This is a genomic window from Taibaiella koreensis, from assembly GCF_003545715.1.
GTDB classification, from domain to species: domain Bacteria; phylum Bacteroidota; class Bacteroidia; order Chitinophagales; family Chitinophagaceae; genus Taibaiella; species Taibaiella koreensis.
Genome location: NZ_QVNU01000003.1, coordinates 749,728 through 846,093, shown reverse-complemented (window position 1 = coordinate 846,093; position 96,366 = coordinate 749,728). Strand labels below are relative to the sequence as shown.

The window sequence follows — 96,366 nt, the reverse complement described above, 5'->3', positions numbered from 1 at the left end:
CGCAAAAGTAGCTGCCCTTTTCCGTTCTGCCAAAAATTTTATTGTCCCTACACGCCACTTTCTTGCCTATAACGCCACCATGGCTATTTGTAGCCCTCATATTTATTTTTAGACGTTAGATCTTAGACGTTAGTATTGGGTAGTGAGTAATGGGTAGTGGGTATTGGGTAGTGCGTAGTGAGTATTGGGTATTGAGTATTGGGTAATAGTGGGCAATTGACAGTGGGCAGTGAGCGGCAAAGAGTTGGCAGTGGATAATTGGCAATTGCATATTCCTTGCTAACTGTTAACTGTCAACTTAACACTCAAGGCCTTGGCTGTAAAACAAAACAGCTGGCATTTGCTCCCAGCAACATATTGCTAACTGCTACCTGCCAACTGTACCTGCTTACCCACAAAAAACCGGCTGCATCTTACGATACAGCCGGCGTCTGTTATTCCAAGACTGGCAGGCGTTGCCCTCCTACCATATTTTAGCGCGTACACTATCGGCACGCCACATCTTATCGCCTTCTTTTACATTAAACGCTTTGTAGAATGGCTCGAAATTGCTCAACGGGCCATTGCCTCTCCATTGTTGCGGTGAGTGCGGATCGGTCTGGATCAACTGACGTACGGTAGCATCTTTTGCTTTGCCACGCCAAACCTGTGCCCAGCTGAGGAAGAAGCGCTGATCAGGTGTAAAGCCGTCGATCTTTTCATCGCCCTGGCCTTGCTTGGTTTTCTTAAACGCTTCGTAAGCAATGGTAATACCACCAAGATCGGCAATATTTTCGCCCAGGGTAAGCGAACCGTCTACGTGCATGCTACCATCCAATACTGTATAAGCATCAAACTGCCGGCGTACGACATCGGTTTTAGCTGCAAACTTCTTGGCATCCTCGGGTGTCCACCAATTGCGCAGATAGCCTTCTGCATCATACTGACATCCCTGATCGTCGAAACCATGGGTCATCTCGTGGCCGATCACGGCACCAATACCGCCATAGTTCACGGCGTCATCCGCATTGAAATCAAAGAAGGGGAACTGTAGAATAGCTGCCGGGAATACGATCTCATTCCAACCTGGGTTGTAATAAGCATTCACCGTATTGGGTGTCATGCCCCATTCAGATTTATCAATAGGCTTGCCCAGCTTGCTGATCTCGTAATTGTAATTGAACGCAGAAGTATTGATGATGTTCTGAATGTAATTATCGGGCACAATTTTTACAGAAGAATAATCTTTCCATTTGTCGGGGTAACCGATCTTCTTTGTAAAGGAATTCAGCTTAGCCAGCGCTTTTTGCTTGGTTACATCGCTCATCCAATCCAACTTGGTAATCCGTTCGCGGAAAGCGCTCTGCAGGTTATCCACCAATTCCTGCATCCGCTTTTTGGCCTCGGGCTTGAAGTTCTTCTCTACATACAACTGGCCCAGCTGGTCGCCAATGGATCCATTGATGATACCCATAACCCTTTTCCAGCGTGGCTTCTGTAGCTTTTGACCTCTTAAGGTCTTACCATAGAATTCAAAGCTTGCATTGTTAAAAGCGCTGCTCAGGAAAGGTGCCATATCGCTGGTCACATGAAAGGTAAGGTATTGCTTCCATACATCAATCGAAGTAGCTTTCAGCTGGCGGGCCAGCTCCTGGTAATATTTGGGATTGCTTACGATCAGGCTGTCTTCGCCTTTAATCTTAAACTGGCCGAACAATGTTTTCCAATCCATGCCGGGCGTTTGTTTACTGAAGGCGTCCAGGCTGAACTTATTGTACAATTTTTGCGGGTCGCGCATTTCCACCGGTTTCAATGAAGCGGCAGCCAGCTTGGTTTCCAACTCGAAGATCGCCTGTGCATTTTTCACAGCATTGGCATTGTCTTCGCCGGTAAGCTCCAGTATTTGGGTGATATAGGCTTTATAGGCCTGCCTGTTCTTTTCAGAAGTACTATCCTTATCAAAATAGTTGTCTCTTGTCGGTAAACCCAGGCCGGTTTGGCCCAGCTGAACGATCTGTTTGGTAATGATCTTATCATCGGGTGCTACATAGCCGGCAATAATAGTCGTGTTACCTTGTGTAAATTGCAGGGCTACTTCATCCAGGAACTGCTGGGGAGTGGTCACCGCGGCAATACGGTCCAGTATGGGCTTAATGGGGGCAATGCCTGCTTTTTCTATGGCTGTGGTATCCATACCGCTTTTGTAGAAGTCGCCGACCATACGGCCCTTGTCGCCAGAAGCGGAGGCCGCATCTTCCATTACCTTGTGCACGTCCTCGTTGGTATGCTCGGCCAGCATATCGAAACTTCCCCAGCGGGTCTGATCTCCGGGGATCTCAGTCTTTTTCAGCCAGGCCCCATTAGCATATTCAAAGAAGTTAGTGGCAGGGCTCACAGTGGTATCCATATTGGCCCTGTCGATGAATTTAAAATCAGCACTCTTCTCCGCCGATTTTCCCCCGCCTTCTCCGCAGGAGGTGATGCCTATGGTACCCAGGGCAGCGCCGGCGAGTAACAGTTTTGCAAATTTCATTTGAATTCGTTTTTTTATGATAAGTGCAAATGTACTCTTTCGGCTCACTTTTCCTATAGCGCAAAAAGGGGGAATTTTAGGGGGATGACCAAGACGCCCATCTGCCGTAACAGGGGTATTTTTCTATACTTTTGTATCAAAGTAACCATCATGCATCTTACGATCGTCAACGGCCCCAATCTTAACCTGCTGGGTACCCGGGAGCCGGAAATATACGGCAGCCGTAGCTTTGCGTCATTCCTGGAAGAGCTTAAAGGCCGCTTTCCCATGGTCAGTTTCGACTATTTCCAAAGCAATAGCGAAGGCGCCCTGATCGACAAGCTGCAGGCCTGCAGCGGCCATACGGAAGGGATCATCTTCAACGGCGCAGGCTATACGCACAGCAGCATTGCCCTTGCCGATACACTGGCCGCTATAAGCGTACCTGTAGTGGAAGTGCATATCTCCAATATTCATGCACGGGAAGACTTCCGCCAGCACAGCTATACCGGCGCCAAGGCACGGGGCGTAATCACCGGACTGGGCCTCGAAGGTTATGCACTCGCAGTACAGTATTTTCTAAACCTGCTTTAAGCGCAACGGCCGGAAATCTCCTCTGGCCGTTGCTTCTAAAATACTATGCTATTGCTTTCAGCTGCTTGATCATAGCTACGGGATCGGCCGCGCTGAAGACGGTATTGCCTGCCACGAGTACGTCGGCGCCAGCCTGCACGATCGTGGCTGCGTTGTCGAGCGTCACGCCGCCGTCGATCTCGATCAGCGCCTTGCTGCCACTTTCGGCAATGAGGCTTCTCAGCTGTGCGATCTTACGGAGCGTATGGGGGATAAATTTTTGTCCGCCGAAACCGGGATTCACACTCATCATACATACCAGGTCGATGTCGGCGATAATGTCTTCCAGCGCGGCTATCGGTGTATGCGGGTTAATGGCTACTCCGGCCTTCATACCTTCTGCATGGATCATCTGCACAGTACGGTGCAGGTGCGGGCTGGCCTCGATATGTACGGAAAGGTAATTGGCGCCGGCCTTTGCAAATTCACTGATGTATTTTTCGGGCTCAACGATCATTAGATGCACGTCCAGCGTTTTGGCTGCCTTCCGGTTTACGGCAGCGATAACGGGCAGGCCAAAGCTTATATTGGGCACAAAGCGGCCGTCCATCACATCCAGGTGAAACCAGTCGGCTTCGCTGCTGTTGATCATTTCGACATCTCTTTCCAGGTTCAGGAAGTCGGCGGAAAGCAGAGAGGGAGCAATTAAAGGCATTACAGTTAAATTTTCAAATGATTCAGCCGGAAAAGGAGCAGCAGTAACCCGCTGTCCGCTTCCCGGATTTGCGGTGCAAAAATACTGATGTTTTCGCAGCCTGGCGATAGAAAAACAAAGCCCATTTTCCAAAAAAATCTTTAGCGGTTTTTTACACACACTCATGTGAACAAGCTGTGAATTAGGCTTAACTTTGCCTCAAAACGGTGGATAAAGCTGTGGATAGTGTAGACTGAAGCGCAGAAATGGTGCATAACCTGTTCATTGACGGATTAAAAAATTATTATCCGAAATGTGTTACCGCTCTGCTTTTTGAACTTACCTTAGCCGTCCTTTAAAAAGTACTTAACCTTTTCTTAATAGTAGAATTTTAAACAATATTAAGAGTATCCGGATGACGAAAACAAGCAGGACACTGGTTGCAGACGCATCGGGAGGAATACGATAAACCCATTGTTGAAACCGAAGCTGTGATGCGTTCAATTTGATTTGTCCGGAGCCAGCATTGCCGGTAGCATACCGGTTTTGCAGCAGGGTCCCGACACGAGAGATTCGAAAAAGAAAAGGTTCTTTGGCTTTGAAGTTTTTGCTTTTAAAAACCCGGAGTGGCACCAACTCCATTCAAAGAAAAGAACGAGATGTCTGTAAACATAAAGAAAGAACTGGGCAGGAGCCGCAAGCCTGACCTGAACAACGTAATGTACGGTAAAATACCGCCGCAGGCCAAAGAGCTTGAGGAAGCCGTACTGGGCGCTATCATGCTGGAAAAGGATAAGCTTTCGGATGTGCTGGAAGTGCTGCCTTCGCCCGATTGCTTCTATGTAGACGCCCACCAGCGCATCTTTGCCGCCATCAAACGACTGCCCGAAAAAGGCCAGGTGGTGGATCTGCTTACCGTAACGGAGGAGCTGCGCAAGACCGATGAGCTGGAGCTGATCGGCGGCGCCTATTTCCTCACCCGCCTTACTATGAGCGTGGTGACCAGCGCTCACGTGATCGCCCACGCCCGCATTGTGATGGAAAAATACATCCAGCGTGAGTTGATCCGTATCTGTGGCGAGATGATCACCAATGCTTACGAAGACAAAACCGACGTCTTTGACCTGATGGATAAGGCCGAGACCGACCTGTTTGAGATCAGCAACAATTTCCTGCGTAAGAACTACTCCAGCATGCAGGACATCCTGGTCGAAACCATAGAGCAGGTAGCCAAAGCCCGTGATGAAAAGGACGATGTTACCGGTGTGCCATCGGGCTATGCCTCGCTCGACGCTATCACCGGCGGCTGGCAACCCAGCGACCTGATCATCCTTGCCGCCCGTCCGGCTGTGGGTAAGACCGCCTTTGCGCTTAACCTGGCCATGAATGCGGCTATGGACCCGCGTAAGCCGCGTGGTGTCGCTATTTTCTCCCTGGAGATGGGCAATACCCAGATCGTAAAGCGTATGCTAAGCTGTGTAACACAGGTACGCCTGGAGAATATAAGCCGGGGCAAGATGGAGGATTACGAATTTACCCAGCTCACGCAGCGTATGGAACCGCTGGCGAAGGCACCTATCTTCATCGACGACCAGGCCGGCCTTAACATCTTTGAGCTGCGGGCCAAGTGCCGCCGCCTGAAGACCAAGAACGACATCGGCATGATCATTATCGATTACCTGCAGCTGATGCAGGGTTCCGATAAAGCCGGTAACCGTGAGCAGGAAATCAGTAAGATATCCCGAGAATTGAAGATGCTGGCTAAGGAGCTGCAGGTCCCGGTGCTGGCGCTTTCCCAGCTGAGCCGTGCCGTGGAAACCCGCGGTGGCGACAAGGGTAAGATACCGCAGCTGAGCGACCTTAGGGAATCGGGTGCGATCGAGCAGGATGCCGATATGGTTATGTTCATTTACCGCCCCGAATACTACGGCATCAGCAACGATGAGAGCACAGGCCAGCCTTTTGACGGGGAGACCCATATCAATATCGCCAAGCACCGTAACGGTCGCCTGGATACTGTAAAGCTGAAGGCGATCCTGGAATACCAACAATTTGTAGAGGCGCCCAAGGACGATTGGATGGGTGGCGGCGGCGGCTTTACCGGTGGCGGCTTCGACGACCCTTCGGCCGGGATACGTAAGCATCCCGATGATTTTGGCAACAGCAAGCTGATCATGAGCCAGAACTTCCAGACGATGCAGTCCAAAGCCAATAATATGGATTTCGAGGACGATGAATTTGCTCCTAAATCCAAACTGAAAGGCCCCAAGCCGCAGGATGGGGATGATGCACCTTTCTAAAACTTCAAATCCCAAATTCACAAATGCCAGATCCCAAATTCCAAAATCACAAAGCCCAGGCTCCGTATTGGAATTCGGGATTGGGCATTTTAAAGATAGCATTTTTAACCCTATGCGTGCAGTTATACAAAGGGTGTCAGAAGCATCGGTAAGCATCGACGGCACAACCAAGAGCAGCGTCGCGCAAGGCTTGCTGGTATTGCTGGGCATAGAGGCTGCCGATACCGAGGCCGACGTGGCCTGGCTGAGCAAAAAGATCGTACAAATGCGCATTTTTGGTGACGAGGCCGGCCTCATGAACCGCTCGGTACAGGATACCGGCGGGGGTATCCTCCTTATCAGCCAGTTTACACTTCATGCCGCTACACAAAAAGGTAACCGTCCCTCCTTTATCAAGGCCGCCCGGCCCGGGCAGGCCATACCCCTTTACGAAAAAATGATACAGCAGCTGGAGGCCGATCTGGGTCGTCCAGTGGCCACCGGTACTTTTGGCGCCGATATGAAGGTAGCGCTGGTCAACGATGGCCCGGTAACCATCGTAATCGACTCCCAAACCGCCCTGTGATGTCACAGCCCGACGCATGGCCAGCGCCGGTTTTGTAATAGATTAAAGCGTACTTTTGCAACGATGACTGCACCTTATTCTCCCGGCGAAACACCGTCCAAGGTAGTTCCCCTGCCTCATTCAGACCTGAGCAAGAAAGAGCAGGTCGCCGGCATGTTTGATCGCATAGCGGGCCGTTACGATTTCCTCAACCATTTTCTATCGATGGGTATCGACAAAGGCTGGCGCAAGAAGGCGATCCGTACGCTGAAGCCTATACAGCCCCGCCGTATACTTGATGTGGCGACGGGCACGGGCGACCTGGCTATTGCTGCACTATCGCTGCAGCCCGAACAGGTAACCGGTGTCGATATTTCGGAAGGCATGATGGAGATCGGCCGTAAAAAGCTGGCAGAAAAAGGGTTATCGGATAAGATCGGTTTGCAGTATGGCGACAGCGAGGCCCTGCCCTTCGGCGACAATACCTTTGATGCCATTACCTGCGCCTATGGCGTTCGTAATTTTGAGCATCTTGAAAAAGGCCTGCAACAAATGAACCGTGTGTTGCGCCCCGGAGGCCGTGTGGCGATCCTGGAATTTTCCCAGCCAAAAAAATTCCCTGTCAAACAATTATACCGCTTTTACTTCCGTTATATATTGCCTGTATTGGGCAAAAGCGTATCGAAGGATGCCACGGCATATACCTATCTGCCCCAATCCGTAGCCGCTTTTCCCGAGGGATCAGCCTTTTGCAGCATTATGGAGCGATCCGGCTTTTCACAGGTTAAAGCAAGGCCGCTAACCTTCGGTATCACTACGCTGTACACTGCTGAAAAGGCTTGATTTTTTTAAAACAGGAGAAACAAACTATTGCTTATCTTCGTCAGGTATGAGCTTAAAAGTGAAAGCATTAAAGGCGGGTTTACTGATTGCAGCACTGCTGGTAAGTACGCTGTCACGGGCGCAGCACCATGTGCCCAATATGCCCGAGCATGATTCCAAACTCTACTACTTCGGGATCACCTTTGGCTTCAATTATTCTGCTTTCCGGATCAATAATACCCAAAGCTTTGCCGAACACGACACTTTCCGCTCGGTACAGCCCAGCTATGGCCCCGGGTTCAACCTGGGTATTATGGGTAACTTGCGCCTGACCAAATTTGTCGATCTGCGATTTATCCCTGCCCTGGTTTTTTCCGATAAAAAGATAACAACGATCGATCAGTCTAATAAGGAAGAGAGCCGTAGCGTCGAGTCCATCTACATGCAGCTGCCCTTACAGTTTAAGTTTAAAAGCGACCGTATCAACAATTTCCGTTTCTATGGCATCATAGGCGGCAAGTTTGACTACGACCTTTCGGCCAACTCGCGCAGCCGGCGCCAGGATGAGTGGCTAAGGGTGAGCGCGATCGATTTCGGCGCTGAAGTCGGTATCGGCTTTGAGTTCTTTTACCCCAATTTCATCTTTGCCCCTGAGATCAAGCTCAGCCAGGGCTTCCTCAATACCAATTATAAAGATTCCCAGATCCCGCTTTCCAACACGATCGATGCCATGCGCACCCGTATGATCGTGATCTCGATCCATCTCGAAGGTTAAGCGCCGCCGGGCTTACTGCCTATATCATTTTACGATATACTTAAATTATTGTTTACGATTTGCAACTGTTTGGTCCAGGTACTACTTTTGTGACCCAGCGCTTGCGGTTAAACTTTTTGAGCGTATTCGCATTATTATCCCGTACAAATCTTTCAATTCCTAAACGTAAATTTATCTGATCATGGCACACACGCTTCCCGCCTTGCCTTATGCGCCCAATGCGCTGGAACCCCATATTGACGCCCAAACCATGGAGATCCACCATGGCAAGCATCATCAGGCTTATGTCGACAACCTGAACAAAGCAATTGAAGGTACCGACGCAGCCAACCTTCCCCTGGAAGAGCTGATAAAGAATATTTCCAAATACCCTGCAGCCGTACGCAACAACGGCGGCGGTCATTATAACCATACGCAATTCTGGACGGTAATGAGTCCCAACGCTGCTGCTGCTCCTGAAGGTAAGCTGGCAGATGCCATCAACGAGGCTTTCGGCGGTCTGGACGCGCTGAAAGAAAAAATGAATGCTGCCGGCGCCACCCGTTTCGGTAGCGGCTGGGCCTGGCTTATTGTTAAGGATGGCAAGCTGGATGTTACCTCAACCCCTAACCAGGATAACCCTCTGATGGATGTAGCCGAAGTGAAAGGTACACCCGTATTTGGTATAGATGTATGGGAGCATGCTTATTACCTGAAGTATCAGAACAAGCGCCCCGACTACCTGAAGGCAATCTGGAGTGTGATCGACTGGGCCGAAGTAGCTAAGCGCTACGAAGCCGCCTTGTAATTATATATCAAAATAATGCCAGAGCCGCCGGTACCTTTTCACCGGCGGCTTTATATTTTAACGGCGCTCCCCTATTTGCTGCCGCCACATCGCATAGTATAATCCTCCGGCAGCAACCAGCGCTTCATGGTTGCCCTGCTCGGCTATCTTTCCCTTTTCCAGCACGATGATCCTGTCGGCATGCATGATGGTCGACAGGCGGTGCGCGATGAGGATAGTGATCTGCTCCCTGCGTCCCGATATTTCCCGCACCGTCTCTGTGATCGCCTCTTCGGTAAGCGAGTCCAGCGCAGAGGTAGCCTCATCAAAGATCAAGAGTCGCGGACGACGCACCAAAGCCCGCGCTATGGATATGCGTTGCTTCTCCCCACCCGAAAGCTTGAGCCCTCCTTCACTCAATACGGTATAGATACCACGCTCGCTGCGCGCCAGCAAGGCATCACAGGAAGCCTTGTGCAGCGCCTCCTTTATCTCATCGTCGGTAGCATTGGGCTTTACATAAAGGAGGTTATCCTTGATCGTGCCCGCAAAGAGCTGCACATCCTGGGTCACGAAACCGATTTGCCGCCGCATGTCGTTGTAGCGTATCTTTTCGGCGGGAATATCGTTGAAAGATATGATGCCGTCCACCGGCCGGTACAAGCCCACCAGCAATTTGATCAGCGTCGATTTGCCGGAGCCGGAAGGACCTACAAAGGCTATCGTGTCGCCTACCCCGGCGCTGAACGATATCCCGTCGATCGCATTGTCGGCAGCCGTAGCATGACGGAACACCACTTCGTCGAAACGCAGGTGGGACAAAGGGCCTAGCTGCGCCGGCTCCTCTGGACGGCGCTCTACCGGCTTTTGCATCAGCTGATCGAAGGTGTAAATGGATGCCTCTGCTTCTTTATAAGATACCAGGATATTGCCAATGTCCTGTAACGGCGCAAATATAGCCGTGGAGATAAACTGCATGGCAATGAGCTCGCCCGGTGTAAGCACATGCCGGAAAATAAGCCAGAGCAAGGTGAACAGCACCGATTGCCGCAATACATTAAGCGTAGTGCCCTGCCAAAAAGAAAGGAAGCGTACCTGGCGTACTTTCTTCATCTCCAGGTCGAAGATCTGCTGGGTATGTTCGCGCATACGCCGCACCTCGGGATAAGTGAGCCCAAGGCTCCTTACCAGCTCGATGTTGCGCAGCGACTCGGTAATGAGCCCCGAGAAGCGCGTCGTTTCCCTGTTGATGCTGCGCTGCACCGTTTTGATCCTGCGGCTCAGCATACCGGTAAAGCCGCCGAGGACGACAAAACCGACTAGGAATACGGGGATCAGCAGCCAGTGTTTGGTAATGGCGTACCAGACCAGGAATCCGAAGCCGACCAGTGAGGAGAAGAGGATATTGGTAAAGGCGCTGACAAATTTCTCCGTATCGTTGCGCACTTTTTGTAATATGGCCAGGGTCTCGCCGCTACGCTGGTCTTCAAATTCGCGAAAAGACAAGCGCAGGGTTTGCTTCAGCCCATCGTTGAATATCTGCATGCCAAACCTTTGCACCGCTAGCCGCATGATGTATTCCTGGAAGCTGCGCGCCAGGCGGGCCAGGAGCGCCACACCCAAAGCGACGAACAACCAGAATAAGACACCGCGTACCAATTGGTCTTCGGGAAGCTTTGAGGGATTGGCAGCGTATCCGTCAATAAGCTTACCGAAAATAAGCGGATCGATCATGGTAAGCAGTTGTGCTGCGCCGGCCAGCAGCAAGGCCAGCAGGATCAGGCGGCCATGCGGCTTCAGGTATTTCCACAGTATTTTCATAGGCAATCTGTTCTCCCGGAAACAAATGTCCCCGCCGGTTGTTCGGCGGGGACGGTTCCGTTTCTTAAGGCATCAGGGCCTTTTTCATGCGGTCAAAAAATTCGGGCTGCGGTACCTGCTTGCCTATAACCCACATAGCGAAGTGCTCGGCCGCAATTTCCTCTGGATGCAGGATATAAGGTGTATTGCCACTGACCTGCTCCATCAACCCGGGTACCTGGTCGATCTGGTACAATACACCGGCGCCGTCTTTCATCACCGGCTTCTTGGTCTTATCGGTGCCCGCCACTTCCAGCAGTCCCACATTCATATAGTCGCCGAGATTATATTCTTCTTTATAATCCCGCTGGCTATACAATTGAAGTACCAGGTCTTTCGGTTGCCCATCCACATTCACCCTGATATAATGTTCGATAAAAGGACAATCGGGATTGGTGATGACCTTATGGTTCATGGCCTCCGCGGTGTTGATGCGATTGCATTTCTTAAAGCCGAAGACCGCGTAGACTTTGTCTCTTTTCAGCTCGTTGAAGCGGGAGTATACATGGAACAGCTCATGCGCCACCAGGTGGACATCGATCAACTGCTGCGCGCTGGTATGGAGGATAATGCGGTTACCCCTTGTATAGCCTTCCGCCTCGAATTCTTCCTTGCCATCGGTCTTGATCAACTGTATGGTAGCCGGCAGCTTCAACTTTATTTTGTTTGTCTTTAAAAAGGTTTCGACCTCACCGAACGCCTGCTTCAACTGCTGCTGCTCCATTTCCGGCCAGTTACGGACCTGTGACGCCGCACGGGCGAGGTAGTCCTTTTCCGTCGCACCGGCCTTGCCCAGGCGTATCTGCAGATCGAAGGGCTGCAGGGATTGAGTATAGGCATCAGATTTGCTGTTGACCGCAGCGGCTCCTGCACTGTCGAGCAACTCAATGGTGCTGCCGGCAAAAGCGAACTTCAATTGCACACCGGCATCGGCCTGCAGAGTACCCAGAGCAAGAAGAAGCGTATATCCTAGTTTTTTCAACATAAGTGTTCGGGATAATTTTTTAGAATAGTCAGCAAGTTATTTAAAAAATGGCAACCGGCATAGGGCCGGAGTTAACTAAACGCCACGGCTGGCGATACAACACTTATACACCCGGGATCGACCATTAAACAATCAGGTTCAGACGTTGTACAAAGCCGGCAGGGATCGAAAGGATGTACGGCTAGATTGCGTAAAAAAAGAAATGAAAACCAAACTCCTACTTGCCGGTACTTTGCTACCATTATCTCTTTTCGCGCAAACGCTGTGCAATATCGACCCCGCTAAAATAGGTGATGGACTTACCGTTTCCGGTTCTTTCAGCTCAAGTAACAAGCTAACCAATTCTTTAGCCTTTTTCCAGGAGGTAGAGATTCCACCATTTTTCGATAAGGAGGCGAGAATCATCAATTATGAGAATAGCTATGACTACGGCCCTGCTCATTTCCCCGATACCCTGAAAGTCGTTTGGAAGAGTAGCCCAAACTTCTACAATCTTGATAAGATAAGAAACCGGGTCGTATCCGGCGACTTCGATCATGATGGCAGCAAGGATGACATTGCGGCTTTATACGACAATGGTAATGGTACTACTTCTATTCACTTATGGTTTTGCAATGATGCCACGGGGGCTATGAGTTTTCACAATGTCTGGACTGCCGCGGGGTATACTGCTGGTATGACCACCGGGAAAGTTGTTTCCGGTGACTTTGACAATGACGGTTATCAGGACGATATTGCTGTTTTTTATGACTACGGCGGCGGCAATACCGGTATCCATGTATGGAAGATTGACGGAACTGCCGCGCCTACCGTGAGTTCCTGGTGGTCGTCGTCCAGCTTTACTGCGGGCCAGATCAATTACCGTGTTGTATCGGGAGACTTTGACCGGGATAATTATATCGATGATATCGCGGCCATGTACGATCATGGCGGCGGCTCGGTCAGCATTTTTGTTTTCCAGGGAAATGGCAGCTCCTTTAGTGGCAGTACCTGGTGGCAGAATACCAGCGGTTATACGCCGGCACAGATCGATAAACGTATGGTGGCAGGCAACTTTGATGAATCTAAGAAGAACGGCCGCAAACATAAGAATGATGATATCGCGGCCTTTTATGATTATGGCGGTGGCGTAACCAAGATACATTTCTTTAAGTCGAACGGCAGTTCCTTTTCGTTGCACGAGGCCTGGAATGGTCCCTCGTTTACGGCGTCCAATATCACAGGAAGGGTGGCCGCAATGGAAGTGCAACATCCTCCGATCGCAACGAACAACGACAATTCCGATAGATGCAGTTCTATAGGCGGACTGTATAACTATGGGACAACCACCGACAAAATGTGCCTATGGACTGCAGATCAGCTTAACAACAACACTTATATCAATTCTTCATACAATTTCTTTTGCGATCAGCAGAAAGGACCACGCCCGGATGAAGGCAATGCTACTGGTATTGCAGCAGAAAATACCAATACCTTTTCACTTTTCCCAAATCCTGGAAGAGAGACATTTTGTATACGGATGGGAAAAGGCAATCAAAGAACCATCGTTAAATTATTGGGAATAGATGGAAGGGAATATTACCCGGAACAAACTACAATAGGCAACCTGATCACTATCAATACCCGCGAGCTGGTAAAAGGAATATATTTTGTCCAGGTTTATCAAGATGATATGATGACCGGGACATATAAATGGGTGAGGGAATAACTTTTGCCAAGGGCCGATGATTCCTTGCGGCGCCATCACAGCGACCGGCATCAGAAAAGTGCTGTATTCTTATAGTAAACAAAAGCGCCGCCCTTGTCCGGGGTGGCGCTTTTGCCCATATATTTAATCTGCAATTTCATTTCAGATTACTTCCCTATCTGCACCCGCAAGGAAGCAAAAAAGCTGCGGCCGGTAGTGAGCATAAGTCCGTCGGCGCTGGAGCCATGTCCACCGGCTGAACCAGCCACACCGGCTCCCGAAATAGTGGAGACATTGGCCAGGTTCCGTACACCGGCTGTAAGCTGGATCCGTTCTTTATAGAATGACTTTTCTACCGAAGCATCGATGTTGTGGTAGGCTTGCAGCCTTCCGGAGAACAGGGAACCGCCTTCGATGCTGCCAATCACAGGCTGTGATCCGGTGTATTTGTAGAAGACGGCGATACCTGCACCCCATCGGGGTATATCGTAACGTACATTGCCGGTCACCTCGAAATAATGGAAGTTGGGTACCGTATCCACGCCCGTAATGGTCTCCAGGCTCTTGGTATAGCTACCGCCCAGGTTAAGCCGCAGGTTTTGCCAGCGCAGCTCGTTGTTCCATTGTAACACAATGATGCGGGTATGCCCGATATTGGAATAAGTAAAGCGGTTGTTGAGGTTAAGCGAATCGGGCAATCCACGCAAAGCGATCTGGTCTTTCACGTCATCATAGAACCCCGTAAACGAGGTAACCAGGCTGCGGGTTCCCTTCTCGAAGAGGGTATAGCCTGCTGAGGCCTGGAAATGGTTGCTGTATTCGGCCTTGAGGTCCGGGTTACCGTCTATGTTATGATTGCTATCGTGGAAATCGAGATAGAGCTCCTTCAATGTGGGCGCCCGGAATCCCCTGCTGTAAGAGCCTCTGAAATGTAGTGTCTTCGTAGGCTTATACAGGAAGCTCAGCGAGGGCGACATCGGCGCATTGTAGAGGGTATTGTGCGTAAACCGGATAGCCGGTTGCAAGGTAAGCGCGGGCAGCGCCTTGATATCGGTGGTGAGAAACAATGCATAATCGGCCATCGACTTATTGCCGCCATTGATCTTTTCTACCCCTTTGGCAAATTCGGCGTTGATGTCGTAGCCAAAAGTATAATTGAAAATACCGGCCTTGTTGTTGTATGTGGTACGCGAGGTAATATTGTTGAAGGTATTGGTCGTCTGATCTCCCGGAATGTCGCTCAGCCGGCGGTTGAGGTTGCTCAGATCGGTCAGGTAAGTCGTACGCTTGCGGTAGTACAGGGCGTAGCTGTTGTTGCTTTCCCAGTAGCCGTTGGCGCCGGTTTTCCATTTCAGCTGTGCCCGGTTGATGAAGCGGGTGGTGCGAAAGTACATATCGGTCGCCGTCTTGTTGAGCTCCGAAAGAGGATCGGGCACTTTATCTTTGATCACCAGGTTCTCGGTGGTCAGATCGGCGCCATAGGTGAGCACCGTATTTTCGCTGAAGCGGTGGATGTATTTGAGATTGCCGATATATTGCTCCTTAGGCTTCCATGCCGGATTCCTGGGCAGATCTCCTTTTGAAGGGTCCCAGCCCTCAAAAAAATTACGGCTGAAATTAAGGGAAAGATTATCGTTACCCCAGTTACGTGCTATATCGGCTCCAAAATTGTACCGGCCTATTGATTCGTAAAAGGCATTGGCCCCTGCATTCCAGCTATGCTTATTGGTCTTGGTGGTAATGTTGATCACGCCGCCTATCGCATCGGAACCATACATTACGCTCATAGGCCCTTGTACGATCTCGATCTTTTCCACATTGGCCATATTAAACTGCCCCAGGTCTACATTGCTGGCCTCCCTCCCATTGACGGGCAGACCGTCGATCATGATCTTGACATTGGCGCCGCTCAAGGCACGCATATTCATTTGCCCGCCAAGTATCCCATCCTGGGAAATATTGATGCCCGCCTGATTACGCAAGGCTTCCTGAAGCGTAACGGCACCCTGAGCACGCAGATCGGCGGCAGTGATGATCTTATATACTGATACGGCTTCGTCGAGTCGTGTCGGTCGCCCTACACCGGTTACTACCACCTCATTGAGTCCCGTGTACTTCTGGTCGAGGGTAATATTTAACGTACCCGCGGGCGCATCGCTCAGGGTCTTTACAAAAGGCATATAGCCCATATTGCTGATCTCGATCTGCGCCGGATAAGCGGGGACATTGATCTTCACCTCGCCATACACATCGCTCAGACTGGTCGCGCTTGCTTTATCCGTGCCGCTTTTCAGCAGCTTTACGGCTACGCCGGGCAGTGCTTCCCCCGACGCATCGACCAGCTTTATCGTTACCTCCTGCGCCCGTGCAGTAACGGTCAAAAGCAGCAGGAACAGGGGCAATATCATTTTGTACATAAAACTAAAGTGGTTGTTTATTGGAACAAACATGCTTCGGCACTATAGTACCGAAGCATGTTCCGTTATAGACAGTATAAGCAATAGCTTATTTAATCACCATCTTCTGCGTTGTATTGAAACCGGCTCCGGAAATATTGACCATATACACACCCGCACGATAGCTGCTCACATCGAGCCTCATTTGCTGCAGACCGGCTTTGATGCTGCGGGTAGTATTCATTACCACACGGCCACCCAGGTCCACTATCGTGATGCGGGCATCTTTAATATCCTGCTTCACATCGATCAGCAGATTGGTAGCGCCGCCTACTGTGGGATTCGGAACGAGCATTACATTCTGAACGAAAGGATTCAGTTCTGTTACGCTTACCGGTGCAGTATAGTCATAGATCTTGCGCTTCTGCAGGCCGATCTTTACATTCACATTGGTAGTTGCCGTGGGGAAGTAATCGAAATACACCTGCCAGATATCGCCGCTGTCTACGCCTTTTTTGATGCGGATAAAATAGCTCAGGTTGGGGTGTACTTCCCATTGGTTGGAACCGTTAAGCGCTTTGTATTTACCACCAATCACGTTGCGGGTATCGAGGTAGGTAGCTGCGGTAGCCATAGCCTGCGTAGCGTTGTTGGGCGGCAGGTTGCTTTGCGTGGCCAGCTCTACATTGACATTGCTCACGATACCGGTAGTAGACAGGAGCAGGCCGGGCATGTAGCCGGTATCCACATATTTAGTGGCCAGCAGATGCCAGTCGCTGATCACTGGCTCACGATCGATAAACTGATGCGTGGCTGCGTTATAGTAAGCAAACAGTTTGTTGTTGTAAGTAGGCGCCGGAGCGAAAGTGTGGGTAATGGTATCGGTACCATCGATGCGGCCAACGTGGAAAATCCATTTCAGCGCATTCCTGTCGGCACTGATCTGGTATTGCTCAAGCCATATCTGGAAAGCACCGGCACTGTTGACCAACAAGTATACTTTGTTGCCGTTGATGAAGTGGGTGTTCACATCATATTCGCCCCAACCGAAGTTAGTAGGGCCGCTGGGGTTCTGGTTGAAAGCTGCATCTTCCCAATAGGCAGGCTGGTTTTTCAGTTCCATGCTACCGGCAGTCTTACCTACGGTATCGGCAACCAGGTTCTGGCCCCATTTCGTAGCGGCATCCAGTCCCAGGTCATACAGCTTACCGTTAATGCCATTACCGGCATGGTTCACCATTACGGTCGGCACGGGCGCGCCAAACTGGGTGATACCATCAGTTTGGAAGGCAATATGCCAGTTGTTATTAGCAACGGAAGCAACCTGGCCGGTATTCAGGTTATAGTAAGCGTCTTTCAGATAGCTTGTATCGGTTTTCATAGTATCCGCGATCCAGCTCTGTGCCTGAGATGCTGTCGCCAGCGCAAGCGCTCCCACAGCCAATGTGTATTTTAATTTCATAGTACTTTTTTTATCGCGGCAAAAGTACATCCGCAATTCCTGACATCTTGTAGCTACATATATTTATGACAAAAAAATGACAGTATTCCCGCTATCAACTCATTGATAATGCGGTAAAAAGTGAGGGATACCGTCTTGGTATCCCACGTTTCTAAAACCTCATTTTTGTCCTTACTGACCGGCTGCCTATAGGCAACGTTAAATCATTCTGCCCTCTCTTACAGTTACTGATAACCACTTGATATTTTTAGCCGGTCACACAGCGGCTGCCGTCGTACGGGGCCGGTAAAAGAAGAAAAGCAACATACCGGCAATGACCAGGCAGGCTGAAATGATCTCGGCCTGGGTCGGATGCAGAAAGCCCCAATCGTACTTGTAGTTGACCCGCACCAACTCGATAAGGAAACGTTCAATACCGTTCAGTATAAGATAGATGCCAAACAACTGCAGCGGGCGGTTGAACCGCTTCCGTATAGCCCAGAGGAACAGGAACAGCAGGATACAGGCCACCGCTTCGTACATAGAGGTAGGGAACACTCCCGCTGGCAATACGTGGCTGTATTCTCCCTTATAGCCCGGTACAGGAATGCCATCGTTGTTTACATTGTGTTTGAAATTCTGCGCAAACAGCCAATCGGGAAGCCATCCCGGAGCCGGTGCAAATTTGTTGGGGATCACCTGGTTCAGGTTTCTGTCGATAAACTGATCGGGATGCTGCTTCACCAGGGTCTCATAGTCCTGCAAGGTGCCTTTTGCCAGTGAAGCGTCGGCCTGGGTCACATAGGCGCTGTTAAAGATGCCCCAGTCGCCATCGCCGGAAAACTGGCAGCCCAGGCGCCCTACTCCGTAGGCCAGCATCAATGCCGGTGCAGCAGCATCGCAGAGATGGGCAAAAGAAAATTTCTTTTTGCGGGCATACAGGTACAGAACAACCGTTGCCGTGATCAGACCACCGTAAAAGGTAAGGCCCGAAGGAGACAACAAATTGCCTACGGGATCGTGGATAAAATTGTCCCAGGTTTCAAAGGCATTGAACAGCTTGGCGCCAGCAAAACCGGCAACAGCAGCGATGAAAAGAATGTCGGCTACACGGCTATGCGGGTATATCGCCACTTTGGTCTGCTTGCGGCCTGCGGCCTGCTGCTTCTTTTTGCTGCTGTAGCGCGAATAAACAAATACCGCCGCCAGCAGGATACCTCCTAGCAGGTTGCCCCGGGCAGAGAACAGAAAATCGACGGGATTCTTTGATGCCTCCGAAGCGTTCAGGAATAAGCCCAGCACTTTGAAGCCGACCAGGAAGCCCAGCACAGCCATCCACACCAGCTCGCCCGTGGTAGCGGGCTTACCGCTTTCTTCGGTTACGATCTCGGGTACAAAAAGCCCTTGCTCCTTTTTCCGCTTCAGCTCACGGGTCACCACCAGGGCCGCGCCCAGGAAGCTGAGCGCAACAAAAAAGCCGAAGGTCTTGACCAGGCTCAGGCCGGGAATATCGATCCCGAATAATGATTGAAAAAGATAATGAAAATCGGGATACATTGTGGTTCGGTATACAGATTGGGAAAGGAAAAATGGGTAAAGTAATATACCGGAGCAGCCTTATCTGCCACTCCCTGGGAAGATTTTCCCCCTCAACTTTTCATATTCACATACTGCAAGGGCATTTCCAGGTTCGCGCCGTTACACAGGCGTATTACTTCCTGCAGGTCGTCGATCTTCTTGCCGGTAACTCGGATAATATCGTCCATAATAGCAGCCTGCACTTTAGCGCCGCTGTCTTTGATCAGCTTCACGATTTTTTTTGCATGGTCTTTATCGATACCATTGCGGATAGCGACTTCCTTGCGTACATATTTGCCCGATGCCTGGAACGGCTTGCTGAAATCAAAGCATTTAGCGTCCAGTCCCTGCTTCAGCGATTTGGAGATGATCACATCTTCTACCTGCTGCAACTTCATATCGCTTTCCACTTCCAGCTTCAGTACCATGGCTTTCTTATCCAGCTCTATTTCCACATGGTTGCCTTTAAAATCGTACCGGCTGGTAATTTCCTTTTTAACGACATTAATGGCATTGTCTAATGTTTGCACATCTACCTTACTGGCAATATCGAATGAGGGCATAAGTTTGTATTTAAGAGGAGCAAAGATACAAAAACAGAACGGAGCCGTCCAAGTAGGCAAGGACAGCTCCGTCAATTATTCCGCCCTGCGGTTTCCGGTGCTTTATAGCTGCAACCGGTCCCGGCCGGTTATTATTTGAGATTGAATGCTTTTTTCACCTTCGGTACGTAGTCCAGTTTTTCCCAGGTGAACAGCTCTACTTTTACTTTTTTCTCTTTACCGTCGGGCGTAGTAAACACCTTGGTCACCACTTCGTTCTTACGGCCCATATGCCCGTAAGAGGCAGTTTCGCTGTAGATGGGATTGCGCAATTTCAGTCGCTGCTCGATGAAATAAGGACGCATATCGAAAATGCCTTCAACGATCTTCGCGATCTCGCCGTCGCTCATATCCACCTTGGAAGAGCCGTAGGTATTGATATAAATACCCATGGGCTGCGCTACACCGATAGCATAGGAAACCTGCACCAGCACTTCGTCGGCAACGCCGGCAGCCACCAGGTTTTTGGCAATATGACGGGTAGCATAAGCCGCAGAGCGGTCCACTTTGGAAGGATCTTTACCGGAAAAAGCGCCACCACCGTGCGCTCCTTTACCACCATAGGTATCCACGATGATCTTGCGGCCGGTAAGACCAGTATCGCCATGTGGTCCGCCGATCACGAACTTACCCGTAGGATTGATATGGTACTGGATCTTATCGTTGAACAGATTTGCAAATTTCTTGTACTTCTTTTTTACGCGGGGGATCAGGATATTAACGATATCCTTCTTGATCTTGTCCAGCATTTTGCCCTCTTCATCAAAATCATCGTGCTGTGTAGACACCACGATCGCGTCGATACGGATGGGCTGGTTGTGATCGTTATACTCGAGCGTCACCTGTGACTTGGCATCAGGGCGAAGGTATTTGATCTGCTTGTTCTCACGGCGCAGTTCAGCGAGCTCGATCAGGATCTTATGCGCAAGGTCAAGTGCCAGGGGCATATAATCTTCTGTTTCGTTTGTAGCATAGCCAAACATCATGCCCTGGTCGCCGGCGCCCTGCTCTTCCTTCTTCTTACGGTCCACACCCTGGTTGATATCGGCCGATTGCTCATGGATGGCAGAGAACACACCGCAGGAGTTGGCCTCAAACATGTATTCGCTCTTGGTATAGCCTATCCTCTTGATCACATCGCGGGCAATGGTTTGTACATCCAGGTAGGCTTTAGACTTTACTTCGCCGGCCAGTACAACCTGACCAGTGGTAACTAGGGTTTCGCAAGCAACTTTCGACTCGGCGTCAAAAGCCAGGAAGTGATCGATTAAGGCATCGGAAATCTGATCTGCAACCTTATCAGGGTGTCCTTCCGAAACGGACTCTGAAGTGAATAAATAAGGCATAATTGGCTAAACAGTTTTTATAAAAAAATTTCTCAAAGGTAGGGGATTGGCAATTAAATACGCAAAAACCCGGAAAACCAGCTAATCTTCCTTATCGCGTATGGTATCTGCCGGAACGCGCTCGACTTCGATAGCTTTTTGCTCTTCTTCGATATAGAGCTCCTCGCCACCGATAAGATCCAGGGTGGAAATATCCACTTTCCATCGTTCGCGGCCTTCGATATCGGTCTGGCGCAGCAGCCGCAACTTGTTGAAGGGAAGTATCTTGGGTTCTGTGGTGTAAGTAATAATTACGGTGCTGTCCGATTCCCGCTTATTATCGGTGATCTTTACCTTAAAGCTTTCTGCTTTTTGCTTTTTTACCGATTCGGGAATGTCTTTGGCAAAGGAAGCCCATATATCCAGCAGCTCCCAGGTATTTTTGGTCGACAGGGATTTGGCCGTCTCGTAGTCCATCTGGACAAAGCTGTTCAGGAACTTTTCGGTAACGGCCTGCGGGGAATTGGTATTCTTGCAGGACCAGATCAATGTTGCCACCAGCAACAGGAGAAGGCTTGTGTACTTTTTCATGATTCAACTTTCGGCATGCGAATTTACTGTATATAACCTATCCGGCAAACAAGGCTTATATCCTTTCGGGAAAAGAGATTGTCTACCGAAACAAAGCTGTACCCCGAAGCCTCTGTAAGCGGAAGGTATTTCTTGTCGCCCGTAGTCTCCTGCAGCGCTTTATAAACAAACTCTGTACAGTAAAGCGCGCTGTCGGTGCTGAGATCAAAATGTGGATCGAAGCGACGCCGCTCCTTGAAATAACGGACGGCAACGGCATACAGCTTTTCTATCTGCGCCGGCCGTAACTGGTAGCGGTAAACGGCATAGCCCAGGTTATCGGCCGGCGTAATGTAGGCATAGAGGGAATCACGGCGCAGCAGCGCGTCGGGATTGGCGGCGCTGCCAATGCAATTGTAGACAAAGGGATAACCGTTTTCAATGAATACGATGCCGGCATGGGAATAGGTCTTATCGCGCGTATTGACCCGCTTGAACAGTGCGCTGATGGCATCGCTGCCCGCGCGGAGCACCAGGTCGCCGTTCCGCACAATGCGGATACAGCTATCGGCCCGTGTGCTGTTCCAGGGGTTTGCAGCCCGGCGGTCGCCTGGCATCACTTCGGCCACCAGCGGCTGCGGATCCAGCTCATTCCTGATCCAGCGGCGATTGTACGCGGCGACAAACAATAGCAGCATCAGGATCAGCAGCCCGGCATGCAACTTACGGTTTTTGTGCTCTGTATTCTGGCTCATGTATGGCTGCAAATATAGGATACCCTGTATTGACGGCAGCAACCCGTATTCTGCAAGCTAATTTAGCTGGGGATGCAGCGGCATATTGGCCAGGAAAGAGAATGCGCTGCCCAATGAGCGGATAGAGTCCTGCCACATTTTTGTCGTTTCGGTTCCGAAAATAATATCATTAAAGCTGTTGGCCACCAGCCAGGCGCCTTCTTTCAGCTCGGCATCAAGCTGGCCCTTGTCCCAGCCCGAGTAGCCGATAAACAGGCGGAGCCGTTCGGCATCCGGCTCATGATGCTCCAGGGTATGTGCCAGATCGGCATAGGAGCCGCCCCAGAATATACCCGGGAGCACTTCGGTACCACCCATCAGCTCCGGCATCCTGTGAATAAGGTGCAGGGTATCGTTGCGCACAGGACCACCCTCGAATATAGGCAGGGAAACATTGTCCAGCTCCGGCAACAGATCGTTGACGCTGCTGGAGGACGGACGGTTGAGCACAAAGCCGATGCTGCCTTCGTCGCCATGCTCACAAAGCAGCACTACTGTACGGGCAAAACCGGGGTCGGTGAGAAAGGGCTCGGCGATCAGCAATTTTCCCGCCGCAGGTTTGATATTGGTCGCTCTGTTTAAGTCGAGTATATCCATTGGAAACGGTTTGGTATTATAAAATTAAAATACCTCGCCTTAAATCCAAGTTCTTCGTTTCATTATTTAGCCACACCCCCATTTCTTAACAAAGTATTGTTTGTTAAAACTAAAAACCAAAACGTTAAGTATAAAGTAATAATCGCCTGCATCCTTTACCTTTGATCGGCCTATGAAAAGAGTTTTCCCCTCCATTGTCATCCTTATCACCCTGTCCTTAGTGGGTCTCATGATGCTGCAAATGTCGTGGATCCAGAATGTGCTCCAGGTTCAGAAACAGAATTACTATCTCGATCTCGACAACGCTTATGTAGGCATTGTAAAAGGGATCAAAGAACGGCTGTCGTCGATGCTGGGCTTCAATCCCAAGACTGCAGCCTGGGAAAGCCGCGACGCTTCCAATTATTTCTGGGAGCAGTTGAACAAGATACCCTCCGATGAGATCAATGAGCTGATCAAGCAGGAGCTCGAAAAAAACGGTATCGACCTTAGCTACGAGTTTGCTATTATGAGCAACGACTGGAACTACAGTTCCATCAAGTCTCCTGGCTACGTCATGGATGTAATGTATGCCAACTCTTTCCACAAGCCGATAACCGCCGATAACCGCTATTTCATTTCCCTCTATATCAATAAGCCTAAAAACTACATTCTGCGCCGCACCTCCTGGATGATCGGCGCTTCCGTATTGTTTACCGTTATTATTATTTCAGCCTTCGCCGTTACCGTGCGTACGGTGTTCCGGCAAAAACAGCTCTCGGAGATCAAGTCGGATTTCATCAACAATATGACGCACGAGTTCAAGACACCGCTGGCTACCATATCGCTGGCTGTAGATGCGCTGGGCAATCCCAAAGTACAGGGCCGTGGCGATCAGATCGACTACTATACGGGTATTATACGTGAGGAAAACAAAAGGATGAACAAGCAGGTGGAAAAAATACTGCAGGCCGCCCAGCTCGACACCAACGACCTGGACCTGAACCTGCAGACGGTGGATGTACACGAGGTAGTAACCAATGCGGCCGCCAACATCATACTTATGGTCGAAGAAAAGCATGGCACGCTGGAGCAGAAGCTGATGGCCAAACGCTGGTTTATCAAGGCGGATGAAGTGCACTTCTCCAACATCATTGCCAACCTGCTGGACAATGCCATCAAATATTCCAAAGACCCTACCCATATTGTGATCGAGACCAGCAACCCTAATTCGAAAACGATGGCAATACGTATCCGGGACAACGGCATTGGTATGTCCAAAGAAACCATCAACCATATTTTCGAGAAGTTTTACCGCGCACATACCGGAAACCTGCACAATGTAAAAGGTTTCGGGCTGGGGCTCAGCTATGTCAAGTCGGTGGTCGACGCGCACCAGGGGAAAATAAAAGTCGACAGCACACCAGGCAAGGGAAGTACATTTACCCTTGAATTTCCCATGACATAAGTCAATAAAATAAATATCTCTTTTTTGCGTTTAACAAGTGAACGTTCATTCAAATTGCCAGGGGCGGCAACAAATATGATGTACATAATCATCTGTTTAACAAATACATAAAAAGACAACAATGTGACATAAGAAAAAATTTTTTCTTTGTTTCCTGCTCGTGATGAAGCCGCTTTCGTTCATATTAACACGACATTAACTGGATTATATATGTCATCGGCCTAAGATATATTAGAAATTCGCTATCTTTGCCCAACACCACCCTATTCTCCTCCATTTATAAACCATAAAAGATTTGCTTATCGGACGAATTCTTACCCAATTTATTTAATCACTTATCTTAAATAGTATATACAATGGAACAAACAGTGTCAGCAAACACTTTGGTAATTCGGAAAGAAGAAGCAAATGAGCCGATTAAGCTGGATTATGTGGCGGTAAAAAGTGCCGCAATGACTTTAAGGGCGATCAATCACAAACTGCGTCAACAAATCATAAAGCTACTGGAAGAAAATAAACGGATGAACGTTACTGACATTTATGTAAAGCTGCGCCTGGAGCAGTCTGTGGCTTCACAGCACCTGGCTATTCTGCGTCGCGCCGATATCGTGATCACAGAACGCGACGGTAAATTTATCCACTATGCGCTCAATCATGCCCGTATTGCTTCCGTAGGTCATTTCGTAAAAGAACTGATCAACTCGGAAAAATAAGGTAGTAGCAATGAAACTGAAGCCCCGCAAGGATTTGCGGGGCTTTTCCATTGAAGCAGAACGATGTATCCGGGGTAAATTACGGTCTCAACCTGAAGCACGGGTGCTGAACCGGAGATAGGTTGTGGATCAGGTTAGGGGTTTTACAGGTCTATGTTCTATTCGTTTTCAAGATAGGGCTTGGTCAAGAATAAGGAACAGGAGTAGATCGTTCAGTTCATAATATGCGGAAATAGGGTTTTCGGGGCTAGTATTGGCTTTAGTGTTATTGCATGGTAAAGGTGCAACTTCCAGCCTGTCCCTGCAATTAAAATATTCCGTTAAATTCAGTAGTCAGAATCCCTGTGATAGCATTAAAATTTACCATAATCAACTCATAATAAGCACCTTGAAACAGATTAAAATCTCCTCTATTTCATTACTCGGAATATTGTATCTTTATTATCGATAATATACCCTTTTAACCACGGTCCTATGGCTGTTGCGGAGACACGGAAAAATGAGCTGCACCAACTGGTCCGTAGCCTGGAAAGCCATGAAAAGGCGTATTACAGGAAAATGACCAAGCGTTACGCCGACCGCAATCAATCCCTGCACCTACGGCTCTTCGACCTGCTGGAAAGCAGCACAGTCAACGATGAGAAGCTGTTCATGCAAAAGATGGGTGTAAAAAGCGCCTCGCATTTTTCCGGTTTAAAAAATCATCTTTGGAACGATGTCCTGTCTTCGCTCGTTTACCAGCGCCGCAACGATCCCCTCATCCAGCTGCAGTTCATCATGCTGGAAGCAGAGACCCTTCTGGCCAAGAACCTGGTCGCTTCTACCGAAAAGCTGATCGATATAGCCTGGGCAACCGCCCTCAAATATGAGCTGTACAGCACGCAGCTGAAGCTGCTCCATCTTTATTATAAAGTACTTCCTTACTACGACTACAAGCATTTTAAAAAGGAAAGCGACCGCCTGCTCATCCTTCAACGGGAGGTGCTGCAACGGCTGCAATGGGAGCAGCAACTCCAGGTGCTGCGCCGCGAGCTCATTACCTTCAAGCAATTTACTTACCTCCGCTGCACACCGGAGCAGCTGGAGCGCATTGCCGCTATCGAAATTGAGCTGGAGCAGCTTCCGCTTCACGAAGATTGTATCCTGCTGCGCATCATGCACCATTTCAACCAATGTGCGGCGGCGCACCTGGCTTATCGCTTTGCCCAATGCGCCCTGCACGTTGAGGCGCTTACACGGCTATGGCAGCAACATCCCCATCATATCGAGCATAGCCCGGCCCTGTTCTTCAATTGCTGCGACTATGTATTTTACAATGCCTTTGCCCTCAAAGATCCTTTGGCTGCCGCTCATTACCTGGACATTTTCGGGGAGCTGGCCCGCACTTTCCTGGACAAAAGAGAAGCGGAACGCTGGGAGATCATGGCCTTTCATACCCGGCTTAAGATCTTTCATAAACAGGCGCGCTATACCGAGGTGGCAGCCCTTATTGCACGCGATACTGCAGACATACTTGCCAAAACCTACCGTGCCCTGCCGCCGGTAATGGGCCTCTCGATCATATGCTCGGTTTGCATTTCCTATTTTGTGCTGGAGCAATACGACAAGGCCGAAGACCTGCTGCTGGACGCCGTAAACATCAACCAGGACCTGCAACGGGAAGATATCCTTTATTTTACCTCGATATTTTATCTGCTTATCCTCCTGGAAAAAAAGTGTTACCTGCAACTCAGCAATGCTATTTCCACCAATTATTTCCGCCTGTACAACAAGAAGAAGCTCCTGCCTTTCGAAAAAGACCTCATGCTGTTCCTGAAGCACCTGGGCAATGCAACGGACGAAAAAGAGCGGCTTCATATTATCCGCGGCTTTATGGGAAAGCTTGAGCATTACCGCAACGACCCGGTAAAGGAGCTTTACTTTCTCTATTTTAACTACTATGGCTGGCTCGAAAGCAAGATAGAGAACATCAGCTATACCAGCTATATTTCCCGGCAGGTCGCCGCCCAGGCCATTGCAGCCACTTAGCCTGCTTCATTCCCCACATTTGAGGATCTGCTGTCAATAACTTTTAGCACCGCTATGCGGAACATTCTGAAATCAAGGTTATTTTTGCCCGGATCATGGCAAAGAAAACTGCAGAAGAAACTCCGTTGATGAAACAGCACCAGGCGATCAAAAGCCGGTACCCCGATGCGGTATTGCTGTTTCGTGTGGGTGATTTTTACGAAACGTTCAAGGAAGACGCGCTTATCGCGTCTAAAGTGCTGGGCATTACCCTTACCAAAAGGGCCAATGGCGCAGCCTCGCATATAGAGCTGGCGGGCTTTCCGCACCATTCGCTCGATACCTACCTGCACAAGCTGGTCAAGGCCGGGCATCGCGTGGCCATATGCGATCAGCTGGAAGACCCCAAAGCGGTAAAAGGTATTGTGAAGCGCGGCGTGACAGAGATCGTGACGCCTGGCGTCGCCGTAAACGACAAACTGCTCGAGAACAAGAGCAATAATTTCCTGGCAGCCGTATACCTCGACGAAAAAGAGAACGGCATTGCTTTTCTCGATATTTCCACCGGTGAATTTTTCGTGGCCCAGGGAAATATGGAATACATGGACAAACTGCTCCAAAGCTTCCAGCCCTCCGAAGTGCTCGTCGGCAAAGGCAAGCAGCGCCTTTTCAGAGAAGCTCTCGATCAGAAATACTATACTTTCCCGCTGGAAGACTGGATATTCCAACATCACTATGGTTACGAGACACTCATGCGCCACTTCGATACGCAGTCGCTGAAGGGCTACGGGATCGAAGAATGGCCCGCCGCAACCATTGCCGCCGGGGCAGCCTTACATTATCTCAAAGACACCGAGCACCCGCATATCCAGCACATCAACTCGATACAGCGTATTACAGCTACAGAGTTCCTGTGGATGGACCGCTTTACCATACGCAACCTGGAGCTGATGCAGAGCCCGGTCGAGAACGGCTATACCCTGCTGCAGGCCATGGACCATACCATTACACCTATGGGCTCCCGCCTGCTCAAACGCTGGATCATTTTCCCGCTGAGCGACAAGACCCAGATCGAGCAAAGACTGGAATGGGTTACCGTATTCATCCGCGAACAGGATGCCGCTGATGAATGCCGCAAGCACCTGAGGCAGATCGGCGATATCGAACGCCTTGCGGCAAAAGTGCCCTTGAAGAAGATCAGTCCGCGCGAGGTGATCCAGTTGGGTCGCAGCCTCAGGCATTGCGCAGCAATCAAGGAGTTGGCAGCGACCATGGACAAGGCCATTGCGCCGCTTACGGCAGGTATCGATCTCTGTACCGATATACAGGATACCATTACCAGCCAGCTGAACGAAGAGGCCCCGGTAGCGATCAATAAAGGCGGCGCCATTAAAGAAGGCGTGCATGAAGAGCTGGATCAGTTGCGGAAGATCGCTTATAGCGGCAAAGAATACCTGTTGCAGATCCAGCAGGCCGAAAGCCAGCGTACCGGCATTCCATCGCTTAAGGTGGCGTTCAACAATGTATTTGGCTATTACCTGGAGGTCACCAATACCCATAAGGACAAGGTCCCCTCCGAGTGGATACGCAAGCAGACACTCGCCAATGCCGAGCGTTACATTACCCCCGAGCTGAAAGAATATGAAGAGAAAATACTCGGCGCCGAAGAAAAGATAGCCAGCCTGGAGCTGCAGATCTACGATGGCCTTGTCGATAAGCTGCAAACCGCCCTGGGTCGTATGCAGCAGAATGCGCAGGCCGTAGCCCGCATCGATTGCCTGCTTTCCTTTGCCCATATCGCCAAAGAATACCAGTACTGCCGCCCCCAGATAAGCGAGGACCAGGTGCTCGACATCATGCTGGGCCGTCACCCGGTGATCGAGCAGCACTTACAGCCCGGCGATACTTATGTGGCCAACGATATCCTGCTCAATAAAGAGGAGCAGCAGGTCATTATCCTTACCGGCCCCAACATGAGTGGTAAGTCGGCCCTGCTGCGCCAGACTGCGCTCATTACACTGATGGCGCATGTGGGCAGCTATGTACCGGCTACTGCGGCGGTGATAGGACTTACCGATAAAATATTTACCCGTGTGGGCGCCTCGGACAATCTGAGCGGTGGCGAGTCTACCTTTATGGTCGAGATGAATGAAACAGCCAGCATTGTCAACAACCTCAGCGCCCGTAGCCTTATCCTGCTCGACGAGATCGGACGAGGCACCAGCACCTACGATGGTATTTCTATTGCCTGGGCGCTGGTAGAGCATATCCACGGCCATCAGCATAAGCCAAAAACACTTTTCGCCACCCATTATCATGAGCTGAACGAGCTGGAGCACAAGCTGCCCCGTGTAAAGAATTACCACATCACTCATAAGGAAACAGGCAATAAAGTGATCTTCCTACGGAAGCTGGAGCCCGGCGGCAGCCGCCATAGCTTTGGTATCCAGGTAGCCCGCATGGCCGGTATGCCCGCTTCGCTTACCGACCGCGCCAACGAGATACTAGCCGTACTGGAAGAGAAACATGCCGACAATGCCCCGGTGGAAAAGATCAAAAAGATGCCGGTACAAAATTTTCAGCTGAATATATTCGATGGTCTTGGCGAAGATCTGCGCCGTATCCAGACGCAGCTGTTTACGGTGGATATCAACACCCTGACCCCCGTGGAGGCGCTGCTCAAGCTGAACGAGCTCAAAGATATCGTGAAGGTGTACCAATAATCTTATTTCCGTAGAGACGCTGCATGCAAAGCGCCTGCCCGTGTATAAACCAGCCCCCGTAGAGACGTTGCATGCAACGTCTCTACGGGGGCTGGTTTAAAATTTCATTTCCCCGAATTCACAGATGCAACCATTATTTCCGAAGTTTGTTGGTAAAGCAAATTCAGGAAAAAGATGGAAGTAACAGTAAGACAATTACAGTCAGACGATTATGCCGGGCTACGCGCCGCTATGATCGAGGCATACGACGGTATTGGCGGCGTATGGCGCGAGGCCAATATCGATAAGCTCCTGGATATTTTCCCCGAAGGTCAGTTTTGCGTTGAAGTGGATGGTAAGGTAGCCGCCTGTGCCTTGTCCATTATTGTGCAATATGAGCTGTTTGGCGACGAACATACCTACGAGGAGATCACCGGCAATTATACTTTCGACACCCATTTCGACGACGGCGATGTGCTGTACGGCATCGAAGTTTTCGTTCATTCTGAGTATCGCCAGCTACGCCTGGCCCGCAGGCTTTACGATGCCCGCAAGGAGCTATGCGAAAACCTGAACCTGCGCGAGATCATGGTCGGCGGCCGTATCCCCAACTATCACCTGTACAGCGAGAGCCTTAGTCCCAAGCAATACATCGAAAAGGTAAAAGCCAAGGAGATATACGATCCGGTGCTTAGCTTTCAGCTATCCAACGATTTCCATGTTGCCAAGGTGCTCACCAATTACCTGCCGGGCGATAAACAGTCGCGCGAATATGCTGTGTTGCTGGAATGGAACAATATTTACTATTCCCGCAAAAAAAATGCCCTTAGCGATAGCATTATCCGTATAGGCCTGGTGCAGTGGCAAATGCGCACTTTTGCCGATATGGATAAATTCTTTGAGCAGGTCGAGTTCTTCGTTGATGTGCTGAGCGAATACAAGTCAGACTTTGCAGTCTTTCCAGAATTCTTCAATTCTCCGTTGCTGGCCGAGTACAACCACCTGAGCGAATATGAAGCCATGCGCGAGCTGGCCAATAAGACGGAGGAGATAAGGAAGAAGATCGCCGAGTATGCGATTGCCTACAATGTCAATATTATCGCCGGCAGCATGCCTGTGGTGGAAGACGGGCACTTGTACAATGTCGCTTACCTGTGCCACCGCAACGGCAAACTGAGCGAATACCGGAAGATCCATATCACACCCAATGAGACCAAGTACTACGGCATTACCGGCGGCGATAAGATCAGCGTGATCAATACCGATTGTGGTAAGATCGGCATTCTTATCTGCTACGATGTAGAATTTCCCGAATTATCCCGCCTGCTGGCTTTACAGGGAATGAAAATCCTTTTTGTCCCCTACCTTACCGATACGCAGAATGCCTATATCAGGGTGCGGCACTGCGCTATGGCCCGGGCCATTGAAAATGAGTGCTTTGTCGCTATCGCCGGCTGCGTGGGCAACCTTCCCGGGGTTAACAATATGGATATTCAATTTGGACAGGCGGCAGTATTCACGCCATCCGATTTTGCGTTTCCTATGAATGCGATCAAAGCCGAGGCAACCCCCAATACCGAGATGACGCTGATCGCCGATGTGGACCTCAATCTGCTAAAGGAGCTGCATCACTATGGATCGGTGCGCACCATGACGGACAGGCGTACAGACCTTTACGAGGTAAAAATGCGAAAAAAATAAGCGTTTAACAGAGCATTACAGAATCAGAGGGTTACCTTTTCGATGAATGGGGTATAAACAGGTAACTCCTCTAAAACTTACAGTAATGAAAAAAATGATGTTAATGATGGCCATCGTTGCCGGGCTCGGTTTTACCGCCTGTAACAATGCAGCCGAGAACAAAAACGATGCGAAAGCCGATTCCGTTGAGAACCAGGCTAAGCAAGCAGCCAGCGATATGAAGGAAAACGCAGCAGCAGCCGGCGACTCCCTCAAATCTGCAGCTAACACCATGGAAGACTCTGCCAAATCCGCTGCCAAAGCTGTAGAAAAAGCCGGCGAGAAAAAAGCAGAAGAGATCAAAGATCAAAAGAAATAAGTGAGCCTGAAAGCAAAAACAAAAACGAGCGGCGCCAGATTACCGGCGCCGCTCTTATTATATTCAGTAGTATCGCTTACTTGTTGTGCAGCTTGCCTTGCTTACCCAAAAGCTCGTCCACGGTTTCGCGGTACATCTCATCAGGGATGCAGCAATCGACCGGGCATACGGCAGCGCACTGCGGCTCTTCATGGAAGCCCTGGCATTCGGTACATTTATCGGGTGTGATGTAATAGGTGTCCACAGCCACCGGATCGTGGGGCGCTGTAGCTGAGGTAACAGAGCCATCCATCAGCGTAAAGTCGCCTTTCACTGTTGTACCGTCGGCGATCTTCCACTCCACACCGCCTTCATAGATCGCCGTATTGGGGCACTCTGGCTCACAGGCGCCGCAGTTAATACACTCGTCAGTTATTTTTATAGCCATAATCTTATTGCTTATTTGTTGCTGTAACCCAGGCAGCAGCCCGGATAGAGATCGCCTGGTTACCTATTGCCGATTAAAAATTGTTTATCCGGCTGCAAAACTACAATTTCGCAGTCAGAAAATTACATTTCTATGTCATTATTGGATGAAAGAATAGCCCTCATGGTGCGCCTGGGAAAATATCTCGCAGATAACAGTGAAGACTGGCAAAATGTTGTAGACCAGGCCCACCGGATGAACGCCTGGTTCACGCCGGAATATAGCCGCCTGGCTGTGGGTAATATTGCAGCCGCTTTTTTGCAGGAAGACAAGCTCAGAGCCTGGCTGGCCGGCTACCCGGTGCTGCAGCATCCTCTTGCTCCGGCCAAAACGGTGGGATTGGTCATGGCGGGCAATATCCCCCTGGTCGGCTTTCACGATTTTCTTTGCGTCTACCTGAGCGGTCACAGGCTCAGAATCAAGCTTTCGTCCAAGGATACAGTACTATGGGAACATATTCTGCGCTTGCTGGGCAACTGGGATCCCCGCTTTGGCGAGCAGGTGGACACCAACGAGATGCTGAAAGGCTGCGATGCTTATATTGCTACCGGCAGCAACAATTCGGCCCGCTATTTTGAGCAATATTTTCAAAAATACCCGCATATTATCCGTAAGAACCGGACCTCGGTAGCAGTGCTCGACGGCACTGAAACCCGGGAACAGCTTGATAGCCTGGCACAGGATGTATGTACCTATTTCGGGCTGGGCTGCCGCAATGTGACCAAGCTCTATGTACCGGAAGGTTATCCTTTTGAAACCCTGCTCCCCGCTTTCGATGCCTTTAAAGAGCACGAGGATCACCATAAATACAAGAACAACTACGATTTCCAACTGGCCATCTACCTGCTAAACAAGGTGCAATACATGAGCAGCGGCAGCTTGCTGCTGGTACCCGGCGATAGTCCCTTTGCGCCCATTGCAGTGCTCCATTACGAATATTATACTGATAAAAGCGTCCTGCTGGCAACATTGGCTGCCGACGACCGGCTGCAATGCATTACGCTCAAAGCAGCCGTAGCCCTGCCAGCGGAACGGCAGAGCGGCGCCTTCGCCGTACCTGCGGTGGAAAGCCGGGCCTTTGGCGACAACCAGCAGCCACAGCTGAACGATTATGCCGACGGTATCGATACGATGGCGTTCCTGGCTTCGTTGTACTGATTGGATACTATTTTGGCTACATCATCCGTTTTAGCTGTGCATCCCAAGAGAGCGGCCAGAGGCCGGTATCGACAATGGCATGAAGACGGGCGCTACCGGTACACAGGCTGCCTGTAACTTTCATTCTTAAAAAACCACAAAAAACAAATCCTTAACTACACTGTATCTCAAAGCAATGTATTTTTGATATCGTCTAAAAAGTTAAAATTTCTCTTATTCCAATTTATGGTAAAACTCTACGTTTAAATAAGCATCTAATTACCTATTAAAACAAGAGAGCAGAACTATGAAGAAGATAATTGTTCCGGTAGTCGTTACCGCAGCGGTAACTTCCCTGCTGACCATGTGGGGTTTCAGCCAACTTTCCGACAAAAAACTTTTCCTTTCCGGCAACAACGATATTCCTATCCATTACGCGTCCAATACCGGCATGGCGGCAACGCAGCCGGTGGATTTTTCACCGGCTGCAGAATCTTCGGTTAAATCGGTGGTGCATGTAAAAACCCTGACCCAAGGGAAAACCGTGCTGGCCCAGGATCCATTCGGATTCTACGGACCACAGCAATACCGCATGCCCGACCAGATGGGCGCTGGTTCGGGCGTCATCATTTCGGCTGACGGCTATGTGATCACCAATAACCACGTAGTGCAGGGCGCCGACCAGGTGCAGGTGACTTTCAATGATCGCAATACACAGATCGCCAAAGTAGTAGGCACCGATCCCGGTACCGATATCGCAGTGTTGAAAATCGACGGCAGCAACCTGCCTTACATGGAGCTGGGTAACTCAGACAATGTGAAGCTGGGTCAATGGGTGCTGGCAGTAGGCTATCCGCTCAACCTGGATGCCACCGTTACTGCTGGTATCGTGAGCGCCAAGGGCCGCGCCATAGGCCTCAATGCCGCCCGGGCCAAGAGCAGCGCCGTGGAATCGTATATCCAGACCGACGCCGCCGTAAACCCCGGTAACAGCGGTGGTGCGCTGGTCAATACACAAGGTCAGCTGATCGGTATCAATGCAGCGATAGCATCGCCTACCGGTAGCTACGCCGGTTATTCCTACGCCATTCCATCGAACCTGGCCCAAAAAGTGGCGAATGATATCATCAAATTTGGTTCGGTACAACGCGGCTTCCTGGGTCTTACACTCGTGGACCTGAATCAGATGACCGAAAAGTCGGCCGAGCAATATGGCCTTAGCAGCGGCGCTTTCCGTGATGCAAAAGGCGTAGTGGTGCAAGGTACCATGCCCAACAGCGGCGCGGCAGCAGCCGGCTTAAAACGCGGCGATATCATTACCTCTATCAATGGTGCGGCCGTATCCAGTGCCAACCAGCTGACCGAGCAGGTAGCCCGTTTCCATCCCGGCGACAAGATCAGTGTAGGCTATCTGCGCAGCGGCACCCCGGCCAGCGTTTCCGTAGAGCTGCGCAATATGTCCGGTGCCAACAGCGTAGGTAAAGGCAGCACATTGGTTTATTCCGGTGCTACCTTACGTAGTCTCACTGATATGGAAGCCAGCAATATGGGCCTTGATGGTGGTGTAATGGTCACCGATATCGCCAATGGCAGCGCTGCCAGGCGGGCCAATATCCAGAAAGGTTTCGTGATCATGAGCGTCAACGACGAGGCCGTCAACAATCTTACAGACTTCCAGAGCGCTGTATCCCAGGCCAACGATGGCGTTCAGGTGGGTGGCATGTATCCCGGCAGAAGGGGTATGTACTACTATGGGCTGAACGACAACAATAGTAGCAGCTATTAAATACCAGCCGCATTATAAGCGAATTCAATGAACAAAGCCGTCCGGAGTTTTCCGGGCGGCTTTTATCTTTTTCCCGTCCACGACAGATAAGGGTCTTCCCCGAACAAAGGAAGATACTTATCTTGCAGACTTCACAAGCAGAAGCCCTTTGGAAGACAACCCTTCGATATACCGGAAGCTACGCCGCAACAAGCCGGCCCTCGTAGCGCTGTGCTTTATCCTGCTAACTGTGCTGCTGGCCTTATTTGCATATCCCTTGTCGCCCGACAGCACGCCCCTGGCCAATAACATGGTGGTGGAGATCAGCGCCAGACCCTCAGGCTACCGGCAACAGTTTCTGCTGGTACCCAAGCAACGGGTCCCGCAACAACCTGGTTGGTTTGATGGGCTGCTTAATGGCCGGCCATCGGCCTATGCCTATGTCCCGGTCAATGGTTATTTTATTTCCGGCGACACCTTAAAAGTCAGGCATCGTGTAGATATGGCGCTGGAAGACACGCTGAGCTACCCGCTCAGTCGCCTGGGCCTGCCGGCCGGCCAGGCGCCGGAACACTGGATCGACAAGCACCGGATAAGGGAGCAGCGGTTTCTGCTGGGTACAGACCGTTATGGCAGGGATATCCTCTCCCGCCTGCTTATCGGCGCAAGGGTCAGCATTACCGTGGGTATTGTATCGGTGCTGCTGTCGCTCAGTATCGGTCTCCTGCTGGGCTCCCTGGCCGGCTGGTATGGCGGTGCGATCGACAATGCCATCATGTACCTGATCAATATCCTGTGGTCGATCCCCACCCTGCTTTTGGTTTTCGCTATCACGCTCACGATCGGTAAAGGTTTCTGGGAGATTTTCATTGCGATAGGCCTCACCTCCTGGGTGAGCGCAGCCAGGCTGATCCGCGGGCAGGTGATGCAGCTAAAGGAAATGGATTTTATCACAGCAGCCAAGGCGCTGGGCTTCAGGGACAGCCGTATCATCTTCCGGCATATTCTTCCCAATATCGCCGGCCCGGTTATGGTGGTCGCTGCCGCCAATTTTGCCACAGCGATCCTGGTCGAGGCAGGGCTCAGCTTCCTGGGGGTGGGTGTACAGCCGCCGACGCCTTCCTGGGGCCTCATGATCAAGGAGCATTATAATTTCCTGATCGCCGGTCATCCGATGCCGGCACTTATACCCGGCATGGCCATCATGGCCCTGGTGCTGGCTTTCAATATATTGGGCAATGGCCTCAGGGATGCCATTGATGTACGATGAGCCTATTCCCTCCCATTTTCCTTAGTGTTATGGCCTACCCTAATCCCGAATCCTTTATTTTTGCAACTGTATATTATCAACCTTTATATTAACTTGATTTAATGTTACCCATACAACTCTTCCGGCAGGACAAAGCCTTGATTCTGGCCGGACTAAAAAAGAAACATTTTAAAGAAGTGCATCTCGTCGATGAGATCATTGCCCTGGACGAAGAAAAAAGACAGATACAGCAGCAAAGCGAAGCGCTCTCTGCCGCTTCCAATGCGGCTTCCAAAAGCATAGGCCAATTGATTGCCGCGGGTAAGAAAGAGGAAGCTGAGCAGAAAAAGCAGGAAGTGACACAGCATCGCGAAGAGGCCAAAGAGCTGGCCAACCGGCTGGCGGAGGCCGAACACCACCTGCATCAACTGCTTATCAGCCTGCCCAATCTTCCCCATGCTTCCGTACCCGAAGGCCGTACGCCCGAAGAAAACGAAGTGGTACGGCAGGGAGGCCAGATGCCGGTGCTCCATTCCGAAGCCAAACCGCATTGGGACCTGGCCCATCAATACAACCTGATCGATTTTGAGCTGGGCACCCGCATTACCGGTAGCGGCTTCCCGGTGTACATCAATAAAGGCGCACGCCTACAGCGGGCGTTGATCCAGTATTTCCTGGACTATAACACGGCCGCAGGCTATACCGAATACCAGGTGCCGCACCTGGTCAACGAAGACAGCGCTTACGGCACCGGTCAACTGCCGGACAAGGAGGGGCAGATGTATCATGTGACAGAAGATAAATTTTTCCTGATCCCCACTTCCGAAGTGCCGTTGACCAATATTTACCGCGACGAGATACTGAGAGAAGAGCAGCTGCCGTTGCGCCTGACGGCTTATACACCCTGTTTCCGCAGGGAAGCCGGCTCTTACGGCAAGGATGTGCGCGGCCTCAACCGCCTGCACCAGTTTGACAAGGTTGAGATTGTGCAGATCGCCCACCCCGAGCGGTCATACGAATCCCTGGAGCAAATGGTGGGGCATGTAGAACAGCTATTGCAAAACCTTGAGCTGCCTTATCGCATTCTGCGCCTGTGCGGCGGTGATATGAGCTTTACGGCTGCCATCACCTACGATTTTGAAGTCTACAGTGCCGCCCAGCAACGCTGGCTGGAAGTAAGCTCCGTATCTAATTTTGAAGCTTATCAAACTACCCGGATGAAAATCCGTTATAAAGACGAGCAAGGCAAGACCCAGCAGGCGCATTCCCTCAACGGCAGCTCATTGGCACTGCCCCGTATTATGGCCTGCCTGCTGGAGAACAATCAGACAACAGAGGGAATCCAATTGCCTGCTGTTCTGGGCCCTTATCTCAACGATACGCTGATAAGCTGATCCAACACCTGCTGTGCATAATGCCCGGCATATTGTCCACTTTAAACGAACACTATGATACAACGCATTCAATCGCTATGGCTGTTGCTGGCAGCTATCGTTATGGCCACCATTTTCTATTTTCCCACTTATGTCATCACCGGTACTACCACTGCTCAGAACCGGACCGTAGGCAACGACCCGCTGGCGATCATACTGGCGGTGCTCAGCATTATACTCAGTTTGGTAGTCCTCTTCCGCTTCAAGAACCGGAAGAGCCAGCTGAGTCTTACCTGGATCAATATACTGGCCTGTGTGGGCCTCCAGGCCTGGTTGTTCATCGGCATCAACAATTTTCGCAACACGCCGGAAATGGCCGCTTTGCCGGGACACTACTGGGTAGGCACTTTCCTGCCCCTCGTAACCCTGCTGCTTCTGTTCATGGCCAGGGCGGGTATCAGGAAGGATGAAAAGCTGGTCAAATCGTTGGATCGCCTGCGCTAAGCCTGACGGTGGGCATTGATAATCGCAATAAAGCTATAGAGCAGTGCAGGGCCGCAGCGCCGGCGCTGCTCTTCCTTTTTAATCTTATCTTTAAACCAAACGACATTTTATTCTTCTATGAACCTTGACCTGAGCGCTATTCGCCACTATTGCGCCTACCAGGAACGTTGCCACAGCGAAGTACGGCACAAATTGCTGGAACTGGGGTTCCGCGGCGCAACGTTGGAGGAAGCCATGGCCGCGCTGATCGCCGACGATTTTTTAAACGAAGAACGGTTTGCACGGTCTTATAGTGGTGGAAAATTCAGGGTAAGGCAGTGGGGCCGGCGTAAGATCGAACAGGCCCTTAAACAAAAACAGGTGTCGGCGTATTGTATCCGGAAGGGATTGCAGGAAATTGATCCCGGCGATTACTACCACACCCTGCAGCAGTTGGCCGATAAGAAGTGGCAGGAGCTGAAAAGCGAAAAAATGCCCTGGATACGAAAACAGAAAGTACTTCGTTATTTATTACAAAAGGGCTATGAGGCGGATCTGGTCTCAGGGGTATTGCAGGAGCGCTGACACACAAAAAGTGCATAAATAGCGCAGCGCTGATACCGGAAATTCGATACTTTTACATAGCGTATACAAAATGAAGCCCGCAAAGGTTTATAGATATGATACAGCAAGTAACAGAAGGGGTGAGTATAACAGTAGAGACGTTTTATCAGCCGGAGCAAAGCAACCCTTTCAATTCCGATTACCTGTTTGCTTACAGGATCACCATTGAGAACTTCTCGTCCGTTCCGGTAAAGCTGTTGCGACGTCACTGGCATATACTGGATTCCAACGGCAATCACAGGCAGGTAGAAGGAGAAGGCGTGGTGGGCACGCAGCCCATTCTGGAGCCCGGAGCATCGTACCAATATGTGTCGGCTTCCAGCCTGCGCAGCGATATGGGCAAGATGTATGGCAGCTACCAGATGGAGAACCTGTACAACAAAAAGCTTTTTACGGTAGCGATCCCCGAGTTTGAGCTGGTCGCTCCCTTTAAAATGAACTAAGCAGATAGAAGAAGCCAGGCGAAAAGCCTGGCTCTTTTTTGTTTTGCATGGTTGATCAACTTTCATGATTCTATCACGGACAATAACCGCTCCGCCAGGACCTCGCTGAACAGCGGGAGGCAGAACCCCTGATAAAATCACCCTGCGGCCCTGGGGCCGGGATGGATAACCAGTCCATAACCACGACAAACATAAGCCGGCATCGTTCCTTTGCGAAAGGGAAATGCAGATCCGCAAGGCGCCGGCCCCTAAGCGCTATTCCTTTTTCAAAATCCGCCGACACAATGAAGCCATGTGATCTAGTGTCCGGGTACCGCCCTCGTAGTATCCCCCGCCTTGCCGGTAAAGACTAATTCACCATATCGCTCCCTTCCCGGCGAAGCTGCCGCCTGGTCGCCTGACTTTACGATCAGGGCTAAAGTATGGATGATCTGCCGGGGATCCCTGGCCATTTGTATGGAATAGCTCCTCATGCCGGCAGGGCTCTTATGTAATGCGGCCGCCTGCCGGGCCACGTAAGCGAAGTACGCCCCGATCACGCTATAATCCAGACCGCTGATCGGGGCCGCGCGTTCAAGTGCTGCCCGCTGCTCCAGGTTATTCCGGAATGACGCTGCTTCTTCCGACGCAGAACCACTGTTCAGATCGATCCTCATTCGTTTAAAATGTTCCGGGCTGGCCGGATCCACATAAGTAAGCTGCACCGATCCCGCTATATTGGAATAATACCGGGCGTCAGCAGGCAGGAATTGAATATCTGCGACCAGGATACCAGGACCGATGTACTTACCGATCTTCGCCGGCAGTGTAGCCAGCTGCCTTTTGTCGGAAAGGTCGACGCCCTTGTCGCTACGGCACGCACCAAGCGCCAGCCCAAGGCAGAGCAGCAAAATGACCGGCGCATATTGACCTGTTGCTTTCATGTTTACTTTTTTAGATAAAAGGGTTGGGAGAATAGGATACCGGCACCAATATTTTACCCAACATACAAATTTGCCGGTGCAAAATGTAAATCCGCGAAAGAAGGAGTGCAATCCGCTTGTATATCAGGCTTGTAAATCGTTTAGAAAAAGTGAAATAATTCCCAACGGAAATAAAGCATGGGGCTTTGCTTCTATATTTGTTCTTTTAAACCAGGGAATATATGCTGCGTGTATTGATTGTAGACGACGAGCCGATCATCAGGAAAGACCTGGAATCGTTGCTGAAACCATACACGGACTTCATCGTGGTGGGGACCTGCGGCTCGGTAGTCGAGGCCAAAATACTGATCAATGCAACCCAGCCCGACCTGCTGCTCCTGGATATCCAACTGAGCGATGGCACCGGCTTCGACCTGTTGCAGTCGCTTGAAAAGATCAGCTTTCATACGGTATTCATTACGGCCTTCAACGAATACGCGATCAAAGCCATCAAGTACGGCGCCCTGGACTACCTGCTCAAGCCAATTGATGAGCCCGAGCTTAAAGAAGCGCTGGAAAAGGTGAAAGCCAGCCGGCAGGAAGCCCGTGACGTAAAGGAAAGCCTCGAAGTGGCGCGCGCACACCTGGGCAATAGCGAGAACATGGCTAACCGAAGCCGCATCGTTTTGCGTTCCCAGTATTTTCTGCAGGTAGTCGCCTTTGATGAGATCGTTTATTGTCAGAATGATGGCGGCTATACCCATTTCCACCTGATCGACAAACGTAAGATCGTCGTCAGCAAGTCGATCAAGGAGTACGACGAACTGTTGCCGCGGCAGCTGTTCCTGCGTCCGCATCAATCTTACCTTGTCAATGTCAGCTTCATCGACCGTTTTCATAAAGAAGGCTACCTGATCCTGAAGGGCGGCCAGGAGATACCGGTTTCCACCCGGAAGAAAGAGCATGTTATTTCTTTCCTGACTGGTAGCTAAATTTACGCTGTCATGAAGAAAAAACCTTTCCCATCCTATTGCGCTTCCGGGATTTTACTGCTTTTCAGCTTATTCCTGTTACCAGCCTGCACGGGGGAAAAAGACGATACTCATAAGCTTCCCGATCTTTCCGTGTCGGAGGAAGAGCAATTGTACCGTGCTTATGTAGATTCGGCCCTTTCCCATAACAGCGCTGCCTTCCTCGACCGGCTCGACAGCACGATGCCCGCCCGGTTCCGGGACGACTACCGTATCATCGGCTACCGGCAATTCCTGCAAGGGTACAAGGCTTATAAAAAAGGGAAGAAAGCGGCCGCCGCACAGCTGTTCAACCGCATGCTGCATTATGCCCGCGTGGATACGGCACGGGACTACGACCTGATCACCCTGAAGCAATCGGCGCTCGTACGGCTACAGATGGACAGCAGCGTAGGTGCAGGCACTTTTGCCTTGCTGGTCCCTATTATGCAGCTTAACGAAAGGCCGGGGTATCAGTCCCGTTACCGCTGGTGGACCTATAACCTGGCTGCTGAAGTATCGTTCCGCGCCGACGATCCCAACCGGGCCGAACAGTTCCTCGAGATTTCCCAACAGACCTTTGCCGATACAGGCGACTATAGCGTCCGTGGGCAGTTTATGTCGCAACAGTCGCGCATTGCCGGCGCACAAAAGGATTTCAGGAAAGCCTTACTTTATGAGGACAGTGCTTATGCCCTGGCAAAAAAAGCCGGCGACCAGCAGATGATGGCCATAAGCATAGCAGCCCAGGGCGTGCTGTACATCCGCATGGGCAACCGGGAAAAAGGATATGCCTTACAGAACCAGGCTTTTGAGCTGAAGAAGAAACTCCAGACGGCCGACCTGCCGCAGGAATACCTCAACATGTCCTATTCCCGCTTCGACGAAAGGGACTATGCCGGCGCGCTAAAATATGCCCGGGAAGCACAGGCGATCGCAGAGCAAAAGAACGATGAAGAAGCCAAATTCCGTACGTATGAAGAGCTGGCCAAAATACACCGTGCGCTGCAGGACTACGATTCGGCTTTTACCTACCTGATCATGACCTTTAATTCCAGCGAACAATTATCGGCGATGCAGAAGCGGGAAGAGCTGGCTGCGCTCGATCTCAACTATTCCCTGAAACAGCAACAGCACCGCGCACAGGAGCTGACACTTAAAAATGAATCGCAGGCCACCATTCTCAAACAGCAACGGATCCTGATCTTTGCTTTCGGATTTTCCCTCATCGTATCTGTACTGCTTGCCTATGCCTTTATCCGGCAGCGAAAATTGCAGGCCGCCAATGAGAGCATGGAGCTGGAGCAACGCCTGCTGCGCAGCCAGATGGACCCGCATTTCATCTTTAATACACTGTCTTCCCTGCAGGGCTTTATACGCAATGATGAAAAAGACAAGTCGATCCGGTACCTCAATCAGTTTGCCCGTCTGCTACGCGTAAGCCTTGAAAACTCAAGAGAATCCTTTGTGTCGCTGCAAAAAGAAGTAGATGGCCTAAAAAACTACCTGAGCCTGCAATACATGCGTTTCGAAAACCTATTCGACTATCACATCGGCCTTTATGAAGGCTATGACGAGGACGATATCCTTATCCCGCCTATGCTGATCCAGCCCTTTGTGGAAAATGCGATACAGCATGGCATTCAAAACCTGTCTGACAAAGGGCACATCGATGTTACCATTGATCGCATCGATGGCACATTGCGCTGCACCATCGAAGACAATGGCAACGGCATGCAACCCAAAACGGCCAGTTCGGGCAAGCAGTCTCTTTCCACATATATTACCAGGGAGCGACTGGAGCTGCTTAGCAAGAATACCGGTAAAAAAGCCGATCTCCGCATTATCGACAAAACGACGGAAGGGAAGGGCAAAGGTATCCTGGTGATCATGGATATTCCCTATCTGCCTTCCGGAAAGGTATAGGCCCGGCAGCGAAAAATATCCTCCGGGACAGGTGTGTCAATAATGGTAAATGTGTATCTTCAGGATACCAAAACTGCTACCATCATTCTATAAGAGATAAGTGCACCTTCTTATCTTTTATGACACGCATTTCAAGACGCCCCGCACTGTTGCCGGCTTATCCTTTCCTCTGGCTGCTGTCCACCCTCTGTGCCGGCATTCTGCTATGGTCCTGCTTTCCCCGGGTCCCTTCTGCACTATGGTTATTATTATCCCTGCTCTCCGGAAGCTTTTCGCTGGCCGTGCATCTTGTACACAATACGAAACGCTATACATCGTTGTTCCGGCTGACCGGCCTCGCCATGGCTTTTCTATTCCTGGGTGCTGCGCTGAGCAGCCTGCAGGATGTCAGGAGCAGCAAATGCTGGTATGGTCATTATCTGAAAGACGCCGATGCGCTTGTAGTAACCATCAACGATTTTCCTAAGCCCAAAGCCCGTAGCGTATTCCTTCCGGTTACGGTCAGCAACATCAGGCAGCGGGGACGTTGGCTTTCGACCGAAGGGCAGCTGCAGCTTTATATTTACAAGAAGGAGGGCATGCCTTTTTACCGGCCGGGGCAAGTGTGGCTGATCCCGGCAAAGCTCAACCGGATAAAGGCCTCGGGCAATCCCAACGCTTTTGATTACGCCCATTACGCGGCCCGTCAGGGCTTGTTTCATCAGGCATTCTTATCTGTGGAGCAAATGCACTTATTGCAGGATACCAGAGGCAACATGACAGCCCTCGCTTCTTTACGCCAGGCGATGCAACATTGCCTGGACGTGGCTGTAAAAGACAGCGTTACCCGCTCGCTCATCGCCGCCACCGTGCTCAATGAACGGGCAGCACTCGACGAGCAGCTATGGCAAGCCTATTCCATAACCGGCATCGTACATATTATTGCAATATCCGGCATGCATATTGTTTTGCTCGGAGCCCTTATCCTGCTCTTGTTCCGCTGCCTGCCCTTTCGCCGGCTCAACACCATCAAATACCTGCTGGCCATACTGGCCGTATGGCTATATGTGGCGCTTACCGGATTTCCCCCATCCGCGGTGCGCGCAGCGGTCATGTTCAGCCTCAGCACGGCGGGCCTGCTGCTTCACCGGAACAGTACCCCGGTAAACATATGGGCTGCGACAGGCTTTTTGCTGCTTTGCTACAATCCTTTCTGGCTTTATGATGTTGGTGTCCAGCTCTCCTTTCTGGCTGTGCTCTCCATATTGCTGTTCTATGCTCCGGTGCGGCGCTGGTACAGGCCCCGGCGCCGCATCGATGCCTGGCTCTGGGATGCTGTGGCGATAAGTATTGCAGCCCAGGTGCTTGTGGCGCCGCTGGTGATCTACTACTTTCACCAGTTTCCCTTAATGGGCCTGATCGCCAATTTACCCGCAGCATTATACAGCATGCTGTTGCTCTATGGTTCCTCTCTTCTTTTCCTGCTGTATGCCGCCGGCCTGCCCTGCATCTGGCTGGGCGACGTACTCACCGCACTCACAAGCGGCTTCAATACACTAGTCCGCTTTCTGGCTGCCCACACACCTGGCCGCATGCAAGCGCTGTACATCGATGTATTTGAATATTGGCTACTGATGCTTGCCGTTACCGGATTTATTCTTTTTCTATGGTACAAACGCAGCCTTTATCTGTTCGCAAGCGGTCTCGGTAGCCTGCTTTTTTTAGCAGATCTTGTGATCAAAGACCAGGCAGCCCTGCAGCAAAAACGGGTGGTTGTCTACAACGTAGCCCGGGTCTCGGCGGCCGATGTGTTTACTGGCAAACAGGTGCGGCCGGTGTTCCCCGATACTTTACCAGACCGGAAGACAGATCAATACACGCTGCTACCTGCCCGCCTTGCCTTCAGAGCAACGGCCGTTGCAGCTACACAAGGGCAAACCTGTTATATCAGTGGCAAACGCATCCTGTTCCTGGATCATTGCGCTGGTATTGTGCCAGGCAGCAGTTTTCCCGTCGATTTTCTCGTGGTATCGTCACACTGCGCTTTTGACCCGGAGGCCTGGTATTATACTTTTCATCCCCGCATGATCATTATCGACGGGAGCTTGCCCCGCTGGAAGGCCTTGCAATGGAAAGCAAAGCTCAGCGCGGCAGGCGCGCCTGTACATTGGGTACAGGAAGATGGAGCCTGGAGCTATCCGCCACTTCCCTGAGCATTGCCGCCGCTGCAATTTATTTTCAGTAGGCGGGCTTAGCTTTGGGCTTCACCAAACATCAATTTTATGAAAAAGACAAGAGTAGGCCTGCAAAGGCTGTCGCTGAGCAAAGACATCGTCCTGGCCTTGGCCGGCAAGGAAGCTTCCCGGATTGTAGGCGGCGAATGGCGTACGATCGTGGGACAGACGCAACTGGTCCCGCCCGGGAATCCCGCCGGTTGTATGTCCTGCGCCGCAACCGTACAGATCCAATGTCCGACGATATTCACCTGTCCTTAAGCTGAATGAAAAATGTTTTCCCGGGGAGCAAAGTTTGCCCCGGGAAAATTTATTACCGGATCAGAAAGGGATCGGCATCGTGAAGGAAAGGGAAATGATCCCGCGCTCCGGCCAGCGCTTCAGGCTCGAAGGTGTGTGTGTACACGGCCGGCTCATCGGCTTGCTGCCACAGCGCATTGCCCAGCGGATCGACCAGCATGCTGTCGCCGCTGTGGTAGATCCCGTTACCGTCTTCGCCTATACGGTTCACGCCTATTACATAGCATTGGTTCTCTATCGCCCGGGCCTGCAATAAGGTCTTCCAGGCATGACTGCGACGTTGGGGCCAATTGGCCACATATACCAGGATATCATATTCTGCTATACCCGCCGTGGCTTGCTGTTGCCGTGCCCATACCGGGAAACGCAGATCGTAGCATACCTGCAGGCAGAGCTTCCAGCCATTGACCTGCACGATCAACCGTTTATCGCCAGCGGCGTAGTGTTTGTCTTCACCGGCATAGCCAAAGAGATGCCGTTTGTCGTAGTGGTAATGCGCGCCATTGGGCAACATCCAGATCAAACGGTTGTAGTAATGGCCGTCTTCTTCTATAATAACACTGCCGGTAAGGATCTTACGGCATTGCCTGGCGGTTGCCCGCATCCAGGATACTGTGGGGCCGTCCATGGTCTCGGCCAGTACTTCCGGTTTCATACTAAAGCCGGTGCTGAACATTTCGGGCAGTACAGCCACCTGGGCAGCCGGCGGCAGTGTCGCTATTACTTCGCTGAATTGCTGCAGGTTCCGGTCCTTATCTTCCCAGTGAAGCGAGCGCTGGATAAGGCTTATCGTCAATGAAGGCATGCTGCAATTTAAACAAAAATGTGCAGCGGGTAAAGATGAATTGGGTTTTGTTTCCTACAGACATTTTGCTCCTACGGAGCAATAGCAGGGATAATATATTGTTCGTGTTGCAGACATTTTAATGAAATAAATGAATCACGCAGTCTATCACAGCGGAGGCCGGGTGGCAAGTCATTAAAGCACCTTAGTCCGGAAAAGAGATACTCTTATTGTGTCGGCCCTGGCTCTTAAACCATTGACATATTCACCGCAATTCAAAAAGCGCGGCGGCGCTGCGAGCGAGTAAAACACCCTTCCCGGAAAGATACACATCGGCCCATTGCAGGAAAATAATCCGACTATGATAGCACCCCAGAAACCTTAAAATACGCTTCGTGCCTTTGCATCTCTGTGGCCATCTCAAATAGAACCCGGCTCCGGAACGAAGCACACAAGCCAACGTGGCGACGCCGCGAGCAATTAAAATACCTTTCCGCTGAGAAAGAAATACACGGCTTCTTGCACTACGGGATAGCAATAAAAAAGGCCATCCTCGACAGGACAGCCTTTTCGGATAAATATCCGTGTGTATGAAGAAAGGTTAGATGCCGAAAAAGCGGATACCGATGCAGTACGGATTTTGCACCAGGCTGTTCTGGTACATATTCGTTACCTGGTATGTTCCGTAGAAGCGGATGTAGCCATTGATGCCGATCTCGCCGCTGAGGTTAAGATTGAATTTCTGAAAATTGAACTGGTCATGGTTCTTTTGCTTGCCCCTTTCGTCGGAGATCTGCTTGGTCCAGGAATCAAAGCAATAGCCACCAATAACGCCCAGACCATAAGTGACCCAGAAATTGCCGCCCATACGGGTCTTGAAATTGACCATCAACGGTATGCTGACGTAGGCGAAGGCCAGCTTGTTCTTGCTGAACTGTATACTATCTTCGATCAGCATGGGTGAGGTATTGTTGAGGTACGATATATCCTTATTGAACTTGAAATTGTACAGCTGCAATCCGGCGCCGGTATACAACGATATTTTCTGGTTACGGGTCTTCAACAGGCGTATATCCATTAATACCGGCCAGATATTCACATTGATCGACTTACCCTGACGCAGCGAAAAAAGGCTGCTGTTCTTCTTATCGCCGGGCACCTGCAAGTATTGTTGCGCCGCAGGTGAGCCATAGTCGGTACGGTCGTTGAGGGCATTGATGCCCAGGTCAAGCATCAGGAAATGTAGCTTTACCTTACGGCCGCGGTTAAGACTATCCAGCTTTTTGGAGCTTACCCTGATGCCTTCGGTACCCAGCGAAATATAGGTTTTATCTTTCGCTGAATCTTCTTTTCCCAAGTGAAGCATCCTGTCAACATTCTGTTCAGGAATGTCTTTTTTTTCCTGTGCCGCAGCACTCAGGCCCATGCAGCACAAAACAGTGCTGATGATCGTAAAACGTTTCATATATCGCAATTCATGTTTTTTTTATAAAAGCGGGCTTCCCCGGATCAGCGTCCCAGCGCGATCACATCCTTGTCGCCGATACGGATCACAAAGCTGGCCTTCTTCAACATTTTTGCTTTTTCAGCAATGTTGTCGCGCAGCTCCTGCGCCTGGGCTACTAGTTCACCCACACCCTCCACACTCTCTTCCTTTACCGGTAGCCAACCGGGTAATGCCTTCTTTTCCTCAAGTGGGGTTGAAGCCCATTCCCGGTTTATGGCCTGTCCTACCTGTAGTGGCGCTTCCGGGAGCATAGCCGGCGAGGTTGCGGTAGCAAGCGATGCAATAGCTTCCTGTTTCCTGCTTTGTGCCCGATCCGGGATCTGGTAGCTATGCCGCTGCGGTATGACCCTGACGGCGGGCTGCCGTGTTACAGAAGGTTGCTGCGCGATGGCCTGGGATGGCTGTGGGGCTATCTTCCGCTCCGTTGTGTCCTTTGGTAAGCCGGGATCTTTATCGGGATCAGCAACAGCAACTTTTTGTACCGGAGAGGGCAGCCCGGTATCACCGCTGCGCCGCACAAGCAAGGCGAATGCCAGTCCCAACCCCAGTAGCAATGCCAGGGCGGCTGCCTGCCGCCACAAACGGAAGGACTTACCAGCCTTTAAGGGTACCGCCGCGGGTTCAGGGCGCAACAGGCTTTCCTTACCAGGGAAAAAGCACATTTCTTCACTATCCAGCTTTGTAGCCCGGTACGCTTCCAGCACCGGACGGTACTCCCCGTGCTGTGAAAGGAAGCGCTCAACTTCTGCCATAGCAGCAGGATCCAGCTCCTCATCTACCAGCAGCAGCAGGTACTCTTCAATATTGTCTTTAGTCAGCTTCATCAGGTATCAGATTACATGTTCCTTACTCACAAGATAATTTTTCAGCGATTTTCTCGCCCGGTGCAGGTAAACCTTGACCTGGGTGGTATTGAGCGTTGTGATCTTCGCTATTTCTTCGTAACTGTATCCTTCATAGTCTTTTAATAAAACAAGGTTCCGGGATTGCTGGTCCAGCGTGGCCAGGGCTTGCTGCAATATTTTTTTGAGTTCATTTGTCCGGGGCATTTCCGTCAGTGCATTTTCGTGCAGCTGCCCCGTAGCGGTCGTTCGTCCCCTGGCCCGGTGCACATCCATACATTTCCGGTAGGTTACTGTGAACAAGAAGCTTTTTCCCTTGTCCGGCGGCACTTCCTCCCTTTTTTCCCAAAGCACGGTAAATGCCTGCTGTACCATGTCCTTAGCCTCTTCGGCTTCTCCAATACTTTTCCATGCAAAACGATACAGGCCGTCTGCCAGCTCGCGTACGCATTGATTGTATTCGGAGGTTGTCATTTTGTATATGGATCGGCGGCACAGCAGAAATGTTACAAGGAACGGAATATTTTCCAGAAAGCCAGGTATCGCAAGGGTACATGCGGTGCTATGTTATCTTTATGTGCTTCCGCAACTCCTGTTGTCCTGTATTGTTATAATAGCAAAAAGTTCCCAATGGCCGGCACAAAATCTATCTTATGGGTATCGATAAAATGGTGATCGGCATTGTTGTCGTGCTTGTCTTATGCCTTGTACTCTTTGTCGTGATCAGGAACAAAAAGGAGCGAAAAAAGCTGGAACACAAGCTGAATGAGCCGGACACAAGGCCCGAACGGCATAAGGAAACGGAATAGGCCCATCATTTCCTTTTAACGCAATACAGAGATGTGAGACCGGGCGTCTCTATAAAGCGACAGGGGCCGGAATTCACCGGCCCCTGCGCTTTTTTTATTGTGATCACTTAGTTTGTTACTTCTGCATTTACTTTGGGGGCAGCAGCCAGGATCTCTTCGTTGGCCTGGTCGGCATATTTCTCAAAGTTCTTTATGAACAGGCCAGCCAGTTCGCTTGCCTTTTTATCATAAGCTTCTTTGTCGCTCCAGGTATCGCGGGGATTCAATATCTCGGAAGGTACGCCATTAACTGCCTGGGGCACCAGCACGCCAAATACATTGTGCGGTGTATATTCCACATTGTCCAGCCCACCGTTCATAGCAGCCGTAATGATTGCGCGGGTATATTTCAGGCTCATACGGCTACCAGTGCCATAAGCGCCACCGCTCCAGCCGGTATTCACCAGCCATACGTTCGCATCGGGATGCTCTTCCAGCTTCTTACCCAGCAGCTCGGCATATTTGGTCGGATGCAGGGGCAGGAATACGCGGCCGAAACAGGCAGAGAAAGTGGTCTGCGGCTCGGTTACACCTACTTCAGTACCGGCTACTTTTGCTGTATAGCCGCTGATGAAGTGGTACATTGCCTGACCTTTTGTGAGCTTTGAAATAGGCGGCAGGATACCGAAGGCATCGCAGGTAAGGAAGAAAATATTTTTGGGATCGCCGCCGAAAGAAGGTTCTTTGGCATTGGCTATATGATCGATCGGATAAGCGGCACGGGTATTTTCCGTGATGCTGCCATCCTGATAATCGACCGCATTGGTGCCTTCTTTGAACTTGATATTTTCCAGCAGGGCGCCGGGTTTGATCGCGTTGTAGATCTGGGGCTCTTTCTCGGCGCTCAGATCGATACATTTGGCGTAGCAGCCGCCTTCAAAGTTAAATACGGAACCATCGGCCCAGCCATGCTCGTCGTCACCGATGAGGGCGCGGTTGGGATCGGCGCTCAGGGTTGTTTTACCGGTACCGCTGAGACCGAAGAACAGTGCTACATCGCCATCTTTACCTTCGTTGGCAGAGCAGTGCATGGACAGCACTTTATGATCGTGGGGCAGTACGAAGTTCAGCACGCCGAAGATGCCTTTTTTCATTTCGCCGGTATAGGCGCTGCCGCCGATCAGGATCACTTTACGGGTGAAGTTCACGATAGTGAAATTACCCTGACGGGTGCCATCAATAGCAGGGTCGGCGTGGAAGCCGGGCGCCTGAAGAATGAGCCAGTCAGGATTCTGTGATTTGATCTCCTCTTCGGTAGGACGCAGGAACAGGTCGTTGCAGAACAGGTTGGCCCAGGGCGTTTCATTTACCACACGAATATTCAGCCGGTATTTGGGATCGGCGCAGGCATAAGCGTCGCGCACCCATACTTCTTTTCCGGATAAGTAAGCGCACACTTTATCGTACAGCTTATCAAAGGTCTCAGGAGCAATCGGAATATTGACATCACCCCAATCTACTGAATGTTCAGTGATGGCATCCTTCACAGTAAATTTGTCTTTGGGGGAACGGCCCGTGAATTTTCCGGTGCTGACGCACAATGCGCCGGTATCGTTCAATACACCCTGACCCAGTTCAATCGTTTTTTGGGTGAGCGCCTCCGGAGATAGGTTCCAGTGCGCGGTTGCAACATCTAAACCTGCGGCAGTGAGGTTTGCCGAGGCATTTTTGAGGCCGTATTCTTGCATGTTTATTTTATTTTGAAAACTGGCTGCAAAATTAATACAAAATAACATACGCCGTAAAGAATTAACACTTTAGGGTGTGTCGGCACTCACCTTAAAAGACCGGTTGCCGGCTTCGCTTACATCCATTTACAGCGAGGTACAAGGCAATAAAGGAAAAGTGTTAAAATAGCTTTATTACCAGCCGCTTAGGAATCCGGGGCAATTAATTGTTTACTTTAGGGTTTAAAATTGCACTTCTTTTATGAAAATATCCTTTCATGGAGCCGCGCGTACGGTTACCGGCTCTAAGCATATTGTCCATCTTAATCCAGGTAAACAGGTATTGCTCGACTGCGGTATGTTCCAGGGTATGGGTAAGGATACCCTCAGGCTGAACCAGGAGTTTGGTTTTGATCCCAAAGACATCGATATCGTGATCATTTCCCATGCCCATATCGATCACATAGGCTTGCTGCCCAAGCTGGTGAAAGAGGGATACCAGGGAAAGATCTATTGTACCAAGGCTACGGCTGCCCTTGCCGATGTATTGCTGCGCGACAGCGCCCATATACAGGAGATGGATATCAAGTTTGCCAATAAAGTGAAAGCCGGAAAGGGAAAACCACCTGAAGAGCCGTTGTACACCACCGAGGATGCCATAAAGGTATTTCCGTTACTGGAGATACTGCCTATGGATGAGTGGATCCATATCGACGACCAGGTAGAACTGCTGTATACCGACGCCGGCCACATTATCGGTAGCGCCTGTGTACACCTCAAGCTTAAGGAAAACGGGAAAACGGTACGCCTTACTTTCAGCGGCGATATCGGCCGCTATGGCGACGACATTCTGAAATCGCCGGCCCCTTTTCCCCAGGCCGACTATATCATTATGGAATCGACCTATGGCGACCGCTTGCACCCCTTGTCCAAACCGGCTGCCGATCACCTGCTGACCCAGATCGAGGAGACCTGCCTGCATAAAAAGGGCAAGCTCATTATCCCTGCCTTCAGTGTAGGCCGTACGCAGGAGCTGCTGTATGCGCTCAATCAGCTGGAGCTTGAGAACCGGCTGCCCCGGCTGGACTACTTTGTAGACAGCCCTATGTCGGTGGCGACGACAGAGGTGGTAAAAAAATTCCCCGAGCTGTTCAACAGCAAGGTCCAGGAGGTGCTGAAAAAGGACGAGGATCCGTTTATGTTCAATGGCCTCACGATGATAGAAGATGTGGAGATATCGAAGGCGCTGAACTTTAAAAAAGAGCCATGCGTCATCATTTCGGCCTCGGGTATGGCGGAGGCGGGAAGGGTAAAGCACCATATTGCCAACAACATTGAAAATCCCAACAACACCATATTGATCGTGGGCTACTGCGAGCCGGAATCGCTGGGTGGCCGGCTGAGGGCCGGGGCGAAAGAGGTGAGCATTTTCGGACAGGAATACCGGGTGCTGGCCGACGTAGTGGTGATAGAGAGCCTGAGCGCGCACGGTGATTATGAGGATATGAGCCAATGGCTGGCTTGCCAGGATCCGCAACAGGTACGTAAACTATTCCTCGTGCATGGTGAATATGATGTGCAGCAGAAATTCAGCCAGCGCCTGCAACGCAAAGGTTTCCGGGATGTGGAGATCCCCGCGCAGCACCAATCCATAGGGCTGGGCGATCTGGGTTGATTATTTTTGCACCCAAAACCAGTAGAGACGTTGCATTCATAAAACCAGTAGAGACGTTGTGTGCAACGTCTCTACTGGTTTTGGCATCACACATAATGTGCGTATACCTGTTTGGGTGTAAAGCGTACAAAATTGCTATGGTCCATGTTGAGCTGGTCGAGCAAGCGGGGACTATTGTTGGAGCTGACGTGAATATAAAACTCAACGATCTCGCCATTCACGTCCCGGTAGGCCTCGATAGGGCGATGGCTTAACACCTGGTAGTCGGACAGGGAAATACCAAGCAGCTGCGCAATGGCATGATCCGGCAACCGTACCCGGAATTCGGGTACTTCAATTCTCTTTTCCATAAACGTGCGTTAGTTGGTTTAAGCTAATTTAAGTTTATCTTTTCGCAAATAGCGGCTCATTAAGAAAATTTTAGCCTGTTGCGGCTGATCGCCGGCCACAAAAAAAACGCTTCCCTAAGGAAGCGTTTTTGCAATCATTATTTTGATAAGCTTATTCGCCTACAACTTCAAATTCCAGCTCTACGATGTTCTCTTTACCGAAGTCGATTTGTGCTTTGTAAGTACCGGCTTCCTTCACCTCGTCGATGATGCTGATACGGCGACGATCGATCTCGTAGCCTTTTTGCTCGCGGATGGCGCGTGCCAGCTGGATAGCGGTAACAGAACCGAAGATCTTGCCGGAAACGCCGATCTTAGCGCCCAGCTTTACGGGAGCGGCTTTCAGCACTTCAGAAACCTTGGCAATCTCAGCCATCAGTTTATCTTCGCGCTTCTGCAGTTGTTTGCGGCGCTCTTCCAGTATTTTTTTATTGGAAGCGCTTGCTTCGATGGCGTACTTCTGAGGGATCAGATAGTTACGGGCATAGCCAGGACGCACTTCTACCAGTTCGTGAGCTGCGCCTAAGTTATCTACGTCTTTTATTAATATAACTTCCATTGTTTATTTTACTTTAAAAGGTCAGTAACATAAGGCAGGATAGCCATCTGGCGCGCCTTCTTTACAGCATGTCCCAGTTTGCGCTGGTATTTCAGAGAAGTACCTGTAATACGGCGGGGCAGCATTTTGCCTTGCTCGTTCAGGAATTTTTTCAGGAACTCGGCATCTTTATAGTCGATGTACTTGATGCCCAGTTTCTTGAAACGGCAGTATTTTTTCTGACGTTTTTCCACCCTGGTGGTGGTCAGGTATTTTATATCGTTAGGTCTAGCCATTGTCGAAAAGATTAATTGAGATTAAGAAACGGTTTCTTCAGCCTTTATTTCCGCTTTCGCCGGAGCATTACGCTTACGCTCGTTGTATGCTACCGCGTACTTGTCCAGGTGCGTGATCATGTGACGCATTACGCTTTCGTCGCGGTTCAGCTGAATTTCCAATTTCGCGTTCAAATCGGTAGGCGCCTTGTACTCCAATACGATGTACAGACCTGTTGTTTTTTTCTGGATCGGATAAGCCAGGGATTTCAATCCCCAAACGTTCTCATGAACGATCTCACCGCCATTTTCCTTAAGGAAGGAAACGAACTTCTTATGAGCTGCTTTGAATTCATCGTCGGCCAGAACCGGCGTGAAAATCAACATCATCTCATAACTCTGAATGTTGGTTGTTGCCATTACTAAATAGTTTTTAAAAATGAATCCGTTGTTTACGCCAACTGCAACACGTGGTCACCCGGAAAAACCCGAAGTGGTCGGCATAATTTTCGGACGGCAAAGGTAAGCTTACCTGATAAATAAACCAAATTTAAAATTTGTCTGGGCAGGAACCTGGAAACAAGAGTCAGGTATTAGGTATTAGGTATTAGGTATTAGGTATTAGGTATTAGGTATCAAGTGTCAAGTTCCAATGAGCTGGCAGGCAATGAGCCGTGGGCAATTTCAAAATTCAAATTACAAAAAATAAATACTTAATACATAGTACTTAATACATAATACTAGATACTCAATACCCCAGCGACGCCAAAACAATATGCCTTATGGCCGCCTCATAGTAATAAGCAATGTCGAAATTATCATAGGCCTGATTTTCCAGGATCACGACACTGGTACCACTCGCCGGGTAATAAAGATTTACCGCGGTGAAGCCCTGCTCTGCCGCATAGCCGGTATGGCCGTACTCCTTTACCGCTCCTTCGTCGTTGATCCGCAACCCGTAGCCATAGCCTATTTCACGCTCGCCGAATACCGGATGCCGGTTTTTGATGTGGTAATGTACCATCTGCGTATAGGTTTCCGGACGTAGTAGTTTTCCGTTGTGCAACAGCTCATTCCACAAGGCGAGGTCGCCGGCAGTGGCGATCATGCCGCCGAAGGGCACTTGTTCTCTGCTGAACACGATACCCTTTACCGGCGTCACACTGCCGTCGGTACGATGCCGGTAGCCTCTTACCAGGTTTTGCTGGTTGCTGCTGTCGGGGAAAAGACTATGCTTCAGACCGTATTTTTTAAACAAGGTCCTGATCTGTGTTGCGTAAGATCGTCCGCTGGTACGTTCGGTGATCTGCGCCAGCAAGGCATACCCCGCATTGGAATATTGAAATTGTGTTCCCGGCCGGAAAGCAAGGGGCCGATCGGGCATTACAACACCTCCGGTATGGTTCAGCAGCTGATCGACGGTCACCGTATCGGCCCAGCCTTGTTCCAGGCCGGGAAGGTACTTACGTATGGGTGTGTGCAGATCAATATGCCCTTTCTCCACCTCCTGTAGCACGAGCACTGCAGTCATCTGCTTGGTATTGGATAAAATGGCGAACTGGTCTTCCGGCTTGAGGACAGTGCCTGTGCTGCTATCCGCCATACCGTAGGCCCTGCTCAAAACCGTCTTTCCTTTTTGACGGATGAGGATCACGCCGCTGAAGGGGCGAGGATTGGACGAAGCGGCGACCAGTGAGTCAATAGCATGGGCGTAGCCGGCTTCCTGCGCGGGCACAACACAGCTTGCTGCCAGCAGCAGGCATAAAAGGGATAACAGACGCATGATGAATGATATGGTTAAACCAGGAAACAGATAAGCGGGGGAAATGTAAAAATAACGTTTTTACGGACTACCCGATCAGCTTGACTTCCGAAAGAGCCGGGAAAAGATAAACATAGCCGGTGCCCACCTCTTTACAGCGGAATCGCGTACGTAGCTTTTCGATCTTCTGAAAGACGCGCCCGTCGTGGGTCTCAAAGTGCTCGTTAAGGGGTACTTCCTCCACCAGGCGCATATGCTTTTTGCGCCGGTCGTGCTTCTTCAGGGCGCGATACAGTTCGGGGTCGCTGCAGGTAGATGCCTTTATCTTTTTGCCGTTATCCTGGTATTTGGCCAGCGCTTCTTCTACATTATCGGGAAAGATACCTTTGCCCGTATACTTGCTCAACAACTCCCCGAAGATCGCCTGCCATTCCTGCCCGTGTGGCAATATAGCACGCCGGTACTGGATATAAGCGAGCATATGCGCCAGCTCGTGCAGCAGCGTAATAAGAAAACTATAGGGATTGAGCGAACCGTTGATGCTGATACGGTGGGAAGGGTATTCGCGGGAGGGAGAACGATAATTACCCAGAATCGTTACCCGGTCGTGCGCAATCGTTAAATGGATATCGTAATCTCTGAAAAAGGGTGCGACCTTACGATAGGTGCCTTCCGGTAAAAACTGCTCCAATACGTGAAAAGGAGCTTCCTGCTTGCTCATACAAATCCGTCATTTTTTCTTTGCCAGTTGGGAAAGCGGCACCGCCTCTATCGCCGAATACACAACATACATGCCTAAAAACAAAAATAAGGAAGGCTTGTGAACCACACGGTCCTTAACAAAAATATAAATGAGCAGGATCGCAATGCAAATAAAGAATTTAAGCATCGTGCCCGTCATCTTGGCCCGCACAAAGGAATTAGGATTATCGGCCCTGATACCCCGCTTGATGATATTAAACGACAGCAGGGATACCATCGCCAGGGTGACGTTGCCTATGGTAAGAGAAGCAATATCATATGCAGGATTCTGCTCATGCAGGTAATAGATAAGCCCTGATAGAATAAGGCATACAACAATTACCGTGATCACAAATTTGTGCTGCATGTTGGCGGGTTTGAGATTGAGCTTTCAAAGATAATCAAGATATAGAAAACTCATGAGGTATCTTATTATTATTTGACAATGCCGGTATTTTTTACGCTATTTTTGGCCCGTTTCTCTACGAAAACAGCGTTTTCGCTTTTTTTTGTTCGCATTTGAAAAAAGTTTTACCTTTGCGCCCTTATTTCACGCATGATTAGAAACCATGCACAAACGATATAATAATGAGAAAAGGCATTCACCCCGAAAATTACAGGCTCGTTGTCTTTAAAGACATGTCTAACGAGGAAACGTTCATTACCCGCTCTACAGCGCCCAGCCGGGAAACCATCACGCTTGACGGCGTGGAGTATCCCCTGATCAAAGTCGAAATCTCCAATACCTCACACCCTTTCTATACCGGTAAATCTATGTTTATCGATACAGCAGGCCGTATTGAGAAGTTCAAAAAACGTTACGCGAAAAAAGCTTAATCCGATTCTTTTTGATAGCGAAAGCGCTGTTCCTACCGGAACAGCGCTTTTTTATTATCGTGAAATGCTGCATTGCCTAATGGTGTACCGCGATACGGATCACGGCCGAAGCATTGCTACCGGCCGCTACGAGACGGCAGCAATACACACCGGCTTGCAGGCGCCCGAGGTCGAGTTGTTGCCGCTGCTGTCCCGCGCTCAGCGTAATTTGCTGCACCAGCCTGCCGGCCAGGTCGGTCAGCTGCAGGTTACCGGCTTTTACGCCATCGGGTAGCCTGAACGATACGGTAGTCTTTCCGGTAACGGGATTCGGCGCAGCAGTAAGGTACAATTCTTCTGTAGCCCGGCCATGTATGCCTATGGGTACTCCGCCTATCTTGTGTACGGTCATTTCGTCGAAATAAAACCCGTCTTTTTCGAGTCCGGCATCACTGTGCAACGCAAAACGGAGCTTTATCTTTTTACCGGTATAATCTGCAAGGTTAATGACCTCTGCTACCCAGCTTTCCTGCCTGCCATCGTACATAGTGGCAACCTCATCCTGGTTTTGATTTCCCTTGTGCGTATACAAACCACAAAGAGGGCTATAAGCCGTTCCGTTCTCCGAGGCCTCGATCGTTACGTAATCAAATCCCTTCTCAATGTCCCAGCGGGCGTCGAACGAGAGATAAGCAGCTTTAGCATCGGTAAGGTCGACAAAATCCTTTGTAGCAATAACGCTGTTACTGTTACCGCTGTAATCCCCGTTGGGACTATCGGTAATGCTGCCGCCGGGCGAGGTGAACTGGCTGGTGCTGATACCCCATGTGGTGGTGGCGAAAGGATCGAGCGTGCTGCCATCGGCGTGGAATACCTGTATGTCGGTACCGAAGACGCGGCTGATGGTATCGGTTACTGTATATCCGGTGTTGTTCTGCCACTGCAGTGCATACTGTACCAGATTGCCTTCTGCAATGCTGCTGCTCAGTGTAAGCGATATAGAATCGGTGAACGAAGCCAACTGCGCAGGGTTGGTAAAGGTACGGGCTGCGCCTGCGGCTGTAATATTGGCCGAGAGTGGTATCACCGATACGGTGAACGTACCATCTTCCAGACCTGTTCTCCGGAAGCGGAAAGGCACGTGGCTGTTCACGGCTGAAACGAAAGGCGTGCTCAACTGCTGCACTTCGGCATAAGCAGTTGCCAGCCGTGCGGCATCCAGGTTCTGATCCATGGTCTGCTTCGCAATGGGAATAATACGGGACGATTGCGGCCAGAAACCATCGGATTGGTCGCCCGCTTCGGGCGTCATGGAGAAGATCTTGCCCTTGGTCGTTTGCTCATCATACATCCAGCTGTCGCTATCGCCATTGGTCACATAACCGACCGTCTGGTCGCCGGTACCGGCAGTGAAGCCACTGCACTCCGTCATATCGGCGGCGAAGCTCTGAAAGGTAAGCGAATCGGGCGTCTGGTACGAAGGGATATGACCATAAGGGTAGATCAGCAGGTTGCTAAAGGTATGCGCATTGAGCGCGATATGGAATGCGTGCGCATTGCAGAAGTCGCGGATGGCCTGGGTTTCGGGCTCCGAAAAACCCGAAGGTCCGCGATAAATATCGCTGCTGCCGCTGGGGGACGAGCCTATATTGTCATAGCCCCAGTAGGCGCCGTAGTTACGGTTGATATCCACGCCAAAGGAACCGCCGTTATCGCGCCGGTTCTTGCGCCACATACCGCCGCCATTGGGGTTGGTCGTATAGTTGTACACATAACCGTCGGGATTCACGCAGGGTACGAAGTATAGCTCAGTATGATCGACCAGGTATTTGATCTCAGCATCGGTATTGTAGTTTTCAAGCAGGTACCACATGTAGAAAAGCAGCTGTGAAAGAGATTCGGGCTCGCGGGCATGGTGCAGGGCTGTATATAGCACTTCGGGTTCCGGCTCGTCGGTATCGGCGTTATCGCTGATCTTCACATAGTACAATGGCCTGCCCTGTAAGGTAGTGGTAGTACCCAGGGTTTGCTTCACCGTTACCAGCTGGGGATATTTGCTCCTCATGCTATCGAGCATAGCCAGCATTTCGGGATAGGTAAAGAAACCGCCCATGCTGCCCAGCCGGAAATTGGACGGTGTAGCATAGTCCAGGCAGTCGGTACAGCCGGCATCCGTCGGCTTGGCTTCGTCCCGGCTTTTGTTGCGGTCGCGGTAGTAGGTGCTTACGTCATCGATCAGCACGGCATATTGCAGGCCTTCCGCCTGCACTTTCTGCAACTCGGTATCGGAAAGGTCGCTTACGAAATAAAAGCCTTTTTTATAAGCGCCGTGATCAACGGCGATACCGGCCCGCGCGAGACGGGCCAGGCCGTCGGCGCCCGTAGTTACTTTTACCCGGTGATATTTTTCGGCCTGCTGGCTGAAAGCGGGCGCTGCCAGCAGCAGGCCCATGGCGAGGAGTATTCGGTGTTTCATCATTTTTTTGATTTACAGAGGCCGGTTACAACCGGCCGGGTGAGCATATTCAGATATTAAAAAAACTTCTTATCAGGACAAACGAAAACGAAAGCAGTACCAACAGTCAATCCACCGCAATCACTTCCTGGCCGAATTGCAGCAGGTAGCCATTGTTGTCGTACAAGGCAAATTCACGCATGCCGTAGGCAAATGTCTCCGGCGCATAGCAGATGTTCGCTTTCGTCTTTAACACCTCCCAGAGCTGGTCCACACCTTCATCCAGCAGGATATAGAGCGATCCCGTAAACGCCGGTTGCTTCATCGCCTCGCTATCCGGGGGCAAACAAACCATGATCTCAACTTCATCTCTTTGGAGCGCAGCCCAATGCCACGATTCGCTATAGGCCGCACAGGTAAAGCCCAGCTGCTCATAGAAGTTGATCGTTTCTCTTACTTGTCCCGTCCACAACATAGGACGAATGGCTTTCATGTTCATTGTTGTAGGTTTACCTGATCTTTTTGTATTTGATCTCCACCGGGACTACACCGTCGCCAACCATATCCAGTCTTCGGGCTGCCTTTTTGCTAAGGTCGATAATGCGCCCGTCCACAAAAGGCCCACGGTCATTGATCCTTACCTTGACCGTCTTACCATTTTTCAGGTTGGTCACTTTTACTCTGGTGCCGAAAGGAAGCGTACGATGCGCAGCAGTCAGCTTCCTTTGCCGGAAGGTTTCCCCGTTAGAGGTTTTACGGCCTTTAAAGAAATCGGCATAGAACGATGCCTTCCCCTTTTCGGCCACTTTGGGTGTGCAGGATGCCAGCAGGAGCAACAGTCCCAGAAAGTACCTTATTTGCAGGCCATTACGATCGATTTTCATACATGTGGTGCATAAAACACGAATTTCAGACTTAACAAGGACTTTATGTTGCTGAAACGTGCTGTTTTTAGGCCATGGTTTTGCATTCTAGGCTTTGATTTTGAAAATTATATAAATAAAAGTTCTCCTTTTTCTTTTTGCATAAAAAAAGTTATCCACGCATCCAACAGCCATTCCTAATTTTTTTATAATTAAATACTATCTTTGCCCACTTATAAAAAATTTTTACTAAGATTCTAACAGATTACCTATGCAGCTTAAAGGAATGGTAAAGTTCTTTACCGCGGCCCTGATCCTATTCTCGTTATGGCGCCTTTCGTTCACTTTTATCGCGCACAGTGCAGATGTCAAAAATAAGGCTAAGGCCGAGAAGATGGTATCTGCCAGCGCACCTGAAGTAAAAGGATCCGAACGCGATCTCCTGATCGACAAAGCGCTGCAGCACATCACCGATAGCCTGCGCGACGAAACGGTATTCAATTTCCTGGGACTGAAGTATACCTACAAGCAGGTTAAGGAAAAAGAATTGCAGCTGGGTCTGGACCTGCAGGGCGGTATGAGCGTGACGCTTGAAGTAGGTGTGGATGAGCTGGTGGCCTCCATGAGTAACAACCCCAAGGATGTTAACCTCACTAAAGCCATTGCCCTCGCCAACCAGAAAAAGGCTAACAGCGACGCCGATTTTGTAAAGCTCTTCGGCGAAGCTTACCAGCAGGTAGTGCCCGGTGGCCATCTCGCACAGCTCTTTACCAAAGCCAGCCAGGCCAAGATCACCCAGAGCTCAACCAACGAGCAGGTATTGAAAGTGATCAGCGCCGCTGCCAAAGAAGCGGTGCACAGCACATACAACGTCCTGACCAAGCGTATTGATAAGTTTGGCGTATCCCAGCCTACCATCAACCTGGATGATAATAAAGGTATTATTACAGTAGAGCTCGCAGGTGTAAAAGATCCGGAATCGGTTCGTAAAGTATTGCAGGCTACAGCTAAGCTGCAGTTCTGGGAAGTGGCTACGATCGAGGAGATCAGTACCTCCCTTGGCCATGCCAACGAGGTGCTGACCAACTACCTGAAGAATGGTAAAACCACTACAGCTGCCGTAGCTACTAACGATTCCGCTACGAAAAAGGATACAACCAAAGTGGCTGCTACCAACGCTACTACCGACACCGGTAGCCTGGCCAGCCTCGTAGCCAAAGGCGACAGCGCCGGCAACAAAGGCACTACCAGCAGCATTAACGGCAAAGGCGAAGAAAGCCTGTTCTCCATCATGGCTCCGGCAGTAAACCAGCAGGGCCAGCCTTACGGCGCTTCTTATATCGGTATGGTAGCTCGTAAAGATGCTGACAAGCTGTTGGGCTATCTGAACATGGATATTGTCAAAAATCAGTTCCCTCCCAATATCAAATTCCTGAAAGGCGATCTGCCCGGCCGCAAAACCGGCGACAAAGAGCCTCCTTATGCTATTTACGCTATTAAGACGGTTAACGGCAGCGACAAGGCCAAGCTGGAAGGCGATCGTGTAAAAACGGCTCGCTTCGACTACCAGAATGGCAAGGCGGAGATCAGCCTGGAAATGGATCAGCAAGGTACTGCGCTGTGGGCAAGGCTCACCGGCGCTAACGTAGGCAAACCTATTGCCATCACGCTTGACGATTATGTTTACTCTGCTCCTAACGTAAATGAGAAGATCTCCGGCGGCCGTTCTTCCATCACCGGCGACTTCAGTGCTGCCGAAGGTACCGACCTGGCCAATATCCTGCAGACCGGTAAGCTCGATGCACCGGCGACTATCGTACAGGAGCAGGTGGTAGGTCCTACCCTGGGCCAGGAATCTATCGATGGCGGTATGACCTCCTTTGGTGTTGCCTTCCTGGTGATCTTTGTACTTATGATCATTTATTACAGCACCGGCGGTATTGTGGCTAACATTGCCCTTATCCTCAACATGCTGTTCACTTTCGGTATCCTGGCCAACCTGGGTGCTACGCTTACGATGGCCGGTATTGCCGGTATCGTATTGGGTATCGGTATGGCAGTAGATACCAACGTAATTATCTTTGAAAGGATCAAGGAAGAGCTTGCCCTGGGCGATACTTACCAGGAAGCCGTTTCCAAAGGTTATAAGCGCTCTTATGCACCCGTTCTTGATGGTCACATTACCAGCTTGATCACGGCAGTTATCCTGTATGCCTTCGGTCTTGGTCCTATTAAGGGCTTTGCCACTACCCAGATCCTTGCCCTGCTGCTGTCACTGTTTACCGGTATCCTGGTATCCCGCCTGATTACCGATACGTATATGAGGCGCGGCCGTCACTTCAACTACTTTACCAAACTGTCTAAATCCATTTTCCAGAAAGCGCATTTCAAATTCATCCAGAAACGCAAGATCGCTTATGTTTTCTCTTCGATCCTGATCCTGGCCGGCATTGCGTCTTTCTTCAATGGCTTTAACTATGGCGTTGAGTTCGACGGAGGTCGCAGCTATACCATCAAATTTGATCAGCCGCATAAGGTGAGCGAAGTACGTGAGCATCTTTACAAATACCTGGGCAATCACCCAGTAGTGAAAACCATCGGCGCCTCTGGCGACCAGCTCAACATCACTACCGATTACCTGATCAGCAAGCCCGGTCGCGAGGTGCAAGCCGAAGTAGAAGCCAAGCTGTTTGAAGGCCTGAAGAACGAGAAGCTGATCCCTGCCGATGTGGACCAGGCTACCTTTGCCGCCAAGTATGTACAGAGCCGCCAAACGGTTTTGCCGACCATTTCCAAAGACCTGAAGCAAGGTGCCATCTATGCGACCATCGTTGCCGTGCTGGCCATCTTCATCTATATCTTTGTACGGTTCCGCAAATGGCAGTATTCTCTTGGTACCATCGTGGCGATCGTACATGACGTGGCGGTTACCCTGGCTGTATTCTCCTTTTTTAAGAACATTGTGCCTTTTGCCCTGGAGATCGACCAGCACTTTATCGCAGCTCTGCTGACGGTTATCGGCTTCTCCATGAACGATACCGTGATCGTGTTTGACCGTATCCGTGAGTACTTCCGCAAAACGCCTAATGGTAAGAAAGAAGAAGTGGTAAACCGCGCTATCAACGATACCCTTAGCCGTACTATCATGACATCGCTTACCGTATTCCTCACAGCAGTGATCCTGTTCATTTTCGGCGGTGAAGTGCTGCGTGGTTTTGCCTTCGCAATGTCGATCGGTGTACTGGCCGGTACTTATTCTTCCATCTTCGTGGCTGCCCCTATCCTGGTCGACATGGATAAGAGCGATAGCCTGCGTATAGAAGAAGACAAAGACGAGCGTATCCGTCAACTGAAAGAGCAAGCTTAATCAAACTTTCCCTATAAAAAAGCCCCGCGACACCGCGGGGCTTTTTTATGCCGTGTCTTTTGGCCTTGCCGCTCGCGATACCCAAGGTATTGCTTTTTATAACGCAACGTTCTAAAAAAACAATCGCCAAGATGTAAAGGTGCCGAAAAGTATGAAGGCGCTCGCGGCTGACGCTGTAGATAGGCATAAGGCATATCTACGAACTATTCTGTAGGAGCAAATGTCTGTAGACAAATAAATAAACAACCTTGAGATTGCTCCGTAGGAGCAAAATGTCTGTAGCATAAACAAACATACCATCCACATTGCTCTGTAGGAACAAAATGTCTGTAGCACAAACAAACATAACATCCGCATTGCTCCGTAGGAGCAAAATGTCTGTAGACAAATAAACAACCTTGAAATTGCTCCGTAGGAGCAAAACAGCCCCATGGCGCACTGGGCTATCGGATATACCTAACGATAGGTATTGTCCCCTCCGGGCGTAAACCACAATTTTGTGCTCTATTCATTCCCATTTATGCCCCGTCGGAAATCACCCCCGAATCCAAATACCAAATATGGCCGCAAAAGAATGCGGCAGGATTTTCAATACAGGTATCATCATGAATTCACCCCCGCAGAACGCGCTCAAAATGACTTCCAATCCGGTTGCGCAGCAGTAGTGATCTTACTAATAGTAGCTGCACTTATCTTGCTGATCGGCGGACCGGAGGCACTTCTTCACTGGATGAAATAATGATCCGGCATCTGCTCTCTTGATATACCGATCCTTAGGTATTCCCCACCCTCTCGCACTATTTTACCTTTGCCCCTACCAAACATTACGCTATGACCTTTTTCCCTGACGAGCAGGAACTGCTTAGTTCCAACGGCAACAAAGTAATCCTTACCAACCAACGTATTCACCTGTCGGATCAATCCTGGGGACTTGCCTATCACATCACTTTTTTCCTGGAAGACATCAGCTCCGTAAGAATGTTCTATACCAGCAAAACGATCTTTATTGTTATTGCTACGTTGTGTTTTCTATACGCTTTGGTTACGATCTTCATAGTCGATAGCAGCAACGTTTTACTTTTGCCGGCGCTGTTAGCTGGACTCGCTAGCCTGGTGCTGTGGGGCCTCTCCCGGAAACATCTCATATCCATACACCCGCATGGTGGCCGTCCACTGGAGCTCGCAGTGAATGGCGTTGCCGATCTGCAGGTAGACAATTTCCTTCATAAGCTGCAATGGGCCAAAGCACAGCGCATCAACAAGCTGTTCCGGTTATGAAATATATACCTTTATTAATCCCGGAACACGCCCGGGTACTACCTCATTACTTCAAACCCCAGCCCACGATGGTAACGGGCGGCGGGAAGATCAGCAAGGGCCTGCAATGGGCCCTGGGCCTATTCTTCGGCATGCTGGCCATTATGTCCCTTATACATCCTTTACTATCATTGTTGTGGCTCCTGTGCGGTTTCATCGCCTTCCCGCCCGGGCACCGCTTCCTGGAAAGGCGGCTACGCTTCCGGCTGACAACGGCTATCAAAGCGGTAACCTTGCTGCTTCTTTTTACCGGCTCGTTCCCTTTAATATTGCACTATGCTGAAAAGGATAAACAGGCAGCCGAACGCCAGCAGCTTATTGACGACAGGGTCGCCAAAGAACAGGCCGTGATCGCGCGGCAGGATGCACAGCGTCAGGACACCCTGGCCAGTTACCTGCAGGAGGGCCGTCAGCTGGGCCAATCCCGGCAATGGGAAGCTGCGAAACAGCAGCTACAACGGGCGCTGACCTATGCCAGGAACGACGAGGAAAAGAATAAGATCCGCGATGCTGCGTCAGGGCTGCAAGTAAATCGTTCCCAGGAACTGGTAAAAGCCGGCAAATACAAAGCCGCCCTCCCGCTGCTCGACAGCGCATTGGCGGGCCGACGTACCGATCCTCAGCTTCGATACAATAGGGCGCTTTGCTATAGCAAGACCGGCAGGATCGCCGACGCCGTATCGGACCTGAGAGCATTGATGCAAGACGGCAATAAAGATGCCGAAAAACTACACGACAAGATCAACCCGTTGCGCAAAAGGATTGTAGGCTACGAGACCCTTTGCTGCGATGGCTCGACCTCCGGTGCAAGGGGTCGCGGTGCTTGCTCGCATCATGGCGGCGTATGCGACTGGAATCATCCTATTTACGAAGAATACAGAAAATACGAGTAATGAACGGAAATGTATACCGGGTACATGCGCTGCAGACGAGCAGCCTGCTGCAACGCTGCTTTGGACAAGTGATAGCAGACAACGCCGTGATTGAGATCAACAATCTCCTCGCCACGAAAACGATAAGACAAATTTCGACACAGGAGATAAGATCCATTGAGCACCGCTACAAACTGCGGCTCAACCTGGTCTATCCGCGTAACCTGGAAGAGTTTTACGCGGTGTATCTCAACCATTGCCTTGCCGACAGGCACCTGGACAACGAGGAGCTCGACACGCTCCGTCATTTGCAGCATATACTAGGCCTCAACGACAAGCAGGTGGAGCAGCTGCATATCTGGCTGGGCGAAACCCTTTACCGGCAGTCGTTCAAAGACGCCGTTGCAGACGGACGGCTGACCCGCGAAGAAGAACAATTCCTGGCCAGGCTGGAAGGCACGCTGCGCCTGCCCAAAGCACTGGCCGACAAGATATCGGCCGAGACCCGCGCCGCCTTTGTACAGGATTACGTTGCCGGTATCCTTACGCATAAACATCTGTCGCCCGAAGAAGAGCAGGAGCTGCAGGCCATAGCCACCAGCCTGCGTGTATCGCTGCAGTTCAATACGCAGACACAGGAACAATTACATAAGCTGAAGCGATACTGGGCACTCGAAAACCTGGACCTTCCGGTAATCTCAGCGGACACGTCTTTGCAAAGAGGGGAGCAATGCTATTTCAAAGGAACGAACGTCACATGGTACGAAGAACGCAGCGCGCAGCGTACGGGTGCCTCCTATAGCAGCTTCAGTAGTATACAGCAAGTCTACCTCCAGCCCGGAAGGCTACAAGCGGTGCATAGCCGTGCGGCAATGTTGAAGCACATTGACAGAGGTAGTGTATATCTTACCGATAAACGGGTATTCTTTACGGGAGCCGGCAAGAATGCGCAGGTACGGTTTGAAAAGATAACCGGCCTTCAGCCCTATGCCGATGGGCTGCGTGTAGAGAAAGAGACGGGCAAGCACATTGTGATACAACTACCGCAGCATGCCGATATCTGCTGCCTTACGCTGGAGCGCTTGCTGCGCGGGAGGTAATAGAAGGCTTGCAGCGGCACAATGGCGCAACGACAAACGAGACAATCAACGCATCGCTCTGTAGGAGCAAAATGCTTGTAACGTAAGTAATGCCTGCTTGCTCCGCAGGAGTATATGCCTGTAAATACCGAGCGCTAGGTATAGCAGCAAACCTCGCGTCGTCGCACTTTTGTACTCTAATCTATACACTGCCAAGTACTAAAACCTATTCTATGGATTTTAAAGACCTGATACGCCAGCTGGGCGAACGCGTTACCAAGCTCAAAGCCCAGGTAACTACCGAAGAGGCCACCAAGAACGCCTTTATTATGCCCTTTATCAAAGAGCTGGGCTACGATGTATTTAATCCGCTGGAAGTAGTACCAGAGTTTGTAGCCGACATTGGTATTAAGGTGGGTGAGAAGATCGACTATGCCATTATGAAAGACGGTGCGCCGGTTATTCTTATCGAATGTAAGTCGCATACGGCGCCGCTCAACGTGCATAATGCTTCACAGTTGTTCCGCTACTTCCATACCACCAATGCCAAGTTCTCCATTCTTACCAATGGCATCGAGTACCGCTTCTATACCGATCTCGACACGCCCAATAAGATGGATGAAAAGCCGTTCTTCATCTTCGATATCACCGACATCAAGGATGCCCAGGTAGAAGAGCTGAAGAAATTTCACAAGGCCTATTTCGATTTCGGCAATATTGTGAATACCGCCAGTGAGCTCAAGTATACCAACGAACTAAAGCAGTTGATCGCCAACGAGCTCCAGGCGCCGGGCCCCGACTTCGTGCGGCATTTTGCCCGCCAGGTATATCCCGGCATGATCACGCAGAAGATATTGGACCAGTTCTCGGAGTTGACAAAGAAATCGTTTCAGCAATACATCAACGATCTTATTACAGAGCGGCTCAAGTCGGCGCTCACCAAAGAAGCCGAGACCCAGAAGCAGGATGCGTTACCCGAAGGAGAGCCTGTTGCCGGAGAGCCTACAGGTATCGTCACGACTGAAGAAGAGCTGGAAGGCTTTATGATCGTGAAAACAATATTGCGCCAGACCATACCTGTTAGCCGGGTGGTGTATCGCGATGCCCTCTCTTACTTCGCCATCCTGCTCGACGACAACAACCGCAAAACCATCTGCCGTTTGCATTTCAACGGTACGCGCAAATACATCGGCCTCTTCGACGAGAACAAGAAAGAAACCAAAGTGGAGCTCTTCTCTCTTGACGATATCTTTCTACACGCTGCAGCATTGATCAAATGTGTAGAAGCTTATGATAGCAAAAAGACGAGTATTGGGGATGCGGAGGTGTTGAGTTGACGAAGAAAAGCACTTGTATAAATCTTATTAAAACTGCAAAAACATAAAACACAATATGCAAAAGATATACTCACTGTTGTTGATGCTACTAATATTCACTTCATGCACCAAGAGCAGCAAAACGGAACATTATATCGTCTTGTTTCAAAAGCCAACGATAGAAAGTATAAGGATTAAAATAGGAGATAGTTATTATGATTTTAATGGCACAGAATTTAAGCAAGAAATTGAAGTCAAATGGCCAAAGACACTTCAGGCAGAAACAGACATACTAAACAACTATAGAGACGAGATTAGGATAGCGCTCTACGACAATAAGGATAAATACATTGGCGATGTGAAAGGCATAGGACATGTAGCATTATCGGCCACAAACTATGAGATTTTTTATCGTAGTCCGGACCCCAATGGCACAGGTAGTTTATCTCATCTTTGCGGTGCTCCAACACAAAATGGTACGCCGTGTAAAAGAAGGGTATCTGGAACTACTGGGCGTTGCTGGCAACATAGGTAAAATACCCCGCTGGCGCACGCGCCTTAATTTACCGTTTCAGCACCTTGCCTTCAAACTGCCGGCCGCTTTCCAGATCCGTGATGCGGATAAAATAAAGTCCAGGCGCTTGTCTGCCCATATCAAACCGGCTGGTATTCCCTGCTTCTTGTAGTAAGTGTCCGCTGGCATCGCGCAACTGTACCGTAAACTGACGTACCGATACAGGCAACTGCACTTGGAAGATGTGATTTACAGGATTGGGGTATAGCTGTACCTGCAGCGATCGGCTTTCCTCCTTATCGATACCGGTGCCCCCTCCGTTGAGCGTAACCTTTTGTACCAGCGTATCGGTGCAGTTGCCGAAGTAAGCTACCAGCTGAATGCTGTAGGTGCCCGCCTGCGTAAAGGTATGGCTCACATCAACTGTGGTTTGCGGTGCGCTGCCGGGCAGGAACCACTTTAGCGAGTCATGTCCTTCACTCAGGTTATGCAATTGGAGACTAAGCCCGTTGTTTGTATAGCTGAAGCGTGCCTGGTGCCAGCTGGTATCGATACGCCAGCGGTCCGGGTAACGCAGCACAATTGAATCGGCTACCCGCTGGTAGTACTGCGCATCGGCGGCGGTATTGCCATTGTAGATGGTGTTACCGGCCGAGGGTTTGTGGAAGATCGACGCATAGAAAACACAGCTGGCCATATAAGAGCCTTTATAATTGGGATGAATGTCACCGGCTGCCTGCCATAGCAATACCGAAGGATCACGGTTCCATACATAGCGGAAAGTTTCGCCTACCGGTGCAAAGGACAAGCCGGTAGAATCGGCCAGGTATTCGTTTGTGGTACGGATATGATCCATGAAGGTATTGTACTGTGCTACATGAGCAGCAGTGGTACCATGCACGCCATGGCCGATCTCGTAAAACAGGATACGCGCACAGGGATTGTAATACCGGGCCGAATCGATGAGCACACGAGCCTGCTGCAACGTAAGGGGCCTCGGCTGTGTAGGCGGCACACCTACCGATTCGTTGGATCCGGGCTGTAGCACGATCACCTCCCAGCCGCCTTCCCGGAAATGGTTAAAAACGTTGGGATCGATATAATGGTGCTGAAAGCCGGTACCGCCGGGCGCATACATTGTGAGGTCTACACTATCGCCTTTCTGGTTGGCGATATTGCGAAAAACCTGGGGCATATCGTTGAAGTAGGTAATGCTATTACCTATGAACAGCACCTTTTTCTTAGGGGCGGCATTCGATATTACCGGCGCCATGCCGGCAATGAAAAACAAGAGCAGCGAAAGCGCTTTGCCGCAATAGGAACGCATCATTCGGGTATCATTTCAACAGAGACACCCTTAGTGCGCCGGCATACCCTACATGAAAGGGTGAAAATTCCGTTAGATTTCAAATAAAGCATACAGAAGGTTATGTTACGTGCTGGCTTGTAGCGGCTATTACTAAAACGCGTTTCAAAAATAAAACCCGTACGATCAGGTTGACCGTACGGGTTGGAAAAGCGCAACAATACTTTTAGCCGTTGAGCGTATTCATCATCTGCTCGGGATACCGGGCGCCGGAAGGACCGTCGATAAAAATGCTATTGAGTGTGGTGATCTCTTCGTTGCTCAGGCTTACGTTTACAGCACCGGCATTGTCTTCCAGGTATTTTACCCGCTTGGTGCCAGGTATCGGGAAGATGTTGTCGCCCTGTGCCATCACCCAGGCCAGCGCCAACTGCGATGCGGTCACTTCTTTACGCTTAGCCATCGCTTCGATCTCGGCCACCAGGTCCAGGTTCTTCTGAAAATTATCGCCCTGGAAACGCGGCGAATGGCGGCGGTAGTCGTCGGCTTCAAAGTCTTCAAACTTGCGGATCTGCCCGGTGAGAAAGCCGCGGCCCAGCGGGCTGTAAGGCACGAAGGCAATCCCCAGCTCTTTACAGGCCTGCAGCACGCCATTTTGTTCCGGATCGCGCGTCCACAGCGAATATTCGCTTTGAATGGCCGTGAGTGGATGCACGGCATGTGCCTTGCGTAATGTTTCTTCAGATACTTCGCTGAGGCCAATGCCCCGTATCTTACCTTCCTTTACCAGGTCGGCCATGGCGCCTACAGTATCTTCAATAGGCGTACCAGGATCGCGGCGGTGGAGGTAGTAAAGATCGATCACATCGGTACCCAGTCGCTTGAGACTGCCTTCAACGGAAGATTTCACGTATTCGGGTTTACCGTTGACCCCTCTTTTCTGCGGATCGTTGGGATCGCGTATAATACCGAATTTAGTGGCCAGCGTGATCTTACTGCGGTGTGTTCTCAGGGCCCGGCCTACCAACTCTTCATTGGTGTAAGGCCCGTACATATCGGCAGTATCCCAGAAGGTAATACCCAGCGCTACGGCACGATCCAGCACACGGAGGCTTTCCTCATCGTCGCGGCCACCGTAGAAGTCGCTCATGCCCATACAGCCCAGACCCAGGCGCGAGGCCATGATCCCTTGTGAACCCAATTGGTGTTGTTCTATCATAATGGTTGGTACATTTAAAAAGTCAAAGTTCCGGCATATTGAACCGAAGGTGTATCAATTTTTATTATTTCTCAGATAAGGAACAGTTATCTTTCGTTGATTTTTTTACCGACTATCCTGATATAGGAAACATTAGCCAAATTCGTCTTGATACAGTTGCTGAGCCCGTCGAAGCACCATTTGTAGCTGTCCCTTTCGACATGCTCAAGGACCGGAGATTATTTTGTTTCCTATATCGGAATAGTCACTTTTTTTCCTGAAAAAGGCTGTCTTATCAACCCAAAAGACCAGCCTGTGAAGTATCACTTTCGACAAGTAACAGAATACACCAAATTGTACCCGATTGTTTACCTATATACACAGGATTTTATGAAAAAGAAAAAATTAATACCTGCACCGAAACTCCGGCTGGAAAAGAAAACAGTGAGCTGCCTGGATGCGGCACAGCAGCAAAACGTTAAAGGTGGCGGCTTGACAGTCGATATTCCCTGCCTGTCGCATAAACCCAACAGCATTTGCGACGATTGCTGATACCCCTTCTTAAAAGGGACAATGGCGCTGCTTCGCGGGAAGCAGCGCCATTGTATTAAACGATCAGGATATTTTACTTGATCAGCTTGGAGAGGTCATTGAGGTCCACATCGCCATCACCGTCTTTGTCAAGACCCAGCTTGGCGCCGATATTGCTAAGACTGTCCATAAGGCCACCACCTGAAGCCTGGGCTTGCCCCTGGGCCGGAGCACCGCCGCCGGTAAGCGAAGACAGCAAGCCACCCAGGTCGAAGCCGCCACCACCAGCCTGCTGGCCGCCGCGGTTCATCACCTTGCTCAGCACCATAGGGATCACCGCAGAAGCGATCATGGCAGCTGTACCTTTGTTGAGGCCGAACTTATCCATGATGCTACCCATAAAGTTGTTGGAGATATTCTGTACAGCCGGGAGCTGCTCTACAGGCTGGCCATTCTGAGCTGCTTCCATTACGGTGTTCAACTCGCCGGTATCGGCCAGGCCTTGCAAACCGCTGGTGATACTTTGCTGGGCTTCGTTGAGGATCGCTTCATTGTGCTCATTGGGCACATCGGTATTGTCGATCACAGAGGACTGGCCGCTCTGCTGTATCATTTGCATCAATTGTTCAAGCATAAGATTCAGTTTAGGGATGAAAAAAATCAGGTTAGTCTGCTAATTGCAAATTTTGTGCCAAAAACCACCATTATCCTTCCGTTAATGCTTGGATGCCTGCCAACCGGCCTTTGTACGTTATAAAGATAAAGTTAGGGGATTAACCGACAATACCGGATCAAGTCTGCGTTAAAAATTGCGAACGGGTACATCAGCAAAGGGCAGGCTTTCCGGCTACAGATCCGACGCATGGCTATCGCCGGCCCGGAGCTTCTACCACCTAAAGCTTTTGTTTCCAACGCAAAAACCCGAGGGCCTGCTGTCCCCGGTAGTTTCACCTCAATTTAAAAACGGGTATAACCACGCGCTTGCGGGCCAGCCCGGCAAGCTATTTTTGTACCGTCTTCCGGAAAGGACACCGCAACACTATCTTATTTCATCAAACCAAAACTTCAAAAACATGAGTGGCAAGAAAACATTCGTCAACAAAAGCAACCAGTACGTTAACGTAACGCTGCTGATACGCCAGGGTGACAATATCCAGAAACCATCACTGGAACAAACCTTCTCCCTGAATGCCGGCGAAACCAAAACTGTGACTTACGGCGATAATAGCAATATTTACCTGAACGGCCTGGTGTTCCAGTGGAAAGACGCTACCACCCAGTCTATGTCCACCGACCGCCAGGAAGTGATCGCCACCGGCACCATGCCCACCTTCGATGCCGTGCTCAACACGCATAGTGTGATTACCATCAACTCGCTGAAAGGCCTTGATATTTCTGCCGGCAACTAAGCTGCTGCACGATAAAAAACGGGCCATCCCAGCATTAGCAGGGACGGCCCGTTTGACTATGTATCATGCGACCTACTCGCTCAATTCCAACCAGCGCATTTCCTTTTCCTCCAGCTGGGCCACGAGCGCAGCTATACTTGCGCCATGCTGCTGCAGGGCTTCGAAGCTGAGGTTGCCCGCGCTCATCTCCTCTTCGAGGCGTTTCTTTTCTGCTTCCAGCCGGGGCATTTCCTTTTCCAGCAGTTCAAGCTCTCTCTTTTCTTTAAAAGACAACTTACGGGCTTCCTGCTTTGCGGCAGGTAGTTCCGCTGCTACTGTTGCGATCTTTTGGAGCTCTGCTTCCCGCTCCCGCTCTACCTTAAAGCGTTCTTCTTCCCTGGCAATCTCACGGTACTGCGAGTAATTGCCGGGGAAATCGCGCACCACGCCTTCGCCTTCAAATACAAACAGGTGATCGACCAATTTATCCATAAAATAACGGTCGTGCGATACGATGATCAGACAGCCCTGAAAATCCATCAGGAACTCTTCCAGGATATCCAGCGTAGGCAGATCAAGGTCGTTGGTAGGCTCATCCAGCACCAGGAAGTTGGGATTACGGAAGAGGATAGACAGTAGCTGCAGTCGTTTCTTTTCACCGCCACTCAGCTTGGAGATATAAGTATATTGCTTTTCGGGTGTAAACAGGAAACGCTGCAGAAAGATGGCGGCGCTTACCTTAGTACCGTCGGCCAGGGGAAAAAACTCTGCGATGTTCTTTACATATTCGATCACCCGCACATCCTCTTTGAACTGCAGGCCTTCCTGGGAAAAATCACCGAATATGATGGTATCGCCTACATTGATCTTGCCGCTATCGGCCGGCTCCTTGCCCAGCAGCATATTGATAAAGGTCGATTTACCCGCGCCGTTCTTCCCCACTACGCCTACCCTTTCGCCACGCTTGAAGGTGTAATCAAACCCTTTCAGTATTATTTTTTCTCCATAAGATTTGTATACCTTTTTCAGCTCGAGTATTTTGCCGCCCAGGCGGGTCATCTTCACCTGAAGCTCCAGCTCGGCCGCTTTGATCTTTTGCGTGGCTTTTTCTTTCCAGTCGTAAAAAGCATCCTGCCGCGCCCTGGATTTGGTGGAGCGGGCCTTGGGCTGCTTGCGCATCCATTCCAGCTCTTTACGGTAGCGGTTTCGGGCCTTCTCCAGGCTAGCCTGCTCGTTCTCAAGCCGGGCCGCCTTCTGCTCCATGTATTTTTCGTAATTGCCGCGTGTAATGTACAATTGCTGGTTATCGATCTCGATGATCTCATTGCAGATCGCATCGAGGAAATAGCGGTCGTGCGTCACCAGGAGCAGAGTCACATGTTCCTGCCCTAGGTAGTGCTCCAGCCATTCGATCATCTGCACATCCAGGTGGTTGGTAGGCTCATCCATAATGAGCAGGGTATGCCGGTGCTCAAAGTCCATATCGATCAGGACCTTGGCCAGGGCGATCCTTTTCTTTTGTCCTCCGGAAAGTGTGCTCACCTCCTGCTCCAGGTGATGGATATTGAGCTTGCCCAGGATTTCTTTCACTTTGGCATCAAAATGCCAGGCATTACGTTCGTCCATTTCCTGCATGGCTTCGGCCAGCAGCACCGGATCTGGTTCCTGCCCGCCTTCGGTGAGCGCTTCGTAACGTTTGATTGCATTCAGCACCGGATGGTCGTGGTCAAAAATATTTTCGAGGATATTGCGTTTATCATTAATAGCGGGATCCTGGTCGAGCAATACTACGTTGACATCCTTATGAATCCATAGTTTGCCCTCGTCGGGTACCTCGATACCGCAAAGGATCTTGAGCAGGGTGGATTTACCGGAACCATTGAGGGCTACCAGCGCGATCTTGTCGCCTTCATTGACGTGAAATGATATATTTTCAAAAAGGGGCTTATCAACATAAGATTTGCCCAGGTTCTCAACGGAAAGGTAATGCATGGCGCAAAGGTAAGGCGAACAACCGAGAGCTGCGATAGGACTAAAACCGAGGCTTGGCCTAAAGGCGTTTCAGAAGGGAAACCCCTATATTTGCGGATAACCGACACAGGCGACCGCATTGACAAGATGTACAATTACCGTATTATGAGCTTAATCCAGAGATTTTTGTTCCTGTTGCTCCTTGCCACTACATTTACGGCCGGCGCCCAGGAACATCTTGGCCCGCTGATGGAGAATACCGCGCTGCAACACCAGCCTGCTGCACCGCATGGTCCGCTACGTAAACCTACAGCATTAGCACTTCCCTTCTTTGAAGACTTTACCGATAATGCCCCTTATCCCAGCGCCGAACGCTGGACCGACCGTTATGTTTACATCAATAATACGATGGGCCGCGATATGGTGAGCCGCGGCGTCGCCACCTTCGACGCGCTCAACGCGCTGGGGCATCCCTATTACGATACGGTATCGAATTATACTACGATCTACGCCGACAGCCTTACCTCGCTGCCCTTTGCCCTGAGCGGGCGTGCTCCCGTCGACTCGGTATACCTCAGCTTCTTTTACCAGCCCCGCGGCAACGGCTTTTCGCCTAAACCCTACGATTCCCTGATGCTGTTCTTTCTGCGATCGAATGGCACCTGGGTTAAGGTCTGGTCGGTAAACGGCGATACTGCGCAGCTACCTTTCCGACAGGTGATGATCCCGCTTAACGATACCGGGTATTTCAACGACAACTTCCGGATGCGCTGGATCAATACAGCAACGATAGGTATCAGCAATTCCCATTGGAACCTGGATTATATCCGTGTCGATGCGGGGCGTAACCTGTACGATACCACTGTTCGCGATGTCGCTTTTACCAAAGAGCCGGCTTCTATTCTAAACGATTTCAGCGCCATGCCCTTCCGGCATTTCAAAACGAACCCCGCATCCTTCCTTGCCGCCAACCTGGTGTCCACACTGAAAAACTACGGCCCGCTGACCCCTAATATTCCCACGGGCTTCCGCGCCACTACCGGCGCTACGAACCTGGGCTCCGGCACAGCCAATGTAAGTCTGCCTAGTCGCCAGGAGACCGACGCGCTTTACCCGATGTACAATGCCGGCACGTTTACTCCGGGCAATCCCAACGACCGCGTGGTCTACGACAACCTGTTCTATTGCACCGGCAGCTATCCCGGCGAGTCCAGGGCCAATGATACCATCCGCTCCCAGCAGGTTTTCGACAATTATTTTGCTTACGATGACGGCACCGCCGAGCAATCTTATTTCCTTAACCTGCAACCCGGCGCACCCGGCGCTACCGCTGTAGAGTACGCCGTATACCAGCCAGACACGCTGAGAGGCATCGCCATCCGCTTTGCCCCGGTATTACCCAAGGCCACACTTAAAGAGTTCAGTATAGGTGTGTACCGCGACATCGCCATCAACGGCGGCACCGACGACTTGCTGTACCAGGAGGAATTTTTACTCCCCGACTATCCCGATACGGTCAACAAGTTCTCGGTATACGCTTTCGAGCAGCCTGTATTGCTGAATACCGGGACCTTTTATATCAGCATCGTACAACCGGCGGGCGGCGTAAGCGACTCTCTGCAGATCGCGCTGGATGCCAACCGCACCGGCGCCAACCACCGTTACTTTAAAGTGAGCAACAACTGGGAGCCTTCCCTGCTCGATGGTGCGCTCTTGCTGCGGCCGCTGCTTGGCGCCCGCTTACCGGTCGGCATTAAGGCAACGGAGCCTCCGGCAATAGCCTGGAGCCTGAGCCCCAATCCAGCCAACGACCGCGTGCATATCCATATCCCCCGGCTGGGTACTGCCATGGCAACCTATACGTTGACAGACGTACAGGGAAAAAACCTGCTGATCGGCAGCCTGAAAGCCGATACCGACATCGATATCAGCAGCCTGGCTCCAGGCATGTATTTTGTCAATATCCACACGGCGGCCGGACTGACGCAGCCCGCCAAGCTGATCAAACGGTAAACCGCTCTTATCTTCGCATTATGATCTATTCCTTCAAAGGTTTTATACCGGTAGTGCATCCATCTTCCTTTGTGCATCCCATGGCTACCGTTACCGGCAATGTGATCATTGGTAAAGATGTGTACATTGGCCCCGGCTGCGCGCTACGCGGCGACTGGGGTGGTATCGAGATCGCCGATGGCTGCAATGTGCAGGAAAACTGCACCATCCATATGTTCCCCGGCGTAACGGTAAAGCTGGAAGAGGCCGCGCACATAGGCCATGGCGCAATCATACACGGCGCACATATCGGCCGCAACGTGATGGTGGGCATGAATGCCGTAGTGATGGATGAAGTGGAGGTGGGCGACGAATCCATTATCGGGGCGATGACTTTTGTCCCGGCCAATACCATTATTCCGCCACGCTCCCTGGTGGTGGGCAACCCCGGTAAGGTGATTAAGCAAGTGAGCGACGAGATGATCGCCTGGAAGACCAAGGGTACACAACTATATCAGAGCCTGCCAAAAGATATACAGGATCACTGGCAGGAATGTACCGCGTTGCCCGAACTGCCTGCCGACAGGCCTTCGCAGGAGAAGCTCTACGAGATCTGGAACAAGATCAAGAACCAGTAGCATCATCTTCCTTATGTGCCTTGATGAGCGACAAGGCTCTTTGCAAAAAACTCTGCAGCCGGAATCGTTCCTCCACCTCTTCGATCGCGCGCATCAGATTGTGCTGTGTATCGATCAGGTCGATGGTAGCTGCCGTAATGATATCCCAGACCGGCTCCATTTGTGTTACCAGCTTACGTCCTTTGGCGCTTAGTTGCAGCAGCCGTTTGCGCTCATCGGCCTTGTCCTTTCCTGAGCGGATCAGTTTTTCTTTTTCCAGTTCTTTTAGCAAAGTGATCGTGGATGGATGCGAATAGCCGATCTCGCCGGCGATCTCCACAACACTAAGGGTATTCCGATGGAGGAGCACATAGATCACGGGAAACCATTTCGGCTGAAAATGGATGCCCATGGCTTTGTAAATATCCTCACCGTCCTTGCGCATACGTTCGCTGAGGCGCTGTAGCCGGGTGGCCAGGGCCAGCAGACCTGCTTCGTCTATAATATTCATATTGATGGAGCAAGGTTTAAATGATAAAATACATTGTCTACAGCCATTCTCGGAAAATAGGACGGTAAAGCCGAAGCCCCTGTTTCCTCAAATCCATTCCGCTCATAAAACCGGTGCGCTGCATGCATATGATCTATCGTCCCGAGATAAATATCCCGGATACCTTGCTCTCTGCAATAAGCGATCAAGTGGTCGAACAGGGCCTGTGCAATGCCCTTTTCTTTGCCCCGGTATTCCTTCCTTACAAACATCTTCCTGATGGCAGCAGCATGATGACCCAGGGCAAGCAGGGCAATAGTACCTACCAGGATATGATCGTCGAAAACACCCCAGAAACTGCCTCCGTGTTTATAATAATAGGAATCGATATCGATAAGGTCGGGCTGATCTTCTATGCTGATGGGCACGCCGAACTCCTGTTGCTGTATGGGCAGTATAAGGTTGATCACCTGCTGACTATCATTGTTATCCAATTGCCGTATAGAGAATTTATTTTTCATGGTACAAATTTACGTAGTTAACTACATAAATAAAAACATTCTTTTAAAAATGCCTTCTTCCGGGAACAAAAAACGGGAGGAATTAGGGAGAAAGGCGTGCCGGTTGTCTTTTCTATAGGCCGTAACGTAAAGATCACGGGCGATACGGGCGGTTGCAGGACCGAAAGCGCTGGAAACCCTAAATTTTCAGTAACTTCGCGCACCATTTGAGAAATATGAAGAATATCCGCAATTTTTGCATCATTGCCCACATTGATCACGGGAAAAGCACCCTGGCCGACCGCCTGCTGGAGCATACCAAAACCATTTCGGAACGCGAAATGCAAGCCCAGGTGCTCGACGACATGGACCTGGAGCGTGAGAAGGGCATTACGATCAAAAGTCATGCTATCCAGATCGACCATGTGCACAAAGGCGAAAAATATACCCTCAACCTGATCGACACGCCAGGTCACGTAGACTTTTCGTACGAAGTGAGCCGTGCGCTGGCCGCCTGCGAAGGCGCGCTGCTACTGGTCGATGCCTCGCAGGGTATACAGGCGCAAACTATTTCTAATCTATACCTTGCCATCGAAAACGACCTGGAGATCATCCCGGTGATCAACAAGATCGATATGGATGGCGCTATGATACCCGAAGTGACGGATCAGATCGTAGACCTGATCGGCTGCAAGCCGGAAGACATTATCCTGGCCAGCGGCAAAAGCGGCATCGGCATCGATGCAATCCTGGAAGCCATTATCGAGCGCATACCGGCTCCCAAAGGCAACGAGGAGGCTCCCCTGCAGGCGCTCATCTTCGATTCGGTGTTCAACTCCTTCCGTGGGATCATTGTATACTATCGCGTCATCAACGGAACGCTCAAAAAGAACGATAAAGTAAAATTTGTCCATACAAGCAAGGAATACGGTGCTGACGAAGTAGGTATCCTGAAGCTGGCGCTTACACCGAAGAACGAGGTAAAAGCAGGCGATGTAGGCTATATTATTACCGGCATCAAGAATGCCAAAGAAGTGAAAGTGGGCGATACCATTACGCTGGTAAGCAATCCTACACAAGAAGTGGTAAAAGGCTTCGAAGACGTAAAGCCCATGGTATTTGCCGGCATCTTCCCTGTGAATACGGATGAATTCGAAGAGCTGCGCGACTGCATGGAAAAGCTGCAGCTCAACGACGCCTCGCTTACTTTCGAGCCGGAAACGTCGCAAGCCCTTGGTTTCGGCTTCCGTTGCGGCTTCCTGGGTATGCTGCATATGGAGATCATCCAGGAAAGGCTGGAACGCGAGTTCAACCAAACGGTGATCACTACGGTACCCAACGTAAGTTTCCACGCTTATACCACAAGGGAAAAAGATGTAAGGATCATCGTGAACAATCCGTCGGAGATGCCCGATCCCAGCCGCATCGATCGTATTGAAGAGCCTTTTATCCGCGCACAGATCATTACCCTGCCCGACTATATCGGCAATATCATGACCCTGTGCCTTGGTAAGCGCGGCATTCTCATCAACCAGAACTACCTGACCGCTACCCGCGTGGAGCTGATCTTCGAATTGCCTCTGGCCGAGATCGTATTCGATTTTTACGATAAGCTGAAGTCGTCTACCCGCGGCTATGCTTCTTTCGACTACCAGCCGCTGGACTACCGCGAAAGCGATATCGCCAAGATGGATATCCTGCTCAACGGCGACAAAGTGGATGCCTTAAGCGCCCTGATCCACCGCAGCCGTGCCCAGGATTTCGGCCGCAAGCTCTGTAGCAAACTTAAAGAATTGTTGCCCCGCCAGCAATTCATGATCGCGATACAAGCCGCGCTGGGCGCCAAGATCGTGGCGAGAGAAACGATTTCTGCTATGCGTAAGGATGTAACAGCAAAATGTTACGGAGGCGACATTTCCCGTAAGCGTAAGCTGCTCGAAAAGCAGAAAGAGGGCAAGAAGCGCATGCGCCAGATCGGGAACGTAGAGGTACCTCAGGAAGCCTTCCTCGCCGTACTGAAGCTGGACGAGTAAGTATGCGCGAAAGGTCTTTTGATAAAAATATCAAAAAGGAGCTATTCCCGTATCCGGGAACGGCTCCTTTTTCAGTAAAAGGAAACAGGGATGAAACAAATACTGATGCTACTTGTGGCGGTACTGCTATGCTGTGGCGGTACTCCGGCGCAGACTAGCCGTACCGTCAAGCTGAAGCCCACTGCTGGCGGGATCAGCTTAAAAAACGTATACATCGCCGCTGTGACTGACGACCGCGCCGATACGGCAACCATCGGCACCATGCGGACCGGTACGACGCGAACAGAAGTGCCGGTCAATATCGAGGCGGGGGCAGCTACTGCTATTCGCCGGTATATCGGCGAACACGTATCGCAACAGGCACCAGATACGTTTGCCTTACACATTACGAAGCTACAGGTGGGTGAAACGACGAAGGGCCTGCAGGAAGAAGCCGCACTGGACGCAGCCTATGCTTTTTACCGGAACGGCCAGAAGGTGGTGGACTACAGTGGTGGTTATACCGCCCGTACCAGCGCCGATGCCAGCGTTTACATCGGCAAGCTGGTGAGCCAAAGCCTGGAACAGGTGCTCAGGGAATTTGACAGCTGGTGGGCGATCAACTATAACCAGTACCGCGACCCCAACCAACAGGAAGTAAGTGTAACCGTATTGGTAAAAAACAACAGCAATGATCCCGAACAGATCGGCTACGACGCCGGCCGGCCATTGCACATAGAAGATTTCAACGGGAAGCCCGATAAGCAGAGTGTAGCCCTTGCGGCAACCTACAGCGGCTTTTCCCTGCAGTACGAGCTCACCAGCGACTATAAGGGCACAACAGCCAACATTACGCTGCTGCCTTATTTCGACAAAAACCGCTCCTGGATGAAGGCCGACGGTAAGAATGCTTATGTGCTGCAGCACGAGCAATTGCATTTCGATATCGCAGCCATGAAAACCTATGAGCTGGCAACTGCGCTGCGAAAACTGAAGGTTACCGTAGCTGCTTTTCGTGAGGCCGTAGACAGCCTGCAAAAACAATATAGCCGGGAAACGGAGCAGCTACAGTCGGTCTACGATGAAGATACAGGTCATGGCGCCCAGAAAAGCAGGCAATTGCTATGGGAAGGGCGTATCAAGGCAGACCTGAATGACAGGGAGGCTGCTGCCGGCCGCTGAAGCATGCCGACTGGCTTTATTTCTTTATCTTTGGCTCCTTATTTTAACGACAGTTTTTTCAACCATTATAATTCAGGACAATGAACAACGAATGGCCGCTTTGGGAGATATTTATCCGCAGCAAAACGGGACTTGACCATAAGCATGTGGGCAGCCTGCATGCAGTAGATGCTGCCATGGCTATCGAGAATGCACGCGACGTGTATACCCGCCGTATGGAAGGTGTAAGCATATGGGCCGTGGAAAGCAAATACATCCATGCCTCCAATCCCGACGATGCCGGTGAGCTGTACGATCCCGCCAATGACAAAGTATACCGCCACCCTACTTTTTACGAACTGCCGATCGAGCTGAAGCACATGTAATTCCCTGCCGGGACGCCGATCATTCAGAAATCAAGGACAATGACGTCTATCCATCAATTGAACTATGTGCTGCAGCTTGCAGACAATGCGCTTATACTCGGGCACCGCATCAGCGAATGGACCGGCCATGGCCCTATCCTGGAGCAGGATATCGCCATTACCAATACCGCACTGGACCACCTGGGACAGGCGCGCAGCCTGTATCAATATGCAGCAGAGCTGTACAACCAGCTGCCCGCCGAAATACAGGAAGAAGTGTTTTCAAGCCCCGCCTTTCTCAACCATAAACAGCCGGTTACTGAAGACACGCTCGCCTACTTGCGGGATGCCTGGGATTTCCGGAATGTGCTGCTGGTAGAGCAGGATAATGGCGACTGGGCCTATACCATAGCCCGTTCTTTCTTTTACGACAATTATTCGGTGCTGCTCTATACCGCGCTAAGGGACAGTAAAGACGCAACCATCGCAGCCGTTGCCGAGAAATCGCTGAAAGAGGCATTGTATCACCGCCGCTGGAGCAGCGAGTGGGTAATACGCCTGGGCGATGGTACCGGCGAAAGCAAAGACCGCATGCAGGAGGCGATACAAGCCCGCTGGGAATATACCGGAGAGCTGTTTGAAATATCCGATGCAGATAAAGTGATGCTGGAAGCCGGTACCGGCGCCGATCTGGCCGGGATCAGGAGCCAATGGCTGACACAAGTGGCGGAAGTACTTGGCGAAGCTACCCTGGAAATGCCCTCCGCCGACGCCTGGATGCAGACCGGAGGCAAAGCCGGCAAGCACTCGGAGCACCTCGGGTATATCCTGGCCGAAATGCAATACATGCAACGGGCCTATCCCGGCATGGAATGGTAACGTAATACCAGCAAGATGAAGCATCTGCCCGCCGTACTCTTTCTGCTACTGCAAGCGCTCAACGGCTTTGCCAATATGGCTTCGCCGGTACGGCCGGGCTCCCGCCAGGCCGATGTTTTTTCCAGCAAAGATGTTGCCATCCTGCAAGAGACGATAAGGATAACGATCGACAATGATGTCACCCGGGCGCGGTACCAGGTCGAATACCTGGTACAATCGCCGCAGGGCATCCGCATACCCTTATTGTTCCTGGCAAAGGATCTTGAGCGCGATTTCCGGGTGAGCATCGACGGACAGCCGCAACCCTTGCGCGCTGTTCCTAAAGAATGGAATGGTAGCATCCCTTTATCATTTCCTGGCTTTGAAGGCATGCAGAAGCCTTTTGACAATCTGCCCAATACCGCTGTGATCGAATGGGGTGCGTACGAGACCATGATCTGCAGCCCCGATGAGCTGCAATATTTCGATGCTGCGCTAAGCAAAGGTATACACCGGATCAGCGTAAGCTATCAAGCCAGGGCCTGGCAGGACCTATCCGGCTGGCTAACGGCGTACAGCCACCGCTATTCTCTTTCTCCCGCGCGGCACTGGCGCTCTTTCGGCAGACTGGACATTGTATTGGAAGCGGTGCTTCCCCCTGACCTGCAACTTAGCACCAACCTTGGCGCTTCCCCTGGTTCCGGCAGCCCGCAGCGCTGGCACTTCGATAAGCTGCCGGCCGACTATATCGTCATTACCCTGCGACCACAGATCAGCGCTACGGCCGGCACATTAATGCGTTCAGGCCCCGAGGGCTTTATGGCAATTGCTGCAGCGCTTCTTGTATTCCTGCACCTGTATAGCATGTACCGCTTCCGCAAAGCGCGCCCGGATAAGAAATATTCCCCGGTGCTCATCCTGGGGAGCATCGTGGTTCCCTTCCTGGTGCTCGCAGTATACATGTTATCCTTCTCCTGGATTGACACACTATTAGGACCGCATGCTTCCGGTCGCCACGGCTATGTGTTCCTTGTCTTTGTCTTTTATCCTATACTGTGTCCCGTATATTTCCTGTTGCTGTGGCTTGCCGACCGGGCCATCAAGCGCAGGCTGACACGAAAAAGCACAAACCTTATTCATCCCTAAATTATCGACCGCTGCAATCCAAATTTCACTATACCCTGCTTTTCTTTATCCTGCTGGTGCTGCATGTGGCCGCTGGTGTTTATTTCAACGGCTATTCGGCCTGGTGGCTACCGGCTTGCGTGCTGGCCTTAATTACGATACTGGCACTGGGCGCCATTTTCATTCGATGGAACTTTTACCTGAATTCAGTCAACACCCTGCCTATCCTCAACGTAAAATTTGACCGGGGACAGCTTTCCGTACAACAGAGAGGCAGGCGGGTAGCACTTAGCTTCGACGATGGCCCAGCCAATCATACGGCAGCTATCCTGGATATCCTCAAGCGGGAAAATGTTCCTGCTACCTTTTTCCTGATCGGAAAAAACATAGCAGGCAATGAGGCCCTCGTGCTGCGGATGAAGCATGAAGGTCACAGTATTGGCAACCATAGCTTTGACCACGGGTTCCATTTTGACTGGCAAAGTGCGGCTAAAATGGAAGAAGAGATCCGGCGTACCAACGAAGCGATCGAAGCGCTGACGGGCACGCCGGTAAAGCTGTTCCGGCCGCCGTATGGCGTTACGAACCCCAACCTGGCCAAAGCCATCCGGAACAGCGGTATGAGAAGCATGGGCTGGCGCCTGCGTTCGCTGGATACCGTAGCGAAAGACAAGGATCAACTATTGCATAAGATCATGAGTAAGGTGAGAACAGGCGATATTATTCTGCTGCACGACCGTTGTGCGATTACAGAAACGATATTGCCGAAGCTCATCGGGGCATTAAAAGAGCAGGGCTATACCTTCGCTACGCTCTGATGACATTTTTCCCGATGAAGATTGCTGGTCTTGCGCTCGTTGGGTTTTGTTTAGCATGATAAGAGATAACAAACGAGATGTTGCTTCGACAGGCTCGGCAACCCTTCCGCTAACGGATCAGCACCACATCTCCCTTCTTATAGACGGTACGGCCATCCCGGCAACTGACAGTAATGCTATAAAAATAGCTGCCGGGCTGTAAGGGTTGCCCGTTGAAATTTCCATCCCAGGGTCGGTTAAAGCTGTATTGTTGGAATACCCTTTGTCCCCAGCGGTTAAAGATATCGATCTGCAGGATCTTGCTGTCATGATCAAGCTTCAGCTCGAAGACGTCATTCAGCCCATCACCATTGGGTGAGAAGGCATTTGGCACAAAAAGATCGTCACCGCAGCAGCGCTCTACCGTTACCGCTATAGGTACCCGTTCACTTTCACAATCGCCATAGGATTGGGTTACATAAAACGTTTGCTTTCCTTCATTATGACTATTGACTACCGGCGCCTGCCTGGAAGGGCTTCCTCCCTCAGCGTCCTGGTACCAGCGTAAATCCTTACCTGAGGCCTGCAAAGGCTTTTGTTCATCGATGCAGTATTTTACCGGTGATACGACTATGGGCAAGGGCGGGCTTACGACCACATTCAGGTAAACTGAATCAATTACCGGCGGGCACCCTTGCGCATTCACGGCCAATAGGTACCAACCCGAATTGTCGACCTGGGGTGCGGCGATCTCAGCATTTTTCTTTGAAGAGCTGAAATCTTTGGGACCTGACCATTGATAATTGAAAGAACCGTTGTCGGGATCCACCTGGGGCTGAAACTGTACCGGCGTATTGATGCAGAGATCGATCTGCTCCCCCGCATCGACTGTCTGGGGTGCAGGGATCACACTTACTGTAATGGCATCGGATACGGAAGCACAGCCGCTATTGGGCAATACAGCCGTCATGGTATAGGTTGTATTGCCTTGCGGCGTGAGCATCGGCTCTTTGGCGGTTCCGCTGCTGAGGCCGGAAGTGGGCGACCAGGAATATTGCAATGTGCTGCTATTACCCTGTACCCTTACCACAAACCCTACTCCGGCACACACGGTTGTATCGGGTGTAAGGATGGTCGCCTGCGGCGGATCCACGATATTGATCTGGGTGGAGTCGTCGAGCCCGTTCGGTCCATTGCAATTGTAGGGAGAGAGCACAGCAACCTTTAATATCCGGGGGCCAAGCGGTGTAGGCGATGCCAGCGCCGTAACGGGGATCGATACGCTGGTGGCATTGGCCGGGATGGTAACGGTTGGCGGCAAGGCGGTATAGTCGGTACCGGCGATGGCATTACCACTTACCTGTAGCTGTAGTACCTGCGGTGTAGGCTTGGCCTGCGCCCGGCTGAAAATGAGGCTTCCGGGAGCGCAGCCCCGGGCCACAAAAGGCGGATTGCTGGCCGCTCCGGGTCCTTGCGCTTTGACAGTAAAGGAAGCCGATTGCAGACTACCGGCCTTAATAAAAACGCCGGAGTCGTACAGTGCGTTCTGAGCATCGGCTACCGTAAGTTTCAGGTGATAAGTCTGACAAGGGATCACGGTATTGGCTGCCGTGAGCACACGCGTAAAGCCCCGGTAGGCGATGGTACTGCCACCGGCATTATCTACATAATAAGCCGTAAAAGGCGAGCCCGGTCCCATGCTGGTGCAGTTGGCCAATCCACCGGCAAGTGAGCCCGGGATACCGTTGTTGATCGTATTTACGGTAACGGGAATATTGGTTCCCGGCACCCTGGCCATATTGACCGTGCCGGCGATACCCGGCCCCGAAATAAAGAAGGCGAAAGCATCATTATAAGGCCCGCATATCGAATTGATATACTCTTCCGAAGCGAATACATAATCAAACTTCACTTCATCGCCCTTAGGTACCATATCGAACTCCAGGATGCAGGCATCTCTCGTGGAGGAAGCGCCGGAAAGTGTTTGCAACGCAGGATCGCCGGGTGTACCGTTGGATGTGCTCGTGGGCCCGGGCTCCGCCTGGTTGATATTCAATACCAGTCCGGTAGACAATACGATACCACTGTCCAGGCCCAGGTTACTGCTTTGTACCACAAACCTGCCGTTGGCGCCATCGGCACAGGTGAGTGAGGCATTGGTAATGTTGATTCCCTGGCCTGCAAGACGCTGGGCCAACACCGCAGCCGCCTGGTTGGCCGTGATCTGTACCTGTGCATTTGTGGTATAGCCGGTGAAGAGCCAAAGGCTGAGCGCCAGGGCGACGAGGTGGAAAATACGAGGAAAAAAGTAAGCCATATATAACCGGAAAAGCAGGCTGGCCGGGCAATCTGGCCGACGGCCCGCTTTTCGCCGCAAAGGTATGACTTGAATATGAACAATTCATTAAGTTTACCTTACCGGCAGGCATTGAAAAAGAAGTCAAGTTTCAAAAAACTTGACTTCTTTTTCAGTTAAAGCATCCCCGGCTTATGCCTTCAGGCCGCCCATTTTCAGGATCAGCTTATATTCTGCATCGGAAACACGGGATACCGAGAGCCGGCCCAGACGGATGAGCTCCATTTGCTCCAGGCCCGCCGTCTGCTTGATCTCGGCGAGTGTAACAGGCGTTTTCAGGGGCTTTACCGGCTTGAAATCTACGGCCACCCAGGTGTCATCGTTGATCGTAGGATCGGGATAGGCCTCCTTCAGCACTTCGGCAATACCCACCACGCACAGCCCTTCGTTACTGTGATAGAAAAGCACTTTCTCACCCTTTTTCATTTCTCTCAGGTTGTTGCGGGCAGCATAGTTACGCACACCATCCCAAAAGGTTTTGCCATCCTTTACAAATTGGTCCCAGCTATATTTAAAGGGTTCAGACTTGATCAGCCAATAGTTCATTTTAGATATGAGATGTTAGATATTAGACTTTAGATATGAGATGTATTAGGTATTAGGTATTAGGTACGTAATACTTGATACTTAATACCTGATATTTGAATCTTGATACTTGAATCCTAAAACGACGGTACCCCAATGCTTCCTTTGAACACGAAAACAGCTTCGCCGGTCAGCACGATATTTTCGGCAGTAGCGGCATCCTTCTTTTCAAAGGATACGGACAAAAAGCCGCCCACAGCCAGTACCGGCACATGGAACCTGCCGGTTTCTTTACCTACGGCAGCAATGGCGGCGGCGGTCACCCCTGTTCCGCAGGCCAGTGTCTCGTCTTCTACGCCCCGCTCATAGGTGCGGATCAGGAGGTCTTCACCCGAACGCTGTACAAAGTTGACATTGATTCCTTTGGGCTGAAAGGCTTCCCGGTTGCGGATCGCGCGGCCTTCGCCAAATACATTTACCGCATTCACATCTGCCACCCACTGTATATAGTGCGGTGAACCCGTATCCAGGATCACATGATCGCCATGATCTTCGATCTTCGTCACATCCTGCATCTGCAAGGCTACCGTTTCGTCGGCCCTTATCCTGGCCTCATGTATCCCGTCGATGGCTTTGAAGCGCATCACATTGCCGGCAACACCCAGCTGCCGGGCAAAGGCGGCGATACAGCGACCGCCATTGCCGCACATTGTGCTTTCGTTGCCATCGGAATTGTAATAGACCATCTCGAAGTCGGCATCAGGCGTCAATTGCAGCAGCATTAAACCATCGGCGCCAATACCAAAACGGCGATGACACAGCCAGGCAATCTGCTTTGGATTCAGCCGTATTTGCCCTTCACGGTTGTCGGCCAGGATGAAGTCGTTCCCGGCGCCCTGGTACTTGTAAAAGGAGAGCTCCATACTGCAAAAATAACAGCTTTGCAGCAAAAGCGACCTATAGGTATGCCGGCCGATCAAGGATACGGATACCGTTATAATCATTTTGTATTCCACGGAGGTATCACTTATTTTCGTGTGCATATTCTTATTTTATGAGCGCCACCAGCTATCCAAAGGATAAGATCAACATCTTGTTCCTGGAAAACATCAGCCCTATAGCCGTACAGCTGTTCCGGGACAACGGCTATACCCAGGTACAGCAGCTGGCAGGAGCATTGGGCGAAGCCGAATTGATTGAAGCGATCAAGCACGTACACTTACTGGGCATACGCTCCAAGACCCATATTTCAGAGCGGGTACTACAGGCAGCGCCCAGGCTCCAGGCGATCGGCTGCTTTTGCATCGGGGTCAACCAGGTGGACCTGGAGGCTGCAGCCCGGCATGGTGTATCAGTGTTCAATGCGCCCTACAGCAATACCCGCAGCGTGGCCGAGCTGGTGCTGGGACTATCGGTAATGCTGCTACGCCGTGTGATCGATAAGCATACGGCAGCTCATAAGGGTATATGGCTTAAGGATGCCCGCGGCAGCCACGAGTTGCGGGGTAAGACCATGGGGCTTATCGGTTATGGCAACATTGGATCGCAGGTAAGTGTGATCGCGGAGGCACTGGGTATGAAGGTGCTTTATTATGACCAGGAGACTAAACTGCCCTTGGGTAATGCCCGGGCCTGCGCAACCATGGAAGCAGTACTAAGCGAAAGCGATATCGTAAGCCTGCATGTACCGGGCACGGCGCATACCCGCAACCTGATCCATGCCGGCAACCTGCAGCAGTTCAAAAAAGGTACTATGCTCATCAATTGCTCACGCGGCGAGGTTGTGGATCTGGAAGCGCTGGCTGCAGCATTGGCATCCGGGCATCTCGGCGGGGCCGCTGCCGATGTATTTCCCCTGGAGCCTGAGAAAAACGGCGATCCTTTTCAAACACCATTGCAGGGGCTTCCCAATGTGATCCTGACGCCACATATCGGCGGTTCTACGGAAGAAGCCCAGGTGAACATTGGCGAAGATGTAGGCCAAAAGCTATTCCAGTACCTGGAAAAAGGCGTCTCCTACGGCTCGCACACCGTCCCGCCCATCAGCCTGCCCCCCATGGACGGCACACACCGCATCCTGCATATCCACAACAATGTTCCCGGCGTGTTGAGCGAGATCAATACCCTGCTGGCCGATAACGGAGTGAATATAGAAGGGCAGTACCTCAAGACGAATGATCGTATCGGCTATGTAGTCCTGGATGTAAACCGGCAGTTGTCGCAGCAGGCCATAACCTTGCTCCGTAATGTAAAAGGAACCATAAAGCTGCGGCTGCTTTATTAACGTAAAAAATTGCTTTTTTTAACACATAGCGGCCCGGAGCACAATAAAATTTTAAAACGGCTGTTAAAAGGAAACCTGTTTATCACATTCACTTTCATTTAATCTTATCTTTACCTTTCGTCAAGAACCCCAAAAATTGTTTTCATTCCATAATGCGTTTCTCCATTAAAAGAGCAGGATATTGTGCTGTTGTGTTTCTCTTTGCTGCCTGTATTTCTTTCCGCCTCAGGGCCCAAACCGATGTCAATACATTTAAAAGTTATCAGCTGAGCGCGCCTCGTGTGGCCAAGGCTTACGCACAGTATAACGAAGTACTGAAAAAGGAGTTCCAGCAGAAGAACCTGGCCTATCCTCCTAAGGAAATGTACATCAGGGCTTTTAAGGCACACAACGAAATGGAAGTATGGGTACGTAATCCCGATGCCGATACGTTCACGATGTTCAAGCAATATAAGATCTGTGCCCTGTCCGGCTCTCTGGGGCCCAAGCGATGGGAAGGCGACCGTCAGGTGCCCGAAGGCTTTTATTTTATTTCCGATTTCAATCCCAAAAGCGACTTTTACCTGTCGCTGATGCTGAACTATCCCAATTATTCGGATCTCATACTGGGTAACAAAGCCACACCCGGCGGCGACATTTATATTCATGGCGGCTGCGTGACCGTGGGCTGCATGCCTATGAAAGACGAAGGCATACAGGAGATCTATACCCTTTGCCTGGCGGCACGGTTCAACGGGGAGACCAATATACCGGTGCATGTATTTCCAGTACGCTTCAACAAGACCGGCCTCAACTTCCTCGGCCGTGAATATGGCGACGATATGGCACGCCAACGCTTCTGGATCAACCTGAAGGCAGGCTACGATTATTTTGAAAAGAACCATACCATACTTCCCGTGATGTATAACCAGGAGGGTAAATACATTTTTTGATCACCCCGTCATCTGATCGGGAACAAGGAAAAAGCGATACCAACCGGTATCGCTTTCTTTTTTCCGGTAGAAAGCATACAGGTCACGCCAGGAGCTTACCTTTGCGGAAATTTTCTTTGCATGAGATGTACTAAGGCCTTGCTCCTCTGTATGACCTGCTGCGGCGCCACGCTGCTACAGGCCCAGGACAAAACCGCAACTAAAGATTCCCTTAGCTTTGAAGGGGAAAAGCACTTCAAAAATATCCGCCAGCTCACCTTCGGCGGCGATAATGCAGAGGCTTATTTCAGCCTTGATGGCAAAGCGATCTCCTTTCAGCGTACGGCTCCAAAAGATGGGATTTCCTGCGACCAGATTTTTTACGCCAAAGTACCGAAGAACGCTAAAGAGGCCTTCAGCTATAAAATGGTGAGCACCGGTAAAGGCCGCACCACCTGCGCGTATATCATGCCTAATGGCAAAGAGGTGTTGTATGCGTCGACCCATCTCGGCAGCCCCAATTGCCCGCCGGTACCCGATCGCAGCGTTATCAAAAAATACATCTGGCCGATCTACGAAAGCTACGACATCTTTGTCGCCGACCTGAATGGCAAGATATTGAGGCAATTGACCAAAGAGCCGGGCTATGACGGCGAGGCCGTGATATCGCCCAAAGGCAACAAGATCATCTTTACCTCTATGCGCAACGGCGACCTGGACTTGTATGTAATGGACCTGGACGGCAGTCATGTAAAGCAGATCACCAATACGCTCGGCTACGACGGCGGCGCATGGTTCAGCCCCGATGGCAGCAAGATCGTATGGCGCGCTTCACGCCCCCAAACGGAAGCAGAAGTGAAAGATTATAAAGACCTGTTGCAACAGGGTATGGTGATGCCAACGAATATGGAAATATTTGTGGCCAATGCCGACGGCAGCAATGCCCGGCAGATCACGCAACTGGGTCAGGCCAACTGGGCACCCAATTTTACGCCTGATGGTCAGCATATTATTTTCTCGTCCAACCACGAGCATAAACGCGGCTTTCCCTTTAATATCTATATTGTCGACCTTGAGGGCAAACACCTGGAAAAGATATCCAGGGATAATGGCTTCGACGCCTTCCCCATGTTCTCACCCGATGGAAAGAAATTGATCTTTAGCTCCAACCGCAACAATGGCGGCACACATGATACGAACCTGTTTATTTGCGATTGGGTCGATTAAAATATCTCATTTCTTATAGCTTTTAGTGACTATCCGGATATAGGAAACAGGATACAATTTGCTTCTACATAACGGTTGCTGAGCTCGTCGAAGCACCATCTTGTCCTTTCGACAAGCTCAAGGACCGGCTCTGTTTCCTATATCCGGATACTCAGATAGTTTTTTTCCACAAAGACGCTAAAGTTGGCCTTTCTCGCAGCGTCGCTGTGCCGCTGCGAGGCAATCTATTTTATCATTCCTCTCTTTGAGCAAGATTGATGAAATGATTATGGTTAAAAAAACGGAGCGACGCCTGTATTGGTGTCGCTCCGTTTCTTCCGGGTATATAAAAAATACTTTCTTATTCCTTTCTTTTCTTTCAGGCAATGCTCTGCTTCATTTCTTTGGCCTCGGCCACCCACTGCAGGGCCAGCTTCAGCTGCTCTTCGCGGCTCATCTCGCTGTTGTCGAGCAGGCGGGCATCATCGGCGCGACGCAGGGGACTCTCTTCCCGGTTGCTGTCGATGTAATCTCTCATTTCGAGGTTATGTCTTACCTCATCCAGTGTGATGAGGGGATTGGTAGGATACAGCTCTTGGAAGCGACGTTTGACGCGGATCTCGGGGTCGGCGGTCATGAATATCTTCAACTCGGCATCGGGAAACACCACTGTGCCGATATCGCGGCCGTCCATTACCAGCCCTTTATGTTTGCCCATCTTTTGCTGCTGTTCTACAGCAAAATGCCGTACTTCCTTGATGGCGGCCACTTCGCTTACTTTATCGGCCACGATCATATCCCGGATGTTGCGGGCGACATTCTCATCGTTAAGGAACATTTCGGAGCGGCGGGTTTCCGCATTCAGCTCAAAATGCAGGCTGATGTTCGTGAGCGCGGTATCGATCTCTTCCTTATTCTTCAGGGAAACGTTCTCGCGCAGGAAATAGAGCGTAATAGCCCGGTACATGGCGCCGGTATCAATATAGGCGTAATGCATCTGCTCTGCCAGCTCTTTGGCCAGCGTGCTTTTCCCACAGGAAGAATAACCGTCTATCGCTATAATGATCTTCATAATACTCCGGTTTGTATCGGGCACCGCCTTTATCGCCGGTCAGGGGGCTCATGCTCCTTCTGCCTATGCAAAAGTAACCTTTATTACCGGAATATTAAAGCCCCGCGCTGCTTTAGAAATGGCTACCTTTGCAGCTCTTTTTCCTGGTTATGACAACGAGCCCGACTGCACTGCAAACGCTGACCTTAGGCTTCAGCCCCTGCCCCAACGATACCTTTATTTTCGATGCGATGGTAAACCGGAAAATGGATACCGGTCCGTTACAGTTCGATTATGTGCTTGAAGATGTGGAAACGCTGAACCAATGGGCGTTTGAAGGTAAGCTGGCGATCACCAAGCTTAGCTACAGCACCCTGCTGCAGGTAAGTGATCGTTATGCCTTGCTCGATAGCGGCAGCGCACTGGGACGGGGTGTGGGGCCGCTTGTTATCCGTAAAGCCGGTGCAGCGCCGGTACAGGATCTGGGCGATTTCCTTTCGGGCGCCCGTATCGCAATTCCCGGCATCAATACTACTGCAAACCTGCTGTTCTCGCTTGCTTTTCCCAAGGCTACCGACAAAACCGAAGTTTTGTTCAGCGAGATCGAGGAAAGGGTATTGAAAGGCGAATTTGACTGTGGTCTGGTCATTCACGAGAGCCGCTTTACTTATCAGCAACGCGGACTGGAAAAGCTAATCGACATGGGCGACTGGTGGGAACAGGCCAGCGGTTCGGCCATCCCGCTGGGTGGTATCTGCATCCGCAGGGATATCCCTGTCGAAACAGCGCTACAGGTAGAGCAAATGATCAGGGAAAGCCTGCAATACAGCTGGAAAAACTATCCCGCGCTTTCCGGTTTCGTTACCAGCCACGCGCAGGAAATGGAGGAAGAGGTAATGCGTAAGCATATCAACCTCTATGTGAACGAATACTCCGATTCGTTGGGAACGGAAGGCCGCCAGGCGGTAAATACGCTGTTCACCAAAGCCCGGGAAAACGGGCTCATCCGTACGTCGCTTCACAATATTTACCTGGCTTAAAAGTGCAGGTGCTTTACCGTGAGCCCGTTGTTGATCAGCTGTTTCAGCGAATCGATACCGATCTTCAGGTGCAGCTCGGCAAAGAGCTTGGTCACTTTAGCATCCCCCTTTGAGGTCTTTACACCTTCGGGTATCATCGGTTGATCCGATACCAGCAATAAAGCACCGGTAGGTATCTTATTGGCAAAGCCGGTAATAAAGATGGTCGCTGTTTCCATGTCTATCGCCATGGCCCTGATGCGCTTCAGGTAAAGCTTAAACTCTTCATCATGCTCCCATACCCTTCTGTTGGTGGTATAGCAGGTGCCGGTCCAGTAGTCGCGGGCATAATCCCGTATGGTTGTGGAAATGGCCTTTTGCAGGGCAAAGGCAGGCAAGGCAGGCACTTCGGCCGGGAAATAGTCGTTGCTGGTCCCCTCTCCTCTTATGGCGGCGATAGGTAAGATAAGGTCGCCCACTTTATTTTTCTTTTTCAATCCGCCGCATTTACCCAGAAACAACACGGCATTGGGACTGATGGCCGACAGCAGGTCCATAATGGTAGCTGCCCCGGGACTGCCCATACCAAAATTAATGATCGTGATGCCGTCGGCCGTAGCGCAGGGCATGGGCTTATCCAGACCCACAATAGGCACATCGTGCATCTCAGCAAACAGCTCTACATATTTGTAGAAATTGCAGAGCAGGATGTACTTCCCGAATTGGCCGAGCTCCAGACCGGTATACCGCGGCAGCCAATCCTCAACGATCTCTCCTTTTTCTTTCATACTTATTTCCTTTTAAATTGATCTAAGGTAAATCAATTTTCAAATTTATCGATCCCGTCAAATAGTGGTATATGAATTCTTTATCAACAAAAAAGGCTGCAGGGGTCACCTGCAGCCTTGTGGGGATATTGCTTTTTGTTAGCGAAGCACTTCAAATTTCCGGATCACAAACCCTTTGTCGGTAAGGATACGTACCGAATAAACACCGGCGGCCATGCCTGATACAGACAACTGGTGTTGCTTGTCGTTATCGGCTTTGTGGCGGTATACCAGGGCGCCCAGGGTATTGAACACCATTACTTCCTGCATTTTCACCGCGCTCTTGTTGCTGATGAAAAGCTGATCGCGGGAAGGATTGGGGTACAGCAGCACATTCGCCTCGTCTTTACCCAGCTTGATGATGCCGGTGACCAGGTCCACCTTGAGCGGTTGGCTGATGCTGTAGTCGGCGCAATTGTTGTAGACCTTCAGGGTAACATCGTATGAACCGGTAGCAGCATAGGTATGCATCGGCGTCATTTGCGTACTCTTAGGCGAGCCATCGCCAAAATCCCATTCGTAGGAGTCTACGTCGGTAGGATTCAGCGGGCTGAATTTCACTTTGCCGAGATCTTCGTAAAAGAGGGGTATAAAGTTGAATCCTTCTGCACGGGGTGAGGGCAGATAGGC

The 96,366-nt window shown here is 50.7% G+C and carries 88 protein-coding genes (1 of these 88 only partly in view); 47 read left to right on the top strand and 41 right to left on the bottom strand.

The features are described from left to right. Positions 1-463 precede the first annotated feature (463 nt). Positions 464-2,512, bottom strand: coding sequence for a M13 family metallopeptidase (locus tag DZK30_RS13630; protein ID WP_118974663.1), 2,049 nt, complete (start codon positions 2,510-2,512; stop codon positions 464-466). Between the two features lie 150 nt (positions 2,513-2,662). Between DZK30_RS13630 and aroQ the strand changes: the two genes are divergently transcribed. After that, positions 2,663-3,085 carry a type II 3-dehydroquinate dehydratase gene (aroQ, locus tag DZK30_RS13625; protein WP_118974713.1) on the top strand — a complete coding sequence of 141 codons (423 nt, stop codon included), beginning with the start codon at positions 2,663-2,665 and terminating at the stop codon, positions 3,083-3,085. 43 nt (positions 3,086-3,128) lie between these two features. Here aroQ and rpe read toward each other — a convergent pair whose 3' ends face one another. Next, positions 3,129-3,779, bottom strand: a complete 651-nt coding sequence (gene rpe, locus DZK30_RS13620; protein ID WP_118974662.1) for a ribulose-phosphate 3-epimerase — start codon at positions 3,777-3,779, stop codon at positions 3,129-3,131. A 605-nt stretch (positions 3,780-4,384) separates the two neighbouring features. Here rpe and dnaB point away from each other — a divergent pair. From dnaB to DZK30_RS13590, 5 genes are all read left to right on the top strand, one after another. Beyond that, positions 4,385-6,058, top strand: coding sequence for a replicative DNA helicase (dnaB, locus tag DZK30_RS13610; RefSeq protein WP_240432923.1), 1,674 nt, complete (start codon positions 4,385-4,387; stop codon positions 6,056-6,058). Between the two features lie 112 nt (positions 6,059-6,170). Next, positions 6,171-6,623 carry a D-aminoacyl-tRNA deacylase gene (gene dtd / locus DZK30_RS13605; protein WP_118974659.1) on the top strand — a complete coding sequence of 151 codons (453 nt, stop codon included), beginning with the start codon at positions 6,171-6,173 and terminating at the stop codon, positions 6,621-6,623. Positions 6,624-6,686: 63 nt separating this feature from the next. Beyond that, positions 6,687-7,445, top strand: a complete 759-nt coding sequence (gene ubiE, locus DZK30_RS13600; protein ID WP_118974658.1) for a bifunctional demethylmenaquinone methyltransferase/2-methoxy-6-polyprenyl-1,4-benzoquinol methylase UbiE — start codon at positions 6,687-6,689, stop codon at positions 7,443-7,445. A 46-nt stretch (positions 7,446-7,491) separates the two neighbouring features. Beyond that, positions 7,492-8,199: a type IX secretion/gliding motility protein PorT/SprT gene (porT, locus tag DZK30_RS13595; protein ID WP_118974657.1), complete on the top strand. Its 708-nt coding sequence runs from the start codon at positions 7,492-7,494 to the stop codon at positions 8,197-8,199. Positions 8,200-8,380: 181 nt separating this feature from the next. Next, entirely contained in the window at positions 8,381-8,986 is a 606-nt protein-coding gene (locus DZK30_RS13590) for a superoxide dismutase (RefSeq protein WP_118974656.1), read from the top strand. A gap of 57 nt (positions 8,987-9,043) precedes the next feature. On the opposite strand, the gene DZK30_RS13585 is transcribed toward DZK30_RS13590, so the two are convergent. Together DZK30_RS13585 and DZK30_RS13580 are read right to left on the bottom strand one after the other, a co-directional pair. Then, positions 9,044-10,786, bottom strand: coding sequence for an ABC transporter ATP-binding protein (locus DZK30_RS13585; RefSeq protein ID WP_118974655.1), 1,743 nt, complete (start codon positions 10,784-10,786; stop codon positions 9,044-9,046). Between the two features lie 64 nt (positions 10,787-10,850). Continuing rightward, entirely contained in the window at positions 10,851-11,810 is a 960-nt protein-coding gene (locus DZK30_RS13580; protein ID WP_118974654.1) for a hypothetical protein, read from the bottom strand. A 202-nt stretch (positions 11,811-12,012) separates the two neighbouring features. Here DZK30_RS13580 and DZK30_RS13575 point away from each other — a divergent pair, with 202 nt between their 5' ends. Then, complete coding sequence (locus tag DZK30_RS13575) at positions 12,013-13,518, top strand: FG-GAP repeat domain-containing protein (RefSeq protein ID WP_162903078.1); 1,506 nt, start codon at positions 12,013-12,015, stop codon at positions 13,516-13,518. 146 nt (positions 13,519-13,664) lie between these two features. Here DZK30_RS13575 and DZK30_RS13570 read toward each other — a convergent pair whose 3' ends face one another. From DZK30_RS13570 to DZK30_RS13535, 8 genes are all read right to left on the bottom strand, one after another. After that, positions 13,665-15,914, bottom strand: coding sequence for a TonB-dependent receptor (locus DZK30_RS13570; RefSeq protein WP_162903077.1), 2,250 nt, complete (start codon positions 15,912-15,914; stop codon positions 13,665-13,667). Between the two features lie 88 nt (positions 15,915-16,002). After that, positions 16,003-17,355: a T9SS type A sorting domain-containing protein gene (locus DZK30_RS13565; RefSeq protein ID WP_162903076.1), complete on the bottom strand. Its 1,353-nt coding sequence runs from the start codon at positions 17,353-17,355 to the stop codon at positions 16,003-16,005. 255 nt (positions 17,356-17,610) lie between these two features. After that, the gene (locus tag DZK30_RS13560) at positions 17,611-18,891 is read right to left on the bottom strand and encodes a prolipoprotein diacylglyceryl transferase (RefSeq protein WP_118974650.1); all 1,281 of its coding nucleotides are present in this window, start codon (positions 18,889-18,891) and stop codon (positions 17,611-17,613) included. A gap of 92 nt (positions 18,892-18,983) precedes the next feature. After that, entirely contained in the window at positions 18,984-19,475 is a 492-nt protein-coding gene (locus DZK30_RS13555) for a YajQ family cyclic di-GMP-binding protein (protein WP_118974649.1), read from the bottom strand. Positions 19,476-19,606: 131 nt separating this feature from the next. Continuing rightward, positions 19,607-20,860 (bottom strand): methionine adenosyltransferase, encoded by a 1,254-nt coding sequence (gene metK / locus DZK30_RS13550; protein WP_118974648.1) that lies wholly within the window; start codon positions 20,858-20,860, stop codon positions 19,607-19,609. An 81-nt stretch (positions 20,861-20,941) separates the two neighbouring features. Continuing rightward, the gene (locus DZK30_RS13545; protein ID WP_118974647.1) at positions 20,942-21,430 is read right to left on the bottom strand and encodes a DUF4878 domain-containing protein; all 489 of its coding nucleotides are present in this window, start codon (positions 21,428-21,430) and stop codon (positions 20,942-20,944) included. 23 nt (positions 21,431-21,453) lie between these two features. Next, positions 21,454-22,164 carry a YiiX/YebB-like N1pC/P60 family cysteine hydrolase gene (locus tag DZK30_RS13540; RefSeq protein ID WP_118974646.1) on the bottom strand — a complete coding sequence of 237 codons (711 nt, stop codon included), beginning with the start codon at positions 22,162-22,164 and terminating at the stop codon, positions 21,454-21,456. 57 nt (positions 22,165-22,221) lie between these two features. Next, entirely contained in the window at positions 22,222-22,800 is a 579-nt protein-coding gene (locus tag DZK30_RS13535; protein WP_118974645.1) for a YqgE/AlgH family protein, read from the bottom strand. A 172-nt stretch (positions 22,801-22,972) separates the two neighbouring features. Between DZK30_RS13535 and DZK30_RS13530 the strand changes: the two genes are divergently transcribed. The 6 genes from DZK30_RS13530 (at position 22,973) to DZK30_RS13505 (ending at position 31,728) form a co-directional block, all read left to right on the top strand. Continuing rightward, entirely contained in the window at positions 22,973-24,247 is a 1,275-nt protein-coding gene (locus tag DZK30_RS13530; RefSeq protein WP_118974644.1) for a sensor histidine kinase, read from the top strand. Positions 24,248-24,603: 356 nt separating this feature from the next. Then, a complete protein-coding gene (locus DZK30_RS13525; protein WP_118952768.1) occupies positions 24,604-24,960 on the top strand; it encodes an ArsR/SmtB family transcription factor in 357 nt (118 codons plus the stop codon). Between the two features lie 474 nt (positions 24,961-25,434). Further along, positions 25,435-26,988: a hypothetical protein gene (locus DZK30_RS13520; RefSeq protein ID WP_118974643.1), complete on the top strand. Its 1,554-nt coding sequence runs from the start codon at positions 25,435-25,437 to the stop codon at positions 26,986-26,988. Positions 26,989-27,083: 95 nt separating this feature from the next. Beyond that, positions 27,084-29,690, top strand: a complete 2,607-nt coding sequence (mutS, locus tag DZK30_RS13515; protein WP_118974642.1) for a DNA mismatch repair protein MutS — start codon at positions 27,084-27,086, stop codon at positions 29,688-29,690. Between the two features lie 174 nt (positions 29,691-29,864). Beyond that, positions 29,865-31,370 carry a carbon-nitrogen hydrolase family protein gene (locus tag DZK30_RS13510; protein WP_118974641.1) on the top strand — a complete coding sequence of 502 codons (1,506 nt, stop codon included), beginning with the start codon at positions 29,865-29,867 and terminating at the stop codon, positions 31,368-31,370. Positions 31,371-31,416: 46 nt separating this feature from the next. Continuing rightward, entirely contained in the window at positions 31,417-31,728 is a 312-nt protein-coding gene (locus tag DZK30_RS13505) for a Tar ligand binding domain-containing protein (RefSeq protein WP_118974640.1), read from the top strand. A gap of 76 nt (positions 31,729-31,804) precedes the next feature. Here DZK30_RS13505 and DZK30_RS13500 read toward each other — a convergent pair whose 3' ends face one another. After that, positions 31,805-32,155, bottom strand: a complete 351-nt coding sequence (locus DZK30_RS13500; protein ID WP_118974639.1) for a 4Fe-4S dicluster domain-containing protein — start codon at positions 32,153-32,155, stop codon at positions 31,805-31,807. Positions 32,156-32,287: 132 nt separating this feature from the next. On the opposite strand from DZK30_RS13500, the gene DZK30_RS13495 reads away from it, so the two are divergent. From DZK30_RS13495 to apaG, 7 genes are all read left to right on the top strand, one after another. Next, entirely contained in the window at positions 32,288-33,352 is a 1,065-nt protein-coding gene (locus tag DZK30_RS13495) for an acyl-CoA reductase (RefSeq protein WP_118974638.1), read from the top strand. Between the two features lie 286 nt (positions 33,353-33,638). After that, entirely contained in the window at positions 33,639-35,117 is a 1,479-nt protein-coding gene (locus tag DZK30_RS13490) for a trypsin-like peptidase domain-containing protein (protein ID WP_118974637.1), read from the top strand. Between the two features lie 148 nt (positions 35,118-35,265). Continuing rightward, the gene (locus DZK30_RS13485) at positions 35,266-36,366 is read left to right on the top strand and encodes an ABC transporter permease (RefSeq protein WP_118974636.1); all 1,101 of its coding nucleotides are present in this window, start codon (positions 35,266-35,268) and stop codon (positions 36,364-36,366) included. Between the two features lie 101 nt (positions 36,367-36,467). Beyond that, positions 36,468-37,739, top strand: a complete 1,272-nt coding sequence (serS, locus tag DZK30_RS13480; protein WP_118974635.1) for a serine--tRNA ligase — start codon at positions 36,468-36,470, stop codon at positions 37,737-37,739. A gap of 54 nt (positions 37,740-37,793) precedes the next feature. Next, complete coding sequence (locus DZK30_RS13475; RefSeq protein ID WP_118974634.1) at positions 37,794-38,222, top strand: DUF4293 domain-containing protein; 429 nt, start codon at positions 37,794-37,796, stop codon at positions 38,220-38,222. 117 nt (positions 38,223-38,339) lie between these two features. Continuing rightward, positions 38,340-38,786 carry a regulatory protein RecX gene (locus tag DZK30_RS13470; protein ID WP_118974633.1) on the top strand — a complete coding sequence of 149 codons (447 nt, stop codon included), beginning with the start codon at positions 38,340-38,342 and terminating at the stop codon, positions 38,784-38,786. Between the two features lie 95 nt (positions 38,787-38,881). Then, positions 38,882-39,268, top strand: a complete 387-nt coding sequence (gene apaG / locus DZK30_RS13465; protein WP_118974632.1) for a Co2+/Mg2+ efflux protein ApaG — start codon at positions 38,882-38,884, stop codon at positions 39,266-39,268. Between the two features lie 299 nt (positions 39,269-39,567). Here apaG and DZK30_RS13460 read toward each other — a convergent pair whose 3' ends face one another. Then, the gene (locus tag DZK30_RS13460; protein ID WP_118974631.1) at positions 39,568-40,191 is read right to left on the bottom strand and encodes a hypothetical protein; all 624 of its coding nucleotides are present in this window, start codon (positions 40,189-40,191) and stop codon (positions 39,568-39,570) included. A 221-nt stretch (positions 40,192-40,412) separates the two neighbouring features. On the opposite strand from DZK30_RS13460, the gene DZK30_RS13455 reads away from it, so the two are divergent. The 4 genes from DZK30_RS13455 to DZK30_RS13440 all read left to right on the top strand — a co-directional run bounded on the left by DZK30_RS13455 (position 40,413) and on the right by DZK30_RS13440 (position 45,580). After that, on the top strand, positions 40,413-41,162 hold the full coding sequence (locus DZK30_RS13455; RefSeq protein WP_118974630.1) for a LytR/AlgR family response regulator transcription factor: 750 nt from the start codon (positions 40,413-40,415) through the stop codon (positions 41,160-41,162). A gap of 12 nt (positions 41,163-41,174) precedes the next feature. Continuing rightward, positions 41,175-43,106 (top strand): histidine kinase, encoded by a 1,932-nt coding sequence (locus DZK30_RS13450; protein ID WP_118974629.1) that lies wholly within the window; start codon positions 41,175-41,177, stop codon positions 43,104-43,106. 119 nt (positions 43,107-43,225) lie between these two features. Beyond that, on the top strand, positions 43,226-45,298 hold the full coding sequence (locus DZK30_RS13445) for a ComEC/Rec2 family competence protein (RefSeq protein WP_118974628.1): 2,073 nt from the start codon (positions 43,226-43,228) through the stop codon (positions 45,296-45,298). A gap of 69 nt (positions 45,299-45,367) precedes the next feature. Next, on the top strand, positions 45,368-45,580 hold the full coding sequence (locus tag DZK30_RS13440) for a hypothetical protein (RefSeq protein WP_118974627.1): 213 nt from the start codon (positions 45,368-45,370) through the stop codon (positions 45,578-45,580). Positions 45,581-45,632: 52 nt separating this feature from the next. Here the strand turns inward: DZK30_RS13440 and DZK30_RS13435 are convergent, their stop codons facing one another. The 4 genes from DZK30_RS13435 to DZK30_RS13420 form a co-directional block, all read right to left on the bottom strand. Further along, entirely contained in the window at positions 45,633-46,424 is a 792-nt protein-coding gene (locus tag DZK30_RS13435; RefSeq protein ID WP_118974626.1) for an amidohydrolase, read from the bottom strand. 580 nt (positions 46,425-47,004) lie between these two features. Beyond that, the gene (locus DZK30_RS13430; protein WP_162903075.1) at positions 47,005-47,868 is read right to left on the bottom strand and encodes a hypothetical protein; all 864 of its coding nucleotides are present in this window, start codon (positions 47,866-47,868) and stop codon (positions 47,005-47,007) included. Positions 47,869-47,912: 44 nt separating this feature from the next. Beyond that, positions 47,913-48,734 (bottom strand): hypothetical protein, encoded by an 822-nt coding sequence (locus tag DZK30_RS13425; RefSeq protein WP_118974624.1) that lies wholly within the window; start codon positions 48,732-48,734, stop codon positions 47,913-47,915. Positions 48,735-48,740: 6 nt separating this feature from the next. Beyond that, entirely contained in the window at positions 48,741-49,226 is a 486-nt protein-coding gene (locus DZK30_RS13420; protein ID WP_118974623.1) for an RNA polymerase sigma factor, read from the bottom strand. 179 nt (positions 49,227-49,405) lie between these two features. Between DZK30_RS13420 and DZK30_RS25855 the strand changes: the two genes are divergently transcribed. Continuing rightward, positions 49,406-49,561 (top strand): hypothetical protein, encoded by a 156-nt coding sequence (locus DZK30_RS25855; RefSeq protein ID WP_162903074.1) that lies wholly within the window; start codon positions 49,406-49,408, stop codon positions 49,559-49,561. A gap of 107 nt (positions 49,562-49,668) precedes the next feature. Here the strand turns inward: DZK30_RS25855 and pckA are convergent, their stop codons facing one another. Beyond that, positions 49,669-51,288 carry a phosphoenolpyruvate carboxykinase (ATP) gene (gene pckA / locus DZK30_RS13415; RefSeq protein WP_118974622.1) on the bottom strand — a complete coding sequence of 540 codons (1,620 nt, stop codon included), beginning with the start codon at positions 51,286-51,288 and terminating at the stop codon, positions 49,669-49,671. A 241-nt stretch (positions 51,289-51,529) separates the two neighbouring features. Between pckA and DZK30_RS13410 the strand changes: the two genes are divergently transcribed. After that, positions 51,530-52,942, top strand: a complete 1,413-nt coding sequence (locus tag DZK30_RS13410) for an MBL fold metallo-hydrolase (RefSeq protein WP_118974621.1) — start codon at positions 51,530-51,532, stop codon at positions 52,940-52,942. A gap of 86 nt (positions 52,943-53,028) precedes the next feature. Here DZK30_RS13410 and DZK30_RS13405 read toward each other — a convergent pair whose 3' ends face one another. The 7 genes from DZK30_RS13405 to DZK30_RS13375 form a co-directional block, all read right to left on the bottom strand. Continuing rightward, complete coding sequence (locus DZK30_RS13405) at positions 53,029-53,292, bottom strand: hypothetical protein (RefSeq protein WP_118974620.1); 264 nt, start codon at positions 53,290-53,292, stop codon at positions 53,029-53,031. A gap of 151 nt (positions 53,293-53,443) precedes the next feature. Next, positions 53,444-53,890, bottom strand: a complete 447-nt coding sequence (gene rplI, locus DZK30_RS13400; RefSeq protein WP_118974619.1) for a 50S ribosomal protein L9 — start codon at positions 53,888-53,890, stop codon at positions 53,444-53,446. 8 nt (positions 53,891-53,898) lie between these two features. Further along, complete coding sequence (gene rpsR, locus DZK30_RS13395) at positions 53,899-54,165, bottom strand: 30S ribosomal protein S18 (RefSeq protein WP_118952744.1); 267 nt, start codon at positions 54,163-54,165, stop codon at positions 53,899-53,901. 21 nt (positions 54,166-54,186) lie between these two features. Next, on the bottom strand, positions 54,187-54,564 hold the full coding sequence (rpsF, locus tag DZK30_RS13390; RefSeq protein WP_240432922.1) for a 30S ribosomal protein S6: 378 nt from the start codon (positions 54,562-54,564) through the stop codon (positions 54,187-54,189). Between the two features lie 328 nt (positions 54,565-54,892). Further along, on the bottom strand, positions 54,893-55,927 hold the full coding sequence (locus DZK30_RS13385) for a serine hydrolase domain-containing protein (RefSeq protein ID WP_118974618.1): 1,035 nt from the start codon (positions 55,925-55,927) through the stop codon (positions 54,893-54,895). 67 nt (positions 55,928-55,994) lie between these two features. Then, positions 55,995-56,627, bottom strand: coding sequence for a SprT-like domain-containing protein (locus DZK30_RS13380; protein WP_118974617.1), 633 nt, complete (start codon positions 56,625-56,627; stop codon positions 55,995-55,997). Between the two features lie 9 nt (positions 56,628-56,636). Then, positions 56,637-57,014, bottom strand: a complete 378-nt coding sequence (locus DZK30_RS13375) for a hypothetical protein (RefSeq protein WP_118974616.1) — start codon at positions 57,012-57,014, stop codon at positions 56,637-56,639. Between the two features lie 221 nt (positions 57,015-57,235). On the opposite strand from DZK30_RS13375, the gene DZK30_RS13370 reads away from it, so the two are divergent. Further along, positions 57,236-57,484 (top strand): type B 50S ribosomal protein L31, encoded by a 249-nt coding sequence (locus tag DZK30_RS13370; protein ID WP_118974615.1) that lies wholly within the window; start codon positions 57,236-57,238, stop codon positions 57,482-57,484. A 76-nt stretch (positions 57,485-57,560) separates the two neighbouring features. Here the strand turns inward: DZK30_RS13370 and DZK30_RS13365 are convergent, their stop codons facing one another. The 3 genes from DZK30_RS13365 to DZK30_RS13355 form a co-directional block, all read right to left on the bottom strand. Continuing rightward, the gene (locus DZK30_RS13365; RefSeq protein ID WP_118974614.1) at positions 57,561-59,942 is read right to left on the bottom strand and encodes a M14 family zinc carboxypeptidase; all 2,382 of its coding nucleotides are present in this window, start codon (positions 59,940-59,942) and stop codon (positions 57,561-57,563) included. Between the two features lie 103 nt (positions 59,943-60,045). Beyond that, complete coding sequence (locus DZK30_RS13360) at positions 60,046-60,417, bottom strand: VOC family protein (protein ID WP_118974613.1); 372 nt, start codon at positions 60,415-60,417, stop codon at positions 60,046-60,048. 10 nt (positions 60,418-60,427) lie between these two features. Next, on the bottom strand, positions 60,428-60,802 hold the full coding sequence (locus tag DZK30_RS13355; RefSeq protein ID WP_118974612.1) for a septal ring lytic transglycosylase RlpA family protein: 375 nt from the start codon (positions 60,800-60,802) through the stop codon (positions 60,428-60,430). A gap of 250 nt (positions 60,803-61,052) precedes the next feature. Here DZK30_RS13355 and secDF point away from each other — a divergent pair, with 250 nt between their 5' ends. From secDF to DZK30_RS13320, 6 genes are all read left to right on the top strand, one after another. Then, the gene (gene secDF, locus DZK30_RS13350; RefSeq protein ID WP_118974611.1) at positions 61,053-64,148 is read left to right on the top strand and encodes a protein translocase subunit SecDF; all 3,096 of its coding nucleotides are present in this window, start codon (positions 61,053-61,055) and stop codon (positions 64,146-64,148) included. Positions 64,149-64,979: 831 nt separating this feature from the next. Further along, on the top strand, positions 64,980-65,426 hold the full coding sequence (locus DZK30_RS13340) for a hypothetical protein (protein WP_118974609.1): 447 nt from the start codon (positions 64,980-64,982) through the stop codon (positions 65,424-65,426). After that, positions 65,423-66,358 carry a tetratricopeptide repeat protein gene (locus DZK30_RS13335; protein ID WP_162903073.1) on the top strand — a complete coding sequence of 312 codons (936 nt, stop codon included), beginning with the start codon at positions 65,423-65,425 and terminating at the stop codon, positions 66,356-66,358. Before DZK30_RS13340 ends, DZK30_RS13335 begins: the two co-directional genes overlap by 4 nt. Further along, positions 66,358-67,437: a hypothetical protein gene (locus tag DZK30_RS13330; protein WP_162903072.1), complete on the top strand. Its 1,080-nt coding sequence runs from the start codon at positions 66,358-66,360 to the stop codon at positions 67,435-67,437. Before DZK30_RS13335 ends, DZK30_RS13330 begins: the two co-directional genes overlap by 1 nt. Before the next feature lie 212 nt (positions 67,438-67,649). After that, positions 67,650-68,753 carry a type I restriction endonuclease gene (locus DZK30_RS13325; protein ID WP_118974606.1) on the top strand — a complete coding sequence of 368 codons (1,104 nt, stop codon included), beginning with the start codon at positions 67,650-67,652 and terminating at the stop codon, positions 68,751-68,753. A gap of 55 nt (positions 68,754-68,808) precedes the next feature. Continuing rightward, complete coding sequence (locus DZK30_RS13320; protein WP_118974605.1) at positions 68,809-69,267, top strand: hypothetical protein; 459 nt, start codon at positions 68,809-68,811, stop codon at positions 69,265-69,267. A gap of 28 nt (positions 69,268-69,295) precedes the next feature. Here the strand turns inward: DZK30_RS13320 and DZK30_RS13315 are convergent, their stop codons facing one another. Further along, positions 69,296-70,576: a T9SS type A sorting domain-containing protein gene (locus DZK30_RS13315; protein ID WP_118974604.1), complete on the bottom strand. Its 1,281-nt coding sequence runs from the start codon at positions 70,574-70,576 to the stop codon at positions 69,296-69,298. A 202-nt stretch (positions 70,577-70,778) separates the two neighbouring features. Next, a complete protein-coding gene (locus tag DZK30_RS13310) occupies positions 70,779-71,771 on the bottom strand; it encodes an aldo/keto reductase (protein WP_240432921.1) in 993 nt (330 codons plus the stop codon). 369 nt (positions 71,772-72,140) lie between these two features. On the opposite strand from DZK30_RS13310, the gene DZK30_RS25850 reads away from it, so the two are divergent. Next, on the top strand, positions 72,141-72,302 hold the full coding sequence (locus DZK30_RS25850; RefSeq protein ID WP_162903071.1) for a class I lanthipeptide: 162 nt from the start codon (positions 72,141-72,143) through the stop codon (positions 72,300-72,302). Positions 72,303-72,375: 73 nt separating this feature from the next. Here the strand turns inward: DZK30_RS25850 and DZK30_RS13305 are convergent, their stop codons facing one another. Then, positions 72,376-72,915 (bottom strand): hypothetical protein, encoded by a 540-nt coding sequence (locus tag DZK30_RS13305; RefSeq protein WP_118974603.1) that lies wholly within the window; start codon positions 72,913-72,915, stop codon positions 72,376-72,378. A gap of 439 nt (positions 72,916-73,354) precedes the next feature. Between DZK30_RS13305 and DZK30_RS13300 the strand changes: the two genes are divergently transcribed. Beyond that, positions 73,355-73,690, top strand: coding sequence for a hypothetical protein (locus DZK30_RS13300; protein WP_118974602.1), 336 nt, complete (start codon positions 73,355-73,357; stop codon positions 73,688-73,690). A gap of 72 nt (positions 73,691-73,762) precedes the next feature. On the opposite strand, the gene DZK30_RS13295 is transcribed toward DZK30_RS13300, so the two are convergent. After that, positions 73,763-75,661 carry an ABC-F family ATP-binding cassette domain-containing protein gene (locus DZK30_RS13295; RefSeq protein ID WP_118974601.1) on the bottom strand — a complete coding sequence of 633 codons (1,899 nt, stop codon included), beginning with the start codon at positions 75,659-75,661 and terminating at the stop codon, positions 73,763-73,765. A gap of 144 nt (positions 75,662-75,805) precedes the next feature. Between DZK30_RS13295 and DZK30_RS13290 the strand changes: the two genes are divergently transcribed. Continuing rightward, positions 75,806-77,653 carry a T9SS type A sorting domain-containing protein gene (locus tag DZK30_RS13290; protein WP_162903070.1) on the top strand — a complete coding sequence of 616 codons (1,848 nt, stop codon included), beginning with the start codon at positions 75,806-75,808 and terminating at the stop codon, positions 77,651-77,653. Positions 77,654-77,673: 20 nt separating this feature from the next. After that, positions 77,674-78,270, top strand: coding sequence for an acyltransferase (locus DZK30_RS13285; protein ID WP_118974599.1), 597 nt, complete (start codon positions 77,674-77,676; stop codon positions 78,268-78,270). On the opposite strand, the gene DZK30_RS13280 is transcribed toward DZK30_RS13285, so the two are convergent. Together DZK30_RS13280 and DZK30_RS13275 are read right to left on the bottom strand one after the other, a co-directional pair. Further along, complete coding sequence (locus DZK30_RS13280) at positions 78,257-78,760, bottom strand: MarR family winged helix-turn-helix transcriptional regulator (protein WP_118974598.1); 504 nt, start codon at positions 78,758-78,760, stop codon at positions 78,257-78,259. The genes DZK30_RS13285 and DZK30_RS13280 overlap by 14 nt on opposite strands. Further along, complete coding sequence (locus DZK30_RS13275; protein WP_118974597.1) at positions 78,757-79,260, bottom strand: GNAT family N-acetyltransferase; 504 nt, start codon at positions 79,258-79,260, stop codon at positions 78,757-78,759. The genes DZK30_RS13280 and DZK30_RS13275 overlap by 4 nt, the downstream gene beginning before the upstream one ends. Before the next feature lie 215 nt (positions 79,261-79,475). Here DZK30_RS13275 and lepA point away from each other — a divergent pair, with 215 nt between their 5' ends. From lepA to DZK30_RS13250, 6 genes are all read left to right on the top strand, one after another. After that, entirely contained in the window at positions 79,476-81,272 is a 1,797-nt protein-coding gene (lepA, locus tag DZK30_RS13270; RefSeq protein WP_118974596.1) for a translation elongation factor 4, read from the top strand. Positions 81,273-81,362: 90 nt separating this feature from the next. Continuing rightward, positions 81,363-82,433: a DUF922 domain-containing protein gene (locus DZK30_RS13265; RefSeq protein ID WP_118974595.1), complete on the top strand. Its 1,071-nt coding sequence runs from the start codon at positions 81,363-81,365 to the stop codon at positions 82,431-82,433. An 80-nt stretch (positions 82,434-82,513) separates the two neighbouring features. Next, a complete protein-coding gene (gene paaB, locus DZK30_RS13260) occupies positions 82,514-82,798 on the top strand; it encodes a 1,2-phenylacetyl-CoA epoxidase subunit PaaB (protein WP_118952723.1) in 285 nt (94 codons plus the stop codon). 39 nt (positions 82,799-82,837) lie between these two features. After that, complete coding sequence (paaC, locus tag DZK30_RS13255; protein ID WP_118974594.1) at positions 82,838-83,656, top strand: 1,2-phenylacetyl-CoA epoxidase subunit PaaC; 819 nt, start codon at positions 82,838-82,840, stop codon at positions 83,654-83,656. A gap of 15 nt (positions 83,657-83,671) precedes the next feature. Beyond that, entirely contained in the window at positions 83,672-84,781 is a 1,110-nt protein-coding gene (locus DZK30_RS25845) for a hypothetical protein (RefSeq protein ID WP_162903069.1), read from the top strand. Continuing rightward, the gene (locus tag DZK30_RS13250; RefSeq protein WP_162903068.1) at positions 84,691-85,578 is read left to right on the top strand and encodes a polysaccharide deacetylase family protein; all 888 of its coding nucleotides are present in this window, start codon (positions 84,691-84,693) and stop codon (positions 85,576-85,578) included. The genes DZK30_RS25845 and DZK30_RS13250 overlap by 91 nt, the downstream gene beginning before the upstream one ends. A gap of 109 nt (positions 85,579-85,687) precedes the next feature. On the opposite strand, the gene DZK30_RS13245 is transcribed toward DZK30_RS13250, so the two are convergent. The 3 genes from DZK30_RS13245 to dapF form a co-directional block, all read right to left on the bottom strand. After that, on the bottom strand, positions 85,688-87,874 hold the full coding sequence (locus tag DZK30_RS13245) for a choice-of-anchor L domain-containing protein (protein WP_118974592.1): 2,187 nt from the start codon (positions 87,872-87,874) through the stop codon (positions 85,688-85,690). 171 nt (positions 87,875-88,045) lie between these two features. Beyond that, complete coding sequence (locus DZK30_RS13240) at positions 88,046-88,459, bottom strand: EVE domain-containing protein (protein WP_118974591.1); 414 nt, start codon at positions 88,457-88,459, stop codon at positions 88,046-88,048. A 116-nt stretch (positions 88,460-88,575) separates the two neighbouring features. Continuing rightward, entirely contained in the window at positions 88,576-89,481 is a 906-nt protein-coding gene (gene dapF, locus DZK30_RS13235; RefSeq protein ID WP_240432920.1) for a diaminopimelate epimerase, read from the bottom strand. Positions 89,482-89,492: 11 nt separating this feature from the next. Between dapF and serA the strand changes: the two genes are divergently transcribed. The 3 genes from serA (at position 89,493) to DZK30_RS13220 (ending at position 92,860) form a co-directional block, all read left to right on the top strand. Continuing rightward, on the top strand, positions 89,493-90,722 hold the full coding sequence (gene serA / locus DZK30_RS13230) for a phosphoglycerate dehydrogenase (RefSeq protein WP_118974590.1): 1,230 nt from the start codon (positions 89,493-89,495) through the stop codon (positions 90,720-90,722). 152 nt (positions 90,723-90,874) lie between these two features. Beyond that, positions 90,875-91,654 carry a L,D-transpeptidase family protein gene (locus DZK30_RS13225; RefSeq protein ID WP_118974589.1) on the top strand — a complete coding sequence of 260 codons (780 nt, stop codon included), beginning with the start codon at positions 90,875-90,877 and terminating at the stop codon, positions 91,652-91,654. A gap of 120 nt (positions 91,655-91,774) precedes the next feature. Continuing rightward, entirely contained in the window at positions 91,775-92,860 is a 1,086-nt protein-coding gene (locus DZK30_RS13220) for a TolB family protein (RefSeq protein ID WP_118974588.1), read from the top strand. A gap of 358 nt (positions 92,861-93,218) precedes the next feature. Here the strand turns inward: DZK30_RS13220 and cmk are convergent, their stop codons facing one another. Then, on the bottom strand, positions 93,219-93,911 hold the full coding sequence (gene cmk, locus DZK30_RS13215; RefSeq protein ID WP_262706898.1) for a (d)CMP kinase: 693 nt from the start codon (positions 93,909-93,911) through the stop codon (positions 93,219-93,221). Between the two features lie 149 nt (positions 93,912-94,060). Between cmk and DZK30_RS13210 the strand changes: the two genes are divergently transcribed. Continuing rightward, positions 94,061-94,930 carry a 1,4-dihydroxy-6-naphthoate synthase gene (locus DZK30_RS13210; RefSeq protein WP_118974587.1) on the top strand — a complete coding sequence of 290 codons (870 nt, stop codon included), beginning with the start codon at positions 94,061-94,063 and terminating at the stop codon, positions 94,928-94,930. Here the strand turns inward: DZK30_RS13210 and DZK30_RS13205 are convergent. Continuing rightward, positions 94,927-95,697: an AMP nucleosidase gene (locus DZK30_RS13205; RefSeq protein WP_118974586.1), complete on the bottom strand. Its 771-nt coding sequence runs from the start codon at positions 95,695-95,697 to the stop codon at positions 94,927-94,929. The two genes, DZK30_RS13210 and DZK30_RS13205, sit on opposite strands and share 4 nt — an antisense overlap. Positions 95,698-95,835: 138 nt before the next feature. Beyond that, positions 95,836-96,366 carry the final stretch of an Ig-like domain-containing protein gene (locus tag DZK30_RS13200; RefSeq protein ID WP_118974585.1) on the bottom strand. It continues 1,878 nt past the right edge of the window, so 531 of the gene's 2,409 nt are visible here — the last part of the coding sequence; its start codon lies beyond the right edge, outside the window — the gene reads right to left on this strand; it ends in the stop codon at positions 95,836-95,838.

What these genes read in the sequence shown, in the direction of transcription:
- DZK30_RS13630 (WP_118974663.1), bottom strand. Translation starts at nt 2,512, where the DNA reads ATGAAATTTGCAAAACTGTTACTCGCCGGCGCTGCCCTGGGTACCATA.
- aroQ (WP_118974713.1), top strand. Translation starts at nt 2,663, where the DNA reads ATGCATCTTACGATCGTCAACGGCCCCAATCTTAACCTGCTGGGTACC.
- rpe (WP_118974662.1), bottom strand. Translation starts at nt 3,779, where the DNA reads ATGCCTTTAATTGCTCCCTCTCTGCTTTCCGCCGACTTCCTGAACCTG.
- dtd (WP_118974659.1), top strand. Translation starts at nt 6,171, where the DNA reads ATGCGTGCAGTTATACAAAGGGTGTCAGAAGCATCGGTAAGCATCGAC.
- ubiE (WP_118974658.1), top strand. Translation starts at nt 6,687, where the DNA reads ATGACTGCACCTTATTCTCCCGGCGAAACACCGTCCAAGGTAGTTCCC.
- porT (WP_118974657.1), top strand. Translation starts at nt 7,492, where the DNA reads ATGAGCTTAAAAGTGAAAGCATTAAAGGCGGGTTTACTGATTGCAGCA.
- DZK30_RS13590 (WP_118974656.1), top strand. Translation starts at nt 8,381, where the DNA reads ATGGCACACACGCTTCCCGCCTTGCCTTATGCGCCCAATGCGCTGGAA.
- DZK30_RS13585 (WP_118974655.1), bottom strand. Translation starts at nt 10,786, where the DNA reads ATGAAAATACTGTGGAAATACCTGAAGCCGCATGGCCGCCTGATCCTG.
- DZK30_RS13580 (WP_118974654.1), bottom strand. Translation starts at nt 11,810, where the DNA reads ATGTTGAAAAAACTAGGATATACGCTTCTTCTTGCTCTGGGTACTCTG.
- DZK30_RS13575 (WP_162903078.1), top strand. Translation starts at nt 12,013, where the DNA reads ATGAAAACCAAACTCCTACTTGCCGGTACTTTGCTACCATTATCTCTT.
- DZK30_RS13570 (WP_162903077.1), bottom strand. Translation starts at nt 15,914, where the DNA reads ATGTACAAAATGATATTGCCCCTGTTCCTGCTGCTTTTGACCGTTACT.
- DZK30_RS13565 (WP_162903076.1), bottom strand. Translation starts at nt 17,355, where the DNA reads ATGAAATTAAAATACACATTGGCTGTGGGAGCGCTTGCGCTGGCGACA.
- DZK30_RS13560 (WP_118974650.1), bottom strand. Translation starts at nt 18,891, where the DNA reads ATGTATCCCGATTTTCATTATCTTTTTCAATCATTATTCGGGATCGAT.
- DZK30_RS13555 (WP_118974649.1), bottom strand. Translation starts at nt 19,475, where the DNA reads ATGCCCTCATTCGATATTGCCAGTAAGGTAGATGTGCAAACATTAGAC.
- metK (WP_118974648.1), bottom strand. Translation starts at nt 20,860, where the DNA reads ATGCCTTATTTATTCACTTCAGAGTCCGTTTCGGAAGGACACCCTGAT.
- DZK30_RS13545 (WP_118974647.1), bottom strand. Translation starts at nt 21,430, where the DNA reads ATGAAAAAGTACACAAGCCTTCTCCTGTTGCTGGTGGCAACATTGATC.
- DZK30_RS13540 (WP_118974646.1), bottom strand. Translation starts at nt 22,164, where the DNA reads ATGAGCCAGAATACAGAGCACAAAAACCGTAAGTTGCATGCCGGGCTG.
- DZK30_RS13535 (WP_118974645.1), bottom strand. Translation starts at nt 22,800, where the DNA reads ATGGATATACTCGACTTAAACAGAGCGACCAATATCAAACCTGCGGCG.
- DZK30_RS13530 (WP_118974644.1), top strand. Translation starts at nt 22,973, where the DNA reads ATGAAAAGAGTTTTCCCCTCCATTGTCATCCTTATCACCCTGTCCTTA.
- DZK30_RS13525 (WP_118952768.1), top strand. Translation starts at nt 24,604, where the DNA reads ATGGAACAAACAGTGTCAGCAAACACTTTGGTAATTCGGAAAGAAGAA.
- DZK30_RS13520 (WP_118974643.1), top strand. Translation starts at nt 25,435, where the DNA reads ATGGCTGTTGCGGAGACACGGAAAAATGAGCTGCACCAACTGGTCCGT.
- mutS (WP_118974642.1), top strand. Translation starts at nt 27,084, where the DNA reads ATGGCAAAGAAAACTGCAGAAGAAACTCCGTTGATGAAACAGCACCAG.
- DZK30_RS13510 (WP_118974641.1), top strand. Translation starts at nt 29,865, where the DNA reads ATGGAAGTAACAGTAAGACAATTACAGTCAGACGATTATGCCGGGCTA.
- DZK30_RS13505 (WP_118974640.1), top strand. Translation starts at nt 31,417, where the DNA reads ATGGGGTATAAACAGGTAACTCCTCTAAAACTTACAGTAATGAAAAAA.
- DZK30_RS13500 (WP_118974639.1), bottom strand. Translation starts at nt 32,155, where the DNA reads ATGGCTATAAAAATAACTGACGAGTGTATTAACTGCGGCGCCTGTGAG.
- DZK30_RS13495 (WP_118974638.1), top strand. Translation starts at nt 32,288, where the DNA reads ATGTCATTATTGGATGAAAGAATAGCCCTCATGGTGCGCCTGGGAAAA.
- DZK30_RS13490 (WP_118974637.1), top strand. Translation starts at nt 33,639, where the DNA reads ATGAAGAAGATAATTGTTCCGGTAGTCGTTACCGCAGCGGTAACTTCC.
- serS (WP_118974635.1), top strand. Translation starts at nt 36,468, where the DNA reads ATGTTACCCATACAACTCTTCCGGCAGGACAAAGCCTTGATTCTGGCC.
- DZK30_RS13475 (WP_118974634.1), top strand. Translation starts at nt 37,794, where the DNA reads ATGATACAACGCATTCAATCGCTATGGCTGTTGCTGGCAGCTATCGTT.
- DZK30_RS13470 (WP_118974633.1), top strand. Translation starts at nt 38,340, where the DNA reads ATGAACCTTGACCTGAGCGCTATTCGCCACTATTGCGCCTACCAGGAA.
- apaG (WP_118974632.1), top strand. Translation starts at nt 38,882, where the DNA reads ATGATACAGCAAGTAACAGAAGGGGTGAGTATAACAGTAGAGACGTTT.
- DZK30_RS13460 (WP_118974631.1), bottom strand. Translation starts at nt 40,191, where the DNA reads ATGAAAGCAACAGGTCAATATGCGCCGGTCATTTTGCTGCTCTGCCTT.
- DZK30_RS13455 (WP_118974630.1), top strand. Translation starts at nt 40,413, where the DNA reads ATGCTGCGTGTATTGATTGTAGACGACGAGCCGATCATCAGGAAAGAC.
- DZK30_RS13450 (WP_118974629.1), top strand. Translation starts at nt 41,175, where the DNA reads ATGAAGAAAAAACCTTTCCCATCCTATTGCGCTTCCGGGATTTTACTG.
- DZK30_RS13445 (WP_118974628.1), top strand. Translation starts at nt 43,226, where the DNA reads ATGACACGCATTTCAAGACGCCCCGCACTGTTGCCGGCTTATCCTTTC.
- DZK30_RS13440 (WP_118974627.1), top strand. Translation starts at nt 45,368, where the DNA reads ATGAAAAAGACAAGAGTAGGCCTGCAAAGGCTGTCGCTGAGCAAAGAC.
- DZK30_RS13435 (WP_118974626.1), bottom strand. Translation starts at nt 46,424, where the DNA reads ATGCCTTCATTGACGATAAGCCTTATCCAGCGCTCGCTTCACTGGGAA.
- DZK30_RS13430 (WP_162903075.1), bottom strand. Translation starts at nt 47,868, where the DNA reads ATGAAACGTTTTACGATCATCAGCACTGTTTTGTGCTGCATGGGCCTG.
- DZK30_RS13425 (WP_118974624.1), bottom strand. Translation starts at nt 48,734, where the DNA reads ATGAAGCTGACTAAAGACAATATTGAAGAGTACCTGCTGCTGCTGGTA.
- DZK30_RS13420 (WP_118974623.1), bottom strand. Translation starts at nt 49,226, where the DNA reads ATGACAACCTCCGAATACAATCAATGCGTACGCGAGCTGGCAGACGGC.
- DZK30_RS25855 (WP_162903074.1), top strand. Translation starts at nt 49,406, where the DNA reads ATGGGTATCGATAAAATGGTGATCGGCATTGTTGTCGTGCTTGTCTTA.
- pckA (WP_118974622.1), bottom strand. Translation starts at nt 51,288, where the DNA reads ATGCAAGAATACGGCCTCAAAAATGCCTCGGCAAACCTCACTGCCGCA.
- DZK30_RS13410 (WP_118974621.1), top strand. Translation starts at nt 51,530, where the DNA reads ATGAAAATATCCTTTCATGGAGCCGCGCGTACGGTTACCGGCTCTAAG.
- DZK30_RS13405 (WP_118974620.1), bottom strand. Translation starts at nt 53,292, where the DNA reads ATGGAAAAGAGAATTGAAGTACCCGAATTCCGGGTACGGTTGCCGGAT.
- rplI (WP_118974619.1), bottom strand. Translation starts at nt 53,890, where the DNA reads ATGGAAGTTATATTAATAAAAGACGTAGATAACTTAGGCGCAGCTCAC.
- rpsR (WP_118952744.1), bottom strand. Translation starts at nt 54,165, where the DNA reads ATGGCTAGACCTAACGATATAAAATACCTGACCACCACCAGGGTGGAA.
- rpsF (WP_240432922.1), bottom strand. Translation starts at nt 54,564, where the DNA reads ATGGCAACAACCAACATTCAGAGTTATGAGATGATGTTGATTTTCACG.
- DZK30_RS13385 (WP_118974618.1), bottom strand. Translation starts at nt 55,927, where the DNA reads ATGCGTCTGTTATCCCTTTTATGCCTGCTGCTGGCAGCAAGCTGTGTT.
- DZK30_RS13380 (WP_118974617.1), bottom strand. Translation starts at nt 56,627, where the DNA reads ATGAGCAAGCAGGAAGCTCCTTTTCACGTATTGGAGCAGTTTTTACCG.
- DZK30_RS13375 (WP_118974616.1), bottom strand. Translation starts at nt 57,014, where the DNA reads ATGCAGCACAAATTTGTGATCACGGTAATTGTTGTATGCCTTATTCTA.
- DZK30_RS13370 (WP_118974615.1), top strand. Translation starts at nt 57,236, where the DNA reads ATGAGAAAAGGCATTCACCCCGAAAATTACAGGCTCGTTGTCTTTAAA.
- DZK30_RS13365 (WP_118974614.1), bottom strand. Translation starts at nt 59,942, where the DNA reads ATGATGAAACACCGAATACTCCTCGCCATGGGCCTGCTGCTGGCAGCG.
- DZK30_RS13360 (WP_118974613.1), bottom strand. Translation starts at nt 60,417, where the DNA reads ATGAACATGAAAGCCATTCGTCCTATGTTGTGGACGGGACAAGTAAGA.
- DZK30_RS13355 (WP_118974612.1), bottom strand. Translation starts at nt 60,802, where the DNA reads ATGAAAATCGATCGTAATGGCCTGCAAATAAGGTACTTTCTGGGACTG.
- secDF (WP_118974611.1), top strand. Translation starts at nt 61,053, where the DNA reads ATGCAGCTTAAAGGAATGGTAAAGTTCTTTACCGCGGCCCTGATCCTA.
- DZK30_RS13340 (WP_118974609.1), top strand. Translation starts at nt 64,980, where the DNA reads ATGACCTTTTTCCCTGACGAGCAGGAACTGCTTAGTTCCAACGGCAAC.
- DZK30_RS13335 (WP_162903073.1), top strand. Translation starts at nt 65,423, where the DNA reads ATGAAATATATACCTTTATTAATCCCGGAACACGCCCGGGTACTACCT.
- DZK30_RS13330 (WP_162903072.1), top strand. Translation starts at nt 66,358, where the DNA reads ATGAACGGAAATGTATACCGGGTACATGCGCTGCAGACGAGCAGCCTG.
- DZK30_RS13325 (WP_118974606.1), top strand. Translation starts at nt 67,650, where the DNA reads ATGGATTTTAAAGACCTGATACGCCAGCTGGGCGAACGCGTTACCAAG.
- DZK30_RS13320 (WP_118974605.1), top strand. Translation starts at nt 68,809, where the DNA reads ATGCAAAAGATATACTCACTGTTGTTGATGCTACTAATATTCACTTCA.
- DZK30_RS13315 (WP_118974604.1), bottom strand. Translation starts at nt 70,576, where the DNA reads ATGATGCGTTCCTATTGCGGCAAAGCGCTTTCGCTGCTCTTGTTTTTC.
- DZK30_RS13310 (WP_240432921.1), bottom strand. Translation starts at nt 71,771, where the DNA reads ATGATAGAACAACACCAATTGGGTTCACAAGGGATCATGGCCTCGCGC.
- DZK30_RS25850 (WP_162903071.1), top strand. Translation starts at nt 72,141, where the DNA reads ATGAAAAAGAAAAAATTAATACCTGCACCGAAACTCCGGCTGGAAAAG.
- DZK30_RS13305 (WP_118974603.1), bottom strand. Translation starts at nt 72,915, where the DNA reads ATGCTTGAACAATTGATGCAAATGATACAGCAGAGCGGCCAGTCCTCT.
- DZK30_RS13300 (WP_118974602.1), top strand. Translation starts at nt 73,355, where the DNA reads ATGAGTGGCAAGAAAACATTCGTCAACAAAAGCAACCAGTACGTTAAC.
- DZK30_RS13295 (WP_118974601.1), bottom strand. Translation starts at nt 75,661, where the DNA reads ATGCATTACCTTTCCGTTGAGAACCTGGGCAAATCTTATGTTGATAAG.
- DZK30_RS13290 (WP_162903070.1), top strand. Translation starts at nt 75,806, where the DNA reads ATGAGCTTAATCCAGAGATTTTTGTTCCTGTTGCTCCTTGCCACTACA.
- DZK30_RS13285 (WP_118974599.1), top strand. Translation starts at nt 77,674, where the DNA reads ATGATCTATTCCTTCAAAGGTTTTATACCGGTAGTGCATCCATCTTCC.
- DZK30_RS13280 (WP_118974598.1), bottom strand. Translation starts at nt 78,760, where the DNA reads ATGAATATTATAGACGAAGCAGGTCTGCTGGCCCTGGCCACCCGGCTA.
- DZK30_RS13275 (WP_118974597.1), bottom strand. Translation starts at nt 79,260, where the DNA reads ATGAAAAATAAATTCTCTATACGGCAATTGGATAACAATGATAGTCAG.
- lepA (WP_118974596.1), top strand. Translation starts at nt 79,476, where the DNA reads ATGAAGAATATCCGCAATTTTTGCATCATTGCCCACATTGATCACGGG.
- DZK30_RS13265 (WP_118974595.1), top strand. Translation starts at nt 81,363, where the DNA reads ATGAAACAAATACTGATGCTACTTGTGGCGGTACTGCTATGCTGTGGC.
- paaB (WP_118952723.1), top strand. Translation starts at nt 82,514, where the DNA reads ATGAACAACGAATGGCCGCTTTGGGAGATATTTATCCGCAGCAAAACG.
- paaC (WP_118974594.1), top strand. Translation starts at nt 82,838, where the DNA reads ATGACGTCTATCCATCAATTGAACTATGTGCTGCAGCTTGCAGACAAT.
- DZK30_RS25845 (WP_162903069.1), top strand. Translation starts at nt 83,672, where the DNA reads ATGAAGCATCTGCCCGCCGTACTCTTTCTGCTACTGCAAGCGCTCAAC.
- DZK30_RS13245 (WP_118974592.1), bottom strand. Translation starts at nt 87,874, where the DNA reads ATGGCTTACTTTTTTCCTCGTATTTTCCACCTCGTCGCCCTGGCGCTC.
- DZK30_RS13240 (WP_118974591.1), bottom strand. Translation starts at nt 88,459, where the DNA reads ATGAACTATTGGCTGATCAAGTCTGAACCCTTTAAATATAGCTGGGAC.
- dapF (WP_240432920.1), bottom strand. Translation starts at nt 89,481, where the DNA reads ATGCACACGAAAATAAGTGATACCTCCGTGGAATACAAAATGATTATA.
- serA (WP_118974590.1), top strand. Translation starts at nt 89,493, where the DNA reads ATGAGCGCCACCAGCTATCCAAAGGATAAGATCAACATCTTGTTCCTG.
- DZK30_RS13225 (WP_118974589.1), top strand. Translation starts at nt 90,875, where the DNA reads ATGCGTTTCTCCATTAAAAGAGCAGGATATTGTGCTGTTGTGTTTCTC.
- DZK30_RS13220 (WP_118974588.1), top strand. Translation starts at nt 91,775, where the DNA reads ATGAGATGTACTAAGGCCTTGCTCCTCTGTATGACCTGCTGCGGCGCC.
- cmk (WP_262706898.1), bottom strand. Translation starts at nt 93,911, where the DNA reads ATGAAGATCATTATAGCGATAGACGGTTATTCTTCCTGTGGGAAAAGC.
- DZK30_RS13210 (WP_118974587.1), top strand. Translation starts at nt 94,061, where the DNA reads ATGACAACGAGCCCGACTGCACTGCAAACGCTGACCTTAGGCTTCAGC.
- DZK30_RS13205 (WP_118974586.1), bottom strand. Translation starts at nt 95,697, where the DNA reads ATGAAAGAAAAAGGAGAGATCGTTGAGGATTGGCTGCCGCGGTATACC.